This window comes from Pseudomonas sp. 300 (assembly GCF_055803035.1).
Genome location: NZ_JAVLRV010000002.1, coordinates 493,600 through 605,192, shown reverse-complemented (window position 1 = coordinate 605,192; position 111,593 = coordinate 493,600). Strand labels below are relative to the sequence as shown.

The window sequence follows — 111,593 nt, the reverse complement described above, 5'->3', positions numbered from 1 at the left end:
CCAGTTCGCGCACGGTGGCGCGGACCCGCTGTTCATAACCGGGGCGCTCGGCTTCGAAGAGGTAGCCGAAGGTCGGTTCGTGGCGGTAGGCCTGGTACAACAGGGAACGGGCTTCGCGGGAATAGCCGCTGTCGAGCATGTGGATATCGGCGATGGCGGTCGAGGTTTCGGGCATAACGGTTGATCTCCCCGGGACAGCTCAAATGGCTGTGCTCTTGTTGTTACGAGTTTGTCTGCGCCCATACAGTTCCTTGTTGATCCGGAATGAGTATTGGGGCCTAAGCCGTCTTCGCGAGCAGGCTCGCTCCCACAAAGGTATAGACCAGTCGCGATAACTTCGGCGTGACACCGATCAATGTGGGAGCGAGCCTGCTCGCGAAGAGGCCTTCAACGTCGACGCAAGGCTTGCTGACACACGCGAATCGTCTCACCCCAGACTGGCCCGATTCCCACAGGTCAGCTAGCATCGCCCTTTTGCCAGGACTGCCGACCATGAAGATCGTCTCCTTCAACATCAACGGGCTGCGCGCTCGCCCCCATCAGCTGGCGGCGCTGATCGAAAAGCATCAACCCGACGTGATCGGCTTGCAGGAAACCAAAGTCCATGACGACCAGTTCCCGCTGGCCGAAGTCCAGGCCTTGGGCTATCACGTGTATTTCCATGGGCAAAAGGGTCACTACGGCGTTGCCCTGCTCTCGCGCAAGGAACCGCTGGAACTGCACAAAGGTTTCGTCACCGATGAAGAAGATGCGCAGCGTCGCTTTATCTGGGGCACCTTCGCCGACGCCAATGGCGTGCCGGTGACCATCATGAACGGCTATTTCCCACAGGGTGAAAGCCGCGACCATCCGACCAAGTTCCCGGCCAAAGAGCGTTTCTACAACGATCTGCAGCACTTGCTGGAAAGCCAGTTCCAAAACGAACAGCCGCTGGTGGTAATGGGCGACGTGAATATTTCCCCGGAAGACTGCGACATCGGTATCGGCCCGGACAACATGAAACGCTGGCTGAAAACCGGCAAATGCAGCTTCCTGCCGGAAGAACGCGAGTGGATGGCGCGCTTGAAGAACTGGGGTCTGGTGGACAGTTTTCGCCACCTGAACCCGGACGTGGCCGACCGCTTCAGTTGGTTCGACTATCGCAGCCGTGGCTTTGAGGATGAACCCAAGCGCGGACTGCGGATTGACGTGATCATGGCGTCCCACGGCTTGTTGCCGCGGGTGAAGGATGCGGGCGTGGATTACGAACTCCGCGGAATGGAAAAGCCTTCGGATCACGCGCCGATCTGGCTTGAGTTGAGCTGATCCCCTCAACATCGACACAAATCAACTGTGGGAGCGAGCTTGCTCGCGATAGCGCACCGTCAGTCAATATCAATGTTGAATGCCAGTCCCTCATCGCGAGCAAGCTCGCTCCTACAATGTTGATAACTGTCATCTTTCGGAAATCTTACTGACTTATTCTCCCGGCACTTACTTTGTTCTTTAAAGGTGCCGGCATGACGCTGCGCGTTTTCTTCCTGTTAATGCTGTGCGCCGGGCTGCCCATCAGCGCGTCGGCCGGTGATTTGCCGACGCCCAAACAGGGGCCGGTGCTGCGCATTCAGGGCTCCAACACGATTGGTGCGGCATTGGGTCCGGCGCTGGTCGAGGGTTTGATGCGCGAGCAAGGCTTGCTCAAGGTCCGCAGCGAAGCGCCAGACACGGCCAACGAACTGCGCGTAGTCGGCGAAACCGCGCAGGGTCGCCGGGTCGAAGTGGACATCGCGGCCCACGGCTCCAGCACCGGCTTCACGGCCCTGAAAAATGCCACCGCGGACCTTGCCGCCTCTTCGCGCCCGATCAAAGACAGCGAACTGCTGGCCCTGCTATCCCTCGGCGATCTGAAGAGCCCCGGCGCCGAGCAGGTCATCGCCATTGATGGCCTGGCAATCATCCTTCATCCGCAAAACCCGCTGAATCAACTCAACACCGAGCAACTGGCGCGCATCTTCAGCGGCGAAGCCCGCACCTGGGAAGCGCTCGGCGGCCACGGCGGAGCGATTCATCTGTACGCGCGGGATGACCAATCGGGCACCTACGACACCTTCAAGGAAGTCGTCCTCAGTCGTCGTGGGAAAACGCTGAACAGTGCGGCGAAACGCTTCGAATCCAGCGAGCAATTGTCCGACGCGGTCAGCCTCGACCCGCAAGGCATTGGTTTTATCGGCCTGCCCTACGTGCGCCAGGCCAAAGCCGTGGCGATTGTCGATGGTCAATCCCAGGCCATGCCGCCGCTTAACAGCCTGATCGCCACGGAAGACTATCCGCTGTCACGACGGCTGTTCTTTTACCTGCCGCCCAACGGCAAAAATCCCTGGGCCGAAGCGTTGGTGGCGTTCGCGCAAAGCAGCAACGGCCAGGCCATTGTCGCGGCTAACGGGTTTATTGCTCAGACCGTCCAGGCCATGGCGGTCACACCGAATGCGTTGATGCCCGAGGGTTATCAGGCGCTCAGCCGCCACGCCCAGCGCCTCACCGTGAATTTCCGCTTCGAAGAAGGCAGCGCGACCCTGGACAACAAGGCCCGACAGGACCTGACGCGGGTGCTCGATTACCTCCAGCAGAACCAGAAAACCAACCGGCAGGTAACGCTGGTGGGGTTTGGCGATGCCAAGAGCGATCCGGCACGGGCCGACCTGCTGTCGAAACTGCGGGCCATGGCGGTGCGGCGGGAGCTGGTGAAACGCGGCGTGGTATTTCGCGAGATTCGTGGTTTTGGCGCCGAGATGCCGGTGGCGGCCAATAGTGCGGATGAGGGGCGGATCAAGAATCGGCGGGTTGAGGTTTGGGTTTATTGAAGTAAAGCGAGGGACCTTGGCGGCCGGGTTTATGTACATATCCGTTACCGCAGGAACGGATATGTACGCCATCAAAACCAGGCGTCTGTCACAAAGCCATCGCGAGCAGGCTTGCTCCTTCAGGGGTTCCGGGGTCAGACGTCCAGTCAGCCGAGCAGTTTCTCCAATTGTGCAGTGGTATCCACCGCACCCAACGTTTTCGCGGCATCCAGCGCAGACACCCCGTTGGCATCCTTGGCCTTCGGATCGGCCCCTTTGCTGATCAGGTAATCAACGATTTCCACGCGGTTGAACATCGCCGCCATCATCAACGCGGTGCGGCCGTCGAACGACGCCCCTTCCACCAGCGCACCACCGTCAACCAACGCCTTGACCACCGCCAGGTCGCCCTTGAACGCCGCGCCGGCAATCGGGCTCTGGCCGTTGTCGTTGCGGATTTCCGGATCGGCCTTGTGCTCGAGCAAGACTTTTACCGTCTCGACGTGGCCGTGATAAGCCGCCAGCATCAACAAGGTGTCGCCCTTGTGGTTGCGCAGGTTAGGCGGCAGACCTTTGGTCAACAGCGCAGCCATCATGGCCGCATCGCCCTCGCGCGCCTTGTTGAAAACCTGTTCGGCAAATTCGGCGGCTTCTTCGGGGGTCATCTGGCGGCTTTGATCGGACATTGGGGACTCCACTTACAGTTATTCGCAAAGCCGACAGTTTCCCGAGCGGCCCCGACACTGTCACTTGTTTTTTCTCAAGGCACGCCATAGCCACATTCAATAACGGTACTTGCCAGCGTGAATTTCCGTCAGCAACTGCTCGGTGACCTGCACGTAAGTCTCGGTCCCCGGCAGCCACGCGTAGATCGGATCATCGCCGGTTTTGCCAGGGTCGAAGGCTTCATCCTTGAGCCGGGTCTTCTGGTATTTGAAGGTGCCAGTGGTCTCCATCTTCACTTTCACCCGCAGGAACAGCGGCACCGCATACGCCGGCATTTGCTCGCGGGCGAAGGCCAGCAGCTCGCTGAAATCCAGGGTCGCCAGGGACTCGGCCGGTGTGATCGCCGCCATCCCGGCACGCCCGTTGGTGTTGCGGACCTCCACGCCATAAGCCACGGCTTCGGAAATGTTCGGGTGTTGCAGCAGGATGTTTTCGACCTCGGTGGTCGAGACGTTTTCGCCCTTCCAGCGGTAGGTGTCACCCAGGCGATCGACGAATTGCGCATGACCAAAACCGATGTTGCGCAGCAAGTCACCGGTGTTGAAGTAACGGTCACCCTTCTCGAACACGTCGTGCAGCACGACTTTTTCAGTCTTCTGCGGATCGGTGTAGCCATCCAGCGGCGCCTTGTCGTCGATCTTCGCCAGCAACAGCCCTTGCTCGCCCTTGGCAACCTTGCGCATGAAGCCATTGGCCTCACGCGTCGGCGCACCACTGTCGTGGTCATAGGCTGCCAGCTCCCAGGACATCAGGGAAAAACCGACAGTGTTGTTGAAGTTGAGGATGTTGGTGAAACCGATGTTGCCGTCGCTGGCCGCGTACAACTCGCAGATGTGATTCACGCCAAAGCGCGTCTTGAATTCGTGCCATGCGCCAGGGCGCAGGCCGTTGCCGATCATCTTCGTCACGCCGTGCTTGTTATCGTCGGCGCTGATCGGTTGATCCACCAGGTAGCGGCACAATTCGCCGACGTAACCGAGGGTGGTCGCGCGGTATTGGCGCACGTCGCTCCAGAACTGGCTCGCGCTGAACTTGCGGCGGATGGCAAACCCCGAGGCACCGCTGATGGCCGAGCCCCAGCACACGCAGAGTCCGGTGGCGTGATACAGCGGCAAGGTGCAATAGACGATGTCTTCGGGGCGCATGTCCAGCGCAATCAAACCGAAGCTCGCGGAACTGCGCATCCAGCGTCCATGCTTGAACACCCCGGCCTTGGGCAGCCCGGTGGTGCCCGAGGTGTAGATGTAGAAACACGGGTCGTCGAGAAAAACCTGCTGACTGCTGACCGGGTTGTCGCTGGGGCTGTCGGCAATCGCGCTCATCAGGTTGATGAAACCGTGGGGTGCAACGCCCGGTTGGCGATAGGTGTCCTGGTCGGCGACGAACCAGATGCGCGCGGCGTCGATCGAAACCCGCTCGCGCACCGCCGCAAATGCCGGCACCAATTCTTCACCGACAATGATCGCTGCCGGCGCCACCAGGTTCAGGCTGTGGGCCAGCGTATCGCGGGTTTGAGAGGTGTTGAGCAAGGCACTGATCGCGCCGACCTTGGCCACCGCCAGGATCGTCACCAACAGTTCCGGGCGATTCTCTATGAACACCGCGACCACGTCGCCCTTGCCGATGCCTTGGGCGATCAGGTGATGGGCGATGCGATTGGCCCATTGATTGACTTCGGAGTACGTGAGCACCACCGCGCCCTGCAGCAACGCCGGGCCCGCTGGATTGCGCAACGTCGCTTGTTCGAAAGTCCAGCCCAGGCCACACGGTTGGGTCGGGTCCTTGACGTTGGCGGCTTTCATGCCTTTCACCACCCGGGGGATGGCTCTGGCAATGGATGGCAGCTTGCGGAGCATCATGCCCCAAGTAATCGTGTCGTTCGTCGTGTGGCTCATGGGTGCTCCCGTTCGATCTTTTTATTGTCGGGCGACGGTGATTGAGCCCGAAAATACGTCAACGGTTCTTGAGCTGTACACGCGGTTTTTGAAATGTTTTGTATCCGCGTCGAAACACGATCCCCGAGGGGGTCAATGGTTCCATCGAATCGTCTTTAATCTCGCAAAATGCAGGATGCACGATGGCCATTCATGCAGATTGCACGAAAGCAAAAAATCGGTAGAAAATTAACTTATTGATTTATAACGATTTTTAAAAAAACAGGTGCTGGCACAATCACTGCAACTACCTCTGCATGCTTGCCATTCAAGAGCTTACGGAGCTGATAGACATGAACCTGATCCAAGAAAAATTTTCTTCCCTGTTCTCCAACTTCGAAGTCACCACCCAGGCACGTCCCGACGGTGGCATTCTGCTCACCTTGCGCAGCAGTGAAGGCAGAGTGTTCAAGCGCTCGGTTTCCTACCAGCAGTTGCATGCGGGCGATCAGCTGTCTTGGGTGATCAGTGCGATCCGCCGCGACCTGGCTGAACAGGCCAGCGAATTGCCGCAGATCTCCATGCTGCAAAGCCAACAGCGCTTTGCACTGCCGACGTATCACTCGGCATAAACATTCCAGCACTGTAAACAAACAGGCCGTGAGCGCTTTCGCTTCACGGCCTGAGTTGTTTTTGAAGCGGCACCCCATCCCCTGTAGGAGCGAGCCTGGTCGCTCCCACAGGGGATGTGTTTAGGCAGTTAGAACGTGGAAGGATCGATCCGGGCGAAGCTGTCGACGGTCACGTGTCCTGCCAACTCCCCGCCCTCTCGTGCCAACCCACAGGTCACCATGCCGGCCATGCGCGCCGCGTCCAGTTCCTCGACGATGTCCGACAGAAACAGAATCTGCGCCGCCTCAAGGCCGATGGCCTGGGTGATGCGCTGGTACGACTGCGCTTCACGCTTGGGCCCTGACGTGGTGTCGAAATAGCCGCTGAACAACGGCGACAAATCCCCCGCCTCGGAGCAGCCGAAGATCAGCTTCTGCGCCTGAATCGAACCCGAGGAATAAACAAACAGTTTGAAACCTTGCTGATGCCAGCGTTTGAGCGCTTCAACGGCGTCCGGGTACACGTGACCTTTCAACTGCCCGGCCTGATAGCCCTGCTCCCAGACCATGCCTTGTAACGCCTTGAGCGGCGTGGCTTTGCGGTCTTCGGCGATCCAGCCCAGGAGAATCTCGATAACGCGCTCGACGTTCGCGTCCGGCTCCTGATTGTCCCGGCGCACGGCGTCCAGCTGCTCCGCCACATCAGCGCGCGCGGCGTGCTGGCGAACGAAGTCCGGCAGGTGTTTGGCGGCGTAAGGAAACAGCACGTCGAACACAAAACTCACCGCGCTGGTGGTGCCTTCGATGTCGGTGAGAATCGCTTTGATCGGCATCGACTCAGTCCTCAAGACGCGGGAAGCGGCTGGCGATGTCTTCCCCGGTGAAATTGGCCACCCAGCCTTCCGGGTTGTTGAACAGCCGGATCGCGACGAAGTGCGGATGCTCACCCATGTCGAACCAGTGCGGCGTGCCGGCCGGCACCGAGATCAGGTCGTTCTTCTCGCACAGCACGGCGTACACGTAATCGTCGATGTGCAGGGTAAACAAGCCACGACCGGCGACGAAAAATCGTACTTCGTCTTCGCCATGACGGTGCTCGTCGAGGAACTTGGCGCGCAACTCGGCTTTTTGCGGGTGATCGCTGTTCAGGCTGATCACATCGACGGTGATGTAACCGCGTTCGGTCATCAGCCTGTCGATTTGTTCCTGATACGCGGCGATCACTTCTTCCTGACTGGCGCCGGGCTGGATTTTCGCCGCCGCTTGCCAGCGGTCGAAGCGCACACCTTGCTCGGCCAGGGTCGAGGCGATGTCTTCGAAATGGGTCAGCACCTTGTTCGGAATGTCAGGGCTTGAGACGTGGTAGACGGACAGGCTGCTCATCAGGGCAACTCCTTAACGGTTCAGGATCGAGCGCGTCTTCAACTCGCACTCGAACAAAAATTCAAAGGCCTCGATCTGCCGCAACGCATCACTCATGCGGGCGCCCCAGGTGTAGAGGCCGTGGCCGCGAATCAGATAACCGACACAATCGGGATGGGCGTCCAGCCAAGGCTGCACCTTGGCGGCGAGACGCGCAATGTCCTGATCGTTGTCGAAAATCGGCACGCGCACCCGGGATTCGTGGGTCGAGACACCGCTGAACGCCTTTTGCAATTCGTAGTCTTCGAATTCGATGAAGTCTTCCGGCGTGAGGCGCGACAGCACCGTGGCATTCACCGAATGGGTGTGCAGCACCGCGCCGATCTCCGCCCGCCAAGTATAGAGCTGGGTGTGCAGCAAGGTTTCGGCGGACGGTTTTTTGCCCGGTTCCAGACTGTTGCCCGACAGATCAGTGGCCAGCACATCGTCGACGCCCAACTGGCCTTTGTGCTTGCCAGACACGGTCAGCAAGGCTTCGCTCGGCGACAGTCGGGTTGAATAGTTGCTGCTGGTGGCCGGCGACCAGCCGCGACCATACAGAAAACGCCCGGCGTCGATGATTTCCTGGGCGAGGTGTTCACGGGTAAGGCTCATGGCCGGTCCTCTTGCATTCGTGTGGCAATGATAACGGCAGCCGCGAAGGCTGCCAGACTGGCAATACTAAAGGTGAACGAGGCCCCGAGGGCATTCCAACTGTAACCGGAGTACAACGCGCCCAGTGCGCCGCCGGTGCCGGCCAGTGCGGCGTACAACGCCTGGCCCTGCCCTTGCTGACGCGCGCCGAAGCTACGTTGCACGAACTGGATGGCAGCCGCGTGAAAGCTGCCGAATGTCGCCGCATGCAACACCTGGGCAAACAGCAGCACCGACAAGAATTCAGCGAACGAACCCAACAGCAACCAACGCAGCGCCGCCAGCAGAAAACTCGCCAGCAGCACCCTGCGTACGGAGAAGCGCGCAAGAATCTTGGTCATGGCCAGAAACATCAACACTTCGGCCACTACGCCGACCGCCCAGAGCAGGCCGATCAAGCCACGGCTGTAACCCAATCGCTCAAGGTGCAAGGTCAGAAAGGTGTAATACGGGCCGTGACTCATCTGCATCAGCGCCACGCACGCGTAAAACGCCAACACGCCGGGGCTGCGCAATTGCTTGAGAAACCCGTCTGCCGCCGGTCTTTCGCTCTGGACCGGTTGCGCGTTCGGCACCCACAGGCTGCTGACCACGATGCCGGCCATGATCAGCACCAGCGCCACCGGGTAAATGTCGAGGCTGAGCCATTCGAACAACCGCCCCAACGCAACCACGGTGATGATGAAACCGATGGAGCCCCACAAGCGGATCTGGCTGTAACGGGATGTCTGCCCCTTCAGATGCGCGAGGGTGATGACTTCAAATTGTGGCAACACCGCGTGCCAGAAAAATGCATGCAACGCCATGACCATCGCCAGCCAGGCGTAGGTTTTGCTGACGAAAATCAGCGAGAACGTCAGCAACGTGCAGACCGCACCGAAACGCACGATGGCCAGGCGCCGGCCGGTGTAATCGCCCAGCCAGCCCCAGATGTTCGGCGCGACGCAACGCATCAGCATCGGGATGGCCACCAGCTCGCCGATGCGCGCGGCGGAAAACCCCAGGTGATCGAAGTACAGCGCCAGGAACGGCGCCGTCGAACCGAGCAAGGCGAAATAGAACAGATAGAAACTGGAGAGCCGCCAGTACGGAAGCGCCGCCACTGTGATCAGACTGCAGCGGCTATCAGGCCAGCCATTAAAGCTGACCCAGCACCGGCGTGCTCACGTGCACATTGGCGTTCTGCCCGCGATGACGCAGCAGGTGATCCATCAGCACGATGGCCATCATCGCCTCGGCAATCGGCGTGGCGCGAATGCCGACGCACGGGTCATGGCGGCCCTTGGTGATGACATCCACCGGGTTGCCATGGATGTCGATGGAGCGGCCCGGCGTGGTGATGCTCGAGGTCGGCTTCAACGCCAGGTGCGCGACGATCGGCTGACCCGACGAAATGCCGCCGAGAATGCCCCCGGCGTTGTTGCTGAGGAACCCTTGCGGGGTCATTTCATCGCGGTGCTCGGTGCCGCGCTGGGCGACGCTGGCGAATCCGGCGCCGATTTCCACGCCTTTGACTGCATTGATGCTCATCAGCGCATGGGCCAGCTCGGCGTCGAGACGGTCGAAGATGGGCTCGCCGAGCCCTGGCATCACGCCTTCAGCGACCACGGTGATCTTCGCGCCGACCGAATCCTGGTCGCGGCGCAACTGATCCATATAGGCTTCCAGTTCTGGCACCTTGTCTGGATCAGGGCAGAAAAACGCGTTCTCCTCCACCGAATCCCAGGTCTTGAACGGGATTTCGATAGGGCCGAGCTGGCTCATGTAACCGCGAATGACGATGCCCTGGGTGGCCAGGTATTTCTTGGCAATCGCACCCGCCGCCACGCGCATGGCGGTTTCCCGCGCCGAGCTGCGACCGCCGCCGCGGTAATCGCGTTCGCCGTATTTGTGGTGATAGGTGTAGTCGGCGTGGGCCGGGCGGAACAGGTCCTTGATCGCCGAGTAGTCCTTGGACTTCTGGTCGGTGTTGCGGATCAACAGGCCGATCGAGCAACCGGTGGTGCGGCCTTCGAAAATGCCGGAGAGGATTTCGACTTCGTCGGCTTCCTGGCGCTGGGTGGTGTGGCGGCTGGTGCCGGGTTTGCGGCGATCGAGGTCGCGCTGCAAATCCTCCAGGGAAATCTCCAGCCCCGGCGGGCAGCCGTCGACAATGGCGACCAACGCCGGACCATGGCTTTCGCCCGCGGTGGTGACAGTGAACAGCTTGCCGTAGGTATTGCCGGACATGCAGGACGCTCCGTGAAATGAACCTGAATACGTAATGCGCGCCAGTATACGCAGGCTACCCAACTAGTTCATCCTCGAACCTTATGGGTGCCCGCGAGTCCAACCGGCATCTTGTTCATGATGGCGTGATGATGCTGCGAGTTTTAGCCTTGAGCCTTACCTTGTTTACCGGCTTTGTACAGGCCACCGTCCTGCAACGTCCGATCACACTGGATACCGGCACCGGGGAGCTTTTCGGCTCGTTGTTGCTGCCGAAATCCGACAAACCCGTGCCGGTTGTCCTGATCATTTCCGGCTCCGGTCCTACGGACCGTGACGGCAATAACCCCGACGGTGGACGCAACGACAGTCTCAAGCGCCTCGCCTGGGTGCTGGCCAAACACAACATCGCCAGCGTGCGTTACGACAAACGCGGCGTGGCGGCGAGCCTCGCGGCGACCCCGGACGAACGCAATCTGTCGGTAGAGGCCTATGTGGCCGACGCCGAAGCGTGGGGCCGCAAGCTCAAAAGCGATCCGCGTTTCGGGCAACTGATTCTGCTGGGCCACAGCGAAGGCGCGTTGATCGCCAGCCTCGCGGCGCCGAGCGTCGATGCCACGGCAGTGATTTCCATGTCTGGCAGCGCCCGGCCGATCGATCAGGTCCTGCGCCAACAGTTGAGCAATCGCCTGCCACCGCCGTTGATGCTGCGCAGCAATGAACTGCTCGACAGCCTCAAGGCCGGGAAAACCGATGACAACGTGCCGCCGCAACTTCAGGTGATATTCCGCCCGAGCGTGCAGCCGTACCTGATTTCGCTGTTCCGCCAGGACCCGGCGGCCGCGTTCGGCAAATTGAAGATGCCGGCGCTGATCATTCAGGGCAGCAACGACATCCAGGTCGGTGTCGGCGACGCCAGGTTGCTGCAAGCCGCCAAACCCGACGCCGAACTGGCGCTGATCGAAGGCATGAACCACGTCATGCGCATCGTGCCCAACGACGTCAAACGGCAATTGGCCTCTTATAAAGATCCGCAATTGCCGCTGGCAGCCGAGCTGGGCACGCGAATACTCGGATTTATTGACGGACTTCGCCCCAGTTAAGCTCTTTTGCCCTCCAGTCCTGAAAAAAACGGCCGATAAGCCTTTGTCGCCAGCGTTATGACTGGCGGCAAGCTGAGCTTGGACAGGATCTCGCCGTTATGACTGATACCCCGACTTCACCCGACACCACCGCTGAAAAAGACGCACCGCCAGTGGTCGAGCTGCCGTGGGCGGACGTCCACGTCGAGCACCATAAGATGCTCCGCCTGGCGCCGTTGCAGACTGACCGCAACACTGGCGGACGGCCACTGCGCTTTGTCGAATTCGGTTACGCCGAACGCAACGACAAGAAACACAGCCTGTTGCGCATGACGATCTCCTTGCCCGGCCAGCGCGTGCGCAAGGAACAGAATCATCTTGATGTGTGGGTCGATCACGCCACCAAACGTGTGCGTTTCGGGCCTGACAGCGGTTTGCAGATCGAACCGATGAACCGTGGCATCGGGCGCTACATGGCAGCCCAAGGCATTACCTGGGCGAAAAAGCGCTGGCCCGGCTACACCGTCGACGGCACCGACCTGAACAACAAGGACGCGCTGAACGAAGACACACGCCTGCGCCGCGATCACTTTCTGAAGGCGCATGGGTTTGAAGTGGTGTATGCCGATGCCCAGCATTTGAAGGGCAGCGTCAAAGAGGTTCAAGTCGGCGATTTGTTGGCGGACTGGAACACCGAGAAGCTGCAGCAGGTGGAAATTCTCGAGGCTGCGCAGATGCTGCAACAGGCCGAGCAGAACCTGGCCGAGCAGGAAGTGAAACTGAAGAAGCACGAAGAAAAGGTCAGCAAGTACAAGCGTGAAGACGCAGGGCTGCGTTTTACCATCACGTGTCTTGTGGCGTTTGCGGTGTTTCAGGCGGGGTTGTTGATCTGGATTGCGACGCACCGGTAAAGATCTGAGACCGCGGCGCGACCATCGCGGGCAAGCCCGCTCCCACAGGTTTTGCGCCGTACCTCAATGATGCGGCACACATAAAACCTGTGGGAGCGTGGCTTGCCCGCGAAGGCTTTCTAAAGTCAGACGCGGGAAGCAAACAGCGCCTGATGCTCGCGGCACTGCTCCGCCGTCAACATGAATACCCCATGCCCGCCGCGCTCGAAATCGAGCCAGGCGAAGTCAACTTCCGGGTACAACGCGTCAACGTGAACCTGGCTGTTGCCCACTTCGACAATCAGCAAACCCTTCTCGGTCAAATGATCCGCCGCTTCGGCGAGCATCCGTCGTACCAGGTTCAAGCCATCGTCGCCACAGGCCAGGCCCAGCTCGGGTTCATGCTGATATTCCTGTGGCATGTCGGCGAAATCTTCCGCATCGACGTAAGGCGGGTTCGACACGATCAGGTCGAAACGCTGACCCGGCAAGCCATCGAAACCATCGCCCTGCACGGTGTAAACCCGCTCATCGACGCCATGACGCTCGATATTCTGGTTGGCCACCTCCAGCGCTTCGAACGACAGATCCGCCAGCACCACTTCGGCGTTCTGGAACTCATAGGCGCAGGCGATGCCGATGCAACCGGAACCGGTGCACAGGTCTAGAATCCGCGCAGGCTCGGCGCCCAGCCAGGGCTCGAAATGCTTTTCGATCAGCTCGCCGATCGGTGAACGCGGGATCAATACACGTTCATCGACAATGAACAACATGCCGCAGAACCACGCTTCACCCAACAGGTAAGCGGTCGGAATGCGCTCTTCGATGCGCCGCTTGAGCAAACGCTGCAACTTGACCAGCTCATCGTCTTCCAGATTGCAGTCGAGGTAGCTGTCCGCAATTTCCCACGGCAAGTGCAAGGCACCCAACACCAATTGACGGGCTTCGTCCCAGGCGTTGTCGGTCCCATGGCCGAAAAACAGATCCTCCCCATGGAAGCGGCTGACGGCCCAACGGATATGGTCACGCAGGGTACGAAGTCGGGAAGTGATCACGGGGTAAACTCCAAAAAAAACGACTGGCGATTCTAACAGCCAAAACGCGCCACGACGACGCAGGAAAAACACCGCCCCCGATGTAGGACAGATCCATTTTTATCGCTGGCTATTGAACAAAACGAAGATCTTGACAAGGCTGCGAGCCAGTAACGACGGCGCTTACGATGGTAGCGATTCACAGAAGCGCTCAGCCAGAGGACAATGTCGCAAAAGCCCCACCCGAAGGAGCCCCAGAATGTCCGTTCCAAAAACGATGTTTCAACTCAGCGGCCGCGGTTATGCCGCCGCCAATCTGAGCCATGCGACCCTTGTCATCATCGATGCCCAGAAGGAATACCTCAGCGGCCCCCTGGCCCTGGTCGGCATGGAGGCTGCCGTCGCGAACATCAAGCAACTGGTGAGCGCTGCCCGCGCAGCCGGTCGGCCCATCGTCCATGTGCGTCACCTCGGCACCGTCGGCGGGCTGTTCGACCCGCAAGGCGAACGCGGTGAATTCATCCCGGGTCTGGAACCACAGAGCGACGAAACCATCATCGGTAAATTGCTGCCGAGTGCGTTTCACGGTACCGAACTGCTTGAGCGCCTGCAGAATCTCGGCTCTTTGGACCTGATCGTCTGCGGTTTCATGAGTCATTCCAGCGTCAGCACCACCGTGCGCGCCGCGAAAAACCTGGGCTTTCGGTGCACCCTCGTTGAAGACGCCTGTGCAACGCGCGATTTGCCCTACAAGGGTGGTGTGTTGAGCGCCGACCACGTTCAACAGACCGAAATGGCGATCATGGCGGACAACTTCGCCACGCTCGCCCTGACCCATGATCTGATCTGATCGACGCTTGATGAGCGGTTCATGGCGCCGCTCATCCGCAAAAGCCTCTCATTAGCTGTAAATGTCATAGCCTCAGGAACATCCCGGTCAACTCCCGGTCGAAGGGCCGATACCCATTGAGGAAGGTCGGAATGAAGTTATCCGATGGTTTTGACGCACGCCGCTTGCGGCCCAAAGGCCAAAGCAACTGGCGTTTTCGATTCGGCGCAGCCTTCGCTGCCTTGCTGGCAACGTGCGGTGTGTTGCTGGCGATGGCCGGCGCCGCCAGTCTGCTGGGCCGCCCTCCGGCGCTCGGCGAACTGAATGCCAGCCCGCTGGGCTCGGCAATCATTCTGGCGGTCGGCCTGTTTCTGCTCTACCTGGGCGTATGGCTGTGGCGTCGTTGCCGTCGCCGTGCACGCCAGTCGCGCGAACTGAACATGTCCCCGCATCTGATGAAAAAACACGACTGAATTGAAGGCCTGACGTTTTGCCGGGCCCCAATTGTTATCGATCGTGTCTCGACTTGGGTAAACTGGCCGCCCTTCGCGGAGGCTGATATGCAAGACGACGATTTTTCCCTGTTCAAAAGCGCGATCCAAGGCGTCAAGCCGATCAAGCACGACCGCGCCGAAACCGGCAAACCCAAGGCTGACCGCGCGCAAATCGCCAAACTGCGTCAGGCCGCCACCGTGCGCACCGATGCCACCACCGTTGATGGCCTGTCCGATCAGTTCGTGATCGATGTCGGCCCGGAAGACGAGTTGATGTGGGCGCGTGACGGCGTGCAGGAAAGCCAGATGCGCAAGCTCAAGATCGGCCAGATCCCCTTCGAAGGCAGCCTCGACCTGCACGGCATGAGCGTGGAAAAGGCCCGGGAAACCCTCTGGGCGTTCCTGGCGGAAGCGACCAAATTCGAAATTCGCTGCGTGCGCGTCACCCACGGCAAAGCCGTACGGCTGGACGGCAAGCGGCCAATGATCAAAAGCCACGTCAACACCTGGCTGCGCCAGCATTCACAGGTACTTGGTTTCACCTCGTGCCAGGCGAAACATGGCGGCGCGGGAGCGGTTTATGTGATGCTCAAACGCACCATGATGGAGGGTCGCGACGAGTAAAATATCAAGCTTGTCGCCCCCTAACAGCAAGTAGCCTCAGGCGTCGCTTTTAGTGGCCGTTGCTGCTTTAAGCCCCACCAAAGCATTGAACGCTTCAGTATCAAGCGGCCGGCTCAGGAAATAACCCTGACCTTCATCGCACGACACCGCTTTCAGCATTTTGAGGTGTTCCACCGATTCAATGCCTTCTGCCGTGACGGTGAGTGCAAGGGCGTGGCCCAAGCCGACGATAGCCTGGATGATGGCCTTGTCATCTTCGCTATCCGCCAGCCGGTTCAAAAAACTGCGGTCAATTTTCAGGCCATCGAAAGGGAATGTGCGCAGGTAGCTCAGCGAAGAGTATCCCGTACCGAAGTCGTCCATGGAGATACGCACGCCGAGGCGTTTCAGCGAGTGCATGACCTCAAGAGCGCCTGCAGCATCTTCGAGCATGACACCCTCTGTTACCTCCAGCTCTACTCGAGCCGGATCGATGCCACAGTCGTGAAGTGTTTTCTGAACGCGCGCTGCCAAATTTCCTTGCTTGAATTCGGTAGGTGAAAGGTTAACTGAAACGAACAGACTTTCCGGCCACCGAGCGGCGTACCTGCAGGCGGTCTCTAGCACCCAGTTGCTCAACGAAAGAATCAGCCCGCTTTCTTCAGCGATGGAGATAAACGTGTCGGGCGGTATCAATCCACGCTCCGGGTGTTGCCACCGTACCAATGCTTCGGCCCCCACCATATGACCATCAGCGATGCGATAGCGTGGTTGGAAATGCAGTCGCAGCTCTCCGTGCTTGATCGCGAAACGCAGGTCGCTTTCCAAACGACGGCGCTCAATTATTTTGGCGTTCATGTCGCCCGCATAAAAACGCCAGGTATTACGCCCCCCTGCCTTGGCCTCGTACAAGGCAATATCCGCATAGCGAAGCAGCTCGGTAGCTTCGCAAGCATCATTGGGCGCCATTGCGATACCAATACTGGCGCTGACGAATACCTCCTGCTCATCGATCTCAATAGGCCGCTCAACGGAATCGATCAGACGTCGGCACAGCACCTCGACTTCCTCTTGGGAGCTCAGATCGGTGAGGATCAGTACAAACTCATCACCGCCGATTCGGGCGACAAGATCCCCATGGCGAACGCAGTCAGCCAGACGGCTGGACACTTCATTGAGTACCAGGTCTCCTGCCGCATGCCCCAACAGATCATTCACCGGTTTAAAGCGATCAAGGTCCAGGCTGAGCATGACCAGAGGTTGTTCTACGGTAGGTAAAGCCTTGAGCTTTCCGTCGAGAAACTCTTGGAGTCGGCTTCTATTCGGCAGCCCCGTGAGGGCATCATGCTGTGAGAGAAATTCAATTTTGCGACGAGCTTCGACTTCTTCGGTGACATCGGTTGCAGTGCCTCGAAACCCGCCCCCGGTCATTCCTCGCGCAGATAGACGGGTGATTCGCTCCTGCCCCTTCGTATCGATGTAGCGGCACTGGACGCTGATGTCCGGGCGACGATTTGGAATGCTCAGCCACTGAGATAACGTGCCTAATTCGGTGTGCAGCAAATCATCCATCCGTGCACCAATCCAAGTGTCCCTAAAGAGCCCTGTAACACCCTCGAAGCGTTCGGACAAATAGATGAAGCGCCAGTCAGCGCCTATTTCCCATACCCAGTCCGAGCTGGCTTCAACGACATCGCGAAAGCGCGCTTCACTGGTGGCGAGCGCGGCCTGACTGCTTTGCAACGACGCATAACTGCAGTCAAGTAGCCGCGCGCCAGCAGTGGTGCGACGCAAGATGACCCAGGTCATCAGGCAAACCAAAAGTGCAGCAACGCCGATCAATGGCAACCCGAGCCCCAATAACCGCAGACCGGGCGTGGACGGACTCCAATGCAAACGGCCTGCATTACCGTTCTCGCCCAATGGAAGAATGGAGGTTCCACCCTCGTCGGAAGTGGCGACGTGCAGACCGGCTACCCCGTAGTCCTTGCCAATCATTTCGAGTTTGGCGCGGTCAAGAACGTCAACGAAAACCAATACCGAGGGCGCTCTGTCATCAGCCACTACGGTCGGGTCGGTTCCCGGCGTGATTGCGGCTGCCGCGACCAACGCAGGGACGCCTCCAAAATCGACGAAGGTTGTTGTTGGCGCTTCTGTTTCCGCTCCTGCGCGGGCTTTATCAAGAATCGCGGTAATGGACTGTTTGAGCCATTCAGTAACTTCAACGGATTTCAGCTCACCGTTGATCACAGCGTAAACCGTGCGATTGACGTCGTTGACGACAAACACACCCGCAATCCCGAAGTCCGTGTAAAGCGTTGTTCCCATGTTTTGCCTTACATAGGCCCAGTCGGGGTCTACCTCAACATGCAGATGCTTGTAAGTGTCCCCCCAAAACGCGTAGTCCTTGACGGTCGATCGAAGAGACTTCTCCAGCGACTCCATGGCCTTCTTCGCATAAAAGGCACTTTCGACTTCCTCTGCCCGGTCTAAATCATGCGCAAGATAAACAAGTGAATAGCCGGCCAGTAAAAAAACACCTGCCAGGAGGCCCACAAACTTGAACAGAGAGGCGCGCGCCAGTGCCACGCTTGAGCGATCGATCGGGGAGCGGGGGCTTGAGAGAAAATCGTTCTGCATACATTCCCGCTGGTCATTGAGACATTTCGATTGAATGACAGGCTATCGGCTGCAACAAATAAATTGTTAATACCTCTTGCCCCTCCAGACTGGCGCTCTTCTCCTAATACAGGCTGATGTTCTGAGGATTTCGCGATAGGTGCTATCGAGGATTGTCGGCAAGCACTTTCAGGTCGTACTGACCGATTTGGGGATTCGTGCCCACCGGCAATACAACTGCCGGCACACATACGCTACCATGTGCCTCATGTCGGGTATGAACCCCGCGTTTATTGCCACTCAGCTCGGTCATGGCGTTCAGACATTGCTATCGACCTACGCCCGAAGGATAAATTCCGGCACCGACAGGTGTGAGTTCGGGACGCTTGAAATAAGCTTGATTGGCGCACAATTGGTACGGAAATAAACAGTACCGCTCTGAAACCCTTATGGAATCAGCCCCTGTGACACTGGAACAGAATTACACCGCGATTCTCGGCCAATTGGGCGAGGACGTGTCCCGCGAGGGCCTGCTCGACACGCCAAAGCGTGCCGCCAAAGCCATGCAGTACCTCTGCCGCGGTTACGAACAGACACTCGAAGAAGTCACCAACGGTGCCTTGTTCAGCTCCGACAACAGCGAAATGGTGCTGGTGAAAGACATCGAGCTGTACTCGTTGTGCGAACACCACTTGTTGCCGTTTATCGGCAAGGCCCATGTCGCCTACATTCCGAGCGGCAAAGTGCTGGGCTTGTCGAAAGTCGCGCGGATCGTCGATATGTACGCCCGCCGCCTGCAGATCCAGGAAAACCTCAGCCGCCAGATCGCTGATGCGGTCCAGCAGGTCACCGGCGCCCTAGGCGTTGCGGTGGTGATCGAGGCCAAGCACATGTGCATGATGATGCGCGGTGTCGAGAAGCAGAATTCGTCGATGATCACCTCGGTGATGCTGGGTGAGTTCCGCGAAAACGCGGCTACCCGCAGCGAGTTTCTCAGCCTGATCAAGTAATTCGTAGCACAAAGAAAACCGGCATTCATCGCCGGTTTTTTTTCGCCTGTGAAAATCAGGTAAGCTGCGCGCCTTCCGTTCGCCCTGTGAGACTTATTCCGTGTTCGTAAAAGCGCTTCGTGTCGGCCTCGGCCAACTGATCATTTTCATCGACTTCATCACCCGTCCCGGCAAAAAGCAGCGCCCCGCTGCTGCTCAGGCCCAGATCGAAACGGCCGCCAAAAGCCTGACCCTGTATCAGTTCCACGCCTGCCCGTTCTGCGTGAAAACCCGCCGCACCTTGCGCCGCCTGAATGTGCCGGTGGCGTTGCGTGATGCAAAGAACAATGAGCAGGATCGTCAGGTGCTGCTGGAGCAAGGCGGTAAGATCAAGGTGCCGTGCCTGCGAATTGAAGAGAATGGCCAGACCACCTGGATGTATGAATCCAAGGTGATCATTGATTATCTGGATAAGCGATTTGCTGCGGCCTGAGGTTTTGGCGGCGTCCTTTCGGACACCACAAAACCCAGACCAAATAAACCGGCCCTCGAGCCGGTTTATTTGTTTCTACCCTCCCCTCAAGCCGCTTTCGCCGCCTGCGCCTGACGCACCACCGCCGCCAACCGCTTGAGCCCTTCATCCAACCGCGCCGGATCGATGTGGCTGAAGTTCAGCCGCAAATGCCCATGATGATTGTCCGGCTCCGGAAAAAACGGCTCACCCGGCATGAACGCCACATCCGCCGCGAGCGCAGCCTTGAGCAACGTGCGCGTATCCAGCGGTTGCTTCAATGTCAGCCAGAAAAACAACCCGCCCTGCGGCACGTTCCAATCGGCCAGATCAGAGAAATGGGTTTCCAGCGCCGACTGAAACGCATCCCGCCGCACCCGGTAAAAATCCCGCAACTCACTCAGGTGTTGCTGGAATTTCTCGGTGCCGATCCATTGCAGCGCCTGCCACTGGCCAACGCGATTGGTGTGCAAGTCGGCGGATTGCTTGAGCTTCAGCAAGTGCGGAAACAGGTCCGGACTGGCAATCAGGTAACCGACTCGCAAACCCGGCAACAGGGTTTTCGACACGGTGCCGGTGTAGATCCAACTGGCTTTTTTCAAGCGACTGACAATCGGCGTCGCGCTGCCGCCGTCGAATGTCAGTTCACGGTAGGGTTCGTCTTCGATCAGGGTGACGCCGAACTCATCCAGCAACGCGGCGACCGCATCGCGCTTGGCCTCGCTGTAGCGCACGGCCGATGGATTCTGGAACGTCGGGATGAGGTAGATGAACGCAGGTTTGTGTTTTTCCAGACGCGTGCGTAGCTCATGCAGATCCGGCCCATCGGCCTCCAATGGCACGGTGATGCAATCGGCACCGAATAGCTGAAAGATCTGCAACGCCGCCAGGTACGTCGGCGCTTCGAGCAGGATTTCGGTGCCTTTGTCGAGGTAGAGCTTCGCTGCCAGATCGAGGGTTTGCTGGGAACCGCTGACTACCAGCACCTGGCTCGCCTCACACGGCACACCCAATGCCCGCGCCTGCGCCGCCAACGCTTCACGCAGCGCTGGCTCGCCTTCGCTCATGCCGTATTGCCCCATGGACAGCGGCATGCCGGCCCATTCGACTTTTGGCAACATGGCTTCGGCCGGCAGGCCGCCGGCGAACGACATCACTTCCGGCCGTTGGGCCGCAGCAAGGATTTCACGGATCAGAGAACTTTTAAGGCGCGAGACACGTTCGGAAAAAGCCATGGGGTCACCGGTAGCGAGGCCTGAGGAAAATGAGTCAAACTGGTTGACCGAAATTACGACAACCCGAACGGATACGTCAACATGCTTGACCTTAAAAATCCCGCCTCCCAACAGCAGGCCATGGAAGCGTTCTTCTTCGGCTACCAAGCGTTTACCGCCAAGGCCGACGAAATGCTCGAGCGTCGCGGCTTGAGCCGGGTGCATCAACGCATCGTGTTTTTCATCGCCCGTTACCCGAACCTGAGCGTCAAGGAGTTGCTGACATTGCTCGGTGTGAGCAAGCAGGCACTGAACATTCCGCTGCGCCAGTTGGTGGAAATGCATCTGGTGAACAGCGTTGCGTCCGAGACTGACAAGCGTAAACGGCTGCTGGAACTGACCGTGGACGGTGCGCGGTTTGAACAGTCATTGCGGCGTGAACAGGTGAAATTGCTGGAGCGGGTGTTTGCCGAGGCTGGGGAGGTGGCGGTGAATGGGTGGTTGGCGGTGAATCTGGCTCTTGGGAAAAGCCGGACTGTTGTTGATTGACTGTTCTGTCCCCATCGCCAGCAGGCTGGCTCCCACAGTGACCGGTGCCGTGCACAAAACCTGTGGGAGCCAGCCTGCTGGCGATGGGGGCCTCGAAGGCGATATATCTCTATCGCCAAATTTTTCGTCTACAAAATCAAAAACATTATTTGCATTATTTGTATACAAAAGCATAATCCACTGCGTGCGAGTTCCTGACCAAGAGATCAACAAATTCGCGAATGCCTCAAAGGGCCGCTGCCACCCTCATGGGTCCGGCCCTGGAAATAACAATAAAACTCTTGAGGAGTACTCGCTGTGGAAAGCCGCAAATCCGAAGCCCCGACGCTCGAACTCTCGCCGCCGTTACGCAATGGCTGGCTGGAGCGCATCTTCAAACTCAGCTTGCATGGCACCACGGTGAAGACCGAGCTGATTGCCGGTCTGACAACCTTCATCACCATGGCTTACATCATCTTCGTCAACCCCAACATCATGGCCGACGCCGGGATCGATCACGGCGCGGCATTCGTTGCGACCTGCATCGCCGCTGCGCTGGGTTGCCTGTTGATGGGCTTGTACGCCAACTGGCCGGTCGGCCTCGCGCCGGGCATGGGTCTCAACGCCTTCTTCACCTACACCGTGGTCGGCACCATGGGCTACAACTGGGAAACCGCCCTCGGTGCGGTGTTTGTCTCCGGCGTATTGTTCATGATCCTGACCTTTTCCAAGATCCGCGAATGGCTGCTCAATAGCATTCCGGTGAGCCTGCGCTTTGCGATGGGCGCGGGGGTCGGTCTGTTCCTCGGCTTGATCGGCTTGAAAACCGCCGGCATTGTCGTCGATAGCCCGGCGACGCTGATCAAGCTCGGCTCCCTGCGCGAGCCCGGCCCGCTGCTCGCCGCCATCTGCTTCCTGATGATTGCCGTGCTCAGCTACCACAAGGTGTTCGGTGCGATTCTCATCAGCATCATTACCGTAACGCTGGCGGGTTGGGGCCTGGGACTGGTGCACTACGAGGGCATCATGTCGGCCCCGCCAAGCCTGGCACCGACCTGGATGGCGATGAACGTCGCCGGCGTGTTCAACGTCAGTATGATCAGCGTAGTGCTGGCCTTCCTCTTCGTGCACATGTTCGACACCGCCGGCACGTTGATGGGCGTCGCCCAGCGCGCCAACCTGGTGAACGCGGACGGTCGTATCGAAAACCTTTCCCGCGCAATGAAAGCCGACAGCGCGTCCAGCGTATTCGGGGCCGTGGTCGGTGTTCCTCCCGTAACAAGCTATGTGGAAAGTGCCGCTGGCGTAGCGGCTGGTGGTCGGACTGGTCTTACCGCAGTGACCGTAGGTGTGCTATTTATTGCAGCCATGTTTTTCGCACCGCTGGCCGGCATGATTCCCGCTTACGCCACCGCCGGTGCACTGATTTACGTGGCGATGCTGATGATGGGCGGCATGGCGCACATCGAATGGGACGAAGCGACCGACAGCATTCCGGCGATCGTCACCGCGATCATGATGCCGCTGACCTTCTCGGTCGCCGACGGTATTGCGCTGGGCTTCATCACCTATGTGGCGTTGAAAGCCGGCACCGGTAAATACAAGGAAATTTCCGTGAGCCTGTGGGTGCTCTGCGCGATTTTCATCGCCAAGTTCATCTTCTTGTAAACACAGGTACTCGCTTGAAAACAGCCTCACCCCGTCGGGTGAGGCTTTTGTGCAAATGGAGGAAAGTGATGAGTCTGGAAACCTGGCTGCTGTTCAGCGGCGCTGCGCTGGTGGTGATCCTGATCCCGGGGCCCCTGTCTTTGCTGATGATCAGCAACAGTCTGAATTATGGTTTGCGTCGTTCTTACCCGGCGTTTCTGGGGGGCGTGATTGCATCTATCTGCTTGCTCAGCGCTTCTGCGCTGGGTCTGGGTGCCTTGTTGCTGGCTTCGGAACAGCTGTTCAGTGCATTGAAAATCGTCGGTGCGCTGTACCTGTTCTACCTCGCCTGGCAGAGCTGGCAGCAATCGCGTCAGCCATCGGTCGGCGCCGAAGTGCCACAGGCTGCGCCGGTGCCGCGCTTTCGCGCCCTGTTCGGACGCGCATTTGTGCTGGGTGCGAGCAATCCGAAAGACATCTTGTTCTTCGCCGCTTTCCTGCCGCAGTTCTTGAGCGCCGGGCAACCGTTCCTGCCGCAGTTGCTGGTGATGATCGCCACGTGGACCGTGCTGGATCTGCTGTGCAAACTGGCTTATGGGCTGGGCGCGCATGGTGCAGCGCGGTACTTGCGCAGTGGCAAGGGGCAGAGCTGGTTTAACCGGGTGAGTGCGGGGTTGTTCAGTGGGGCGGGTGCAGCGTCGCTGTTGAGCCGCTAAAAGCATCGCTAGCAGGCTAGCTCCCACAGGAGATTTGTGAACGCCGCAAATCCAATGTGGGAGCTGGCCTGCTAGCGATTACGTGTGCACGGACGCCACATTTCTCCAGACGAAAAAAAGCCCGCAGTGTGAGCGGGCGAAAGACCAAAGAAGCTATATGCGCAGTCGCTTCTCGGAGGAGGCAGCTGCTTGGGGGATCAGCTGCCGCGGTACGTGGAATAGCTATAAGGCGAAATCAGCAACGGCACGTGGTAGTGATCCTGTTCCGCAGAGATGCCAAACCGCAGCACCACCACATCCAGGAACGCAGGTTCCGGCAGCTGTACGCCACGGGCGCGGTAGTAGTCGCCCGCATGAAACTGCACCTGGTAGACCCCGGAGCGATAGTCATCGCCTTGCAGCAGCGGTGCATCGACACGCCCGTCGCTGTTGGTGATTGCACTGGCGACCAATTCCAGTTGCGAGCCTTCAACGCGGTACAACTCGACCTTGATCGAGCTGCCCGGGCAACCGTGTGCAGCGTCCAAAACGTGTGTAGTCAAACGTCCCATTGATTCTGCGCGCCTGCTGCGTGGAGCAGTCAGACCTCGCGCCTCCCGAAGTCAGTTGAAAGGAGACCGCACCGATTCGGAGCACGAAAAGCTGCGGCGAGCGACTGATTAAGACACTTTTCAAAAAAATTGTACACAATAAAAACGACATTTTTGCAGCCAGCACCGCCATTCAAGGATTCGCCGTCAATCTGAAGCTAAACCATACAAGCAGCGGACCTTCCATCCCTTAGCTGACCAACTGGGCAGGTTTCTTGCAGTATCACGCAAAGATGACACCTGATGAAAAATGCGAAAATTCAGGCTTACAAAGTGGATATAAAGTTGTATACAATCAGCCCATCGCTGTGACGCCAGCCTGTCATCTGATCGCCAGGCCGCCACACAACCTGTCAACACGAATAAGAAGGAAGACTGCAGTGAGCGCTGACTACCCACGCGACCTGATCGGTTACGGCAGTAACCCTCCTCACCCACACTGGCCCGGCAATGCCCGCATCGCGCTGTCCTTCGTGCTCAATTACGAAGAAGGCGGCGAGCGCAACATCCTGCACGGCGATAAAGAATCCGAAGCCTTCCTTTCGGAAATGGTTTCGGCGCAGCCGCTGCAAGGCGCGCGCAACATGAGCATGGAATCCCTTTACGAGTATGGCAGCCGTGCCGGCGTCTGGCGGGTTCTGAAGCTGTTCAAGGAATTCGACATTCCGCTGACCATCTTCGCCGTGGCCATGGCCGCCCAGCGCCACCCGGATGTGATCCGCGCGATGGTCGATGCCGGTCACGAAATCTGCAGCCACGGTTATCGCTGGATCGACTATCAGTACATGGACGAAGCGCAGGAACGCGAGCACATGCTCGAAGCGATCCGCATCCTCACCGAAATCACCGGCGAGCGTCCGCTGGGCTGGTACACCGGCCGCACCGGACCGAACACTCGTCGATTAGTGATGGAAGAAGGCGGTTTCCTCTACGACTGCGACACCTACGACGACGACCTGCCCTACTGGGAACCGAACAACCCGACCGGCAAGCCGCACTTGGTGATCCCGTATACCCTGGACACCAACGACATGCGCTTCACCCAGGTCCAGGGGTTCAACAAGGGCGACGACTTCTTCGAATACCTGAAAGACGCGTTCGACGTGCTGTACGCCGAGGGCGCCGAAGCACCGAAAATGCTCTCGATCGGTCTGCACTGCCGCCTGATCGGCCGTCCAGCCCGACTGGCCTCGCTCAAGCGCTTTATCGAATACGCTAAAAGTCATGAACAGGTGTGGTTCAGCCGCCGCGTCGACATCGCTCGCCACTGGCACGAAACCCACCCGTACCAAGGGGCTGCCCAATGAGCACCTTTCAAACCCTGAAGCCCTCGACCCTGAGCCGCGACGCGTTCGTCGCCGCTTTCGCTGACATTTACGAACATTCGCCATGGGTGGCCCAGAAGGCCTTCGATCTGGGCCAGGACGCTTCGATCGACCAGATCGAAACCCTGCACCAACGCATGAGCGATATCCTGTTGAGCGCCGATCACGCCAGTCAATTGGCATTGATCAACGCTCACCCGGACCTGGCCGGCAAAGCCGCCGTCCAGGGCCAGCTTACCGAAGCCAGCACCAATGAACAGGCTGGCGCCGGTATTCACCAATGCACGGCCGAAGAGTTTTCTCGCTTCACCGAGCTGAACGACGCCTACAAAGCCAAGTTCAAGTTTCCCTTCATCATGGCGGTAAAAGGCAGCAACCGGCATCAGATCCTCGCGGCGTTCGAAACGCGCATTCACAACTCGGCGGATACCGAGTTCAAGTGCGCGCTGGCAGAGATCAACAAGATCGCCCTGTTCCGTTTACTGACCCTATAGCGAGCCTGGCCCGAGTGCTTTAAAACGCGAAGAGTACCCAGGGCCCTGCGAGCATCCCAAGCCAACTTATTAAAGGCAGACAAGAAGAATGAAAGCTTACGCCGTACCTTTCGAGAAGTTCGTCAACCTGGCCGACGCCCGCCTGGGCACGAAAATCATCTCGGTCACCGATGACTGGTTCGCTGATGCCAACCGTCTGTTCCAACCGACCCCGGCTGTGTGGAAGGAGGGCGTGTTCGATGACAACGGCAAGTGGATGGACGGCTGGGAGTCGCGCCGCAAGCGCTTCGAAGGCTACGACAGCGCCGTGATCCGCCTGGGCGTACCGGGCTCGATCAAAGGCGTGGACATCGACACTTCATTCTTCACCGGCAACTTCCCGCCGTCGGCTTCGCTGGAAGCCTGCTTCCTCGCTTCGGGCGAGCCGGACGACAACACTCAGTGGACTGAAGTGCTGTCGGCCGTCGAGCTGCAAGGCAACAGCCACCACTACCACGAAATCAACAACGAGCAGTCGTTCAGCCACTTGCGCTTCAACATCTACCCGGATGGCGGCGTGGCCCGTCTGCGTGTGTACGGTATTCCGTTCCGCGACTGGTCCGCTGTCGGTGACAACGAACAGGTCGACCTGGCCGCAGCCCTCAACGGTGGCCGCGCCCTCGCCTGCTCCGACGAACACTTCGGCCGCATGAGCAACATCCTCAACCCGGGTCGTGGCATCAACATGGGCGACGGTTGGGAAACCGCACGTCGTCGTACCCCGGGCAATGACTGGGTGATCGTCGCGCTGGGTCATGCCGGCGAGATCGAGAAAGTCATCGTCGACACCCTGCACTTCAAGGGCAACTACCCGGACACTTGCTCGATCCAGGGCGCGTTCGTGAAGGGCGGCACCGACAGCCAGATCGAAACCCAATCGCTGTTCTGGCGCGAACTGCTGCCGGCGCAGAAACTGGAAATGCACGCCGAACACACCTTCGCCGAGCAGATCAAGGCACTGGGACCGATCACCCACATCCGCCTGAACGTGTTCCCGGATGGTGGTGTGAGTCGCCTGCGCGTATTGGGCAAGGTTGCTAAATAAGCGCAAACCCATCGCCAGCAGGCTGGCTCCCACATTTGGAATGCGTTCCCCTGTGGGAGCCAGCCTGCTGGCGATAGCAACAGAACCAACAACACAGAATTCGGATAAAAACAGCATGCGCACACTGACGATTGAACCGCTGACCAAAGAAGCCTTCGCCCCTTTCGGTGACGTGATCGAAACCGACGGCAGCGATCACTTCATGATCAACAACGGTTCGACCATGCGCTTTCACAAACTGGCGACGGTGGAAACCGCCACGTCAGAGGACAAGGCGATCATCAGCATCTTCCGCGCGGACGCGCAGGACATGCCGCTGACCGTCAGCATGCTGGAGCGTCACCCGCTGGGCAGCCAGGCTTTTATTCCGCTGCTCGGCAACCCCTTTCTGATCGTGGTCGCGCCACTTGGCGATGAACCTGTATCAGGCTTGGTCCGCGCCTTCGTCACCAACGGCAGGCAGGGCATTAATTACCATCGCGGCGTTTGGCACCATCCGGTGCTGACGATCGAAAAGCGGGATGACTTCCTGGTGGTTGATCGCAGTGGCACAGGCAACAACTGCGATGAGCATTTTTTCAAAGAGGATGAGCGTTTGATCCTCGCCCCCCACCAATAAGAGAAGGTCCGATCACTTGACAACAAAGTGACGGGCGAGAGGTAAAGACTGTGGAAGCACATCTGTTGGAATGGCTGAACCTGAGCGTGCGCTGGGTTCACATGATTACTGGCGTGGCCTGGATCGGTGCGTCGTTCTACTTCGTCTGGCTGGAAAACAACCTCAATCGGGTCAACCCGAAAAGCGGTCTGGCCGGTGATTTGTGGGCGATCCACGGCGGCGGTATCTACCACCTGGAAAAATACAAACTGGCCCCACCAACCATGCCGGACAACCTGCACTGGTTCAAGTGGGAAGCCTACTTCACCTGGATGTCGGGGATCGCGCTGCTGTGCGTGGTGTTCTACTCCAACCCGACGCTGTACCTGCTGGCACCGGGCAGCAGCCTGACCGGCCCTGAAGGGGTTGCCCTGGGCATTGCCTCGTTGTTCGTCGGCTGGTTCGTCTACTCCTTCCTTTGCGACTCGGCGCTGGGCAAACGCCCTGCCCTGCTCGGCTTCATCCTGTTCGTGCTGATCATCGGCGCCGCCTATGGCTTCAGCAAAGTGTTCAGCGGTCGTGGTGCGTACCTGCACGTCGGCGCGATCATCGGCACCATCATGGTCGGCAACGTGTTCCGCATCATCATGCCGGCGCAACGTGCACTGGTGGCAGCGATTGCCGAGAACCGCACGCCCGATCCGGCGCTGCCGGCTAAAGGCTTGCTGCGTTCGCGTCACAACAACTACTTCACCTTGCCGGTGCTGTTCATCATGATCAGCAACCACTTCCCGAGCACCTACGGCAGCCAATACAACTGGCTGATCCTGGCCGGGATCGCGGTGCTGGCGGTGTTGGTGCGTCACTACTTCAACACCCGTCATGACAGCCACAAGTTTGCCTGGACTCTGCCTGTCGCGGCTGTTGGCATGATCTGCCTGGCTTACGTGACCGGCCCGGCGCAAATGCCGAGCGCACCAGAAGTGGCCAAGACACCGGGCACCATCGAGTACCAGCCACTGCCGGAAACCGCCGTCGGCGGCGGCGCCAAACCTGCTGCTGCCAAGCCTGCTGAAGCACCGGTCCAGGCGGCAAACGCCGGCCCGAGTTTCGACAAGGTGCACAGCGTGATCCAGGAACGTTGCTCGGTCTGCCACTCGGCCAAACCGACCAGCCCGCTGTTCAGCGCAGCACCGGCCGGCGTGATGTTCGACACCCCCGAGCAGATCCGCCAGAACGCCGCGCGGATCCAGGCTCAAGCCGTCACCAGCCAGATCATGCCACTGGGCAACATCACTCAGATGACCCAGCAGGAACGTGACCTGATCGGTGCGTGGATCGTGCAGGGAGCCCCCACCAATTAATCGTTAAAAGCATCGCTGGCAAGCCAGCTCCCACAGGGTTTCGCATGACCTGTAGGAGCCGGCTTGCTGTCGATTGGCCGCAACGCGGTCTCCCCTGATGCACAAAATCACAAGAATAAAAAAGATCCGAGGTGTTGCATGTCCGAGCTATCCCAAGCGCGCATCCCCGACGCACCCGCCATTCAGCGTTTGCCCCTTTTGCAACTGATCCTGGTTGGCCTGCAACACGTTCTGCTGATGTACGGCGGAGCCATCGCGGTGCCGCTGATCATCGGACAGGCCGCAGGCCTGAGTCGTGAAGAAATCGCCTTCCTGATCAACGCCGACCTGCTGGTGGCTGGCATCGCCACCATCGTCCAGTCGCTGGGCATCGGCCCGATGGGCATCCGCATGCCGGTGATGATGGGCGCCAGTTTTGCCGCCGTCGGCAGCATGGTCGCCATGGCGGGCATGCCCGGCATCGGTCTGCAGGGCATCTTCGGCGCGACCATCGCCGCCGGGTTCTTCGGCATGCTCATCGCGCCATTCATGTCCAAAGTCGTCCGGTTCTTCCCGCCGCTGGTGACCGGCACGGTCATCACCTCAATCGGTTTGTCGCTGTTCCCCGTGGCCGTCAACTGGGCGGGCGGTGGTGCCGGCGCCGCGCAATTCGGTTCACCGATTTACCTGGCCATCGCCGCGCTGGTGCTGGCCACCATCCTGTTGGTCCATCGCTTCATGCGCGGTTTCTGGGTCAACATCTCCGTGCTGATCGGCATGTGCCTGGGCTACGTGATCTGCGGGCTGATCGGCATGGTCGACCTCAGCGGCATGGCTCAGGCGCCCTGGGTGCAGATCGTCACCCCGCTGCACTTCGGCATGCCGAAGTTTGAACTCGCACCGATTCTGTCGATGTGCCTGGTGGTGGTGATCATCTTCGTCGAGTCCACGGGCATGTTCCTCGCGCTGGGCAAAATCACCGGCCAGGACGTCTGCCCGCGGATGCTGCGTCGCGGCTTGCTGTGCGATGCCGGCGCGTCGTTCTTCGCCGGTTTCTTCAACACCTTCACCCACTCCTCGTTCGCGCAGAACATCGGCCTGGTGCAGATGACCGGCGTGCGTTGCCGTTCGGTGACCATCGTCGCCGGCGGGTTGCTGATCGTATTGAGCCTGCTGCCCAAAGCCGCATTCCTGGTGGCCTCGATTCCGCCCGCCGTGCTCGGCGGCGCAGCGATTGCGATGTTCGGCATGGTCGCCGCCACCGGAATCAAGATTCTTCAGGAAGCCGACATCGGTGACCGTCGCAACCAATTGCTGGTGGCAGTCAGCATCGGCATGGGATTGATTCCGGTGGTGCGTCCGGAGTTTTTCGCCCACCTGCCGTTGTGGATGAGCCCGATTACCCACAGTGGAATCGCGATGGCGACCTTGAGTGCGCTGTCGTTGAACCTGCTGTTCAACATCCTCGGCGGCAAAGAACGCGCCGCGATCAACGACTGCCACGCCCACTAAGACAGAAACGCACAACCCCCTGTGGGAGCGAGCCTGCTCGCGATGAACCCGAGAACACCGCGTTTATCCAGATAACACGCGTATTCGTTAACGACCATCGCCAGCAAGCCGGCTCCTACAGGGGTGGGACACCTGCGCCTTGAAAATAAAAACAAGAGGGAGCAACAGATGATTCGGACTCAAACAAACCTGCTGTTGGGCAGCAGTCTCCTGGCTGCAAGCCAGGCCATGGCCGGCGATTTATTGCTGTGGCAGACCAACAGCCTCAGCTATTTGTACGGCAAGGATTTCGCGATCAATCCGTCGATTCAGCAGACGATCACCTTCGAACACGCCGACCGCTGGAAGTACGGCGACAACTTCCTGTTCGTCGACAGCACTTACTACAACGGCGAGAAAGACCGGAACAAAGGCGTTCACGCCTATTACGGCGAATTCAGCCCGCGCCTCTCCTTCGGTAAAATCCTTGACCGCCGTTTCGAATTCGGCCCGATCAAGGACGTGTTGCTGGCCATGACCTATGAGAATGGCGAAGACGACAGCGAGGCCTATCTGATCGGACCCGGCTTCGACCTTGCCGTACCGGGCTTCAACTTTTTCACCTTGAACTTCTACTATCGCCAGACTGAAGGCTCGCGTCCCGGCGATGATGTCTGGCAGATCACACCGGCCTGGTCCTACACCCTGCCATTGGGCAATTCGAGCCTGTTGATCGACGGCTACATCGACTGGGTCGTGGATAACGACCAGAACTCGCGCGGCACCTATCACGCCAACCTGCATGTCAACCCGCAGATCAAATATGACTTGGGCAAAACCCTCGGCTGGCGGGAGAAACAGGTGTATGTCGGCGTCGAGTACAGCTACTGGAAAGACAAGTACGGCGTCGAAAACAACGCCAACCTCGACACCCATGAAAGCACCACCAGCCTGCTGGTGAAGGTGCACTTTTAAGATGACCCGCAACCGCGCCCCAAACCTGCCATCGGTGCGCTGTTGCGGGGCACTTGAGAACGGGCCTTGGAGTCAGTATTCTCCGCGCCCGCCTGAATCCGCTTTAAAAAAAAGCCCGGATTTAATTCCTGACCAGAAAGCCAACTTATCCCGGCTCTGGACGGTACCAAGGCACTCCACCCCCCCTCTCAATCGACTGTTTTCGAGCAGCCGAGCGGGAGTTTTTTTGCTTTTTGAACGCCTTGGCGCAGCTCTTGCTTACAGCACTAAAGCTGACCGATTGGATGATTTTTTACAGCGACAGAAAAAGGCGCCACACCAGAGCGCCGACCTTAAAAAAATAACGTGGAACACCTACTTTTTGGGAGCAACCGAATGAAACGTATGTGCACTAGCCTGATGCTGGCGGGATCATTGCTGGCCGGGGGCCAGGCCATGGCCGGCGACTTGCTGCAATGGCAGAACAACAGCCTGACCTACCTGTATGGCAAGGACTTCCAGGTCAACCCGCGCATTCAGCAGACCGTGACTTTCGAACACGCCGACGGCTGGAAATATGGGGATAACTTCTTCTTCGTCGACAAGATCTTCTACAACGGCGAAAAGGATTTCAACGTCGGCCCGAACACCTATTACGGTGAGTTCAGCCCACGTATTTCCCTGGGCAAGGTTCTCGACCAGAAAATCGAATTCGGCCCGGTCAAAGACGTGTTGCTGGCCATGACGTACGAGTTTGGTGAAGGCGATACCGAGTCCTACCTGATCGGTCCGGGTTTCGACCTGGCGATCCCGGGCTTCGATTACTTCCAGCTGAACTTCTACAACCGTCAGACCGAAGGCCCACGCGCCGGGGACAATGTCTGGCAGATCACCCCGGTCTGGTCCTACACCATTCCAGTGGGGGACTCGAACATCCTGATCGACGGTTTCATGGACTGGGTGGTCGATAACGACGTCAACAAAAAAGGCGAATACCACGCCAACCTGCACTTCAATCCGCAAGTTAAATATGACTTGGGTAAAGCGCTGAATTTTGGCGAGAAGCAGTTGTATGTGGGTGTGGAGTATGACTACTGGAAAAACAAGTACGGGATTGAAGACAGCGGTGCATTCAAGACTAATCAGAGCACTACGAGCTTCCTGGTGAAGTTCCACTTCTGATCCGGCTGCAAGTGGCGTCTGCAAGGGCGCCATCGCTAGCAGGCTAGCTCCCACAGTTGATCTGAGTGGCACTGAAGATCCACTGTGGGAGCTAGCCTGCTAGCGATAGCCGCACCGCCGACCTCAAGCCGAAACCACCGGCTGCACCAACCCAAGAAACCGGCAAAGCTCCTCACGCTTGGCCAACGCATCGCGTCGCCCCAGGTCAATCAACTCGCTGCAATACCCCGCCTCGAACAACAGATAACTCAACACCCCCGCCCCGCTCGTCTTCGTTGCCCCCGGACCGCGCAAAAACAGACGCAGCGCCGCCGGCAACTCCTGCCGATGCCGCGCAGCAATTTCATCGATCGGCTGGCTCGGCGAAATAACCAGCACCTCCACCGGCGCTACGCCGAGCGCACGGGTCGGGGTGCCGTCGGGCATCAGATGGCTGAACTGATTCAAACGCTGCAGCAACTCGATGTCGCTTTCCAGGCTGTCAATGAACGTGCTGTTGAGCATGTGACCGCCGATTTGCGCGAGCGTCGGCTGCTGACCGGTGTACGCGCGTTGCAGCGGTTGTTCCGGGTCGACCCCTCGCGGGTTGCCGCTGACGCCCACCACCAGCACGCGGCTGGCGCCCAGGTGCAGTGCCGGGCTGATCGGTGCCGATTGGCGAACCGCGCCGTCGCCGAAGTATTCCTCGCCGATTTTTACCGGTGCAAACAGCAATGGGATGGCTGAGCTGGCGAGCAAATGGTCGACGGTCAACTGTGTGGGAACGCCAATTCGCCGATGGCGCAACCAGGCATTAATGGTGCCGCCGCCCTGATAGAAGGTGACCGCCTGACCCGATTCGTAACCGAACGCGGTGACCGCCACGGCCTGCAACTGCTTCTGCGCAATGGCTTCGGCGATCCCGGTCATGTGCAATTTGTCGTTGAGCAACCCGCGCAACGGCGAGCTGTTGAGCAAGGCTACCGGCACTTGAGCGCCAATGCCCAGCAAACTGTGGCTGACAAATCGGCTGGCTTGATGGATCACCCCTGGCCAATCGCTGCGCAACACCAGATGACTGCGGAACCCCTGCCAAAAGGCTGTCAGACGTTCGATCGCACCACGGAAATCCATCGCCCCGCTGGCGAGGCTGACGGCATTGATCGCCCCGGCCGAAGTGCCGACGATCACTGGAAACGGATTGTCTGCCCCCAGCGGCAGCAGTTCGGCAATCGCCGCCAGCACGCCAACCTGATAGGCCGCCCGGGCCCCGCCGCCGGAAAGAATCAACCCTGTAACCGGTTCAGCAGGACTCATCGCAACGCTCCGTGGTGCTTAAAGGGATCAGTGGTTCAACCGCGTTTGGCGTACAGCTTGGGTTCGCCCGGTGGACGGCTCTTGAAGCGGCGATGGGCCCAAAGGTACTGCTCCGGGCAATCGCGCAGCACGCCTTCGATCCATTGGTTGATCCGCAGGCAATCGGCCTCTTCACTTTCGCCGGGAAAACCCTCGAGCGGCGCGTGAATCACCAGTCGATAACCGCTGCCGTCCGCCAGACGTTCTTGCGTGAACGGCACCACCAGCGCTTTGCCCAGCCGCGCAAACTTGCTGGTGGCCGTGACGGTCGCGGCCTGAATCCCGAACAGCGGCACGAAGATGCTTTGCTTGGCGCCGTAGTCCTGATCCGGTGCGTACCAGATCGCCCGGCCGGCTCGCAGCAGTTTGAGCATGCCGCGCACGTCTTCACGCTCCACCGCCAGCGAGTCGAGGTTGTGTCGTTCGCGGCCATTGCGCTGGATGTAATCGAACAGCGGGTTCTTGTGCTCGCGGTACATGCCGTCGATGGTGTGCTGCTGACCGAGCAATGCCGCGCCGATTTCCAGTGTGGTGAAATGCACGGCCATCAAAATCACGCCTTTGCCTTCGCGCTGCGCTTTCTTCAGATGCTCCAGCCCTTCGACGTGAGCCAGTTTCGCCAGGCGCTCCCGGGACCACCACCAGCTCATGGCCATTTCAAAGAACGCGATGCCGGTGGAGGCAAAGTTTTCCTTGAGCAGGCGTTTGCGCTCGGCGGGGGATTTTTCGGGGAAACACAGCTCCAGATTGCGCCGGGCAATGCGCCGTCGGTCGCCGGCCGCTCGATACATCAATGCACCAAGGCCGCGTCCGATAAACAGCAACGCCGGGTATGGCAATTGAACAATCAGCCACAACAGCCCCAAGCCGCACCACAGCGGCCAGAAACGCGGCATCAGAAATGCTTTTTGAAAACGCGGGCGATCCATTAAAGGTTCCGGAAAGACAATGGCCGCGCATTCTACATCGTTCGACCCGGCTTGCGGCTCGCGAGCGTTCTCGTTATAAGTCTCGGCACTTTTAGTGACAAGCCGTTGTATGCCGACCATGAGCCAAATCGAACCGCAAGACCAGGATCCCGTGTTCCAGTTGAAGGGCAGCATGCTCGCCATTACCGTGCTGGAGCTGGCCCGCAATGACCTCGAAAGCCTTGATCGGCAACTGGCCGCCAAGGTCGCCCAGGCGCCTGGCTTCTTCAGCAACGCGCCGCTGGTACTGGCTCTGGACAAGCTCCCGGCCAGCGAAGGCGCGGTCGATCTGCCAGGCCTGATGCGCGTCTGTCGCCAGCATGGCCTGCGCACCCTGGCGATCCGTGCCAGCCGTATCGAAGACATCGCCGCGGCCATCGCGGTCGACCTGCCGGTGCTGCCGCCGTCCGGCGCACGCGAGCGACCGCTGGACCCGCTTGAAGGCATCGTTGCGAAGAAACCGGAAAAACCGCCGGAACCCACGATCAAACCGACGAAAATCATCACCTCGCCCGTACGCGGCGGCCAGCAGATTTATGCCCAGGGTTGCGACCTCATCGTGATCTCCTCGGTCAGCCCGGGCGCGGAACTTCTCGCCGACGGCAACATCCATGTATACGGACCGATGCGCGGTCGAGTGTTGGCCGGGGTCAAAGGCGACACGAAAGCCAGGATTTTCTGTCAGCAAATGAGCGCTGAACTGGTTTCCATCGCAGGCCACTACAAGGTTTCGGAAGATCTGCGTCGCGACCCTCTGTGGGGCGCGGGCGTACAGGTCAGCCTGTCGGGCGATGTGTTGAACATCATTCGGCTTTAACGGATACTGCCGCATTTTCCAAGCATCTCTAAAACGTAGCGAAAACGGCTCAAACGAAGTAGGAAAAAGGCCAAAAGCAGTGTTTACCCGTGGTAAGCGCGGTTCAGGACCGGATTCCAGCCACGGCTGTCCGACTGCAGTAGTTTTTCTAGAGATGTTTTTCAGGGGCTAAATGTCCTTTTTCCTTAGGGGTGAAACACCTTGGCCAAGATTCTCGTGGTTACATCCGGCAAGGGTGGTGTGGGTAAGACCACCACCAGTGCCGCTATTGGTACCGGCCTCGCACTGCGCGGTCACAAAACAGTTATCGTCGACTTCGACGTCGGTTTGCGTAACCTCGACCTGATCATGGGCTGCGAACGTCGCGTCGTGTATGACTTCGTCAACGTAGTGAACGGCGAAGCCAACCTGCAACAGGCCCTGATCAAAGACAAGCGCCTGGAAAACCTCTACGTACTGGCCGCCAGTCAGACCCGCGACAAAGACGCGCTGACCGTCGAAGGCGTGGAAAAAGTCCTGATGGCGTTGAAGGAAGACTTCGAATTCGTGGTCTGCGACTCCCCGGCCGGCATCGAGAAAGGTGCGCACCTGGCCATGTACTTCGCCGATGAAGCGATCGTCGTGACCAACCCGGAAGTCTCCTCGGTACGTGACTCGGACCGCATGCTGGGCCTGCTGGCCAGCAAGTCGCGTCGCGCCGAAAACGGCGAAGAGCCGATCAAGGAACACTTGCTGCTGACCCGCTACAACCCGCAACGCGTCAGCGATGGCGAGATGCTCGGCGTCGAAGACGTCAAGGAAATTCTCGCTGTGACCCTGCTGGGTGTGATTCCGGAGTCCCAAGCGGTACTCAAGGCGTCCAACTCCGGCGTGCCGGTGATTCTCGACGATCAGAGCGACGCCGGTCAGGCGTACAGCGATGCCGTCGATCGCCTTCTGGGCAAAACCGTGGAGCATCGGTTTCTCGATGTGACGAAGAAAGGATTCTTTGAGCGTCTGTTTGGAGGCCGGTAATGAACATTTTTGACTTCTTTCGTGCTAACAAGAAGCCAAGTACCGCCTCGGTAGCGAAAGAGCGTCTACAGATTATCGTGGCGCATGAACGCGGCCAACGCAGTACGCCGGATTACTTGCCAGCCTTGCAGAAAGAGCTGGTAGAGGTGATCCGCAAGTACGTCAATATCGGGTCCGATGACGTGCATGTCGCCCTGGAAAACCAGGGTAGCTGCTCGATTCTGGAACTCAATATCACCCTGCCAGATCGCTGAGTCGATCCGGCTGGAGCCACGGCGGCTCGATCACTCGAACCCTTGTGTGGGAGCCGGCTTGCTGGCGATAGCATCAACGCGGTGTATCAGTTACACCGCGCTGCCTGCATCGCCAGCAAGCCGGTTCCTGCAAAAAGGGGTATTCAAGTGATCGAGTCGCCGTTGGCGTTTGTTACGAGGCTGTTTTAATGCCGCTGTCCAACATCCACATCATCCATCAGGACGCCGCCGTACTGGTGGTGAACAAGCCTACCTTGCTGCTTTCCGTCCCTGGACGGGCCGATGACAACAAGGATTGCCTGATTACCCGCTTGCAGGAAAACGGCTACCCGGAAGCCCGCATCGTCCATCGTCTGGACTGGGAAACCTCCGGCATCATTTTGTTGGCCCGAGACCCGGACACGCATCGCGAGTTGTCCCGGCAATTTCACGATCGTGAAACGGAAAAGGCTTACACCGCACTGTGCTGGGGCCAACCGGAACTGGACAGCGGCAGCATCGACCTGCCCCTGCGCTATGACCCGCCGACCAAGCCGCGCCATGTGGTAGACCACGAGTTCGGCAAAAATGCCCTGACCTTCTGGCGTGTGCTGGAACGGTGCGGCGACTGGTGCCGCGTTGAACTGACGCCAATCACCGGCCGCTCCCATCAGTTGCGCGTGCACATGCTCTCCATCGGCCACCCGCTGCTGGGTGACGGGCTCTACGCCCACGAGCAAGCGCTGGCCGCCTGGCCACGCCTGTGCCTGCACGCGAGCATGCTGAGTTTCACCCACCCACAAACCGGTGAACGCTTGCGTTTCGAGTGCCCGGCACCGTTCTAGACGAAACACTCCAACCTGTGGGAGCGGGCTTGCCCGCGAAGGCGGCGGCACAGGCAACATCTTTGTTGAACTTGAGTCAGCTTTCGCGGGCAAGCCTGCTCCCACAGGGATCACACGCAGACGCAACACCATCAGCTCGCCGCCAATTCTGCGACCAATACGGTAAACTTGCGCCATTGCTGTCTGGAGCTACTTATGCGCGAAGAGTTGAACCAAGGCCTGATCGACTTCCTCAAGGCCTCCCCTACCCCGTTCCATGCCACTGCCAGCCTTGTTCAGCGCCTGGAAGCGGCGGGCTATCAGCGTCTCGACGAACGCGAGCCCTGGACCACCGAAGCTAACGGCCGCTACTACGTAACCCGCAACGACTCTTCGATCGTCGCGATCAAGATGGGCCGTCATTCACCGCTGCACGGCGGCATTCGCCTGGTCGGCGCCCACACCGACAGCCCGTGCCTGCGGGTCAAACCCCAGCCGGAACTGCAACGCCAGGGTTTCTGGCAGCTGGGCGTCGAAGTCTATGGCGGCGCGCTGCTGGCGCCCTGGTTCGACCGTGACCTGTCCCTGGCCGGTCGCGTGACCTTCCGCCGTGACGGCAAGGTCGAGAGCCAACTGATCGACTTCAAGACGCCGATCGCAATCATTCCGAACCTGGCCATTCACCTCAATCGTGAAGCCAATATGGGTTGGGCGATCAACGCCCAGACCGAACTGCCGCCGATCCTCGCGCAATTCGCCGGTGACGAGCGCGTGGACTTCCGCGCCGTGCTCACCAATCAACTGGCTCTCGAGCACGGCCTGAACGCCGACGTGGTACTCGATTACGAGCTGAGCTTCTACGACACCCAAAGCGCAGCGGTCATCGGCCTGCATGGCGACTTCATTGCCGGCGCGCGCCTCGACAACCTGCTGTCCTGCTATGCCGGCCTGCAAGCCTTGCTCACGACTGAAACCGACGAAACCTGCGTCCTGGTCGCCAATGACCACGAGGAAGTTGGCTCCTGCTCGGCGTGCGGCGCTGACGGCCCGATGCTGGAGCAGACGCTGCGTCGCTTGTTGCCCGAAGGTGACGAATTCGTACGGACCATTCAGAAATCCCTGCTGGTCTCGGCCGACAATGCCCACGGCGTGCACCCTAACTACGCCGACAAACACGACGCCAACCACGGCCCGAAACTCAACGCCGGACCGGTCATCAAGGTCAACAGCAACCAGCGATACGCCACCAACAGCGAAACCGCCGGGTTCTTCCGCCACCTGTGCATGGCCGAAGAAGTGCCGGTGCAGAGCTTCGTGGTCCGCAGCGACATGGGCTGCGGCTCGACCATCGGCCCGATCACCGCCAGCCACTTGGGCGTGCGCACGGTGGACATCGGCCTGCCGACGTTCGCCATGCACTCGATCCGCGAGCTGTGCGGCAGCCATGACCTGGCACACCTGGTCAAAGTGCTGAGCGCGTTCTACGCCTGCCAGGAATTGCCGTAAACCTTGCAGGAGCCCGGCTTGCCGGCGATGGCATCCTTGAGATCGCCATCGCCGGAACGCCGCCCGCAGCAAGCCGGCTCCTACAAATGCTAAAGCCACCTAAACTTGAATTATCCCTTTCGACAAGGCAGTCGCTCATGATCTCAATGTCTTCATTTCACGCCATGCTGATCCCGATTCTTGCCGGGATGATCCTGCTGGCCATCGGCTTCAATTTCCGTGACAAGAATGCCGGCGTGTTCGCGATGTGGATCGGCATGCTGACCATCCTCGCCACCGTCGTCTTCAAGATCCTCGCCAAACTCAACGAATAAATCCTCACCCCTGGCTCGCATTGATTTTGGCGGGCTCGTACACTCGGTCGATCTGCTCCTTTCAAGGTTGACCGCCTAGTGTTCGCTCGTCTTTATGCCCTGCCTTGCCTTTTCCTCGTCTGCCTCATGACGCTGCTGCCGATCACGCCTGCCCAGGCCGCCGGTCTTCCGAGCCTGCTCAACAGCTCGGCGAAAGCCCAGCCTGAAGCGCAAGAACCCCTCGGGCAATCCCTCGACGAAGTCATCAAATCGCTGGAGAACGATCAGCAACGCAGCAAATTGCTGGCCGACCTGAAGAAGCTGCGCGACGCCACCAAAAAAGCCCAACCGGCCAAAGAAGAAGGCGTGCTAGGCCTGATTGGCGGCACGCTGGCCAATTTCGAAAAGCAGTTTTCCGGCGCTGACAGCCCGCTCACGCACTGGTCGGAAGAATTCAACCAGGCCAAGGATGAACTGACAGCCCTGGCGTTGCCGGCCAATGAATGGCTGCCGATCATTTTTGCCTTCGCCATGATCCTGATGGTCTGGAGCCTGCTGGCCGCCGCGCTGATCTGGCTCGGCCATCGGGTGCGGATGCGCTTCGGCCTGACCGAGGAATTGCCGCAACACCCCAAGGCCCTCGACATGCTGCGTTTTGCCTTGCGCAAACTCGGCCCCTGGCTGATTGCCTTGGTCATCACGGTCTACATGAGTTATGCCCTACCCTCGTCACTGGGCAAAAGCCTGGCGATGGTGCTGGCCTATGCACTGGTGGTCGGCACGTGTTTTTCGGCGATCTGCGTAATCGCCTTTTCCTTGCTCGATGGGCCGCACCGCCACCGCGCTTTATACATCCTGCGGCATCAGGCCTTTCGACCGCTGTGGCTGATCGGCAGTTTTGCCGCGTTCGGCGAAGCCTTGAGCGACCCGCGACTGGTTGCCAGCCTCGGCAGCCATTTGGCGCACACTGCCGCCACCATCGCCAACGTGCTGGCCGCACTGTCCACTGGACTGTTCATCCTGCGGTTCCGCCGCCCCATCGCGCACTTGATCCGCAACCAACCGCTGTCACGGCGCCTGACCCGCCGCGCACTCAGCGACACGATCGAAATTCTCGGGACCTTCTGGTTCGTGCCGGCGCTGGTGCTGGTGGCCATTTCGCTGTTCGCCACCTTTGTCTCGGCCGGCGACACCAGCACCGCGCTGCGCCAGTCGCTGATCTGCACCGTGCTGCTGGTGTTGTGCATGGTCATCCACGGGTTGGTGCGCCGGCATGCGCTGAAACCGCAACGCGGGGTGAAGCGCCATGCACTGTACTCCGAACGCCTGAAAAGCTTCTTTTACACCCTCGCCCACTTGCTAGTGTGGCTGGCGTTCATCGAACTCGGCCTGCGCGTCTGGGGCATGTCGCTGATTGCGTTCACCGAAGGCGAAGGCCATGAAGTCAGCGTCAAACTGTTCAGCCTCGGGGGCACACTGATTTTTGCCTGGCTGATCTGGATTCTCAGCGACACCGCGGTGCACCACGCGCTCACCCGCTCGCGCAAAGGCCTGGCCAATGCCCGCGCGCAAACGATGATGCCGCTGATCCGCAACGTGCTGTTCGTGGCGATTTTCATCATCGCGCTGATCGTCGCCCTGGCGAACATGGGCATGAACGTCACGCCGCTGCTGGCCGGTGCCGGCGTGATCGGTCTGGCCATCGGTTTCGGCGCACAGTCGCTGGTCGCCGACCTGATCACCGGGCTGTTCATCATCATCGAAGACTCCCTGGCCATCGACGACTACGTGGATGTCGGCGGCCACCTCGGCACCGTCGAAGGCCTGACCATTCGCACCGTGCGCCTGCGGGATATCGACGGCATCGTCCACACCATCCCGTTCAGCGAAATCAAAAGCATCAAGAACTACTCCCGGGAATTCGGCTACGCGATCTTCCGCGTGGCGATCCCCTCCAATATGGACATCGACAACGCGATCAAACTGATGCGCGACGTCGGCCAGAAGATGCGCAACGATCCGCTGCAACGGCGCAATATCTGGTCTCCGCTGGAGATTCAAGGGGTCGAGAGTTTCGAGTCAGGCAATGCAATTCTGCGGGCCCGCTTCAAGACGGCGCCGATCAAACAATGGGAAGTGTCCCGTGCGTTCAACCTGTCCCTGAAACGACACCTGGACGAAGCCGGGCTCGACCTGGCGATGCCGCGTATGAGCGTGCAAGTGGTGACGGCCGGCGGCGGCCCGACCACGGAATAATCCCGCTCCTACAATACAAATCGCAGGCAAAAAAAAATCCCCGAACCAGTCGGGGATTTTTTATGTTCGATCAATCAGCCCGGGAGCGGATCAATCTTCGCGATAGCGACGCAGCTTCAACTGCTTACCGGCAACGCGAGTGTCCTTCAGCTTGGTCAGCAGACGCTCCAGACCATCTTCCGGCAGCTCGACGAGGCTGAAGCTGTCACGCACCTGGATGCGACCGATTGCTTCGCGAGCCAAGCCACCTTCGTTGAGGATGGCGCCCAGCAGGTTTTTCGCAGCGATACCATCACGTGCACCCAGCGCGGTACGGCAACGAGCACGACCTTCAGCCAATGGAACCGGAGCGCGACGCTCACGATCACCACGGTCCGGACGATCACCGGTACGCTCTGGACGATCGCCACGCGGTGCGTTGTTCGGCACCAGTGGACGTTCTTTCTCGATCGCGGCCAGGGTCAACGCCTGAGCGTTGGTGGCTTTGCGCAACAGAGCAGCGGCCAGTGCACGTGGAGTGCAACCGATGTCGGCAGTCAGGCGATCCAGCAGATCACCGTGAGTCGATTCGGCATCCGCCACCAGTGGCGACAGGCTGTTGGTCAGTTTCTTGATGCGGGCATCGAGAACAGCCTGAGCGTCCGGCAGGCGGACTTCGGCAACTTTCTGACCGGTTACACGCTCGATCACTTGCAGCATGCGGCGCTCACGCGGAGTCACCAGCAGCAGTGCACGACCTTCGCGACCGGCACGGCCGGTACGACCGATACGGTGAACGTAGGATTCCGGATCGTACGGCATGTCAACGTTGAACACGTGAGTGATGCGCGGAACGTCCAGGCCACGAGCAGCAACGTCGGTCGCCACAACGATGTCCAGACGGCCATCCTTGAGGGAGTCGATCACGCGCTCACGCTGGTTCTGGGCAATGTCACCGTTCAGCGCAGCGGCTTTGTAGCCTTTGGCTTCCAGGGCGCTGGCCAGGTCCAGGGTCGCTTGCTTGGTGCGCACGAACATGATCAGGGCGTCGAAGTCTTCGACTTCCAGCAGGCTCAATACAGCCGAGGTCTTCTGGTCAGCGTGAACCAACAGGTGAGCCTGTTCGATCGCGGTAACGGTCTGAGTCTTGGTCTGGATCTTCACGTGTTGCGGATCGCGCAGATGGCGTTCGGCAATGGCACGGATCGACTGTGGCAGGGTGGCCGAGAACAGTACGGTCTGACGGGTCGCTGGCAGAGCCTTGAAGATGACTTCCAGGTCGTCCATGAAGCCCAGCTTGAGCATTTCGTCAGCTTCGTCGAGAACCAGGTGGTTCACGGTCGACAGGACTTTTTCGTCGCGACGCAGGTGGTCGCACAGACGGCCCGGGGTGGCGACAACGATCTGTGCGCCGTTACGGATTGCTTTCAGTTGTGGGCCCATAGGCGCGCCGCCGTAAACGGCCACAACGGTAACGCCCGGCATTTGCTTGGCGTAGGTTTCGAAAGCGGTTGCTACTTGCAGCGCCAACTCACGGGTTGGCGCCAGGATCAGGGCTTGCGGCTCGCGCTTGGCAGGATCGATGCAATGCAGGATAGGCAGGGCGAACGCAGCGGTTTTACCCGTACCGGTTTGCGCCTGACCAATCATGTCCTGGCCGGCCATGATGATCGGGATCGATTGCTGCTGAATAGCCGAAGGCTCTTCGTAGCCAGTCGCGATGACGGCTGCAAGAATATTCGGATTAAGATTAAAAGCGGCGAAGCCGCCGGTTTCCTGGGTCATGGGTCTGCCTCTAAGTGCATCCGCAAAGACCCATGCTCCAAAGCTGCGCATGCCGTGTAAGACTCAAGAGTCGCCCTGGCTGCTTTGTCGGCGGGGATTTGCGAAAACGAATGAATGAAAAAGATTCGTCAAGGGAGAGTCCGCTGTGCGGACGTGCAGCCGAAGCTGACTTCGGGGAATTGCGCTACCTAAACGCGGCCCGGTTAAAGGCCGGCGCGCACTATACCGGAATTCGCCCAAAAAGGGAGCATTATTTGTCGGAAAACCGACGCATACACCGTTATGTCACAGGCTTTGCGGATAATCGCGCAAGCGTCTATTTTTCAAAGGCCCGGCCCTGCTGGCGATGGCGCTAAAACGGTTCACCGTTGTGAAGCATACCTACGGCCTCACAATCCCTTCCCACCCGAGGAATTGTTCGATGAATCAACCCGTTACCAGCCGTGTGACCTGCGAACGGCACGGCCATGTCCTGTTGATCGGCCTCGATCGGGTGGCCAAGCGCAACGCCTTCGATCTCGACCTGCTCAACGCCCTCAGCCTGGCCTATGGCGAGTTCGAGGCCGACAGCGAAGCGCGGGTGGCGGTGGTGTTCGGTCATGGCGAGCATTTTACCGCCGGGCTTGATCTGGTCAGCGCCAGCTCAGCCCTGGCCGAGGGCTGGCAGGCGCCGCCCGGCGGTTGCGATCCGTGGGGCGTGTTTGCGGGGCCGCGAGTCAGCAAACCGGTGATCGTCGCCGCACAAGGTTATTGCCTGACCATCGGCATCGAGCTGATGTTGGCCGCCGACATCAACCTTTGCGCCAGCAACACCCGGTTTGCCCAGAAAGAAGTGCAGCGCGGGATCTTCCCGTTCGGCGGCGCCACCTTGCGCTTGCATCAGGTCGCCGGTTGGGGCAATGCGATGCGCTGGTTGCTGACCGGGGATGAATTCGATGCGCATGACGCGTTGCATCTGGGCCTGGTGCAGGAAGTCATGGCCAGCGAAGACTTGCTGCCGCGGGCGATTGAATTGGCGGAGCGGATTGCCCGGCAGGCGCCGCTGGGGGTGCAGGCGACGCTGATGTCGGCGCGGCAGGCGCGTTATGAAGGAGAAACAGCGGCGGCGCTGGCGTTGCCGCCATTGGTGAAGAAGTTGCTGGCGAGTGAGGATGCGCAGGAAGGCGTGCGGTCGATGTTGGAGAAGCGGCCCGGCGTGTTCAAAGGGTTTTGAAGGATGTTTTGGTTGCGAGAGCCTCATCGCGGGCAAGCCCGCTCCCACAGTGATCGTGGATATTCACAACACCTGTGGGAGCGGGCTTGCCCGTGATGAGGCCCATATAGACGACAAATCAAGTCGCCGGGCGGATCGCCTTGATCAACGACTGCAACGAGTACCCCAACCGCGGCGCCAGCCCTTCGGCCCGCGCCACCAACCCGTGCATGTCCAGCTCCTGATCCAGTTCCGACGGCACGAGCAGAATCACATTGCCCTCCTTCACCGGCAGCTCCCAGTAATGCCGGTGATAGAGCCCGCGCAACAACGCCGCACCCAACGGCTTGCCATCATCGGTAGCCCATTGATTGATCACCAGCCAACCACCCGGATTCAGGCGTTTCTGACAGTTTTCCAGAAAATTCCAGGCCAGATGCCCGACACCTGGCCCGACATCGGTGTAAAGGTCGACGAAAATCAGGTCGGCCGGCTCGGCGGTATCGAGCAGTTCCAGCGCATCGCCGACGCGGATGTACAGTCGCGGATCATCATCCAGCCCCAGGAATTCGATGGCCAGGCGCGGAACGTCAGGCCGCAGCTCAATGGCTTCGACATCTTCCAGCGGCAAGAACTTCAGGCACGCCTGAGTCAGCGTGCCAGCGCCGAGGCCGAGGAACAGTGCGCTTTCCGGTTGTTCATGGCACAACGCACCGATCAGCATGGCACGGGTGTAATCGTATTCGAGCCAGCTAGGGTCGGCGGTGAACACGCAACTCTGCTCGATGGCATCACCGAACTCGAGAAAACGGTAATCGGCCACTTCCAGCACGCGAATCACGCCGAACTCGTCCTGTACCTCGGCGAGCAGATGCTCGACGCGCTCCTCAGTCATTTCGTCTCCAGATCGTCACCGGGCCCGGCAACGCAGTACACCGCAACATCGGGCGGCAAAAGCGCGATTGTCCGCGAAGCGACGGGAACAGGTCACGCACTAATTGCTGATAACATGAACGCCCGAGCGTAAAACAACCGAGACCGTGATGAGCCAACCCTGGAGCCCTGACAGCTGGCGCGCCTTGCCGATCCAGCAACAACCTGTTTATCCCGACGCGGCGCATTTGCTGCACGTCGAGCAAACCCTGGCGAGCTATCCGCCGCTGGTGTTTGCCGGTGAAGCCCGGGAGTTGCGCCGTCAGTTCGCCGAAGTGACCCAGGGCCGCGCGTTTCTGTTGCAGGGCGGCGACTGCGCCGAAAGCTTCGCCGAGTTCTCCGCCGCGAAAATCCGCGACACCTTCAAAGTGCTGCTGCAGATGGCGATCGTCATGACCTTCGCTGCCGGTTGCCCGGTGGTCAAGGTCGGGCGCATGGCCGGGCAGTTCGCCAAACCGCGTTCGGCCAACGACGAAACCATCGACGGCGTGACCCTGCCCGCCTACCGTGGCGACATCGTCAACGGTATCGGTTTCGACGAAAAAAGCCGTGTACCTGACCCGGAACGCCTGCTGCAGTCCTATCACCAATCCACCGCGACCCTGAACCTGTTGCGCGCCTTCGCCCAGGGCGGTTTTGCCGACCTGCATCAGGTGCACAAGTGGAACCTGGACTTCATCGCCAACTCGGCCCTGGCGGAAAAATACAGCCACCTCGCCGACCGCATCGATGAAACACTGGCATTCATGCGCGCCTGCGGCATGGACACTTCGCCGCAATTGCGCGAAACCAGTTTCTTCACCGCCCACGAAGCGCTGCTGCTGAACTACGAAGAAGCCTTCGTGCGTCGCGACAGCCTGACCAACGATTACTACGATTGCTCGGCGCACATGCTGTGGATCGGCGACCGCACCCGACAGCTCGACGGCGCTCACGTCGAATTCCTGCGCGGGGTGAACAACCCGATCGGGGTCAAAGTGGGTCCGAGCATGAACCCGGACGACCTGATCCGCCTGATCGACGTGCTCAACCCGGACAACGATCCAGGCCGTTTGAACCTGATCGCGCGGATGGGCGCGAACAAGGTCGGCGATCACTTGCCGGCGCTGATCCGCGCGGTACAGCGTGAAGGCAAGCAAGTGCTCTGGAGTTCCGACCCGATGCACGGCAACACCATCAAGGCCAGCAGCGGCTACAAGACCCGCGACTTTGCGCAGATTCTTGGCGAGGTGAAGCAGTTTTTCCAGGTGCACGAAGCGGAAGGCACCTATGCCGGCGGCATCCATATCGAGATGACCGGGCAGAATGTCACCGAGTGCATTGGTGGTGCGCGGCCGATTACCGAGGATGGGTTGTCGGACCGGTATCACACCCATTGTGATCCGCGGATGAATGCGGATCAGTCGCTGGAGTTGGCGTTTTTGATTGCTGAAACTTTGAAGCAGGTTCGACGGTAGTTTTTGATCGCCTGATGTACCGCTATCGCTAGCAGGCTAGCTCCCACATGATTTTGTGTACGACACAGATCCATTGTGGGAGCCAGCCTGCTGGCGATTAGCCCAGATTAGTCACCCATCTATCTGTGCCAATGCCACCCGCAACCGCACCGCACTCGCCCGCGGGCAATTCAACTGAACCTGCTCCAACCCCAACCAATCCGCCATCCGCCGCAAATTGACCGCTAACGCCAGCATCCCCTCCTCGTCCAGCCCCGGCTCTTCCTCATGCACGGCATGTATTGCGAGCCGCCCCAACGCCCGTTCCGCGCGCAAATCCACCCGTGCGGCAATCCGCTCGTTGTGTAAAAACGGCAACACGTAATAGCCGTAGACCCGCTTGTCCGGCGGCGTATAAATCTCCAACCGATAGCGAAAATCAAACAAACGCTCGGTGCGACTGCGCTCCCAGACCAGCGAATCAAACGGCGAAAGCAAAGCACTGGCCTCGACTCTGCGCGGCACTTTCGGCGCTGGCAGGCAAAAGGCCGATTGCCGCCAACCCTCCACTTCACAGGTCAGCAGTTCCCCTGCCTCCACCAACTCCGCCAGGCGCGGACGTGCATCACCAGGACTGAGACGAAAGTAATCGCGCAAGTCCTTTTCCGTCGCCACCCCCAAAGCATTCGCGGCATGCAGCAGCAGCCCGCGCTGGGCCTCGTCCTCCGAGAGCAACGGCTGCTGCAGAATTGCCGCAGGAATCACCCGCTCCGGCAAATCATAGAGCCGCTCGAAACCACGCCGCCCGGCCACGGTCACTTCTCCGGCGGCGAACAACCATTCCAGCGCATGCTTTTCCGCGCTCCAGTCCCACCACGGCCCGGCCCGCTCCTGACGGGTCGACAGACTCCCGGCACCCAGCGCACCGAGCGCCTCGACCGAGGCCAGCACCCGCCGAACAGTGTCCTGTTGCTCTCGCCCGAAACGCGCCAGTTGCTGATAGATATCTTCGCCACGACTCGCGCGTTGCATGCGCCAGCGCATCAACGGGTACATCGACAGGGGCAGCAACGAGGCTTCATGGCCCCAATATTCGAACAGCGTACGTCGACGGCCCGAACTCCAGGCAGCCTGGTCGAGCAAATTGGATGAGTAATTGCCGAGGCGGGAAAACAAGGGAAGGTAGTGCGAACGCACCAACGCATTGACCGAATCGATCTGCAGAATGCCCAGCCGCTCGATCAACCGATTGAGCTGGGCCGCTTTGATCGTCGCCGGCGGCTGGCGCCCGTTGAACCCTTGGGCGGCCAGCGCCAGGCGTCGAGCCTGTTTGATGGAAAAGGACAGCGTTGCGGGCATGAGCATCTCCTTGTCTGCTCGCAACCTACCTCACCGGGAGACGGTTTGTGTAGTTGTGGGTTACTCATTTGTGCATCGGGTCATCCCAGAATGGGCGGATGGCTTCGTGCTCGACATCCGCACGACTGAGCCCGATGTCCTTCAATGCTTCGTCGCTCATGCCCGCCAACAACTCACGTTCACGGTGCAATTCGTACCAGCGCGTGATCTTGTGCAGCAAATCCGAGACGACGTGGATGGAATGTTTCTCTACCTCGACATAACCTTTTTGACCTTTCATCTTGTTGCCCTCCGTTTGGGATGGCTCAAGTGTCGCGCCGGAGCTAAGATCAATCCAACGAATGTTTCTGATGCAACACATCTCGGAGATTGATGAATGTCCGCCTTCCCAAGTATCGACACCGAAGTGCTGCGCACTTTTGTTGCCATCGCCGATCAGGGCGGTTTTACCCGCGCAGGGGAATTGGTCAACCGCACGCAGTCCGCCGTCAGCATGCAAATGAAGCGGCTGGAAGAGGACGTGTTGCAACGCCAACTGTTCCAGCGCGACGGCCGCCAGGTGCGGCTGACCGCTGAAGGCCAGGTGCTGCTGGGTTATGCCCGACGCATCCTGAAATTGCACAGCGAGGTGTTCAACACCCTGCGTGAACCGCACATGGTGGGCATGGTGCGGATCGGCACGCCGGACGATTACGTGATGCGTTTTCTGCCGGGGATTCTGCGGCGATTCGCGCAGTCTTACCCGCTGATCCAGATCGAGGTGCACTGCGAATCATCAAAACAATTGCTGCTGCGCCAGGATCTCGACTTGTCCATCGTCACCCGCGAGCCGGGCAACGAGATCGGCCAGTTGCTGCGCAAGGAGCGTTTTGTCTGGGCCGAGGCACAATGCTTCAGCGCCCACGAGCAGACGCCGTTACCGCTGGCGATGTTCAACAGTGATTGTTTCTGCAGGCTGTGGGCCTGCAATGCGCTGGATGCGATGGGCCGCGATTATCGCGTGGCCTACAACAGCTCGAGCCTGTCGGCGATCATGGCGGTGGTCAGCGCCGGACTTGCCGTCACCGCACAACTGGAAAGCCTGATCACCCCGGACATGCGCATTCTCGGTGAGGCCGAAGACCTGCCCGTGCTGCCCGAGGCCAGCATCATGCTGGTGCGCAACCTGCACAATCCGTCACCGATTACCGAATGCCTGGCCGAACACATCGTCGAAGGCTTCAAACTTTAAACGCAAGCATCACCGCACACAGCACCAGGAAGCCGCAGAACAATCCGCGCAGGAGGCGCTCCGGCATGGCATGAGCGATCTTCACGCCCCAGCTGATGCTCAGCAGTCCACCCACGGCCAACGGCAGGCCGATCATCCAGTTCACTTGATGATGCACGGCATAGGTAACCAGCGTGACGCCTGTGCTGGGCAATGCCAGTGCCAGCGACAACCCTTGGGCCACCACCTGGCTGGTGCCGAACAGACTGGTCAGCACCGGTGTTGCCACCACCGCCCCACCCACGCCGAACAATCCGCCCATGGTCCCGGACGTCGCGCCGAGTACGCCCAGCCATGGCCATGAGTAATTCATCTGCGAACTGGCCGGCGCACTGGCGTAGAACATTCGCAACAGGTTGTAGGCCGAAAGCGCGATCAGGAACGCGACAAATCCGACGCGCATGGTTTGCGCATCAATACCCACCGCCCAGATCGAACCGAGCCAGGCAAAGCAAAAACCCATCGAGGCCAGTGGCAGCGCGTGACGCATTTCGATTTTATTGCGCTGGTGATAACGCCATAGCGCCAGCATCACGTTCGGCACAACCATCACCAGTGCGGTGCCCTGGGCAATTTGCTGATCAAGACCGAACAACACGCCGAGCAATGGAATGGCGATCAGGCCCCCACCAATACCAAACAGGCCGCCGAGGGTTCCCAGGGCTGCGCCAAATACCAAGTACATCAAAAACTCGATCACGGCCGATTTCCTTTTATCTCAGGCCATTCATCCTACGCAGTCGGCGCTGGCAGGGAAACGCACAGCAACGCACAATGGCTGTGCCAACTTCGCATAAGCGCTGACGAATTCATGAACCCCAATCAATTGACCGAACAACTCGGCCTGTTCCTCGACGTATTGGAAACCGGCAGTTTTTCAGCCGCCTCGCGCCGTCATCCACTGACCCCTTCGGCTGTGGCGCGGCGCATCGACAGCCTGGAAAGCGCCGTCGGCAGCCAGTTGTTTATTCGCAGTACCCACGCCGTCCGCGCGACCCCGGCCGGCGTGGCGTTTGCCGAGCGAGCGCGGCGGATCGTGGCTGAACTGCAATTGGCCCGGGCCGAGGCAGTGTCCCTGAGCAGCGCACCGGAAGGGCTGATCCGGATCGACGCGCCCGCTGCGTTCGGCCGGCGGCATCTGGCGCCAGTGATCGCGGATTTTCTGATGCTCTACCCCGGCCTCGACGTGCAACTGCACTTGATCGACAGTTTTGTCGACATGCAGGGTTTGAACCTGGGCAAAGTCGATCTGGTGCTGCGCGCCGGGCAAATGGCCGACACCCGCTTGGTGGCCACGCCACTGGCAAGCATGGTGCGCATCGCCTGCGCCAGCCCCGCGTATCTGCAACGCCGTGGCGTACCGACCGATCCCGCGCAATTGAGCGGCCACGATGGCCTCGACTGGGACGGCCTGGCGCCACCGTTTGCGTGGCGATTCGAGCGCAATGCAGAAATGCATTTGCATCGTCCCGGACGCATCCGCCTGAGCGCCAACAATGCCGAGGCGCTGCTGTGCGGCACGCTGGCCGGACTCGGTATCGCGCACTTGCCGACCTGGCTGACCAGCGAATACCTGTTGCGCGGCGAACTGTTGCCGCTGTTCTGCGAACACGGCCTGCCACCGCCGGAAACCACCGGCATCTATGCATTGCGTCTGGAGCAGCAACCCAACCCGAGGAGTCGTTTATTGCTGGAATACCTGAAAGTCCGCTTCAGCCCTGTCCCGCCATGGGATCTGGCGCTGCAAACCAACCTGGACCGGCACTAGTCCAGAATTGTCTGGCGCATTAAAGATTCGCCCGCTAGATTTATGACGATCACTGATCAAGGCTTCGAAATGAACACCGAGCGCAACACATCCGATAACTGCGACGCCCTGCTGCTGGACAATCAGGCCTGCTTCGCCCTGCATTCCACCTCGCTGCTGATGACCAAGGTCTACAAGCCGCTGCTGCAGGCGTTGGGCCTGACCTATCCGCAGTACCTGGCGATGATGGTGTTGTGGGAACGGGACGGTTTGACCGTAGGCGAAATCAGCGCGCGATTGCTGACCGATCCCGGCTCACTGACACCGCTGCTCAAGCGTCTGGAAGTCGAAGGCTTGCTCAGCCGCACTCGCAGCCGCGAGGACGAGCGAGTGGTGATTGTCGAGCTGACTGAACAGGGCCGCGCATTGCGGGACAAGGCGCGGGGCGTGCCCCAGTGCATCCTCGGCGCCAGCGGGATGACGCTTGAGCGGTTGCAAAAACTGCAAGCGGAGCTGCAAGTGCTGCGCAGCAATCTGCAAGACAGCCTGTAATCCTCAATCCATCATAAATCCCCTGTGGGAGCGAGATCGGCTTGCCGATCTCGCTCCCACATTTGCTTTGTGGTGCCCCTGCCGACCTCGTTTCTTCCTTCATAATATTTTTCCAACGGAAAAACCTGCCGCGACCGCTCTAACGCAACACATCCAACCAGTGACCACTTCGGAAGCAAAACTTTTTTCAAAATTTATCTTGCGCGCTAAATATTTGCGCGATAAATTCATTTCGCACTTACTTAGCGCGCAAACATTTAGCGCCGAACAACCAAACCAGAACGAGGCCTCCATCATGCAAACTCTCTACACCGCAATCGCAACCTCCACTGGCGGCCGTGACGGTCGTGCGGTTTCCAGCGACAACATCCTCGACGTCAAACTCGCTACCCCGAAAGAACTCGGTGGTGCTGGCGGTGCTGCCACCAACCCTGAACAGCTGTTTGCTGCCGGTTACTCGGCCTGCTTCATCGGCGCGCTGAAATTCGTCGCCAGCCAGACCAAACGCAGCATCCCGAATGACGCATCGATCACCGCCCATGTCGGCATCGGCCAGATTCCTGGCGGCTTCGGTCTGGACATCGACCTGCACATCAGCCTGCCGGGCCTTGAACAAGCCGATGCGCAAACGCTGGTCGACGCTGCCCACCAGGTGTGCCCGTACTCCAACGCCACCCGTGGCAACGTCGAAGTGCGCCTGCACGTGACTGTCTAACCAGCGACCCCAAGTCCGAACAGGTAACGAACATGAACACTTACAGCAAAGTCTTGACCGGCACCTTTCTCGCCCTTTCGATCCACAGTGCATTTGCGGGCGACGGGGTTGAGCACAACACCCAGGCGTTCCTCGATGTTCTGAATGCCGGCACCGGCAAACCGATGGAACAGCTTTCACCGAAAGATGCCCGGGCCATTTTGGTCGGCGCGCAAGCCGGGGTGAAATTGACGCTGCCAAAAGCGGACGTCAGCCAGAAGACCATTCAAGTCAATGGCCAACCGCTCAGCCTGACCATCGTTCGGCCGGCCGGGGTCAAAGGCGAGCTGCCGGTGTTCATGTTCTTCCACGGCGGTGGCTGGGTGCTGGGGGATTTCCCGACCCACGAACGCTTGGTTCGGGACCTGGTCACGGGTTCGGGCGCGGCGGCGGTGTTCGTCAATTACACCCCTTCGCCGGAAGCGCATTACCCGGTGGCGATCAACCAGGCTTACGCCGCGACCCAGTGGGTGGCTGAGCACGGTAAAGAAATCAACGTCGACGGCAAGCGTCTGGCCGTGGCCGGCAACAGTGTCGGCGGCAATATGGCGGCCGTGGTTGCGCTGATGGCCAAAGACAAGGGCACCCCGGCGATCAAATTCCAGTTGCTGCTGTGGCCGGTGACGGATGCAAACTTTGAAACGGCGTCTTACAACCAGTTTGCCGAGGGGCACTTCCTCACCAGGAACATGATGAAGTGGTTCTGGGACAACTACACCACCGACGCCAAGCAACGTAACGAGATCTACGCTTCGCCACTGCGGGCGACCACTGCCCAACTCAAAGGCTTGCCGCCTGCGCTGGTGCAGACGGCCGGCGCTGATGTGCTGCGTGATGAGGGTGAAGCCTATGCGCGCAAACTGGATGAGGCCGGTGTGCCGGTGACGGCGGTTCGCTACAACGGCATGATCCACGATTACGGTTTGCTCAACGTGGTGAGCCAGGTGCCTGCGGTGCGCTCGGCGATGCTGCAAGCGTCTGAAGAACTCAAGCAACACCTGAAGAAATAACGCAGTAAAAAATGTGGGAGCGAGCCTGCTCGCGATAGGGGTAGATCAGTCAACATCTCTGTTGAATGTGAAACCGCCATCGCGAGCAGGCTCGCTCCCACAAAGGTTCCCGCTGTTCTTGAAATTGCATTTCAGCAGACACAAAAAAGCCCGACTCAATGGTCGGGCTTTTTCATTCCTGAAGCGGTGCTTATTTAGCACGGCCTTTGTAGGAACCGCCTTCACGGGTATCGATCTCGATCATGTCGCCGATTTCGATGAAGTCAGCAACCGACAGCTCGGTACCGTTCTTCAGTTTGGCAGGCTTCATTACCTTGCCGGAAGTGTCGCCGCGAGCGGAACCTTCGGTGTAGTCAACCTGACGCACGATGGTGGTCGGCAGTTCTACCGAAACCAGACGCTCTTCGAAGAAGATCGCTTCGCAAACATCGGTCATGCCTTCTTCAACGAAAGGCAGAACGGCTTCGATGTCTTCAGCGTTCAGCTCGTACATGGTGTAGTCGGTGGTGTCCATGAACGTGTAGGTGTCGCCGCTGATGAAGGACAGGGTCGCTTCTTTGCGGTCGAGGATTACGTCGTCCAGTTTGTCGTCGGCGCTGTAAACGATCTCGGTCTTGTAGCCGGTCAGCAGGTTTTTCAGCTTGGTCTTCATGATCGCGCTGTTACGACCAGACTTGGTGAATTCAGCTTTCTGAACCAGCCAAGGATCGTTTTCGAGACGGATCACGGTACCGGGTTTCAGTTCTTTACCAGTTTTCATTGCGAATATCCGAATTTGGATGGGATTTACAAAAATCTAGGCCGCGTATCATATCCAATTTACATAAAACTGTACCAGCGCTGCGGCAAGATCAGCCTGCAAAGCCTGTTCCAGACACCACGCTTCGGCGTGTTTTTGCAGTTCTGGCCAGTGTTTACGGGTCGCCGGCCAATGGTCGGACATATCATGCCCGGCATTCCACGCCCGCCAAAGACCGCTGATCGCCTCGCAGGCAGGCGCGGACAGGCCTTTTGTGTAGAGCGTGAGAAAGGCTTCGAGCTTGTCCAGGTGAATGTCTTCGTCCTGGCGATAGATGTGCCAGAGCAGCGGCCGCCCTGCCCATTGCGCACGGACAAACGAATCTTCGCCGCGCACGGCATTGAAATCGCAGCACCAAAGCAGGTGATCGTACTGATCCTGTCGGACGAACGGCAGTACCTGCACGGTCAAGGACTCGCGCACATGCAACGCGCCGGCCGCCAACCCCTCGACACCAAGCCAACGTTCGACATCCCCAAGAATCCGCCCCTCCGGCACCAGCAAATGCGTGGTCGCGGAATCGGCGGCCATCACGTCCAGCCAACTGGCCAGACCCGCATTTTCGTAGGCAAACAGCGAAATCAGCTGCGCACCTTGCGCACGATCAATCCCTAAACCTTGCAGGAATGCGCGCTGAGCCTCGGGATCCTGCTGAAATTGCCGACGCCGTTCCAGCAATCCGCTTTCACGCAGCAAACCACCCGTGCCCTTTTGGAACCCCGGAAAGAAAAAGAATTTCTGCACGTTTTTGTATTTCACCGACGGCAAGCCGTGGCAACCAACGACCCAGTCTTCAGCGCTCAGGTAGTCGAGGTTTATCCACAGCGGCGGCTTCTCCCGCGTCGCCATGGCCTCCATGTACGCACTCGGCAACTGGCAGGCGAACGCGGCGATTACCACATCAGCCGCATCAGTCGGCTGCCAGTCGGCCGTCCACTGACGCACCTCGACACCCTCCTGCCACTGCTGTGAAAGGCTGATATCGATGGCCGGGCACATCCGCTCGAAGGCCCGCAAATCATCGACCCACAAACGCACCTCCAGCGCATGCTCGGCGACCAATTGGCGGGCAAGGCGCCAGGTCACACCGATGTCGCCAAAGTTATCGACCACGGTGCAAAAAATATCCCAGCGCCAGCGGCTTTTCATTTGAGACAGTTCAGGCATCCCAGGCTCCCGTTGGCAAAGGCGCCGATTGTCCGCATAAATTACCCCGTGCAGAAGAGCCGACGGCGATTAATCTTCATGCGACAATCGCCACTCGCCCGCGACCACCCGCCAGGAGGCAGTCATGCCCTACCGTCCCAACCCGCGCCGCCGCTTGCCGATCCAGTTCAATGCCCTGCAACTGACCGGCAGCATTGCCCTTGGATTGTGGCTGGGATTCCTCGCCATAGCACTGACTTGCTGGCTCGCCTCGCGCCTGTTGTTCAGCGAGCAACTGGCGCCGGTTGCGCAAGCGGTAGAACAACTGGCCAAACCACCGGTGGTGGCACAACCGGTGCCGGATACTCCACCGCAGAGCCCGCTGTTCGACCAGTATGAAGAGAACCTGCGCAAGAACGAGCAGCAGCAACGACTGGATCAGGCTCGCAGCACCCGCCGCAATCTGGCCAATCCGAAATGCCAGTTCTGGCTGCAACAGGACCAGACCGCGCCAAGCGAAAAAAGCCGCGCCAACGTCCTGCAGTTCTGCGATTGATCATGAATAAGCAAACCGTTCACCAACTGATTCTCGACAAACTGCGGATCGATCTCGACATCGCCGAGCGTGCCGCGCAAACCGCTTACGAAACCGCAACCCACGAAGAAAACATCGCCGAAAACAAGTACGACACCTTGGGCCTGGAGGCGTCTTACCTGGCGGCCGGACAAGCGAAACGGGTGGAGGAAATCAGGCAGTCGCTGACGCTGTGCCAAAACCTGACCTTGCGCCCTTATGACGACCAGCGTGGTATCGAGGTCGGCGCACTGCTCGGTCTCGAAGACGAAAAGGGTCGTGAGCAATGGCTGTTCCTGGCGCCCGACGCGGCAGGTTTGAAGGTCGATCTGGTGGGGCAGTGGATTACCGTCATCACCCCTCGCTCACCGCTGGGCAAAAGCCTGCTGGGCAAGTTCGAAGGGGACGAGGTGGAGATTCTGGTGGCGGGCGCTCGGCAACAGTTTTCTGTTACCGAGGTGGTGTAAACCGCAGATTAATGAACGGGCAGTTCGACGCCGTCGAACAGCTCTTCCAGTTCCTGCTTGTTGTGGCACTGAATGGCTTTGGCCATGACTTCGCGGGTCAGGTGCGGGGCGAACTTCTCGATGAAGTCGCACATGAAGCCACGCAGGAACGTACCCCGACGGAAACCGATTTTAGTGATGCTGGATTCGAACAGATCGCCGGCATCGAGCATGACCAGGTCACTGTCGAGTTTGGCGTCGACCGCCATTTTCGCCACGATACCCACACCCAGACCCAAGCGAACGTAAGTCTTGATCACGTCGGCGTCGGCGGCGGTGAACACCACTTTCGGCGTCAGGCCGCGATGGCTGAAGGCTTCGTCGAGTTTCGAACGCCCGGTGAAACCGAAGACGTAGGTCACGATCGGGTATTCGGCCAGCGCTTCGAGGGTCAGCTTCGACAACTTGGTCAGCGGGTGGCCCTGAGGCACGACCACGCAGCGGTTCCAGCGGTAGCACGGCATCATCACCAGATCACCAAACAGCTCCAGCGCTTCAGTCGCGATGGCGAAATCGACGGTGCCGTCAGCGGCCATTTCGGCGATCTGCATCGGCGACCCCTGGTGCATGTGCAGCGCAACGTCGGGGTATTGCTTGATGAAATTGCTGATCACCGGCGGCAACGCATAACGCGCCTGGGTGTGCGTGGTAGCGATCGACAGGGTGCCTTTCTTCTCGTTGGAGAATTCCTGGGCGATCTGCTTGATGCTTTCAACCTTGCGCAGGATCTCGCCGGCGGTGGTGATGATGCGCTCGCCGGCCGGAGTGACGCGGGTCAGGTGCTTGCCGCTGCGAGCGAAAACCTCGACGCCCAATTCGTCTTCCAGCAGACGGATCTGCTTGCTGATACCCGGTTGCGAGGTGTAAAGGCTTTGGGCTGTTGCGGAAACGTTGAGGTCGTGGTGCGCCACTTCCCAGATGTAGCGCAGTTGTTGAAGCTTCATATGAATCCCTCAAAGCAGGTAGACGCCACGGGCATCAGCGACGGTATATAACTATATTAATGGTTTGAAGAATAAATCTAGAACTTTTTATCAAAACGCCACTATTCATGTTCTAGTCGTGTTCTAGCGATCCCCCTGGCGACGGCGTTCCACCAGCGGCACCAGATAGACCGGGACCCGAGCCAACTGCAACACCCGCGCTGCGGTCCGGCCCAAAGGCGTTTCCGCGCCAGTACCATGGCTATGACTACCTACGATCAACAAATCCACGGAGAGTTTCTGTGCCTGGTCGAGAATCACCTGCGACGGATCGCCCTGAAGCACCCGCACCGCTTTGATCCGCTCCAGGTCCTGCTCTCCCTCCCCCCCCAACTCCTCACGAAAGCTGTCGAGCACCCGCTGCTCGATATTGGCAATGACCGTGTTGAGGCCCTGACTGTGAAACTCGTTCAACGCCTGCTCATCGAGGTAACTTTGAAGCACCGACTCGGCAAACAGCCCCATCGGTTCAACCGCATGCACCACATACAAGTCGGCATTGAATGTGCGCGCCAGCGCCAAGGCATGCTGCATCACCAAAGGGGCGTACAGGCCGAGGTCAGTGGCATACAGCATCGAATGAATCATATGACCTCCTTGAATGCCGACATGGCGGAGATTGATTCAGCTTAGCAGTGCCTTGGCGAGTACGACGTCCCGCGTAACGCGTTGAACGGCGGGCTTAAACCTTTTGCTCGTTGCTTATGCCATGGGGCACGTGGCCGGTAGCGACCACCTCGCGGGCCAACTCGCAATGGCCGGCCTGATCGTCGAAAAACACATCAGCGGCAAAGGCTTCGAGGAAAGCCGATTTGGTCAGGCCACCCAGAAACAGCGACTCGTCCAGACGAATATCCCACTCACGCAAGGTGCGGATCACCCGTTCATGAGCCGGCGCCGAACGCGCGGTAACCAGCGCAGTACGGATCGGGCAGGCGTCCTCCGGGAACTCGCGCTGCAACAGATTGAGTGCCGCGAGGAAGCCTTTGAACGGCCCACCGCGCAAGGGCTCACGGGCACTTTCGCGCTCGCTGGCCTGGAACGCTTCGAGGCCGCCCGCCTGATAAACGCGCTCTGACTCGTCGGAAAACAGCACCGCGTCACCGTCGAAGGCGATCCGCAATTCATCGCTGGCCGCACGGCTGGCACCGCCTGACAGAATGGTCGCCGCCGCAAACCCGGCCTCCAGCGCACTGCGCACGTCTTCGGCGTGGGTCGACAGAAACAGGTCGCAACCAAATGCCTTGAGGTACGGATACGGACTGCGTCCGCCGACAAACGCCGCGCGCGAAATCGCGAGACCGTAATGGTGAATCGAGTTGAACACCCGCAGCCCGGTGTCGGCACTGTTGCGCGACACCAAAATCACCTCGACCCTGGCGCGGCCAAGGCTGGCGTTCAGGTTCAGGAGTTTTTCCACCAACGGGAAGGCATCACCGGGCTCGAGGATTTCGTCTTCGTGTTCGATCTGATATTGCCGGTAAGCTTCGACGCCACTCGACAGATAAACCTTGTGGCTTTCGCTCAGGTCGAACAGCGCACGCGAAGAAATCGCCAGTACCAGTTTGTCGTCAATCGTCTTTGCCATGCCCTTCCCCCTCGGGTTGATCGACTCAAGTGTTACGTCGATCGATAAAACTCAAACTGCGATACAACGCTTCAATTCGCGGCAATTCGCACCCGGCGGCCTTGGCCACCGCCAGCGGTCGGGCGTAAATCGCCGCCAGTTCCAGCGGTCGCTTATGCAAAAAGTCGTGGTACATGCTCGGCCAGTAGTCCGGCATTTTCTCGGTCATCATGAACAGAAAATCGGCATAACCGGCCGGCATGTCGTGACCGCAGGCTTTCGCCCCCTGAACCACTTCAGCCATCAGGGCCTTGATCAGTTCGCGGCTGTCGGCATCGGCCATCAACGGTGTGGTGCCTGCACCGAGCAGCACCGAGAGGCCGTTGTAAGGGATATTCCAGACCAGTTTTTGCCAGCGTGCCTGGTGCAGGTTCGGCATGGCCTGAGAATCGATGCCAGCGCTGCGGAACAGCCCGGCGCCCTCCTCGACAATCGCCATGCGCGCCTGCTCATCGGCAGCGGGGCCACTGTGATAGCCGACGTTCACCGCGCCGAGAGCCTGATGGGTGATCGCGCCCGGGCCGGTGCGATGCACGCAGATCAGACAAAGACCGCCGAGCAGGTGCAATGTATCAGGCAGTAATGCCCGCAGGCTGTCTTCGACGTCAAGACCGTTTTGCAGCAGCAGGACCTTGGCATTCGGCGCTGCGGCTTGAATGATCGCAGGTGCCAGGTCGGCATTGCTGGTGGTCTTGGCGCCGACCAGCAGCCAGTCGCAGGGTGGCATGTCTTCAGCGCACGAATAAGCTTGAACCGGATGCAACCTCAACGCGCCGTGCGGTGCACTGTCGACGTGAAGACCGCGCTCGGCCACCGCCGAAAACTCGCTGCGCAGCAGAAAGTGCACATCGAAACCGGCACGCGCCAGCATCACCCCGTAAAACCCACCGATCGCACCGGTGCCGATAATACCGATGGTCGGTTTGGCAACTGCAGCCGTCATGGCAATTCCTCTGCTGTTCTCGTCAACGCCTGACCTACGGCTTCATTCAGCTCGGTAGAGGTCAGGCGAGATTTTAGTGCTCCGAAGAACTCACCGTCGCGCACCACAAACAGCGCCGGCAAATGAAAGACCTGATAACGCTCGACCACCCCGCCATTGTCCCCCGCATCGATCCAGCACAAGCGATCGACGGCCAGATCGAGCCTGGGTAATTGCTCTCGGGCAAAACGGCAACTGGCGCAGCCGACGCTGGTGAAAATAACCAGTGACACCCCGCTCATGGCCAGCAACCGTTGGTCGGCGTCGAAATCGGTCAGTTCCAATTCGACCACTATACTGGGGGAAACAATGTCAGATGGCCGACACATGGAGTCCGTGCTCATGGGACGTTTTATTCCTCATCCTGACGATGTGCCCGTCGAATTAACATTACTCAAGCCTGAGTGTATTTCACGGCAACAGCTGCACACTATCAGCCTCGGGGGCATGGCTTGCAATTACCACCGCGCCTGGCGCCACGGTACGGCGCTGGAAGTGCGCATCCCCACCCTGAACCCCGATTTGCGTTTTCTGGGTTACGTGGCTTGGTGCCTGCGACGCAAGCGCGGCTACCTGGTGGGCATTGCATTTGTCGACGAGCAGATGATGTTCAGTGCCCGAATGGGCGAACAGGTGTGCCAGATCGAACGTTACTGTCGCCTGCATGACGCCCATGACGACTTGCAGGAAACCCAGGCCCTCGCCCTCGAATGGGTCCAGCAACACGCCGACGAGTTCTCCCACGACACGGTACGCAAGGCATTCGCGCAGGCTGTGCTGGATTAAGGGACCTTATCAATTAGTTGAGAATGACCCTTAAACCGCTGTCTGCCCATTGTCGAGCCACGGTGTAACGCGCTAAGGTTCCGCTCCCCGACGCGCTTAATTTGCTGTGCTCCGCCGCGCGGGTTCGCTGGCGGCCGGCACCCGTGACCTGACGAGTAAACGATGGCTGATTTACCGATCAACGACCTAAACGTCGCTTCCAACGAGACGCTGATCACTCCTGACCAGCTCAAGCGTGATATCCCTCTGAGCGACGCTGCCCTGCGCACCGTCACCAAGGGTCGCGAAGTCATTCGCAACATTCTTGATGGCACCGACCACCGCCTGTTCGTCGTCATCGGGCCTTGCTCGATCCACGACATCAAGGCGGCCCACGAATACGCCGAGCGTCTGAAAGTGCTCGCTGCGGAAGTGTCCGATACGCTGTATCTGGTCATGCGCGTGTATTTCGAGAAGCCACGCACCACCGTCGGCTGGAAAGGCTTGATCAACGACCCGTACCTGGACGACTCCTTCAAGATTCAAGACGGCCTGCACATTGGTCGTCAGTTGCTGCTGGACCTGGCCGAAATGGGCCTGCCGACCGCGACCGAAGCCCTCGACCCGATCTCTCCGCAATACTTGCAGGACCTGATCAGCTGGTCGGCCATCGGCGCACGCACCACCGAATCCCAGACACACCGTGAAATGGCCTCCGGCCTGTCCTCGGCAGTCGGTTTCAAGAATGGCACCGACGGCGGCCTGACAGTGGCGATCAACGCCCTGCAATCGGTTTCCAGCCCGCATCGCTTCCTGGGCATCAACCAGGAAGGTGGCGTGTCCATCGTTACCACCAAGGGCAATGCCTACGGTCACGTGGTGCTGCGCGGCGGCAACGGCAAGCCGAACTACGATTCGGTCAGCGTCGCATTGTGCGAACAAGCGCTGAACAAAGCGAAGATCAAGCCGAACATCATGGTCGACTGCAGCCACGCCAACTCCAACAAGGACCCGGCCCTGCAACCGCTGGTGATGGAGAACGTCGCCAACCAGATCCTCGAAGGCAATCAGTCGATCATCGGCCTGATGGTCGAGAGTCACCTGAACTGGGGCTGCCAGGCGATTCCGAAAGACCTCGCCGACCTGCAATACGGCGTGTCGATCACCGATGCCTGCATCGATTGGTCCGCCACCGAAAACACCCTGCGCAGCATGCACGCCAAGCTCAAGGATGTGCTGCCGAAACGTGATCGCACCTGATCACTCTTCAGCGCACACAAAAACGCCGGGCTTAAACCCGGCGTTTTTTTATGCGTTTGTTTTACTGGCTCAGCTTGGCCGCATGCCGCTGGTGACGCTCCATGTAGCGCTCCACGTAGGAACACGATGGAATAACGGTGTAGCCCATTTCCTCGGCGTACTCCAGCGCCTTCTCGGTCAAGGCTGCCGCAATGCCGCGACCACGCAATGCGTTGGGCACGAAGGTGCGATAAATATCCAGAGTCTGTTTCCCCAGATCCATATAGGTCAGGTAGGCACGATGACCGTCCACATTGGTCTCGAACTGATGACCTGCCTGGTCATGGTTGATGGACAACGCCTCGCTCATCACAACTCCTCTGCGGGTCTTGAATTCCGACCCCTACCTTACCGATGTTTTTCCGGCGAAGGAACATCTACGCCACCCCGTGCCTGAATGGACACCGAGAAGAGCTGCACCGATCTCGCGCAACCGAGCACGTATCAAATAGTAGGCACCATTGGCAGAAATGCTCAAGGTACGCTCGTCATCACGCTGGGTTTGGGGCGGTGCTGCTCCGGGTTACGCAGGGACGGCTCGACCGAAGAGCTCCGCGGGTCGATAGCCTGAACATTGCCGGATGTTGAGACTTAAGACGAGCGCCCTTCTTTTAAGTCACCTCTACTAGAAGAAAGAGTTTGAGAGGTGCTGCGCAAATCCCGAACAAAAGTGTAGACGAACCATGTAGACAGACTTTAGCCAAGACTGGGAAAACAATCCTGGCACCGCGGACTTTTTCGTGCCAACTCGCTCATCTCGGGCCTTGCAGCTGGATATTTTTTAATCAATTGCAAGTAAAAGTTGCTCGAAAAAGAATCAACGCCTACAATTTTTTTTGCTTCTTGCTTTACGTCAGTTTACTTACGACAAGTAATGGGTAGTATGTACGCCGGCTATTTCCTCACTCTGAGGAGACAGCTACTTAATAGAAAGTCCTTGAAGGGGAACACGATGAACAACGTTCTGAAATTCTCTGCTCTGGCTCTGGCCGCAGTTCTGGCTACCGGTTGCAGCAGCGTATCGAAAGAAACCGAAGCACGTCTGACCGCTACTGAAGACGCAGCTGCTCGCTCCCAGGCTCGTGCAGACGAAGCTTACCGTAAAGCTGATGAAGCTCTGGCTGCTGCTCAAAAAGCACAACAGACTGCTGACGAAGCTAACGAGCGTGCTCTGCGCATGCTGGAAAAAGCTAGCCGCAAGTAATAATCCTTCGGGATTGTTATCAAGCCGACCCATTTTTTGGGTCGGCTTTTTTATTGCCCGGTGTTTATCCAGGCAATAAAAAACCCGCCGACGCTCTGCGCGTCGACGGGTTTTGTTCAAGCATTACTGCATCGGATCGATCGGTGCACTCGTCACCATCGGCGCAGAAGTGTTCGGCACGGCGATTTCCACCGGCAGGCCATCTTCAGCGGCGACCACATCGCGCACCACGTCCCAGTTCATGCGCAGGTTGTTGGTGATGTCTTCACGCTTGAGCATCGCGTTGATCACCGCCGTGTGCTTGTCGACGACCGACGGGTTGCCCTTGTCGTCCAGCGGCGTGTGCGCTTCCAGATAAACCTTGCCGCCACTGACGCCGAACTTGTACGGGTCGTTGAGAATGCGCACCGACGTGCCGACCGGCACCATGCCTGCCATTTCCAGTACGTTATTGTTGAACATGCGGAAGCAGCCGTGGCTGGTGCGCATGCCGATACCGAACTTCTTGTTCGAACCGTGGATCAGGTAGCCCGGCGTGCCCAGGGTGAACTTGAACGGGCCCAGCGGGTTGTCCGGGCCGGCCGGCACGACGTTCGGCAGCGGATCGCCGTCAGCCGCGTGCTCGGCCTTGATCGACGCAGGAGGCGTCCAGGTCGGGTTTGGCGTCTTCGCAACGATGCTGGTGTGGGCAATCGGCGAACCCCAGCCTTCACGACCGATACCCAGCGGGAAGGTGTAGACCACGTTCCGGCCTTTCGGGAAGTAGTAGAGGCGGTATTCAGCCAGGTTGATGACGATGCCTTCACGCGGGCCCGGCGGCAGGATGAAGCGCGTCGGCAGTACGACCTCGGTACCGGCACCCGGCAACCATGGATCGACGCCCGGGTTGGCCGCGACCATTTCCAAGTAGCCCAGATCGTAGGTGGTGCCAAGGTCAGCGAAGGTGTCTTCGTACTTGGCCTTGATCACTTGCACCTGGCCGATGATGTCTTCACCGGGCGGTGGCAGGGGTAGCTCCAATGCTGCTACGGGGCCTGCCGCACAAAGGGCGGCAAGAGTCAGGCAGCGGGTGACGGCAGGAAAGCGCGGCAACATCCGGAAAATCCTTCGCATAATCGACTGGGGTTTAAGAACGCAATTGTACACTGGCGCTCCGGCATTCGGGGAGACACACCGATAGAGCGCGAATTGGCTACGATGGATGCGGTTTTTCAGGCGTACATATCCGTTTCTTAGGCAACGGCCGCTGCCGGCTTCACACCATCAAAGCTCGAACCGCAACTCAGGCCAGATCGGCGAAGTACCACGCTTTTGCGACTCGAGGATGGCCCGGCACAACGAACACAGACGCTGATCCTGGAACACCCGGCGATCAACGCTCGACCAGCGCGGTTGCGCGGGGAGCAGGCTGCCGCACAAAGTACGATCGGCCGAGCCGCCCAGCTCCAGCTGACGGGTCACCAGGTGTACCCGCACTTCCTGGCAGGCGAACAGATCCAGCTGTTCGTCAGGCTCGATCAGTTGGTAGGCAAAAAGTGACCAGGCGGGACGCGGCATCGGGGGCTCCAAATCGGGGGCGCCACCTTAGCCGAAACACCGCCGCTAGAAAAGCGTCAAAGCAGCGGTTTCAGCGTCGGCCAGACATTTTCCAGCAACTTGTCCTGAGCCCCCGCAGCAGGGTGCAACCCATCGGCCTGCATCAGGTCTGGATGCCCGCCCACGCCGTCGAGGAAAAACGGCACCAGCGGGATTTTTTTCTCGGTGGCGACGTTGCCGTGCACTACGGAATTAGCGGGCTATGGTACGTCTGTCGGATTTAAGAGATGGATGGCTCTTCACCGCTAATTCCACATTGACATCATGGCATCCTGCCAGCCAGACTCGCTTATATCCCCACTAACGATAAGGAAATCCGATGATGAAAAAGCGTTCCTTTTTGGTACCAATCGCTACTCTGGCAGCAGCCGTAGGCACTGAGCAGGCTTCGGCCTTAACCACCCACGAAATTGTCGAACCCGACACTGACACTACAATCTCATTCCAATCTACTACTCAAAGCGAAAATATTTCGGCTCGCGGTGGTAATGACCTGTTTGCATTTGTCCTGAAACGTGGAGATCAAGGTCAGTTCATGGCTTACCACAGCTCTCACAGCTCTCACGCTTCGCACAGCTCACACAGCTCCCATCACTCGGGCTCCTGAAATGGAACTTGAGTCTACGCTCGCCTTTGATGAGCGGCTTTATGATGTGGAAGCTCTACAAAAAGCCGCTTATCGCTCGATGAATTCGCTGACAGCCGATATCAAATGCGCTGATGGGAAATTTGTTTGCACCTTGTCCTCGAACATTGGCATCGACGAACCTTCGTTTCTGACAGCCATTCAAGAATTCAAGAAGGATGTGCTCGACTACCAGCTACGCCACAGGTTGAACGCTGAAACCCTGCCGATCAGGAACCTGATCCTTGGATTGGCGTTCTCAAAAACCGGACTGATCAGTGAGTAAATTCCAAAAACTGGAATTTTATGTACAGCAACGCACCTATGAGTTGCTGCCATTCAAATTTGATCGTCTGAATGACGACGAGTACGTCATCACCAACATGGCAGGCGAGTTCCACGTCGTACCGGTACCGATGCTCGAACCGCTGATATCCAAGACACTCCCGATCTCATCGGAACTGATACCTACTCTGCGGTCGAAACAGTTCATCCGATTCACCAATGAGCAGGCACCGCTGCAGCTTCTGGCCCTCAAGATTCGTACACGCCTGTCTAGACTCTCCCAGTTCACCAACCTGCATATCTTTGTCGTAACCCTCCGCTGCGACCACAGCTGCCCGTACTGCCAGGTATCAAGGCAATCAGAAAGCAAAGGCGAATTCGACATGACGAAGCAGATGGCTGAAAAGTCGTTGGATTTCGTTTTCAGGTCTCCGAATCCAGCCATCAAAATAGAGTTTCAGGGGGGAGAGCCTCTACTGAATTTCGAGATGGTGGAGTACATCGTTCTTGAGGCAAAAAAACGCAACCTAAAGGAAGGTCGTGACCTTCAATTCGTCATTGCTACCACACTATCGCTACTGACCGATCGAGTGCTGGTTTTCTGCAAGCAGCACAACATCGTCCTTTCATCTTCTCTTGACGGTCCAATGGATCTCCACAATGCGAACCGCCCTCGCCCCGGAAGAGACAGTCATCAACGCTTCGAAGAAGGCCTGAAAAAGGCACGTGCCGCCCTTGGTTACGATCAAGTGTCAGCTCTGATGACAACGACAGACAAGAGCCTGCCCCGAGCGAGAGATATCATTGATGAGTACTTGCGCCTGGGCTTTGATGGAATCTTTCTCCGTACGCTCTCCCCATACGGCTTTGCAATCAAGACCAAGAAATTCATGTCGTATGACGCTGAGCGCTGGCTGGAATTTTACAAGGAAGGTCTTGAGTACATCATTGAGCTGAACAAGTCCGGCGTACGATTTGTCGAGCAGTACTCCTCGCTTGTACTGACAAAAATGCTGACCTCGAATGATCCTGGATTTGTTGACTTGATGAACCCTGCTGGCGCGGGAATTGCCGCCATCGTGTTCAATTACGACGGGGCCGTCTATGCCTCGGATGAAAGCCGGATGCTTGCCGAGATGGGCGACCATACGTTCAGATTGGGCAACGTTCTTGAGCATTCCTATGAAGACATCATTCTTTCCGACCAGCTTCTGGATGCTCTGGAAAACTCCTTCACCTTAAGCGCGCCCATGTGCTCTGACTGTGCGTTTGAACCTTATTGTGGTGCCGAGCCTGTCTACCATCATGCTATGCACAACGACCTGGTAGCGAGAAAAACAGAATCCTCGTTCTGCAAGCGCAACATGTCTATTTTCAAGCACCTCATTGAGCTGATGGGACGCGACGAACATACGAAGCGGATTTTTATGGGGTGGGCTAATCGATGCTGAAGCTCAGCGGAAAGGTAATCCGCATTCAGGCGGTAAATGTTTACAACGATCGCACCTTGATCAAGGTTTCGACCAACCGGAGCCTGCCTGAAGTCTTGCGCCGGGAACTGGCCTATCTGATTTCTGATCATCAGATCCCCTGTGAATTCGCACATTACCTGCTGACCGAGCAACATCAGAAACTGGCCGAAGAACTGCCTGCTGGTTCTGACTATTCGATCCTGCCGAATGACTACAGCTACATCGGTGATAATGACGTTGTTCGGCTTTCCGCTGATCGTCAGAGCATCCGAGTACTGTTTCGGGCTTCATCACCGAACAACAGCATCCTGTTAACCGAGCAGTGCAATAACTACTGCCTGATGTGTTCTCAGCCACCTAAAACAGCTGATGATTCATGGATACTCGATGAAGTTGAGAGCTTGATTCCGTTGATCCCAAAGGAAACCCGAGAGCTGGGGTTTACCGGTGGTGAGCCAACGACGAATAAAGAGCGTTTTCTAAAGATTATCCGTCTGACCAAAAGCTACCTGCCAAGAACCGCGATCCATATCCTCTCGAACGGACGAAGCTTCAAAGACCTAACGTTTGCAAAAAAATATGCAGCCATCGAAATGTCCGACGCGATGATCGGAATCCCGGTCTACTCAGACGACCCGACACTGCATGACTACATCGTTCAGGCACAAGGCGCATTCGATGAAACCATTCAGGGCATTCTTAATCTGAAGCGCTTGGGCCAGAGGGTTGAGATCAGAGTGGTCATACACAAGCTTTCGGTGCAGCGGCTTCCGGAATTGTGTGAGTACATCGCTCGCAATCTTCTTTTTGTTGATCAAGTGGCACTGATGGGCCTTGAAATGATGGGCTTTACGCGAGCCAATCTTGATGAGCTCTGGATTGACCCCATCGATTACAAAGACACGCTCAGTAAGTCGGTTGCCATCCTTGCCAAGTACGGCATGAACATCTCGGTCTACAACCATCAGCTGTGCTTGGTGAACCCGGATATTCTTCCCTACTACCGAAAGTCGATCAGTGATTGGAAGAACGAGTTCGCCCCCGAATGCCAGAGCTGCAAAAAACAGCGCGAGTGCGGGGGCTTTTTCGCGTCAGGAATCAAGTTTGGGTATAGCAAACAGCTTTCTCCGTTCTGATCCCTCCGAGAAAATATCTCAAAGCAGCGGTTTCAGCGTCGGCCAGACATTTTCCAGCAACTTGTCCTGAGCCCCCGCAGCAGGGTGCAACCCATCGGCCTGCATCAGGTCTGGATGCCCGCCCACGCCGTCGAGGAAAAACGGCACCAGCGGGATTTTTTTCTCGGTGGCGACGTTGCTGAAAACCTCAGCGAAGGCCTTGGTGTAGCGCGCACCGTAGTTGGGCGGCAGTTGCATGCCGAGTAGAAGCACTTTGGCACCACTGGCCTTGGAGCTGTCGATCATCGCTGCAAGGTTTTGTTGCAATTGTGTTGGCAGCATTCCGCGCAGCCCGTCATTGCCGCCCAACTCGAGGATCACCAACTCCGGTTTATGCTCTGCAAGCAGCGCAGGCAGGCGCGCGTGGCCACCGGCACTGGTGTCGCCGCTGATGGACGCGTTGACCACCTTATCGTCGAAACCTTCGCGCTTGAGCCGTTGCTCAAGCAAAGACACCCACCCCAGGCGGGTATCCAGTCCGAAACCGGCGCTGATACTATCGCCAACGATCAGGACTGTACCCGCCGCTGCGTTCTGGGCCATGCACATCAAGGCCAGGCCAGCACTCAAAAACCACACTCGCATCGGATTCTCCATGGGCGCAAGCATTCTCACCGCGAAGAACCTCAGCAAAGTGGTTCCCAGCGCGGAAGGTGAACTGACTATCCTGCACGAACTCAGCCTGGAACTGAACAAGGGCGACAGCCTGGCCATCGTCGGCGCGTCCGGCTCCGGGAAATCCACCCTCCTCGGCCTGCTCGCCGGCCTCGACTTGCCGAGCAGCGGCGAAGTCACCCTCGCAGGCCAGGCCCTGAGCAATCTCGATGAAGACCAACGCGCCCGCATCCGCGCTGAACACGTCGGTTTTGTCTTTCAGTCATTTCAGTTGCTCGACAGTCTCAACGCCCTGGAAAACGTCATGTTGCCGCTGGAACTCGATGGGCGCAAAGACGCCCGTGAGCGCGCCCCCGAATTGCTGCAAAGAGTCGGACTAGGCCAACGCCTGACTCACTCGCCGCGCCAGCTCTCCGGTGGCGAGCAGCAACGCGTGGCGATTGCCCGTGCGTTTGCCGCTGAACCCGACGTGCTGTTCGCCGACGAACCCACCGGCAACCTCGACAGCCACACCGGCGAGCGCATCAGCGACTTGTTGTTCGAATTGAACAAGGAGCGCGGCACGACGCTGGTGCTGGTGACCCACGATGAACGCCTGGCACATCGTTGCCGGCGCCTGATCCGCCTTGAAGCCGGCCTGCTGGTCGCCCCTCTGGAGCCTTGATGGCACGCCTGCCGCTGTTGCGCCTGTTCAGTCTCGCCCTCCGCCAACTGCTGCGCGACGCCCGCGCCGGTGAGTTGCGGGTGTTGTTCTTCGCTTTGCTGGTGGCGGTGGCCGCGAGTACTGCCATCGGTTACTTCGGCGCCCGCCTGAATGGCGCCATGATGCTGCGCGCCACCGAGTTTCTCGGCGCCGACCTGCTGCTCGAAGGCAGTTCACCGGCGCGACCCGAACAGATCAGAAGTGGCACGGATCTGGGCCTCGAACACGCGCAGGTGGTGGAGTTCTCCAGCGTAATCGCCACCGACAACGGCATTCAGCTGTCCAGTATCAAAGCCGCCGATGACGTCTATCCACTGCGCGGCGAGCTGAAAAGCGCCCCCGCGCCCTTCGCTGCGGAAGAATCCGGAGGCGGACCGAAACCCGGCGAAGCCTGGGTTGAAGCGCGGCTGCTGACCGCGCTGGATCTGAAGATCGGCGACAGCATCGACGTCGGCATGCGGACCCTGAAACTGGCGCGAGTACTGACCTATGAACCGGACCGCGCCGGCAATTTCTACAGCCTGACGCCGCGGGTGCTGATCAACCTCAGCGACCTTGCGGCGACCGGCGTGGTGCAGCCCGGTAGTCGGGTCAGCTACCGCGAACTCTGGCGTGGCAAGGCCGAAGCGCTGGAAACCTACCGTCAACTGATCAAACCCGGCCTTGCCGCCAACCAGCGTATTCAGGATGCGCGCGACGGCAACCGGCAGATCGGCGGTGCGCTGGGCAAAGCCGAGCGCTATTTGAACATGGCCAGTCTGGTGGCGGTGCTGTTATCCGGCGTCGCAGTGGCGCTGTCGGCGACGCGCTTCGCCACCCGCCGCTTCGACGCCAGTGCGCTGTTGCGTTGCCTGGGGTTGTCCCGTCGGGAAACCATGGTGCTGTTCAGTTTGCAGCTGACGGTGCTCGGACTGTTGGCCAGCATCAGCGGTGCGTTGATTGGCTGGCTGGCGCAGCTTGGCCTGTTCGCGCTGCTGCATGATTTGTTGCCGACCGATGTTCCACCGGGCGGTCTGTTTCCAGCCATCGCCGGGATCGGTACCGGACTGGTGGCGCTGGCCGGTTTTGCCTTGCCGCCACTGGCTGCGTTGGGTCGGGTCCCGCCACTGCGCGTGTTGCGTCGCGACATGCTGCCGATACCTTCCAGCACGTGGATGGTCTACGGCGCGGCATTGGGCGCACTCGGCTTGATCATGTGGCGCCTGAGCCTGGATTTGGTGCTGACCTTCGCCCTGCTCGGTGGCGGCGTGATCGCGGCGCTGGTGTTGGGTGGTTTGCTGTTACTGCTGCTCAAAAGCCTGCGCCGGATGCTCGCGCGCGCTTCGTTGCCGTGGCGCCTCGGCCTGGGTCAATTGCTGCGCCATCCACTGGCTGCCGCCGGACAATCCCTGGCCTTCGGTTTGATTCTGCTGTCCATGGCGTTGATCGCTTTGCTGCGCGGCGAATTACTGGACACCTGGCAAAACCAGTTGCCGAAAAACGCGCCGAATTATTTCGCGCTGAACATCCTGCCGGCAGACAAACAGGCCTTCACCGATCGCCTGATCGAACTGTCGGCGCAATCGGCGCCGCTGTACCCGGTGGTGCCGGGACGGTTGATCAGCATCAATGGCGAAGCGGTGCAGGACATCGTCAGCAAGGACTCGGCCGGTGATCGGGCGATTCAGCGCGACCTGAGCCTGACCTGGGCCGCAGACCTGCCGACCGGCAACAAACTCACCGCCGGCAACTGGTGGGGCGATCAGGCACCGGACGACGTTCCCGGCGTGTCGGTGGAAGGCAAAGTCGCCGAGAGCCTGAAGCTCAAGCTCGGCGATCACATGGTCTTCACCGTCGGCGGAGTCAATCGCGAAGCGAAGGTCACCAGCCTGCGAGAGATCAACTGGGATAACTTCCAGCCAAACTTCTTCATGATTTTCCAGCCCGGCACATTGAAGGATCTGCCGGCGACCTACCTGACCAGCTTCTATCTGGCGGCGGGTCATGATCAGCAGATCGTCGACCTGTCCCGCGCCTTCCCGGCGGTGACCATTCTGCAAGTCGAAGCCTTGCTGGCGCAGCTACGCAGCATCCTCGCCCAGGTCACCCTGGCGGTGGAGTACGTGCTGTTGTTTGTGTTGGCGGCGGGGATGGCGGTGTTGTTCTCCGGCCTGCAAGCAACGCTCGATGAACGTATTCGCCAAGGCGCATTGTTGCGGGCACTGGGGGCCGAGCGACAATTGCTGGTCAAGGCCCGACGGATTGAGTTCGGCCTGCTTGGCGCGGTCAGCGGATTGCTCGCGGCACTGGGCTCGGAGCTGGTGAGCCTGGTGCTGTACCGATACGCCTTCGACCTGCCGTGGCACCCGCATCCATGGCTGTTGGTGTTGCCCCTGATTGGCGCTCTGCTGATCGGCGGTGCCGGCGTGTTCGGCACCCGGCGTGCGTTGAACGCCAGCCCCCTGACAGTCTTGCGCGAGGGTTGATAGACTCGAACTTTCTCAACCACAAGAAGTTGCCATGAGCCGTTATCGCCCTCCCCGCACCGCTGGCACCGCGCTGATCACTCCAGAAGGTGAAGCGCGGATGCGGGCCGAGTTCCATGAGCTCTGGCATGTGCGCCGACCGCAGGTAACCCAATCGGTCAGCGAGGCCGCGGCGCAGGGTGATCGTTCCGAGAACGCCGAATACACCTACGGCAAAAAGATGCTGCGTGAAATCGACAGTCGCGTGCGCTTTCTCACCAAACGGCTGGAAGCGCTCAAGGTGGTCAGCGAAAAGCCCAGCGATCCGAACAAGGTCTACTTCGGTGCCTGGGTCACCATTGAAGACGAGGACGGCAAAGAATCGCGCTATCGCATCGTCGGGCCAGATGAGCTGGACTTGAAACTGGGCCTGATCAGCATCGATTCACCGTTGGCACGCGCCCTGATCGGCAAGGCGCTGGACGCCGAAGTTCGGGTGCAGACGCCTACCGGCGAACAGTGCGTGTATATCGTGGCGATTGATTACCCATAAGCCTTAACGGCGGGTGATCAGCCCTTGTCGGGCGACGCGGGTCAGTTGCTTGATCATCTCGGGCGCGTCTTCCAGGGCGGGCGACTGAATCACCGCCAGATCGAAACTGTCGCTGGCAAAGCGCGCCAGCGATTCACCGTCTTCGACAAACTGGATCAGGAACGCTGCGGGCCCACCGGTGCGACGTGGCCAACCATCGAGGTAACGCAGGAGCGTCGGCTGATGTTTGCCGCCAAGCAGGATTTTTGGATTGCGCTGGGTCAGATGTGCCGTGATCGGCGCGGGGCGTACAACGGGGCTTAGTGCATTCATCGTGTCGTGTCTCTGCCTCAAAAGTCTGCATGGCAGGTGAGAGGCAACACCGAACCAGCGCTTTAGCGGTATTTCGAAGCCTGTTTCAAGCTTCTATCGGTAACTGGATGAGTCACCTGGCGCCCCGCAAGTAGCTGTTTAAATCGGCGCATGAGCAGCATCCTAGAGAAGCCGACACGGCAGTGTCAAGAATCCCGAGCAACAAAAAAGGCCCGCGCGATGCGGGCCTTTTCGTTGAGCCAGAGCGGTCAGCCAGCGATGGCGCGGTCGACCGACAGCTTGCCGGCGCCTTCGATCAGCACTGCGATGCTGCCACCCAGCAGGGCCAGGGCGAATTCATAACCGTTGTTGGCCATGAACAGACCGTGACTGATATGCACGCTGAAGATGGCGACCAGCGACAGGAACGTCAGACCGAGTGCCGCCGGGCGGACCAGCAAACCGATGATCAAGGCCAGACCAGCGAAGAACTCGGTACCACCGGCCAATGTAGCCATCAGGTAACCCGGTGCCAGACCGATGCTTTCCATGTACTGCGCGGTGCCCGCCAGACCGTATCCACCGAAGGCGCCGAAAAGTTTCTGTGAGCCGTGGGCAGCAAAGATGATGCCGACGAAGATCCGCAGGACAGTCAGGCCGTAGCCAGCGCGGGTAAACAGTACCTTGTTGATCAGTGAGCTCATGCTGTGTCATCCATTGTGTGTTTGTGTGTTGGTTGGCCGCTATATTAATCACTAAATCAAATGATAAAAGCGCAATTATTCCGCCATAACAATCAGTTTATTCGATCATTTCCGTGAGGCAATTTTCTGCCCCTGGGGCTCCAACGACTCCCGCTCCCGATCGAACGCCAAGTAATACTTGTTCACGCTATTAACATAGCTGACGGGCCCCATTCCCACCTGTTCCATGGCAATGCGCTCGACCTGGAAGAACCATTGATTAGGGTTCAAGCCACGCCGACGCGCCTCGGCGCGCATGCCCTGAACCCGCTCCGGCCCAATGTTGTAGGCCGCCAACACAAACGCCATGCGCTCACGCTCGTTGAGTTTGGGGCTGGCAAAAAACTTGCGGCGGATCATCGCCAGATATTTGGCTCCGGCCTGAACATTGGCATCGAGGTCCTGAATGTTGTTGACCCCGACCCGTTGCGCTGCGGACGGAGTGATCTGCATCAGGCCTGTGGGACCACCGCCGCTTCGCGCGCGGGGTTGCAGCGCGGACTCCTTGAACGCCAATGCCGCCAGATTCAGCCAGTCCATGCCTTGGGCATCGGCGTGTTTCTGCAACACCGGCCGAAGTTTTTCCAGTCGCTGGCGATCAGCCTTGGCCAATGGATAGTGCACTTGATACAGGCGACGGTAGATCCGCAGGAACGCGGCATCCTGATCCGAAGGCTTTTTATACCCGATCAGGAAGCGATCGATGCTCGCCCGCAGCATCGACGCGTCGCGGCGCACGAACCAGAACTCTTCCCCCGGCTCGCTGATCAGCACCTGCCGATCGAAGCGCAACTTAGGCAGGATCTTGCCCCAGCGCTCGGCAATCGGCTGCTCGACGATGGTCAGGTGAAAGATCCCGCCCTGAACCATTTCCAGCACATCTTCGACCGCCAGACTCGGATCGACCCAGTCGACCTTCACCGGTGCCAGTTTGTGCAGGGCAAGCTTTTGATTGATCTGACTGATCGCGTCCCCGGCGGCACTGCCGGTGGGTAACGCCAGGGTTTTACCGGAAAGCTGTTCGAGGCGCGTGTAGCGTTTCTCGCCCTTGATTCCGACCAGGACCAGAGGAATATTGCTGGCAATCGGCTCGCTGGTGCTGACGGCATAGCCCGGTTGCAGATCAAGCAACTCGCCCGGCGCAACCAGATCACCCTCCCCGCGCTGCAACGCGCCGAGCAGTTGATCCTTGGCTTTTGGAATGATCTTGAGCGTCACTTCCTGACCGTCACGGGCGTGACCGTTGAGGTATTGCTCGAAGGCGCGCAGGCGATGATATTCGACGCCGATGGCCTGGCCCTGGACTTCGCCGGAGCTGTTGCGGCTCTGGTTGACCAACACCTTCAGGACACGGCTGCTGCGGATTTCCTGCAGATCGCGCACCTTGGCCGCCGGTACGGCTTGCAGCGGGCCGGCCAGCCGCGCAACCGCCGGCATCGGCAGCAGCAACGAACCACACAGCAGTAACAAAATCGAGGGACGTGTCATCCACTCTCCGGAAAGAATACTGGGCCGATTTCAACAAAACGGCTGAAATCGAACGACAGAAACAGAGCGCTTGAGCGCTGGCAAAGTGCGAAAGACTGGCACAGTGATGGCACGACGACCACCCCCAGCTTGTCTCGCGGCATCAAAAGACAGCTTTAACTCGTTGTAGTTCTTGGCTTTTCTTATAAATCTACAGCTCTGATATGCTTTCCGGCCTTTGGTCCGAGGTAGCACCATGCAACTCATCGATATCGGCGTCAACCTGACCAACCCCAGTTTTGCCGACAAACACCAGGCTGTACTTGACCGCGCCTATGCCGCCGGCGTCTGCCAATTGGTGCTCACCGGCACCAGTGTCGAAGGCAGCGAACAGGCGCTGGAGCTGTGCCAGCAACTGGATGAGACGGCGCAACGGCTGTTCGCCACCGCTGGCATCCACCCTCACGCAGCCAGCGACTGGAACGCCGACAGCGCCCAGCGTCTGCGCAGCTTGCTCAGAGAGCCGAACGTCGTGGCGGTGGGTGAATGCGGGCTGGATTTCAATCGTGATTTCTCGCCGCGTCCGCAACAGGAAAAAGTTCTCGAACAACACCTGGAGATGGCGATCGAGCTGCAACTGCCGGTTTTCCTCCACGAGCGCGACGCCAGTCAGCGTCTTCTGGAAATTCTTCGGGATTATCGAGATCAATTGCCCGCCGCCGTGGTGCATTGCTTCACCGGCGAAAAGAAGGCGCTGTTCAGTTACCTCGACCTGGACTTGCACATCGGGATCACCGGCTGGATTTGTGATGAGCGACGGGGCACGCATTTGCATCCGTTGGTGAAAGAAATCAAACGCGGGCGGTTGATGCTGGAGAGTGATGCGCCGTATCTGCTGCCGCGCAGTTTGCGGCCCAAGCCGAAAAATGGTCGCAACGAACCGGCGTATCTGACTGAAGTGTTGCGGGAAGTGGCGTTGCATCGGGGGGAAAGCGAGGAAGACCTGGCGGCTCACAGCACCGAGTGTGCAAGAGCCTTTTTCGGGCTGCCCTCCATAGAAGGATGATGCTATCGCGGGCCTGCCACAGGCCCGCGATAAAGCGGCCTTAATGACTGCTGCGCATCATTTCTTTAGGCACATACTTGCCGATCTCGAACTTGCCGATGGCCGCGCGGTGCACTTCGTCCGGGCCGTCGGCCAGACGTAGCGTGCGCTGCATCGCATACATGTAGGCCAGCGGGAAATCGTTGGAAACCCCTGCCCCGCCATGGATCTGGATCGCCCGGTCGATGACCCGCAGGGCCACGTTCGGTGCCACCACCTTGATCTGCGCGATTTCGCTCTTCGCCACTTTATTGCCGACGGTGTCCATCATGTACGCCGCTTTCAAGGTCAGCAGGCGCGCCATGTCGATTTCCATCCGCGAGTCGGCGATCTTGTCGATGTTGCCGCCCAGACGTGCCAACGGTTTGCCGAACGCGGTGCGGTTTACCGCACGTTTGCACATCAGCTCCAGTGCACGCTCGGCCATGCCGATCGAACGCATGCAGTGGTGAATCCGGCCCGGGCCAAGGCGACCCTGAGCGATTTCAAAGCCGCGTCCTTCGCCCAACAGAACGTTTTCGTACGGCACCCGGACGTTTTCGAACAACACTTCAGCGTGACCGTGTGGTGCGTCGTCATAACCGAACACCGGCAGCGGACGGACGATCTTCACGCCTGGGGCATCCACCGGCACCAGAATCATCGAGTGCTGGGCGTGGCGCGGCGCATCGGGATTGCTCAGGCCCATGAAAATCAGGATTTTGCAGCGTGGATCACAAGCACCCGAGGTCCACCACTTTTTGCCGTTGATCACCCACTCATCACCGTCACGCACGGCGCGGGCGGCCATGTTGGTCGCGTCGGAGGAAGCCACGTCCGGCTCAGTCATGGCGAACGCCGAGCGGATCTCGCCGCGCAGCAGCGGTTCGAGCCAGCGTTGTTTCTGTTCTTCGTTGGCGTAGCGCACCAGCACTTCCATGTTGCCGGTGTCGGGCGCCGAGCAGTTGAACGGCTCAGGCCCCAGCAGCGAGCGCCCCATGATCTCTGCCAATGGCGCGTATTCGAGGTTGGTCAGGCCAGCGCCGAGTTCGGACTCAGGCAGAAACAAATTCCACAAGCCTTCAGCCTTGGCCTTGAGTTTCAGTTCTTCCATGATCGCAGTCGGCTGCCAGCGGTCACCCTCGGCAACCTGGCGCTCGAACACGGCTTCGGCGGGATAAACGTAGGTGTCCATGAACGCGGTCACGCGCTCACGCAGTTCTTGCACCTTGGGCGAATAAGCGAAATCCATGAGCAGCTACCTTCTGGGGGGAGGTTGTTTAGGTCATGCAATCGATGCTAGAACAGCTACGAAAATTTACCTAGCCTATTCTCGGCGTGTATTAACATTCATCACCGATATATGATCGGCTGATTGAGAACCAACAATAAGAGTGCAGCGCAATGAATCTGAGCAAGGTCGACCTCAACCTTTTCATCGTCTTCGACGCGATCTACACCGAAGCCAACCTGACCCGCGCCGGACAAATTGTCGGCATTACTCAACCGGCTGTTTCGAACGCTCTGGCCCGCCTGCGCGAGACGTTCAACGATCCGCTCTTCGTTCGTACAGCCCAGGGCATGGTGCCGACGCCGATGGCGCAAAACATCATCGGCCCGGTGCGCAACGCCCTCTCGCTGCTGCGGGTGTCGGTGCAGGAAAGCCGCATCTTCAACCCGTTGCAGGCGGTCAAGACGTATCGCATCAGCATGACCGACCTCACCGAAGCGGTGATCCTGCCGCCCTTGTTCCAGCGCCTGCGCCGCCTGGCACCGACAGTGATCATCGAAAGCTTTCTGTCCAAGCGCCGCGAGACCACCAAGGAATTGGCGGCCGGGCGACTCGATTTTGCGGTGGACGCGCCGCTCAATACCGACCCGCAAGTGCGTCACGTCAAGTTGATGGAAGACCGTTACGTGTGCGCCATGCGCAAGGGCCATCCGCTGGCGACCAAGGAAAAGTTCACCCTCGATGACTACCTGTCGCTTACGCACATCCATATTTCCAGCCGCCGCAGCGGTCTGGGCCATGTCGACCTGGCCCTGGGCAAGATGGGCATCCAGCGCAAGATTGCCCTGCGCTCCCAGCATTACCTGATGGCGTCGCAGGTGTTGCAGCAGACCGACATGGTCATGACCGTGCCTGAGCGCTTCGCCCGTCGTCATGATTTGTATTCGGTGAACCTGCCGGTCAACGATGTACCGCCGGTGGAAACCCACCTTTACTGGCACGAAAGCACCGACCAGGACCCGGCCAACCGCTGGATGCGCGAGCAGATGATCGAGTTGTGCCAGCAGGTGACGGCGCATGAGAAGAAGCTCGATAAGGTGTAGGACGTTGGACCGAGGTGGTCCCTTCACCGGCAAGCCGGTCTCGCTCCCACATTCAAACGAGTTCCTTCAGAAAGAATGCGATTAAATGTGGGAGCGAGCCTGCTCGCGATGAGGCCCGCCAGAACACCTCAGAACCAAGCCCCTTGACGTAAACGTCAACCTGCCATTAGCTTAGCGCCATGATCTTTTTCGAGCGCTTCCATGAGCAGCCAGACCTATAGCATTTCCGACCTCGCCCGCGAGCTCGACATCACCACGCGGGCCATTCGCTTCTATGAGGAGCAAGGCCTGCTCAGCCCCGAGCGACGCGGCCAGGAACGCATTTATTCGCCCCGTGACAAGGTCAGCCTGAAACTGATCCTGCGGGGCAAGCGCATTGGTTTCTCACTTGCCGAATGTCGCGAGCTGATCGAACTCTACGACCCCACCGGCGGCAATCAGAAACAGCTGCAAACCATGCTGAACAAAATCGCCGAGCGCCGCGAACAGCTGGAGCAGCAGATGCTCGACATCGAGCAGATGAAACTGGAACTGGACACCGCACAAGAGCGCTGCACCCAGGCGCTGGAACAGACGATGAAAAGCCAGCCGGTCCTGTAGGAGCAGGCTTGCTCGCGATGGCGTGAGGTCAGTCGACATTTGTGTTGAAGGTGCTACCGCAATCGCGAGCAAGCTCGCTCCCACAGGGTTATCACCACATTCAGACAATCAGCACAGGTCGATTCCCATGTCCCTTCCTTCCCACGTACGCCTGGTCGAAGTCGGCCCCCGCGACGGTCTGCAAAACGAAGCCCAACCCATCAGCGTTGCCGACAAGGTGCAACTGGTCGATGCACTCACGGCCGCGGGTCTCGGCTATATAGAAGTCGGCAGTTTCGTTTCGCCCAAATGGGTGCCGCAAATGGCCGGATCCGCCGAGGTCTTCGCGCAAATCCAGCGCAAACCGGGCGTGACCTATGGCGCGCTCGCCCCCAACCTGCGCGGGTTTGAAGATGCGATCGCTGCCGGGGTAACGGAAGTCGCGGTGTTCGCGGCAGCGTCCGAAGCGTTTTCCCAGCGCAACATCAATTGCTCGATCAGCGAAAGCCTGGCGCGTTTTGTCCCAATCATGGAAGCCGCCAAACAGCACGGCGTCAGCGTGCGCGGTTACGTGTCCTGTGTGCTGGGCTGCCCTTATGAAGGTCACGTCAAACCCGAGCAAGTTGCCCGGGTCGCCCGCGAGCTCTATGCCATGGGCTGCTACGAAGTCTCGCTGGGTGACACCATCGGCACCGGCACCGCGGGCGCCACGCGCAAGATGTTCGAAGTGGTCGCGGCCGACGTGCCGCGGGAAAAACTGGCCGGGCACTTCCACGACACCTACGGCCAGGCTATGGCCAACATCTACGCCAGCCTGCTCGAAGGGATTTCGGTGTTTGACAGTTCCATCGCCGGCCTCGGCGGCTGCCCCTACGCCAAAGGCGCCAGCGGTAACGTCGCCACCGAAGACGTGGTTTACCTGCTCAATGGCCTCGGAATCGAAACGGGTATCGACCTGGACGCCTTGATTTTGGCTGGTCAGCAGATTTGCACGGTGCTGGGGCGCCCAACCGGTTCGCGCGTGGCCAAGGCTCGCAGCGCGCAGTGAGCGCACTGATGTGTCCAGGTGTTACCGCCCCGTCCGAAACGTGGGGGACAAACGAGTAACACGGAAACAAATTGTAGGGGTTTAGCTGAGCGAAAAATCTTACATAAAACTCAAGTCATTGATTTTAAAGGTTTTTTAAAAGTTGGCACGGCTTCTGCTATCTCTATGGCATAACAAGAATAAAAAGCAGCAAACCAATAAAAATAAGACGTAACGACTCTGACATAACAAGAACAACACGGCAGAGACGCAGCTAACAGATTTTTTTGGAGAAGGTGTGCTTTTCAGGGTGCTTTTCGGAGTAACCCGCAACCGGGCAGAGAACAATAAAACTACCTTCAGGTAGCTCCCGAACTGGTTGGATCGCTTAGCGAAAAAGTAGATCAGCGCTCAAAAAAATACGTTTGCTCTTGATCCCGGATGGGGATCGACAAAAACAGCGGTAAAGGGTCACGGTTACTAAAAACAAAAACAGACCGCCCCTCAATAATAAAAAAAGAGCACGCGCAACGACAAAATTAAAGGGGAGCTTCGGCTCCCCTTTGTGCTTTCTGCGATTCAGGTTTTCACCACCGCCCCTGTGGGAGCCAGCCTGCTGGCGATTGCGGTGGTCCAGACAAATGAATGTTGACAGACACTCCGCTATCGCCAGCAGGCTGGCTCCCACAAGGGAAAATTGTCAGACCTGTTTTCCGCTCAACTCCTCGATGCTGATCTCGCGCATCCGGAATTTCTGGATCTTGCCGGTGACCGTCATCGGAAACTCCTCGACGAACTTGAAGTAACGCGGCGTCTTGAAGTGCGCGATGCGCTCCTTGCACCAGGTTTGCAGCTCTTGTTCGGTGGCACTGTGCCCGGGGTGGAATTTGATCCAGGCAACGATCTCTTCGCCATAACGCGAACAAGGGATGCCGATCACTTGCACGTCCGCCACCGCCGGGTGGGTAAAGAAGAACTCTTCCAGCTCCCGCGGGTAAATATTCTCACCACCACGGATGATCATGTCCTTGTTGCGTCCGGCAATGCACACGTAGCCTTCATCGTTCATGCTCGCCAAATCACCGGTGTGCATCCAACCGGCCTGATCGATAGCTTCGGCAGTGCCTTGCGGGTTGTTCCAGTAGCCGAGCATCACGCTGTAGCCGCGAGTGCAGAGCTCGCCGATGGTGCCACGCGGCACCAGATTGCCCGCTTCGTCGATGATTTTGCTTTCAAGTTGCGGCTGGGTGCGGCCGACCGTGGTGACGCGCAATTCCAGCTCGTCTGAAGGACCGGTCTGCAACGACACCGGACTTGTTTCCGTCATGCCGTAGGCAATCTGCACTTCGTTCATGTGCATTTCGCTGATCACCCGGCGCATCACTTCGATCGGACAGGTCGCGCCGGCCATGATCCCGGTACGCAGGCTCGACAGATCGAATTCCGCACGTTGTGGTTGATCGAGCATGGCAATGAACATGGTCGGCACACCATAGAGCGCGGTGGCCTTTTCTTCGGCGACGGTGGTCAGGGTCAACAACGGATCGAAAGCGTCATTGGGGTAAATCATGGTGCTGCCGTGGGTGATGCAGCCGAGGTTGCCCATGACCATGCCGAAACAGTGATACAGCGGCACCGGGATCACCAGCCGATCATCGGCGGTCAGGCCGAGACTTTCGCCCACCATGTAACCGTTGTTGAGAATGTTGTAGTGGCTGAGGGTCGCGCCCTTCGGAAAACCGGTGGTGCCAGAGGTGTACTGGATGTTCACGGCCTGGTCGAAGTGCAGGCTGTCCTGACGCTCGCGCAACTGCTCGACAGACACGCTGCCAGCCAGATCAGTCAACTGCGACCACGGCAGGAAACCCGAGGGCGGCTGCGCATCCAGACTGATCACGCCGCGCAAGTCAGACAGACGTTCGCTCTGCAACTGACCGATGGATTGCTCCGCCAATTCAGGCACCAGCCCTTGTAACATGCCGTGATAGTTAGAGGTCTTGAAAGAGCCCGCGCAGACCAGCCATTGGCAGCCCGACTGCTTCAACACGTACTCGAGTTCAGAGCTGCGATACGCCGGGTTGATGTTGACCAGGATCACGCCGATCTTCGCGCTGGCGAACTGGCTGATGCACCACTGCGCGCAATTCGGCGCCCAGATGCCGAGCCGGTCACCGGCCTGCAACCCCAACGCGAGCAGCGCCCGGGCATGCAGGTCCACGGCGTCGGAGAGTTGCTGCCAGGTGTAGCGCAACTGTTGATGGCGCACGACCAGCGCCTCGCCCGTCGGATAACGCGCGACGGTGTTATCAAATGCCTGACCGATGGTCATCGCCAACAAGGCTTTGTCCTGAGAACCACGGGTATAGCTGCGCTGCGGGCTTGCACTGGGTTGATCCATGACGACCCCTATTGTCTTTATTAATGGGTTGCCGACGCTAACTTGTGGGAGCGAGCCTGCTTGCGAAGAGGTCGGTAGATTCAACAATGATGTCGACTGATCTGACGCTTTCGCGAGCAGGCTCGCTGCCACAGGGTGACCGTCGCGAGTCTGTAAGAACGGCTCTACTCTCGCTCAAGTTGACGTTAACGTAAAGGGTGATTGACAGCCATTCGTCACAGGCTTACGTTAACGTAAAGGTGAGAGTCAAATCACAACCCTCCCCGCCCTATAAAAAAGCCAAAAGGTGCCCCATGAGCTACCCATCCCTGAACTTTGCCCTCGGTGAAACCATCGACATGCTGCGCGATCAGGTTCAGTCCTTCGTCGCCAAAGAGATCGCCCCGCGCGCCGCTCAGATCGACATCGACAACCTGTTCCCCGCCGACCTGTGGCGCAAGTTCGGCGACATGGGCCTGCTCGGCGTGACCGTGCCGGAAGAATACGGTGGTGCCGGCCTGGGTTACCTGGCGCACGTGGTGATCATGGAAGAAATCAGCCGTGGCTCGGCGTCGGTCGCCTTGTCTTACGGCGCGCACTCCAACCTCTGCGTGAACCAGATCAACCGCAACGGCAATCACGAACAGAAAAGCAAATACCTGCCAAAGCTGATCAGCGGCGAGCACATCGGCGCCCTGGCCATGAGCGAACCGAACGCCGGTTCCGACGTGGTGTCCATGAAACTGCGTGCCGATAAACGCGGCGATCACTACGTGCTCAACGGCAGCAAAACCTGGATCACCAACGGCCCCGACGCCAACACCTACGTGATCTACGCCAAGACCGACCTGGAAAAAGGCCCGCACGGCATCACCGCATTTATCGTCGAACGCGACTGGAAAGGCTTCAGCCGCAGCAACAAGTTCGACAAGCTCGGCATGCGCGGCTCGAACACCTGCGAGCTGTTCTTCGATGACGTCGAAGTGCCGGAAGAAAACATCCTCGGCGTACTCAACGGTGGCGTGAAAGTGCTGATGAGCGGCCTCGACTACGAGCGCGTTGTCCTGTCCGGCGGCCCGACCGGGATCATGCAAGCCTGCATGGACCTGATCGTTCCGTACATTCACGATCGCAAGCAGTTCGGCCAGAGCATCGGCGAGTTCCAACTGATCCAGGGCAAAGTCGCCGACATGTACACCCAACTCAACGCCAGCCGCGCCTACCTTTATGCCGTTGCTCAGGCCTGCGAGCGCGGCGAAACCACGCGCAAGGACGCCGCCGGCGTGATCCTCTACAGCGCCGAGCGCGCCACGCAAATGGCCCTCGACGCGATCCAGATTCTCGGCGGCAACGGGTACATCAATGAATTCCCGGCCGGTCGTCTGCTGCGTGACGCCAAGTTGTACGAAATCGGCGCCGGCACCAGTGAGATCCGTCGCATGCTGATCGGTCGCGAACTGTTCAACGAAACCCGCTAAACGGAGCTGTCCATGGCTATCCTGCATACCCAGCTCAACCCCCGTTCGGCGGAGTTCGCCGCCAACAGCGCGGCGATGCTCACTCAGGTCGACGCGCTGCACACCCTGCTCGCGCAAGTGCAGCAAGGTGGCGGCCCGAAGGCGCAAGAACGCCACACCTCGCGGGGCAAACTGCTACCGCGCGAGCGGATCAATCGCCTGCTCGATCCAGGCTCGCCGTTCCTTGAGATCAGCCAACTGGCGGCCTACGGGGTGTACGGTGAAGACGTGCCCGCCGCTGGCGTGATTGCCGGGATCGGCCGAGTCGAAGGCGTCGAGTGCATGATCGTGGCCAACGATGCCACGGTGAAAGGCGGCTCGTATTACCCGCTGACCGTGAAAAAACACCTGCGCGCCCAGACCATCGCTCAGCAAAATCGCTTGCCGTGCATTTATCTGGTGGATTCCGGCGGCGCCAACCTGCCGCGTCAGGATGAAGTGTTCCCGGACCGCGAGCATTTCGGGCGGATCTTCTTCAACCAGGCCAACATGAGCGCCATGGGCATTCCGCAGATTGCGGTGGTCATGGGCTCGTGCACCGCCGGTGGCGCTTACGTGCCGGCGATGGCCGACGAAGCGATCATGGTGCGAGAGCAGGCGACGATTTTCCTTGCCGGTCCGCCGTTGGTTAAAGCCGCGACCGGTGAAGTGGTCAGCGCCGAAGATCTGGGCGGCGCCGACGTGCACTGCAAGATTTCCGGAGTCGCCGACCATTATGCCGAGAGCGATGAACACGCCTTGGCCATTGCCCGACGCAGCATCGCCAACCTCAACTGGCGCAAACTCGGCGAACTGCAACAACGCACGCCCATCGCCCCGCTCTACAGCAGTGACGAGTTGTATGGCGTGGTGTCGGCCGACGCCAAGCAGCCGTTCGACGTACGCGAAGTGATTGCGCGGCTGGTGGACGGTTCGGTGTTCGACGAATTCAAGGCGCTGTTCGGGACTACGCTGGTGTGCGGATTTGCCCACCTGCACGGTTACCCGATCGCGATCCTTGCCAACAACGGCATCCTCTTCGCCGAGGCTGCACAGAAAGGCGCGCACTTCATCGAACTGGCCTGTCAGCGCGGCATTCCGCTGTTGTTCCTGCAAAACATCACCGGCTTCATGGTCGGCCAGAAATACGAGGCCGGCGGCATCGCCAAGCACGGTGCAAAGCTGGTGACTGCCGTGGCGTGCGCCAAGGTGCCGAAATTCACCGTGATCATCGGCGGCAGCTTCGGCGCCGGTAACTACGGGATGTGCGGTCGCGCTTACGATCCACGCTTCCTGTGGATGTGGCCGAATGCGCGGATTGGCGTGATGGGCGCCGAGCAAGCCGCGGGGGTTCTGGTGCAGGTCAAGCGCGAGCAAGCCGAGCGCAGTGGCCAGGGTTTCAGCGCCGAACAGGAAGCCGAAATCAAGCAACCGATCCTCGATCAATACGAAGAACAGGGCCACCCTTACTACTCCAGTGCAAGGCTGTGGGACGACGGCGTCATTGACCCCGCGCAGACCCGCGATGTATTGGCCCTGGCCTTGTCCGCGTCGCTGAACGCGCCAATCGAACCGAGCCGCTTCGGCGTGTTCCGGATGTGATCGGGAGAACCTCATGAGCGACTTCAACACCCTCGAACTGCAGACCGACCCGCGCGGTTTCGCCACCCTGTGGCTGAGCCGGGAAGAAAAGAACAACGCGTTCAACGCCGAAATGATCCGCGAACTGATCCTCGCGCTGGACAAGGTCTCGGGCGATGCCAGCTTGCGTTTCTTGCTGGTGCGTGGACGCGGCAAGCATTTCAGCGCCGGCGCCGACCTGGCCTGGATGCAGCAATCAGCCGAACTCGATTACCACACCAATCTGGACGACGCCCGGGAACTGGCGGAGTTGATGTACAACCTGGCCAAGCTGAAAATCCCGACGCTGGCCGTGGTGCAAGGCGCGGCGTTCGGCGGCGCGCTGGGTCTGATCAGTTGCTGCGACATGGCGATTGGCGCCGACGACGCCCAATTCTGCCTGTCGGAAGTGCGCATCGGCCTGGCACCGGCGGTGATCAGCCCGTTCGTGGTGCAAGCCATAGGCGAACGCGCGGCACGTCGTTATGCCCTGACCGCCGAGCGCTTCGGTGGACAGCGCGCTCGGGAAATCGGTTTGTTGTCGGAGAGCTTCCCGATCAATGAGCTGGAACAGAACGTTGAGCAATGGATCGACAACCTGCTGCTCAACAGCCCGGCAGCCATGCGCGTCAGCAAGGACTTGCTGCGTGAAGTGGGTAACGGTGCGTTGACCCCGGCCCTGCGTCGCTACACCGAAAATGCCATCGCACGAATCCGCGTCAGCCCCGAAGGCCAGGAAGGCCTGCGCGCCTTTCTGCAAAAACGTCCGCCGAGCTGGCAGGCCGAAACCACCCCCAAGGAGCCGCGTTGATGAGCGCACCTGTCATTACCTCTCTGCTGGTGGCCAACCGTGGCGAAATCGCTTGCCGGGTCATGCGCACCGCCAAGGCCCTGGGCCTGACCACCGTCGCCGTGCACAGTGCCACTGACCGCGAAGCCCGGCACAGCCGCGAAGCGGACATCCGCGTTGACCTCGGCGGCAGCAAAGCCGCCGACAGTTACCTGCAAATCGACAAACTGATCGCCGCCGCCAAGGCCAGCGGCGCACAGGCGATTCATCCGGGTTATGGGTTTTTGTCGGAGAACGCCGGATTCGCCCGTGCGATCGAAGCGGCGGGCCTGATCTTCCTCGGCCCCCCTGCCTCGGCCATCGATGCCATGGGCAGCAAATCCGCCGCCAAAGCCTTGATGGAAACCGCTGGCGTGCCACTGGTGCCCGGTTATCACGGCGAAGCTCAGGACCTCGATACCTTCCGCGACGCGTGCGAACGCATCGGTTATCCGGTGTTGCTCAAGGCAACGGCGGGCGGTGGCGGCAAAGGCATGAAAGTGGTCGAGGACGTCAGCCAACTGGCCGAAGCCCTGGCCTCGGCTCAGCGTGAGGCGCAGTCCTCGTTCGGCGATTCGCGGATGCTGGTCGAAAAGTATTTGCTGAAGCCGCGCCACGTGGAAATCCAGATCTTCGCTGACCAGCATGGCAACTGCCTGTACCTCAACGAGCGGGACTGCTCGATTCAGCGTCGGCACCAGAAGGTCGTCGAAGAAGCCCCCGCACCGGGCTTGAGCCCGGAACTGCGCCGCGCCATGGGCGAAGCCGCCGTGCGTTCGGCGCAGGCCATCGGCTATGTCGGCGCCGGCACCGTGGAATTCCTGCTGGATGCGCGCGGTGAGTTCTTCTTCATGGAGATGAACACGCGCCTGCAGGTCGAACACCCGGTCACCGAAGCCATCACCGGTCTCGATCTGGTTGCCTGGCAGATTCGCGTGGCACGTGGCGAAGCGCTACCAATGACTCAGGATCAGGTGCCGTTGATCGGGCATGCAATTGAAGTGCGGCTGTATGCCGAAGACCCGGGCAATGATTTCCTGCCGGCCACCGGGCGTCTGGAATTGTACCGTGAATCGGCTGACGGTCCGGGTCGTCGGGTCGACAGCGGTGTTGAAGAAGGTGATGAGGTTTCGCCGTTCTACGACCCCATGCTCGGCAAGTTGATTGCCTGGGGCGAAGACCGCGAGCAGGCGCGCCTGCGTTTGTTGAGCATGCTCGATGAGTTCGCGATTGGCGGGCTCAAGACCAATATCAACTTCCTGCGTCGAATCGTCGGTCATCCGGCGTTTGCGGCGGCCGAACTGGATACCGGGTTCATTCTGCGTTATCAGGAGCAACTGCTGCCAGAGCCCTCGCCGCTCAGCGATGAGTTCTGGCAAGCCGCGGCGCAGGCGTTTACCCAAAGCCAACCGGTCAGAACCCGCGCTGATGACACGAGTTCGCCTTGGGGCATCGGCAATGGGTTCCGTGCCGGATTGCCAAAAGAAATCACCCTGCACCTGAGCTGCGAAGGCCAGGACCGCGCACTGACGTTGGGCGCTACCCGGTCGGCGCAGCTCTCGGCCGAGCAACTGCTGACCGAACACAACGGTGTGCGCCGCCAGCATCGGGCAATCCGTCGCGGCGACGTGGTGTATCTGCAATGGGAAGGTGAGTTGCGCCGCATCGAGGCCTACGACCCGATCAGTGCGGTCGAAGCCAGTCACAGCCATCAGGGCGGACTCACTGCGCCCATGAACGGCAGCATCGTGCGGGTGCTGGTGGAGGCCGGACAAACGGTCGAAGCCGGGGCGCAACTGGTGGTGCTGGAAGCAATGAAGATGGAGCACAGCATTCGTGCGCCACACGCCGGGGTGATCAAGGCGCTGTATTGCCAGGAAGGCGAGATGGTCAGCGAAGGCAGTGCGTTGGTCGAACTGGAAGAAGCATGAAATCAGGATCGGTCCTACGCCTTGCGAGGACCGATCTGATCAGAACCTGGCCGTTGCCTGAACCACTACGCCGATGATTCGGCAGGCGTTGGTGTAAAGGGCTTTCGGGTACGTCGGATTGAGCGGGACCAGGTAACGCTGCCCGCCCTCTTCGATCAGTTTGCGGAACGTCGCTTCAGTGCTGTCCGGCCATTGGGCGATCACCAGTTTTCCGGGCTCCGGCACAATGGCCGGGTCCACCAGGATCATCATGCCCTCGGCGATACTGACGCCGCTCGGTGCTGTCATCGCATCACCCACCACGGTCAACCAGAATGCCGCGCCCTGAGCGTGGTAGTCGGTCAGTTCGAATCGCGCCTTGTCATAGACCGTCGGCTCGCCGTCGCGCACCTCGCAGGATTCGCGCCAGTCGCTGACCGGGTAACGAAAGTACGGGTTGTACTTTCGCACCAGATCCTGGCTCTCCTCCTTCTGGGTGTCCGGCTCCCGGATCACCAGCGCCACCTCGAGAAACTCCATGCCCAGTGCGTGCAACACGCGGTTCATGTCATCGATGCCGGGTTGGCGACGTTTGTTCAGCCAATGACCGACGCCGCCCTGGGACATCCCCAGGCGGTCGGCGAGTATTTCTTGAGTGACTTTGAGTTCACTCATCTTGGCCTTGACCAATTCAATCCATTTATCCATGTGCGGCACGATACGTGGGCGCCTCCGGCCAGCAAAACACAACTTGTAGTATTTAAATTTTCGTCACAAATACAGTTCGTACTACGATTGGGTCACGGATTTGAATCTAACACGGAGCTTTGCCATCGCCATGACCATCCCCAGCAATGACTTGCCAGACATGCAGATCGACACCTCCCTCACCTCGCCAAAAGGCTCGGCCGCCGCGCAGCGCGCCCTGGACTATTACTTGAAACCAGCTGTGTCCGAAGTGGTAGAAGAAGAACGTTTTTTTGATGTGAACCGCAATGTCAGCAGTGAAGAAGCGCTGGTGCGTGCTTCAGACCTGTTGCGTTGCGCTGCCGCCACCGCGTACGAGTCGGCGAACAATCTGCAGGGTGCCCACCGGGATCTGGCCTTTTCGACGGTGCATATGATCGATATGGCCAAGGCGTTGCTGGATCGATCCCTGGACGAGGATCATCACGGATAACACAGGCAGGGAAATTTCGCGGGGCGCGGGAAAGAATTTTCCAATCGCGCAGATAAAATCATTTGACTTGCAAACGAGAATGATTATTATTGCATGCAGCTGGTCGCGAGATCAGTCGATTGTCCAAGTGACCTTAGGTCGGTCTCCTGGACTATCTCCTCATCAGGCTAATCACGGTTTTTGACCCGGCTTTTTGCCGGGTCTTTTTTTTGCCAGTTATTCTGGCTTTACCTTCAGGCTAATGAAGTCTTTGGGTGCTGCAAATTCGATGGCGCGAATGATATCAAAAGAATATCTATTGGCAAGAGAAGCCCGCCAACATTGGGCCAAACGAATGAAAATAGCACTTGAGAATCAATTGCACAGTCTCTAAGCTGCGTCTGCGTCAAGGAAGACGCCCCCCCCCTTTTACCCCGCAATTTCCCCCGGTTTTTCCCTTCCCAGCGTGTAAAGTATCAGCCATAAAAATCATATTCAGGAATCGACTATGACCGTGGCCAAATCTTCATTCGACATCAGCGCCAATTTCGACAGCGGCAACATTGAAGTGCTGGACATCAGCAATCCGTTGCAAGCATTGCTGGCCATCAAGCCAGACACCCGCAGCCCGCATTTTCAGTGGTTTCACTTCAAGGCCAGCGGTTTGCACGTCGGGCAGGAACACTGGTTTCGTCTGAACAATGCCAGCAGGTCCTCGTACAACAAAGCCTGGGACGGCTATCAGGCAGTGGCGTCCTACGACCACGTCAACTGGTTCCGGGTGCCGACCATTTTCGAAGGCGACTGCCTGCGTTTCAGCCTCGAAGCCACCGCGACTCACGCCTGGTTTGCCTATTTCGAACCCTACAGCCGTGGCCGCCATGACTGGTTGATCGAGCAGGCGCTGACCAAGGCCGGCACCGAGCTGCTGGCCACCGGCAAGAGTGTCGAAGGTCGTGACATTCAACTGCTTCGCAAAGGCACCGGTGCCGAAGGCCAACGCAAGGTCTGGATGATTGCGCAGCAACACCCCGGCGAGCACATGGCTGAGTGGTTCATGGAAGGCGTGATCGAACGGCTGGAAAGGCACGACGATCCCGTCCTGAACAAACTGCTGGCCAGCGCCGACCTGTACCTGGTGCCGAACATGAACCCGGACGGTGCCTTTCACGGTCACCTGCGCACCAACGCCATGGGTCAGGACCTCAACCGCGCCTGGCAGAGCGCCAGCCAGGAAATCAGCCCGGAAGTCTTTTTCGTACAACAGCAAATGGAAAAGTACGGCGTGGACCTGTTCCTCGACATCCATGGCGATGAAGAAATCCCCTACGTGTTCACCGCCGGTTGCGAGGGCAACCCAGGCTACACGCCGCGAATCGAAAAACTCGAAGAGCATTTCCGCAGTCATCTGAAGCACCTGACCAAGGACTTCCAGACCAAGCACGGTTACACCCGCGACGAGCCGGGCAAAGCCAACATGACCCTGGCGTGCAACAGCGTCGGCGAGAAATTCGACTGCCTGTCGTTGACCCTGGAGATGCCGTTCAAGGACAACAACGACAAACCGGATCCGTTGACTGGCTGGTCCGGCAAGCGTTCGAAGCAATTGGGCAAGGATGTGCTGACGACCGCGGCGGACATGGTCGATACCTTGCGCTGATCCTCCACAATGGCTGCATGCCAGGCATGCAGCCACGCTTCATTCGGCCGCCACTCGCACACAATCCTCCGGCCCCAGCAATCGCCCGTCCTCGGCGCGCAATTCCAATGGCCGCACCGGTCGACCGTGGTCTCGGTCAACCACCCGCGAGTGCGCCTCCCCATCCTCATAGAAAAACGCCTCGCCCCACTGCCGCAATCCGATGATCAGCGGGAACAGCCCTTTACCCTTCTCCGTCAGCACGTATTCCTGATACGCGCTGCCATCCGACGCCGGCACCAGATCGAAAATCCCGTGGCTCACCAGCGTGCGCAATCGTGCCGAGAGAATGTTCTTCGCCATGCCCAGGTTGCGCTGAAACTCGCCGAACCGGCGAATGCCGTCGAACGCATCGCGCACGATCAGCAGCGACCACCAATCGCCGATGGCATCCAGTGAACGGGCCACCGGGCATTCGGCGCTTTCCATGCTTGTACGCTTGGCCATGACCGCGCTCTCGAAAACAAATGTGGTTGCAATATAAAACCGGCTTGCTTACCGTACAACTGGTTTTATTTAGAAACCACTTTAGGAGCCCGGCATGAAGCCCACTCAAACAAATCTCAGCAGCGGCGTCGTGTTGCTGTTCGCCATCGCCTGCGGACTGGCCGTCGGCAATGTGTATTACGCGCAACCCTTACTTGATGCGATGGCCGAGGCGTTTGCCATGGACCCCGCCACCATCGGCATCGTCGTCACGCTCACTCAGATCGGTTACGGCATTGGATTGTTGTTGCTGGTGCCGCTCGGTGATCTGTTGAACCGCCGACGCCTGATCGTCACGCAAACCCTGCTGTCAGCGCTGGCGTTGTTGATGATCGCGTTAGCCTCGAACAGCACTTGGCTGTTGCTCGGGATGACGTTGACCGGGTTACTGGCGGTGGTCACACAAGTGTTGGTGGCCTACGCCGCGACGTTGGCCATCCCGGCGCAGCGTGGACGCGTGGTCGGTGTGGTCACCAGCGGCATCGTCGTCGGCATTTTGCTGGCGCGGACAGTGGCGGGAGGCATGGCTGATCTGGCGGGCTGGCGCTCGATCTATCTGTTGTCGGCGGGGTTGACTCTGTTGATGGCGTTGCTGCTGTTGCGTGTGCTGCCCAAACACGAGGAAACGCAACCTGTCAGTTCCTACGCGGCATTGCTCGGTTCGGTGTTCACGTTGTTCAAGGAAGAATCGGTGCTGCGTCAACGGGCGATGCTCGCGTTGATGACCTTCGCCAGCGCCATGGTGCTGTGGACGCCCATGGTGTTGCCGCTGAGCGCCCCGCCGCTGTCGCTGTCCCACACGCAAATCGGCTTGTTCGGACTGGCCGGCGCCGCCGGAGCACTGGCCGCCGCACGTGCCGGGCATCTGGCCGATCGCGGCTGGGGCCAGTGGACCAGCGGGTTGTCACTGTTGTTGATGCTGGTTTCCTGGCTACCGATCGCCCTGACCCAATCTTCCTTGTGGGCCTTGTTGCTGGGCGTGATTACCCTCGATCTTGGCTTGCAAGCCGTGCACGTGACCAGCCAAAGCATGATCTACAGCGTGCGACCCGAAGCGCAAAGCCGCCTCACCGCCGGTTACATGCTGTTCTATTCGATTGGCAGCGCGTTGGGTTCGATCGGTTCGACGGCGATGTATGCGTGGGCCGGGTGGCTCGGGGTATGCCTGTTGGGTGCAGGGATCAATGCCATGGCGTTGGGTTACTGGTGGCTGACGTTGAAAAGTGACGCATCGGCACGATGCGCCACGCAAACCGGTTAACCGCGATCCTTGCCCCGCAGCATGCTGTCGAGCACGTCATCGCGGCGCACCCACGCGTGAAACAACGCCGCCGCCAGATGCAGCAGCACCGTCAGAAACAGCAGATACGCCAGATACCCGTGCGCCTTGCGCAGGAACGCAAACACCTGTGCATTGGCCGGGAGGATCGACGGCAACTGCAACGAACTGCTGAGCATCACCGGGTCGCCCGCCGCAGAAATCATCGCCCAGCCGAGCAGCGGCAGGATAAACATCAAGGCGTACAGCAACACATGCGAAGCCTTGGCCGCCAGCACTTGCCAGCCCGGCAAATCTGCCGGCAGCGGTGGTTGCCGGGTCGAAAAGCGCACACCAAGGCGCACGATCACCAGCAACAGAATGGCGATGCCCAACGGTTTGTGCAGATGGATCAGCCACTCATGGCGCTCCGAGACGGAAGCGACCATGCCCGCGCCGATAAACAGCATGGCAATGATCATCAACGCCATCAGCCAGTGCAGCAGTCGCGCCAGCGGCGCGAAGTGGTTCGGTTGGGCGCTCATTGTTGAACCTCCTGTTTGGCGGCGGGCAACTGGCTGACTTCACTGGTGCGGCGCAAGTAGGAACTGGCGTAACCAGCTGAACGAGCGGCGAGCAACGGGTCGTCGGACCCTTCGATACCGGCGGGCAACACCAGCGGGTCGTAGTTGATGTCCCGGCATTCGCCATTCAGTTGCGGCTGGGTGCTTTCGAGCACCAGCGTGCCAGCGTTCACCACTTTGCGACCGTCGGGCCAGGCCTTGCTGGCGTCGTTGACCGGGTCACCGGGGTTGGCCAGCGTGAGGTTCAACTGCCAACGCAACGGCCCTGTGGCAATCCGTTGAACCAGGTCTTTCTCGAGGAAATCGCCGCCCTCCGGCGCCGTGGCACCTGCCGCGTCCTGCACCAACGGCACCATGCTCCAGCGCACGGCCTGTTTTTGCCCGGCGGCGTTGACCAGGTAAAACGCGTTGACGCTGTTATAGGTTTCCGTGACGTAACTGGCGGATGGCTTGGCGGTTTTGATCCAGGCCAGGAACGGCGCTGCTTCCGGGTGCGCACCGAAAAACGCCGGCACCGCTGCCGGGTTCGGTTTGCCGGTGGCCGGGTCAGGCGACTGGGCCTGCTGCAATTGGTAAAACGCTTCGGGCGTACCCACCGGGAACACCGGCATGCTGTTCATCCCGGTACGCCACTGTTGGCCGTTGGCCTGGGTGAAACGCAGTGCGAGGCTGCGGATCGGCACGCTGTTGTCCGGTGCGTAAGGATTGCCGGCCGGCAACGCGAAACGTCCGACCACCGGGGTCCGCGCCTCATTGAACACCTGAGCGCTGGAATAGCTGCGCGCCTCGCCGCTGCTTTCGAAATGCCCGATCACGCACACCCCTTTGGAGTGATTACGCCGGAATCCCGGGTGCACGCCGTTGTTGGTTTCCAGCACATTGATCAGTTTTTTCGGCGTCAGGCGCTGTGGGTCAAGGGTGCCGTTGACGTAGGCAAAAGCCCCGGCCACGACAGCGACCACCACGGCAATACCGGCCAGGCGCAACGTCAGGCTCGCGGCACTCAAGGGGGGCCGGGGGGGCGGTGATGAGCGATCTACCATGAAAGACTCCAGGGCCATCGGCCACAAGTTAGAAGGATCAAGCAGACGAATCCCACGAAGGTTTATTCCATCGCGCGGTATTTATTCTTTCGGGCGTGGAATAACCTCAAGTGCCGGGCGTCTTCCTAGTCCACAGCGTAGTGACTAGTCAGAAACTGATGAACGAAATTGACGAACAACTGAGTGAAATCATTCCCAGGTTGCGCCGCTTTGCCGTGTCGTTGACGCGCAACCCCAGCAGCGCCGACGATCTGGTGCAGTCGAGCCTTGAGCGGGCGCTGTCGAGCTGGAGCGACAAACGCCCCGAAGGCGACTTGCGGGCCTGGCTGTTTTCGATTCTTTATCGGCAATTTCTCGACGCTCACCGACGCTCGCGGCGTTATGCACGGATGCTCGAATTCTTTACCGGACGTGACGATTCCCAGCCGTCGGTAGAACGCACCGTGATCGCCCAATCGACCTTGCAAGCCTTCGATCAGCTCAACACCGAACAGCGTGCGCTGCTGCTCTGGGTGTCGGTTGAAGGCCTGAGTTACAAGGAGGTCGCCGAGATCCTCGACGTTCCCGTCGGCACCGTCATGTCGCGCCTGTCCCGCGCCCGCCAGGCCTTGCGCCAACTCAGCGACGGCGAAATCACCCGCCCTTCTCTGCGGAGACTCAAATGATCAGCATGCCCCCGAGCGAGCGTGACCTGCACGCGTATGTGGACCACCAACTCAATGATGACGACCGACGCCTGGTGGAGACTTTTCTGGCCGGTAACGTGGAAATGTCTGCACAGGTCCGCGCCTGGCAGCAGGACGCCCAGCAACTGCGCGCGGCCCTCAGCGGCGCGTTGCAGCAACCGGCCAACCCGGACCTCGACCCGGCGCTGATTCGTCGGCGCCTCAAACGCCAATCGCGCCGCCATCTGGCCAGCGCTGCCGTGCTGCTGATTGCCGTCGGCATCGGAGGGGTCAGCGGTTGGCAGGCGCGGGAGATGACCCTCCTCAGCGCTGCCGCGCCGATGGCCGATGCGATGCAGGCCTATCGGTTGTTTGCTCAGCAAGGCATGTTGCCGGCGGATTACAAGGTCAGTGATGACGGCGATATGCAGGGTTGGCTCGACCGTTATTTCACCCAGGCCCATCGCTTGCCGGACCTTTCCGGCGCAGGGTTCAAACCGGTCAGCGGGCGCCTGCTCAGTACCGAGCAGGGGCCGGCGGCGATGGTGGTTTATGAGGACCGCAGCGGGCACAAAGTCAGCTTCTACGTGCGCCCGCCGGGGCCGCGAAACTTCCTGCTGCCGAGGGGCAGTCGCAGTGACGGTGAATTGCAGGCCGAGTACTGGTCGGGGGGCGGTTACAACTACGCGATGGTCAGCCCGACAGACACGCCTGCGGCGAAAATGCTAAAGCAAACCGTGCAGTTCTGAATACACCACTGATCAAATGTGGGAGCGAGCCTGCTCGCGATAGCGGTGTGTCAGACAATATCGATATCGACTGTCAGTCCGCTATCGCGAGCAGGCTCGCTCCCACAGGGGATTTGTGGTGGTTTCAACCCTGCCCGAAAACTTGAGATGGCCGGCGCAATAGTGGATCAAAGGGATTGATCCGCGGCCCGATCAGCGCCGCTTCGCGCTTGAGCATGTCTACCACCGTCGGCAAACGGTCCGGCCCCAAGCGGTCACTCACAGTGGCCACACTCAACGCCGCCACCGCTCGCCCCTCACGATCCAGAATAGGCACCGCTACGCCGGCCATGCCTTGCAGCACGCCGGTATTGCGCCCGGCGTAACCGAGGGCGCGCACGTTCTCGACTTCCGAACGCAGGAACACCTCGTCATACAGATGGAAATCCTTCAGTCGCGGCAGGTTGTAATGGATCACCGTGTCGCGCTCCTCTTCCGGCAGGAACGCCAGAATCGCCAGACTGCCCTGGCCCACGCCCAACGCCACCCGCCCGCCGATGTCGCCGGTAAAGGTGCGAATTGGAAACGGCCCTTCACTGCGGTCCAGGCAGATCGCATCAAACCCGCTGCGCGCCAGCAAAAACAACGAATCCCCCAGCGAGGCCGACAATCGCAGCAACGATGGCCGCACCAGTTCGCGCAGGTTTCCGGTGTTGCCGGCGCGCGCCGCCAACGCAAAAAAATCCAGGCTCAGGCGATAGCGTTTGCTGCGCACGTCCTGCTCGACCATGCCCTCGTCCATCAGGCTGCGCAGCAAACGGTGCGTGGTCGGTTGTGACAAACCGATGCGCTGGGCCAGTTGCGTCACGCGCTCCCCACCCTCGACGGTGTCACCCAAACTGCGCAGCACCGCAAACAGTCGCGAGACAGCGCCCACGCCGACTTCATTTTTGTTTTCATTCCGCTCAATGGAATCAGTCATGACATTTCTCGATGATTTATTTACTCACTGAATGAAACTGAAAATAACCATCGATTCAGTGAAATAGGCCATTGAGCCCATCCTAGTCTTCGTCCTAATCTGCGTCCACAGGGGCGATTCGAACAACAGCGGCAGCCGACTCAAGTCGAGCGCCAACGCACCCCGCAAGACCCTTTCGTATCTGCCCATACAAAAAAGCGCGACCTCAGGCCGCGCATAACAATCTCAGGTGGAGCGCAGTTATGGCTTTTGTGCAACTTGAAGGACTCGGCAAGCGTTACGGCGAAATCGACGCCGTCGTCGCCACCAACCTCTCGGTCGAGAAAGGCGAGTTCGTGTCCCTGCTCGGCCCTTCCGGCTGTGGCAAAACCACCACCCTGCAAATGATCGCCGGCTTCGTCGAAGTCACCAGCGGGCGCATTCTGCTCGACGGTCGCGACATCACCCACGCCAAACCCGCCAGCCGTGGTTTGGGCGTGGTGTTCCAGAGTTATGCGTTGTTCCCGCACATGACCGTCAAGGACAACGTCGCCTTCGGCCTGCGCATGCGCAAAGTGGCCAACGGCGAATTGCAGCAGCGCGTGGATCGGGTGTTGAAACTGGTGCGCCTGGATCAGCATGCCGAGCGTTACCCACGAGAACTCTCCGGCGGTCAGCGCCAACGTGTGGCGCTGGCCCGGGCGCTGGTGATCGAACCGCCGGTGCTGCTGCTCGACGAGCCGCTGTCCAACCTCGACGCCAACCTGCGCGAAGAGATGCAATTCGAGATCCGCCGCATCCAGCGCGAAGTCGGGATCACCACGTTGATGGTCACTCACGACCAGTCCGAAGCGCTGTCCATCAGTGACCGCGTGGTGGTGATGCAGGCCGGGCGCATCACCCAGATCGACGCGCCTTACACCCTCTACGAACACCCGCGCACCGAGTTCATTTCCGGGTTTGTCGGCAAGGCCAATCTGCTGCCCGGCGAACGTGACAGTGCGGGTGTGGTTCAGGTCCGCAGCGGCGGTGAACTGACCCTCAGCCTGCGGCCGGAAAAAATCGATCTGCGGGAACACGATCACGGCCGTCTGCAAGGCAAAATCGTCAGCCGCTTCTTTCTCGGCAGCCAATGGTTGTACGGCGTTTCGACCAGCCTCGGCGAACTCAGCGTGGTGCGCCGCAACGACGGCTCGGCACCCATGAACGAAGGCACGCCGGTCGGCCTCGACTGGGACGCGGCGCTGCTGCGGGTGCTGAGTGTCGACGAGGTGTCGGCATGAGTACGCTCGTGGCCCTTCGCCAGGGACGTCAGGGTTACCTGCTGTCGGCACCGGCGCTGGCGTTGTACGTCTGCCTGCTGGTGATCCCGCTGCTGCTGACGCTGGTGTTGTCGTTCAACGTCTTCGACTACAGCTCGGGCATCAACGGTGACGCCTACACCGTCGACCATTACAGCAGCCTGTTGGGAGACCCGTACTTCTACGAAATCTTCCTGCGCACGTTCTGGATCAGCGCCCTGACCACCCTGTTGTGCGTGGTGATCGGTGTGCCCGAGGCTTACATCCTCAGCCGCATGGGCGCGCCATGGCGTTCGATTTTTTTGATTCTGATCCTCACGCCGTTGCTGATTTCGGTGGTGGTGCGCGCCTTCGGCTGGAGCCTGTTGCTCGGCGCCGACGGCCTGGTCAATCAAACCCTGCAAGCCTTCGGCGGCTCACCGGTGAAGCTGTTGTACACGCCGTTCGCGGTGGTGATTGCACTGGTTCACGTGATGCTGCCGTTCATGATCATTCCGGTCTGGACCTCGCTGCAAAAACTCGACCCGGCCGCCGAACAAGCGGCGATGTCGCTGGGGGCCAGTCACTTCACGGTGATGCGCCAGGTGGTGTTGCCGCAAATCATGCCCGGCGTGCTCTCCGGCACATTGATCGTGTTCGGCCTCGCCGCCAGCTCCTTCGCCATTCCCGGCCTGCTCGGCGGACGCCGCATCAAGATGGTCGCCACGCTGATCTACGACCAGTACCTGTCGGAGCTCAACTGGCCGATGGGCGCGGCCATCGCCGTTGCGCTGTTGTTGCTCAACCTGCTGATCATGCTGTCGTGGAACCGGATGATCGAAGGCCGCTACAAGAAGTCATTGGGATAACTCGTCATGTCCAAGAACGGTCCTTTCGCCCTGCTGTTCCATACCCTGGTGGTGGTGTTCATGCTGGCGCCGCTGGTGGTGGTCTGCCTCGTGGCGTTCACCCCGGAAAACACTTTGAGCCTGCCGACCACGGAATTTTCCCTGCGCTGGTTCCGTGCGGTATTCGAGCGCGCCGACTTCGTCGATGCGTTCTACAACAGTCTGATTCTGGCGTTCTGCGCGGCCAGCCTGGCGACGCTGATTGCAGTGCCGGCGGCATTGGCGATCACCCGTTTCGAGTTTCCGGGACGGGACTTTTTCAATGGCCTGTTTCTGTCGCCGATCATCATTCCGCATCTGGTGTTGGGCGTGGCACTGCTGCGGTTGTTTGCGCTGATGGGCGTCAACGGCAGTTTTGCCTGGCTGATTTTTGCTCACGTGCTGGTGATCACGCCATATGTGCTGCGCCTGGTGCTGGCCTCGGCCATCGGCCTGGATCGCAGCGCCGAACACGCGGCGCAATCGTTGGGTGCCGGGCGCTTCACGCTGTTCCGTCAGATCACCTTGCCGATGATTCTGCCGGGGGTCGCCGGTGGCTGGCTGCTGGCGTTCATCAACAGTTTCGACGAGGTCACGCTGTCGATCTTCGTCACCTCGCCGGCCACGCAAACCTTGCCGGTGCGGATGTACGTGTACGCCACTGAATCCATCGATCCGATGATGGCGGCGGTGTCGGCACTGGTGATCGCACTGACCGCGCTGACGATGATTCTGCTTGATCGGGTCTACGGCCTGGATCGGGTTCTGGTGGGTAAACAATGAGGGCGCCATGGCTCTGCTGAAACGACTGGCCGAAGGCGACCGCCCGGCCGTGAACTTTACCCTGGACGGTGCACCGGCCAGCGGGCTGCTCGGCGATACCGTGCTGACCGCCGTACTGACCTGCAGCGAACACTTGCGCGGCAGCGATTTCAGCGCGGAGCTCCGTGCCGGGTTTTGCTTGATGGGCGCGTGTCAGGACTGCTGGGTCCGCCTGGGCGATGGCCGGCGCGTGCGCGCGTGTTCGACGCTGCTTGAAGCCGGCGAGCACATCAGCCGTGAACCGGGGCGATCGCTATGACCACCTTTTCTGTCTGCCGAAACGAGATCCCCTGTGGGAGCGAGCTTGCTCGCGATGGCGGTGGATCAGTCGATATCTATGTTGCATGTGATGGCCTCATCGCTGGCAAGCCAGCTCCCACAGGGGTGCGGCGTCGATCACACAATGTTCAGCCAACTTCAATCAACTGTGGGAGCGAGCTTGCTCGCGATGGCGGAGTGTCAGTCCCCTTCATTGTTGACTGTGCCACCGTCATCGCCAGCAGGCTGGTTCCCACAGGGATTCAGCGGCGGTCGGCTACAGGGAGGTGGGTATGAAGTCGGTGGTGATTGTCGGTGCCGGGCCGGCCGGGATTCGTGCGGCGCAGACGCTGGTGGCGCATGGTGTGCGCCCGGTGCTACTGGACGAAGCCGCACGCGGTGGTGGGCAGATTTATCGGCGGCAACCGGCGAACTTCAAACGCTCGGCGGTCAAGTTGTATGGCTTCGAAGCACGCAAGGCGAAGGCGTTGCATCAGACGATCGATGAGTTACGCGAACAGCTCGACTATCGTCCTGAAACCCTGGTATGGAACGCCGAGGCCGGCACGCTCGACACTTTGCACGGGCGGCTCGCCGCACGGCTGGAGTTCTCTCGGGTGATCGTCGCCACCGGCGCCACCGACCGGGTGTTGCCGGTGCCTGGCTGGACACTGCCGGGCGTCTACAGCCTCGGCGCGGCGCAGATCGCCCTGAAATTCCAGGGCTGCGCCATCGGTGAACGGGTGGTGTTCGCCGGCAGCGGACCGTTGCTGTATCTGGTGGCGTATCAATACGCCAAGGCCGGCGCGAAGGTGGTCGCGGTACTCGACAGCTCGCCGTTCAGCGCCCAGGCCCGCGCCCTGCCCGGCCTGTTGTCGCAACCGGCCACATTGGCCAAAGGCATCTACTACCGCAGCTGGCTGACCGCTCACGGCATCCCGGTGCATCAGGGTGCAACCTTGCAACGCGTCGAAGGTGAACAGCGTGTGCAGTCGCTGAGTTGGTCCAACTCAAACGGTGAACATCAGCTGGACTGCGACGCCGTGGCTTTCGCCCACGGTCTGCGCAGCGAAACCCAACTCGCTGATCTGCTCGGTTGCGCATTCACCTGGAACCCGCTCAACCGCGCCTGGCTGCCGCAGCGTGACAGCGCCGGTCGCAGCAGTGTCGCCGAGGTATATCTGGCCGGTGACGGCGCCGGCATCATGGGCGCCGACGCGGCGGAAATGGCCGGCGAACGGGCCGCCCTCGCCGTGCTCGAAGACATGGGCTACGTGATTGCGCCCAAGCGTGGCGTGCAACTGGAGCAGGCACTTGAACGAATCAATCGCTTTCGCCAAGGCCTGGAACGCGCCTTCGTATTTCCACAACACTGGGCGGCCGATACGCCTGATACCGCGATGATCTGCCGCTGCGAAGAAGTGCGCGCCGGCGACATCCGCGACGTCGTGCGCGAAGGCCATTGGGAGATCAACCGGGTCAAGGCCCATTGCCGGGTCGGCATGGGCCGCTGTCAGGGCCGCATGTGTGGCGCTGCCGCCGCCGAAATCATTGCCTGCGCCAGTCAGCGAAGCATCTCTGACATCGGCCGCCTGCGGGCGCAGGCACCGATCAAACCGCTGCCGTTTGGTCTGGAGGTCGAGCCATGATCGAGGTCGATGCAGTGATCATCGGCGGCGGCATTGTCGGCGCCTCCGCCGCGCTTTTCCTGAGCAAGGCCGGTCGGCGTGTGGCGCTGCTGGAGCGGGACTTTTGCGGTTCGCACTCGAGCGGCGTGAACTACGGCGGCGTGCGGCGTCAGGGCCGACCGCTGTCACAACTGCCGCTGTCGCAAAAAGCTCACGAGATCTGGGGGCAGTTGCCGCAGTTGATCGGCATCGACGGTGAGTACCAGCGCAGCGGCCACCTGAAACTGGCGCGCAGCTTCGACGACCTGCGCGCGCTGCAGGACTATGCCGCCAGCAGTGAGGGTTTTGGCCTCGATTTGCAGGTGCTCGACCGCACTGAATTACGCGCGCGTTTTCCGTGGGTCGGCGACGTCGCAGTCGGCGCTTCGGTTTTGCCCGGATGACGGTCACGCCAACCCGCGACTGGTTTCACCCGCATTTGCCCGGGCAGCACAGCGCCACGGTGCGCACGTCCACGAACAATGCGCAGTGAGCGCAGTGGAGCATGACGGTCAGCGCTTTCGGGTCAGCACGCAAAACGGTCTGCAACTGCACGCGCCCTGGTTGTTGAACTGCGCCGGTGCGTGGGCCGGCAGCCTTGCCGCGCAGTTCGACGAAGCGGTGCCGATGCACGCCGGGCACCCGGCGATGTTGGTCACCGAGCCCTTGCCATGGGTGATGGATGCCAGCACCGGCGTCGAGGGTGGCGGCATCTACGCACGTCAGGTCGCGCGCGGCAATTGCGTACTCGGCGGCGGCCAGGGATTTGCCCTCGACGATGCCCGCGCGCGCCCTGGTCAACACGCGGTGATCGAGATCCTTCGACAAGCCGTCGAGCTCTATCCGTTTCTTGAAGGCGCCCAGGCGATTCGTACCTGGAGCGGCACCGAAGGTTACCTGCCCGATCGCCAGCCAGTGATCGGCCACAGTGGCACTCAACCCGGTCTGTTGCACGCGTTCGGCTTTGCCGGCGCAGGTTTTCAGATCGGCCCTGCGGTGGGCCAGGCGCTCACCGAGATCATCTGCAGCGGCGCTTCAACCACGTCGCTGGATGCGTTTTCCATCACCCGGTTTCACTCCATCTCCGTTGCTTGATAGAGGAAGGTCGCGCCAATGAATAACGTCAAACGCACTGCACTGCTCGGACTTTCATGCCTGAGTGTCCTGCTCACGGCCACCCAGGCCCAGGCCGAACCGACGCTTTACCTCGGCATGAACGGCGGGACCATGGAACGGCTTTACGCCGACAAGGTGCTGCCGGTTTTCGAAAAGGCCAATAACGTCAAAGTGGTGATCGTGCCGGGCACTTCCGCCGACATTCTGGCCAAGGTTCAGGCCAGCAAAGGCAACCCGCAGATGCACGTGATGTTCCTCGACGACGGCATCATGTACCGCGCCATCGCCATGGGCCTGTGCGACAAACTCGAAGACAGCCCGACCCTGGCGCAGATCCCGGCCAAGGGCCGCATCAAGGACCAGGCCGTGGCGGTCAGCCTCGGCGTCACCGGACTGGCGTACAACACACGACTGTTCAAGGAAAAAGGCTGGGCTGCGCCAACCTCGTGGATGGACATGGCCGACCCGCGCTTCAAGGACAAACTGGTGTTCCAGTCGATGGCCTCGTCAACCTTTGGCCTGCACGGTTTCCTGATGTTCAACCGGATTCAGGGCGGCAGCGAAACCGACGTCGAACCAGGTTTCAAGGCGTGGCCGAACACTGTCGGACGCAACGTGCTGGAATACATTCCGAGTTCGGCGAAGATTTCCGAAATGCTCCAGACCGACGAAGCGGCGCTGTTCCCGTTGACGCCAACCCAGGTCACGGCGCTGAAACTCAAAGGCATGCCGGTCGAATACGCGCAACCGAAGGAAGGCGCGGTGGTCCTCAACGTGGCCGAATGCGCCATCGCCAACAACACCCAACCGGAACTGGCGCAGAAACTCGCCGCGTTTCTGCTGACGCCCGAGGCGCAAGCCGCTGCGCTTGAAGATGGTGATCAGATCCCGTCCAACCCGAATACCCCGACCACTGACAAAACCCGTGGCCAGGTCGAGGCGATGAAGCAGTATCTGACCACGGCGATTGCCATCGATTGGGACCAGGTCAACGAACAGCGCCCGGCGTGGAATGCGCGGTGGAATCGTAGTATCGAGCGGTAGTTCGCTGATCGATCAAACGACATAAAAACCTGTGGGGGCAAGCCGGTCTGGCTCCCACAGGTTCCGCGCCAGGATAACTGACAGAGTCCAAACCTCACCTCCAGTGCCGCCCGTTTTGCGTCCCGTACCTGTCTACACAACTGGAAGCCAATTTACCGTATTGGTTACACTACGCCGCCGCAGCTCGGGGAGCCTGCCTGACGATTACGGGGTGACACAGTGGCCGTTCGACCGCCCAACCGTTCGCGATTCACACCACGCTGGCCCGTGCTTCGTCGTCTCTTCGGCAAGGTATCGACCGCCTCCGCCCCTCATTCAGCGACGGGGCGAGTGGTCCACGACTACTTCCGGCACAAGGCGCACGCGCAGGGTTACACCCTTAGCCATAGCCAGCAGCGCGTGATCGACTGCATGGCGAATCACGCCGCAGCACTGCTCGGCACGTCGGCAAAAACGCTGCCGGGCCTATACCTGTATGGCGCCGTGGGGCGCGGCAAGAGCTGGTTGCTCGACGGCTTTTTCCAGGCACTGCCGATCGCGGAAAAACAGCGCCTGCACTTCCATGAGTTTTTCGCTCGACTACACCAGGGCATGTTCAGTCATCGCGATCACACGGATGCGCTGGCGACGACCCTCGATGACTTGCTGAGCGATTGCCGGGTGCTGTGTTTCGACGAGTTTCACGTCCACGACATCGGCGACGCGATGCTGATCACGCGGCTGTTCAAGGCCCTGTTCCGCCGAGGCATTCTGCTGCTGGTGACCTCCAATTACCCGCCTGAAGGCTTGCTGCCGAACCCGCTCTACCACGCACGCTTCAAACCGGTGATCGACTTGATCAACGCACGCATGCAGGTCATGGAAGTCGGCGGTCCGCATGACTATCGCAGTCAGGCGAGAACCCACGCCCAGCAGCTGTTTACCCAGGGGCACTACGTCTGGCCGGCCACATTGGCGCAACGTCAGGCACTGAACCTGCCCGAGCCCGACGCGCCGGCCATTCCTTTGCCCGTCGGCAGCCGGCATCTGCCAGCCCGATATTGCGCAGGACGAACCATCGGGTTCACTTTCGCCGATCTGTGCGACCACCCCACGGCAGTCATGGATTACCTGGAGTTGTGCCGGCGTTTCGACCACTGGATCATCGACAAACTGCCCAACCTCGCCGACTGCTCAATCGCAGCGCAGCAGCGTTTCATCAATCTGGTGGACGTTCTGTACGATCAGGACAAGCACCTGATCCTGCTCGGCCACCGCTCGTTGCGCGAAAGCCTGGGCGGCGATGCCATTGACCTGGCGCGCACGCGCAGCCGGCTGGGGCAATTGGTGGAGGTCAGGGAGACGGTCTGAACACAGGATAGGGCGCTCAGCACCCACCCCCTTCGCCGGCAAGCCGGCGAAGGCGGTATCACTGAAGAAACAAATTACCCCGCCAACCCGACAAACATGTCCTGCACGTCATCGTGGTTGTCGAGGCCTTCGAGGAACGCTTCGACTTCAGCCATCTGCTCGTCGCTCAGGCCGCTGACCGGGTTCTTCGGCTTGTAACCCAGCTTCGCCGACAACACGGTGAACCCCTGCTCAGGCAAGGCTTTCTGCACCGAATCCAGATCGGTCGCTTCGGTGATGAACAGGGTCGCGCCCTCTTCGCCAGGTTCGAAATCCTGTGCGCCCGCTTCGATAGCGGCCATTTCCGGATCGGCATCCGGGCTGTCCGGGGACGCCTCGATCATGCCGACATGGTCAAAGTCCCAGGCGACGGAACCGGAGGCGCCGAGCTGGCCCTTGCGGAACGCGACGCGGATTTCAGCGACGGTGCGGTTGATATTGTCAGTCACGCATTCAACGATCAGCGGCACCTGGTGCGGCGCGAACCCTTCGTAGGTCACGCGGTGGTATTGCACGGTTTCGCCGAGCTGGCCGGAGCCTTTCTTGATCGCACGTTCCAGGGTTTCGCGGGGCATCGAGGCCTTTTTCGCCTGTTCGACCACCAGACGCAAGTGTGCGTTGGTCGCAACATCGGCACCGTTGCGCGCAGCAATGGTGATTTCCTTCACCAGTTTGCCGAAGATCTTGCCCTTGGCGTTAGACGCCGCTTCTTTGTGTTTAACCTTCCACTGTGCGCCCATTACTCACTCTCTATCTGTGGCGCCGAGACATCTATTGGCCGACGCTTTGCGCAAGTTTATACGGCCTAAAGTTGGCAATCGACCAAAAAATCCATCCTGTCGAATCGACATCTTCACCGCTGGTTGTAGGGCGATTCTGAAACATCGATTTGCGGTGACCCTAAAGGCCCATGGTTTCGTACCCTCTGTACCCGTACTCCATGGCAGAAGCGCGATCGATGCACAACGACAAGGAAAGTCCCTTCACCCTCACACTGCTGGACGCCGATCTGAGTTGGCAGGTGGTGCAGTTCAGTGGTCATGAAGCGCTCAACCAGCCCTATCGATTCGACGTCGAGGTGATAGGCCTGTCGCCGACGATGAGCCCGGATCACTTGTTGCAGCAACCTGTGTTCCTCGGCCTGGCGCAAGGTCTTGGTATTCATGGCATCGTCCACAGCGCCAGCCACGAACATCGCGGCCCACACTGGATCGGGTACAGACTGGTGGTGGTGCCCTGGTTGCAAAACCTCGACCGGCAGCGTTGCCGTCGGGTGTTCCATCAACTCAATGTGCCAGCGATCCTGCGCCAGTTACTCGCAGAAAACTCAGTCCCGGAAGACAGCTACCGTTTTGAGCTGCCGAACGGACGTTATCCCGTCAGGCCGTTTTGCATTCAGTTTGAGGAGAGCGACCTGACGTTCCTGCAACGCCTCTGCGAAGAAGAAGGCATCCACTTTCACTTCGAACATCAATGCGACGGCCATGTGCTGGTGCTGGCGGATGACAGCCTGAGTTTCCCCCAGGAACCGCTGCTGATGCCATTTCATGGCGACACACCCGAACACGCGAACGAGCCGGTGATCAACGAATTGTTCCAGCGGCACACCTCGCCTCCACTCGCCACGCGCCCCGCCCCGCCACCGCTCGATCGGGAACGGCTCAGCCGCCGGATACTCGAGCGACTGCGCTGTCGGCATCGGCAGATTCAGGGGCAAAGCGACCAGAGCGAATTGCGCAGTGGACGCATCGTGCAAGTCTCGGAACATCCGCTGCCGAACTTCAACGATCAATGGCTGCTGACCGAGCTGCGTCATCAGGGCCAGCAGCCGTCGATTCTCACCCGGACCACTACCATCACGGCCCGACGCTACAGCAATCAGTTCACCGCCATTCCGTGGTCAACGGTGTTCCGCCCCGCGCTGATTCACGCCAGGCCCGGGATTCCGGGTTTTCAGACGGCCCGGGTGCTCGGCCCTGTCGGACAGCCGGCGGTGCTGGATGACCAAGGCCGGATACAGGTCAGATTGTGGCCCTTCCCGGAGTCCGATGACGATCAATCCCCAGGCATTTGGCTGCCCCTGGCCCTCGCCACAGCGGACGGACGGATCGATCCGTCGAGGCTGCCGATCGCCGGCACCGAAGTGCTCATCAGTTTCCTCGACAGCGATCCGGACCGCCCGGTGTTGTGCGCGACGGCGAGCCATCCGTCAGCGCCTCGAACCACCCGGCAACCACCCGGCGATGACCGGCTGCTGCTCGATTGGCTGATCAACCGTCAGGCCTGATCAGCCCTTGTCCGCCTTGCCTGCTGCCGCCGCAAACTTCGCCAGGCGCACATCCAGATGCCGTGGCCGACGCCCGTGATCTTCGGCGCGCTCCTTGCGGCGGATGGCGTTGCGCACCATCAGCGAGCCGAGGTAGCGAATCGGTTCCGGCGGAAAAAAGCCCAAAGGACCGTTGACCAGCGGCGAACGGGTCCAGACATTGTCGAGGCCCTGGACCATCGAAGCGAGAATCTGCCCGCCCATGTGACACGGCCCGACCCCGCTGCCGGAATAACCGAAACCGTAGAACACATTGCCGTGGGCGCTCATCTGGCCGAAGAACGGCAACCCGGTGACCGAGCGATCTGACGGACCGTTCCACGTCGCCTCGACCCTGACCTCGGCAAACGCCGGAAAAAACGCCCTGAGGCTGTGCTGCAACAGGCCCCCATAGGGCGACGGCTGATCGAACACCGGCAGCATTCGCCCACCGTAGGCGAAGGTGTTGCCGCCCTTGCCGAGCATGATCCGGCCGTCCGGGGTGTTGTGGTAGTAGTGCACGAAAATCCGCGAATCCAGCACCGTGACACCGCTGGTCAAACCGATTTGGTTGAGCAGCTCCGGCCGTGGTTCGGTGATCAGCATGTCGCTGGAAACAATCGCCACGCTGCGTTCGAACTGCGGGAACGCGCGGGCCATCCACGCGTTCATCGCCAGTACGACCCGGTCCGCACGGACGGTGCCGTGCGCAGTCTCGATCCCTGCCGGTTTGCCCTCCTTCAGCCCGGTCATCGCGGTGTTCTCATGAATTCTCACGCCCAACTGCAACGCCACCCGGCGCAAACCGCGCACCAGTTTGCCCGGTTGCACGCTGGCGGCGGCCGGTGAAAACCAGCCTTCCAGGTGCTTGCGGGAACCGGCCATGCGCTGCACATCCTCAACCGGCCGCTGGGTGAACGAGTTGATGCCATGGCGTTCGAGCGCTGCGATCACCGCGTCGGTCGAGCCGCATTGGGCGCGATTGGTCGCGGTGTAGAGCGTGCCGTCGAGGCGGTAATCGGCGTCCACGCCGTACTGTTCGCAGAAGGTGCCAATCGCGTAAATACTGCGCTCGGACTCCTTGACCAGCCGCACCGCCTCTTCGACGCCGAACAACCTTTCCAGGGTGAAATACTTGGCCGACCACGACAGCGCACAACCGCCGTTGCGGCCACTGGCGCCGGCACCGCAGATGTCCGCCTCGATCAGCAACACATCCAGTTGCGGGTTCTGTTCCTTGAGCATGATCGCGGTCCACAACCCGGTGTAGCCACCGCCGACGATGCACACATCGTCGCGGGTATCGCCCACCAAGGGTTCGCACGGCGCGCAGGACTCGGCCGCCAGCGCCTGTTCCAGCCAGAAAGGTCTCATCGGTATTTCCTCAGGTACGCAGGGGTTTGACACTCATCGGCCGGTCAGGCACGAACGCACTTTTGGCCTGCAGGCCCGCCGGGCGGCTGTTCCAGTAAGGGATCAGCACCAGCGCAGAGAACAACGCGCAACCGGCGAAGATAATGAACACGGTGACCGAGTCGAAGTAACCCGGCAGCAAGCCGCCGAGAATCGCCCCGACGGAGCCGCAACCGTTGACGAAGCCTGCTGACGTTGCGCCAGCCTTGGCCGTGCCGAAATCGATGGCCGCCGCGCCGCTGATCATCGAGTCCGGCCCGTACAGGGTCAGGCCCATCACGAACAGCAGCGCCACCACCGCCGTCACACTGCCGGTGTGCAAGGCGCCCATGAACAGGGCCAGCGAAACGGTCAGCGCCAGCAAACTGATCACGCAGGCCGGCATGCGTCGGGCGCCAAACAGTTTGTCCGAGGCCAGCCCGAGCAGGATCGGCCCAAGCAATCCGGCCAGTTCGAACGCCGTCGGAATGATCGCCGCACCGACCTTGCCCACCGTCGGCATCTGTTCAAAAACGATCACCGGCCCCCACAGCAGAATCGCGTAGCGCGCCGGTTTCAGCAGGAAGTACGCGAGGCCGAGGATCAGCACCGTGCGGTTGCGCAGGATTTCCTTCAACGGTTCCAGCACGCTGATCTTGCTTTGCGCATACGCCTCTTCGGCGGTTATCTCAGGTTCCGGTTCAACCGCTGGCAAGCCAACGTCTTGCGGTTTGTTGCGTTGAAAAATAAAAAACAGCACGGCGACCAGCCCAACCACCGCCGCACTGGAAATGAACGCCGCGTGCCAGCTGCCGATGAGCGTGTACGCCCACCAACCGGCAAACGGCGATGCCACGAGCCCGCCAAAGGCATAGCACGAACTCCATAAACCGAGCACCCGCCCGCGCTGTTGGGCGGGGAAGAAACTGCCAATGTTCTTGCACAGCCCCGACCATCCGGTGGACTGGGCCAGGCCTTGAATCAACATGCAGGTGGCGAAAATCGGTAACGTGGCAAAGCTGCCCATCACCAGCGCTGCGGCGGCGGAAATCAGCAAACCGCCGAGCACCACGACCCGCGGGCCGAAGCGGTCAGCGAGGATGCCCCAGGTGAATTGGCCGATGGCGTAGGCAGTCAGATAGATGGCGTCGAGGTTGGCCATGGCCATTTTGTCGAGCATGAAGGTGGGGTCTTCGGCGATCCCCAGTTTGGCCACGGAAAACGCTTTGCGGGTGAAGTAGAAAGCGGCGTAGGCGAGCCAGGTGATCGCGAAGATCTGCACGCGCCAACGCTTGATGGTGCCGATGTGCTTGTTCATTGTGGTTCTGACCTCAGGGTGTGAGTGTGCCGGCAGAAATTGAGAAATAACGCCTGTGTTTTTATTGTTGAGCACTGCGATATCACTGCGTCCCTGATGCGATATCGGTCAGATGAGTCCTGCAATTGCACGCGCAGGCTCATGGTCACGGAGGTGTTCGACTGACCAGTCACCGCGACTGAGGCCGATAAAAACAATTACTGATTAATAAGTGAAATCGATTTATCGTATTTCCAATATAAGCTCAGCTTGTTACTGGAGATTGCGATGTCGGTTTCCCACGCCCAGCTCAAAGCCTTCCACGCCGTCGCCGTCCACGGAAGCTTTACCAAGGCCGCCGAGCGGCTTTTCCTCACGCAACCGGCGATTTCCGACCAAGTGCGCAAACTCGAAGAACGCTTCGGGGTGCTGCTGTTTCACCGCAACAAACGCTCGGTGCGCCTGACCGATCTGGGTGAACGCTTGCTCGGCATTACGCAACGATTGTTCGTTATCGAAGCCGAAGCGCAGGAGTTGCTTCAGGACTCGCAGGCGTTGCAGACCGGCAGCCTGATCCTGGCGGTGGACGCACCGGTGCACGTGCTGCCGCAGATCGCGCGGTTCTGCGAGCGCTACCCCGGCATCAGCGTGAAGATCGAAACCGGCAACA

Annotated in this window: 113 protein-coding genes and 2 pseudogenes (2 of these 115 only partly in view); 71 read left to right on the top strand and 44 right to left on the bottom strand. The window is 59.6% G+C overall.

The window, feature by feature from the left end; genetic code table 11:
• A protein-coding gene (locus Q7W83_RS09020; protein ID WP_150631107.1) for a GNAT family N-acetyltransferase crosses the window boundary here: on the bottom strand, window positions 1-175 show its 5' portion. The gene continues 476 nt to the left of window position 1, outside the view; only the first 175 of its 651 coding nucleotides appear in the window; the start codon lies at window positions 173-175; its stop codon lies beyond the left edge, outside the window.
• A gap of 317 nt (window positions 176-492) precedes the next feature.
• Here Q7W83_RS09020 and xthA point away from each other — a divergent pair, with 317 nt between their 5' ends.
• Window positions 493-1,305 carry an exodeoxyribonuclease III gene (xthA, locus tag Q7W83_RS09015; RefSeq protein ID WP_150631106.1) on the top strand — a complete coding sequence of 271 codons (813 nt, stop codon included), beginning with the start codon at window positions 493-495 and terminating at the stop codon, window positions 1,303-1,305.
• Between the two features lie 194 nt (window positions 1,306-1,499).
• Complete coding sequence (locus tag Q7W83_RS09010) at window positions 1,500-2,840, top strand: substrate-binding domain-containing protein (protein ID WP_150631105.1); 1,341 nt, start codon at window positions 1,500-1,502, stop codon at window positions 2,838-2,840.
• 146 nt (window positions 2,841-2,986) lie between these two features.
• Here the strand turns inward: Q7W83_RS09010 and Q7W83_RS09005 are convergent, their stop codons facing one another.
• Window positions 2,987-3,505 (bottom strand): ankyrin repeat domain-containing protein, encoded by a 519-nt coding sequence (locus Q7W83_RS09005; RefSeq protein WP_150631104.1) that lies wholly within the window; start codon window positions 3,503-3,505, stop codon window positions 2,987-2,989.
• Window positions 3,506-3,601: 96 nt separating this feature from the next.
• The gene (locus tag Q7W83_RS09000; RefSeq protein ID WP_150631103.1) at window positions 3,602-5,440 is read right to left on the bottom strand and encodes a long-chain-acyl-CoA synthetase; all 1,839 of its coding nucleotides are present in this window, start codon (window positions 5,438-5,440) and stop codon (window positions 3,602-3,604) included.
• Between the two features lie 332 nt (window positions 5,441-5,772).
• Here Q7W83_RS09000 and Q7W83_RS08995 point away from each other — a divergent pair, with 332 nt between their 5' ends.
• A complete protein-coding gene (locus tag Q7W83_RS08995; protein ID WP_150631102.1) occupies window positions 5,773-6,051 on the top strand; it encodes a DUF3509 domain-containing protein in 279 nt (92 codons plus the stop codon).
• A 128-nt stretch (window positions 6,052-6,179) separates the two neighbouring features.
• Here Q7W83_RS08995 and mtnC read toward each other — a convergent pair whose 3' ends face one another.
• The 5 genes from mtnC to aroC are packed head-to-tail and all read right to left on the bottom strand — an operon-like array spanning window position 6,180 to window position 10,314.
• Complete coding sequence (gene mtnC / locus Q7W83_RS08990; protein ID WP_150653090.1) at window positions 6,180-6,863, bottom strand: acireductone synthase; 684 nt, start codon at window positions 6,861-6,863, stop codon at window positions 6,180-6,182.
• Window positions 6,864-6,867: 4 nt separating this feature from the next.
• Window positions 6,868-7,413, bottom strand: a complete 546-nt coding sequence (locus Q7W83_RS08985) for a 1,2-dihydroxy-3-keto-5-methylthiopentene dioxygenase (RefSeq protein WP_150631100.1) — start codon at window positions 7,411-7,413, stop codon at window positions 6,868-6,870.
• Window positions 7,414-7,425: 12 nt separating this feature from the next.
• Window positions 7,426-8,046 (bottom strand): methylthioribulose 1-phosphate dehydratase, encoded by a 621-nt coding sequence (locus Q7W83_RS08980; RefSeq protein ID WP_150631099.1) that lies wholly within the window; start codon window positions 8,044-8,046, stop codon window positions 7,426-7,428.
• On the bottom strand, window positions 8,043-9,188 hold the full coding sequence (locus Q7W83_RS08975) for an MFS transporter (protein WP_150631098.1): 1,146 nt from the start codon (window positions 9,186-9,188) through the stop codon (window positions 8,043-8,045). The genes Q7W83_RS08980 and Q7W83_RS08975 overlap by 4 nt, the downstream gene beginning before the upstream one ends.
• A gap of 34 nt (window positions 9,189-9,222) precedes the next feature.
• The gene (gene aroC, locus Q7W83_RS08970) at window positions 9,223-10,314 is read right to left on the bottom strand and encodes a chorismate synthase (protein WP_150631097.1); all 1,092 of its coding nucleotides are present in this window, start codon (window positions 10,312-10,314) and stop codon (window positions 9,223-9,225) included.
• Between the two features lie 83 nt (window positions 10,315-10,397).
• Between aroC and Q7W83_RS08965 the strand changes: the two genes are divergently transcribed.
• Together Q7W83_RS08965 and Q7W83_RS08960 are read left to right on the top strand one after the other, a co-directional pair.
• Window positions 10,398-11,396 (top strand): alpha/beta hydrolase, encoded by a 999-nt coding sequence (locus Q7W83_RS08965; protein ID WP_150631096.1) that lies wholly within the window; start codon window positions 10,398-10,400, stop codon window positions 11,394-11,396.
• 98 nt (window positions 11,397-11,494) lie between these two features.
• Window positions 11,495-12,286 carry a hypothetical protein gene (locus Q7W83_RS08960; protein ID WP_150638720.1) on the top strand — a complete coding sequence of 264 codons (792 nt, stop codon included), beginning with the start codon at window positions 11,495-11,497 and terminating at the stop codon, window positions 12,284-12,286.
• A 125-nt stretch (window positions 12,287-12,411) separates the two neighbouring features.
• Here Q7W83_RS08960 and prmB read toward each other — a convergent pair whose 3' ends face one another.
• Window positions 12,412-13,320, bottom strand: coding sequence for a 50S ribosomal protein L3 N(5)-glutamine methyltransferase (gene prmB / locus Q7W83_RS08955; protein WP_458377654.1), 909 nt, complete (start codon window positions 13,318-13,320; stop codon window positions 12,412-12,414).
• A 238-nt stretch (window positions 13,321-13,558) separates the two neighbouring features.
• Between prmB and Q7W83_RS08950 the strand changes: the two genes are divergently transcribed.
• The 3 genes from Q7W83_RS08950 (at window position 13,559) to Q7W83_RS08940 (ending at window position 15,246) form a co-directional block, all read left to right on the top strand.
• Window positions 13,559-14,149 (top strand): cysteine hydrolase family protein, encoded by a 591-nt coding sequence (locus Q7W83_RS08950; protein WP_150631093.1) that lies wholly within the window; start codon window positions 13,559-13,561, stop codon window positions 14,147-14,149.
• 131 nt (window positions 14,150-14,280) lie between these two features.
• Window positions 14,281-14,601: a hypothetical protein gene (locus Q7W83_RS08945; protein ID WP_017339763.1), complete on the top strand. Its 321-nt coding sequence runs from the start codon at window positions 14,281-14,283 to the stop codon at window positions 14,599-14,601.
• An 87-nt stretch (window positions 14,602-14,688) separates the two neighbouring features.
• Window positions 14,689-15,246, top strand: coding sequence for a Smr/MutS family protein (locus tag Q7W83_RS08940; protein ID WP_008146127.1), 558 nt, complete (start codon window positions 14,689-14,691; stop codon window positions 15,244-15,246).
• Window positions 15,247-15,282: 36 nt separating this feature from the next.
• Here Q7W83_RS08940 and Q7W83_RS08935 read toward each other — a convergent pair whose 3' ends face one another.
• Window positions 15,283-17,865 carry a bifunctional diguanylate cyclase/phosphodiesterase gene (locus Q7W83_RS08935; RefSeq protein ID WP_150638734.1) on the bottom strand — a complete coding sequence of 861 codons (2,583 nt, stop codon included), beginning with the start codon at window positions 17,863-17,865 and terminating at the stop codon, window positions 15,283-15,285.
• A gap of 443 nt (window positions 17,866-18,308) precedes the next feature.
• Between Q7W83_RS08935 and folE the strand changes: the two genes are divergently transcribed.
• A complete protein-coding gene (folE, locus tag Q7W83_RS08930; protein ID WP_010456659.1) occupies window positions 18,309-18,854 on the top strand; it encodes a GTP cyclohydrolase I FolE in 546 nt (181 codons plus the stop codon).
• A gap of 100 nt (window positions 18,855-18,954) precedes the next feature.
• A complete protein-coding gene (locus Q7W83_RS08925; protein WP_150631091.1) occupies window positions 18,955-19,326 on the top strand; it encodes a glutathione S-transferase N-terminal domain-containing protein in 372 nt (123 codons plus the stop codon).
• Between the two features lie 86 nt (window positions 19,327-19,412).
• On the opposite strand, the gene Q7W83_RS08920 is transcribed toward Q7W83_RS08925, so the two are convergent.
• Window positions 19,413-20,579 carry an aminotransferase-like domain-containing protein gene (locus Q7W83_RS08920; RefSeq protein WP_150631090.1) on the bottom strand — a complete coding sequence of 389 codons (1,167 nt, stop codon included), beginning with the start codon at window positions 20,577-20,579 and terminating at the stop codon, window positions 19,413-19,415.
• An 81-nt stretch (window positions 20,580-20,660) separates the two neighbouring features.
• Here Q7W83_RS08920 and Q7W83_RS08915 point away from each other — a divergent pair, with 81 nt between their 5' ends.
• The 3 genes from Q7W83_RS08915 to Q7W83_RS08905 all read left to right on the top strand — a co-directional run bounded on the left by Q7W83_RS08915 (window position 20,661) and on the right by Q7W83_RS08905 (window position 23,449).
• On the top strand, window positions 20,661-21,107 hold the full coding sequence (locus Q7W83_RS08915) for a MarR family winged helix-turn-helix transcriptional regulator (RefSeq protein WP_150631089.1): 447 nt from the start codon (window positions 20,661-20,663) through the stop codon (window positions 21,105-21,107).
• 297 nt (window positions 21,108-21,404) lie between these two features.
• On the top strand, window positions 21,405-22,754 hold the full coding sequence (locus Q7W83_RS08910; protein WP_017339770.1) for an NCS2 family permease: 1,350 nt from the start codon (window positions 21,405-21,407) through the stop codon (window positions 22,752-22,754).
• Between the two features lie 68 nt (window positions 22,755-22,822).
• Window positions 22,823-23,449, top strand: coding sequence for a LysE family translocator (locus Q7W83_RS08905; RefSeq protein WP_008031463.1), 627 nt, complete (start codon window positions 22,823-22,825; stop codon window positions 23,447-23,449).
• A 197-nt stretch (window positions 23,450-23,646) separates the two neighbouring features.
• Here Q7W83_RS08905 and uraH read toward each other — a convergent pair whose 3' ends face one another.
• Window positions 23,647-24,000: a hydroxyisourate hydrolase gene (gene uraH / locus Q7W83_RS08900; RefSeq protein WP_010456673.1), complete on the bottom strand. Its 354-nt coding sequence runs from the start codon at window positions 23,998-24,000 to the stop codon at window positions 23,647-23,649.
• A gap of 419 nt (window positions 24,001-24,419) precedes the next feature.
• Here uraH and puuE point away from each other — a divergent pair, with 419 nt between their 5' ends.
• From puuE to Q7W83_RS08855, 9 genes are all read left to right on the top strand, one after another.
• Window positions 24,420-25,346, top strand: a complete 927-nt coding sequence (puuE, locus tag Q7W83_RS08895; RefSeq protein WP_150631087.1) for an allantoinase PuuE — start codon at window positions 24,420-24,422, stop codon at window positions 25,344-25,346.
• Window positions 25,343-25,858: a 2-oxo-4-hydroxy-4-carboxy-5-ureidoimidazoline decarboxylase gene (gene uraD / locus Q7W83_RS08890; RefSeq protein ID WP_150631086.1), complete on the top strand. Its 516-nt coding sequence runs from the start codon at window positions 25,343-25,345 to the stop codon at window positions 25,856-25,858. The genes puuE and uraD overlap by 4 nt, the downstream gene beginning before the upstream one ends.
• Before the next feature lie 88 nt (window positions 25,859-25,946).
• Window positions 25,947-26,942, top strand: coding sequence for an allantoicase (alc, locus tag Q7W83_RS08885; protein ID WP_150638742.1), 996 nt, complete (start codon window positions 25,947-25,949; stop codon window positions 26,940-26,942).
• Window positions 26,943-27,057: 115 nt separating this feature from the next.
• Window positions 27,058-27,561, top strand: coding sequence for an ureidoglycolate lyase (locus Q7W83_RS08880; RefSeq protein WP_150631146.1), 504 nt, complete (start codon window positions 27,058-27,060; stop codon window positions 27,559-27,561).
• A gap of 50 nt (window positions 27,562-27,611) precedes the next feature.
• A complete protein-coding gene (locus Q7W83_RS08875; protein WP_150638744.1) occupies window positions 27,612-28,904 on the top strand; it encodes a urate hydroxylase PuuD in 1,293 nt (430 codons plus the stop codon).
• Window positions 28,905-29,042: 138 nt separating this feature from the next.
• Window positions 29,043-30,395: a nucleobase:cation symporter-2 family protein gene (locus tag Q7W83_RS08870; RefSeq protein ID WP_150631083.1), complete on the top strand. Its 1,353-nt coding sequence runs from the start codon at window positions 29,043-29,045 to the stop codon at window positions 30,393-30,395.
• 168 nt (window positions 30,396-30,563) lie between these two features.
• Window positions 30,564-31,349 carry an outer membrane protein OmpK gene (locus Q7W83_RS08865; protein WP_150638748.1) on the top strand — a complete coding sequence of 262 codons (786 nt, stop codon included), beginning with the start codon at window positions 30,564-30,566 and terminating at the stop codon, window positions 31,347-31,349.
• Window position 31,350: 1 nt separating this feature from the next.
• Window positions 31,351-31,728, top strand: a complete 378-nt coding sequence (locus Q7W83_RS08860) for a hypothetical protein (RefSeq protein WP_150638750.1) — start codon at window positions 31,351-31,353, stop codon at window positions 31,726-31,728.
• Window positions 31,725-32,510 (top strand): outer membrane protein OmpK, encoded by a 786-nt coding sequence (locus Q7W83_RS08855; RefSeq protein WP_150631081.1) that lies wholly within the window; start codon window positions 31,725-31,727, stop codon window positions 32,508-32,510. The genes Q7W83_RS08860 and Q7W83_RS08855 overlap by 4 nt, the downstream gene beginning before the upstream one ends.
• A gap of 123 nt (window positions 32,511-32,633) precedes the next feature.
• Here Q7W83_RS08855 and Q7W83_RS08850 read toward each other — a convergent pair whose 3' ends face one another.
• Together Q7W83_RS08850 and Q7W83_RS08845 are read right to left on the bottom strand one after the other, a co-directional pair.
• Window positions 32,634-33,806 (bottom strand): patatin-like phospholipase family protein, encoded by a 1,173-nt coding sequence (locus Q7W83_RS08850; protein ID WP_150631080.1) that lies wholly within the window; start codon window positions 33,804-33,806, stop codon window positions 32,634-32,636.
• Window positions 33,807-33,841: 35 nt separating this feature from the next.
• Complete coding sequence (locus Q7W83_RS08845) at window positions 33,842-34,774, bottom strand: lipid A biosynthesis lauroyl acyltransferase (RefSeq protein WP_150638752.1); 933 nt, start codon at window positions 34,772-34,774, stop codon at window positions 33,842-33,844.
• A 118-nt stretch (window positions 34,775-34,892) separates the two neighbouring features.
• Here Q7W83_RS08845 and minC point away from each other — a divergent pair, with 118 nt between their 5' ends.
• The 7 genes from minC (at window position 34,893) to Q7W83_RS08810 (ending at window position 41,756) form a co-directional block, all read left to right on the top strand.
• Window positions 34,893-35,630 carry a septum site-determining protein MinC gene (minC, locus tag Q7W83_RS08840; protein WP_150638753.1) on the top strand — a complete coding sequence of 246 codons (738 nt, stop codon included), beginning with the start codon at window positions 34,893-34,895 and terminating at the stop codon, window positions 35,628-35,630.
• 201 nt (window positions 35,631-35,831) lie between these two features.
• Window positions 35,832-36,644, top strand: coding sequence for a septum site-determining protein MinD (gene minD / locus Q7W83_RS08835; protein WP_150631077.1), 813 nt, complete (start codon window positions 35,832-35,834; stop codon window positions 36,642-36,644).
• Window positions 36,644-36,898 carry a cell division topological specificity factor MinE gene (minE, locus tag Q7W83_RS08830; protein WP_007944431.1) on the top strand — a complete coding sequence of 85 codons (255 nt, stop codon included), beginning with the start codon at window positions 36,644-36,646 and terminating at the stop codon, window positions 36,896-36,898. Before minD ends, minE begins: the two co-directional genes overlap by 1 nt.
• Before the next feature lie 188 nt (window positions 36,899-37,086).
• Window positions 37,087-37,722, top strand: a complete 636-nt coding sequence (locus tag Q7W83_RS08825) for an RluA family pseudouridine synthase (protein ID WP_150631076.1) — start codon at window positions 37,087-37,089, stop codon at window positions 37,720-37,722.
• 195 nt (window positions 37,723-37,917) lie between these two features.
• Window positions 37,918-39,207 (top strand): M18 family aminopeptidase, encoded by a 1,290-nt coding sequence (locus Q7W83_RS08820; RefSeq protein WP_150631075.1) that lies wholly within the window; start codon window positions 37,918-37,920, stop codon window positions 39,205-39,207.
• A gap of 146 nt (window positions 39,208-39,353) precedes the next feature.
• Complete coding sequence (locus tag Q7W83_RS08815; protein WP_162130712.1) at window positions 39,354-39,521, top strand: hypothetical protein; 168 nt, start codon at window positions 39,354-39,356, stop codon at window positions 39,519-39,521.
• Between the two features lie 78 nt (window positions 39,522-39,599).
• Window positions 39,600-41,756, top strand: a complete 2,157-nt coding sequence (locus tag Q7W83_RS08810; protein ID WP_150631074.1) for a mechanosensitive ion channel family protein — start codon at window positions 39,600-39,602, stop codon at window positions 41,754-41,756.
• A gap of 90 nt (window positions 41,757-41,846) precedes the next feature.
• Here the strand turns inward: Q7W83_RS08810 and Q7W83_RS08805 are convergent, their stop codons facing one another.
• Window positions 41,847-43,520 (bottom strand): DEAD/DEAH box helicase, encoded by a 1,674-nt coding sequence (locus Q7W83_RS08805; protein WP_150631073.1) that lies wholly within the window; start codon window positions 43,518-43,520, stop codon window positions 41,847-41,849.
• Between the two features lie 421 nt (window positions 43,521-43,941).
• Here Q7W83_RS08805 and Q7W83_RS08800 point away from each other — a divergent pair, with 421 nt between their 5' ends.
• Window positions 43,942-44,733: a crotonase/enoyl-CoA hydratase family protein gene (locus tag Q7W83_RS08800; RefSeq protein ID WP_150631072.1), complete on the top strand. Its 792-nt coding sequence runs from the start codon at window positions 43,942-43,944 to the stop codon at window positions 44,731-44,733.
• 118 nt (window positions 44,734-44,851) lie between these two features.
• Here Q7W83_RS08800 and Q7W83_RS08795 read toward each other — a convergent pair whose 3' ends face one another.
• Window positions 44,852-45,607, bottom strand: coding sequence for a spermidine synthase (locus Q7W83_RS08795; protein ID WP_150631071.1), 756 nt, complete (start codon window positions 45,605-45,607; stop codon window positions 44,852-44,854).
• Between the two features lie 148 nt (window positions 45,608-45,755).
• On the opposite strand from Q7W83_RS08795, the gene Q7W83_RS08790 reads away from it, so the two are divergent.
• The gene (locus Q7W83_RS08790; RefSeq protein WP_150631070.1) at window positions 45,756-47,102 is read left to right on the top strand and encodes a class II 3-deoxy-7-phosphoheptulonate synthase; all 1,347 of its coding nucleotides are present in this window, start codon (window positions 45,756-45,758) and stop codon (window positions 47,100-47,102) included.
• A 111-nt stretch (window positions 47,103-47,213) separates the two neighbouring features.
• On the opposite strand, the gene Q7W83_RS08785 is transcribed toward Q7W83_RS08790, so the two are convergent.
• Window positions 47,214-48,440, bottom strand: coding sequence for a winged helix-turn-helix domain-containing protein (locus Q7W83_RS08785; RefSeq protein WP_150631069.1), 1,227 nt, complete (start codon window positions 48,438-48,440; stop codon window positions 47,214-47,216).
• 64 nt (window positions 48,441-48,504) lie between these two features.
• On the bottom strand, window positions 48,505-48,720 hold the full coding sequence (locus tag Q7W83_RS08780; RefSeq protein WP_150631068.1) for a DUF1127 domain-containing protein: 216 nt from the start codon (window positions 48,718-48,720) through the stop codon (window positions 48,505-48,507).
• 96 nt (window positions 48,721-48,816) lie between these two features.
• On the opposite strand from Q7W83_RS08780, the gene Q7W83_RS08775 reads away from it, so the two are divergent.
• Complete coding sequence (locus Q7W83_RS08775) at window positions 48,817-49,671, top strand: LysR substrate-binding domain-containing protein (RefSeq protein ID WP_150631067.1); 855 nt, start codon at window positions 48,817-48,819, stop codon at window positions 49,669-49,671.
• Here the strand turns inward: Q7W83_RS08775 and Q7W83_RS08770 are convergent.
• Window positions 49,661-50,410, bottom strand: a complete 750-nt coding sequence (locus tag Q7W83_RS08770; protein WP_473655899.1) for a sulfite exporter TauE/SafE family protein — start codon at window positions 50,408-50,410, stop codon at window positions 49,661-49,663. The two genes, Q7W83_RS08775 and Q7W83_RS08770, sit on opposite strands and share 11 nt — an antisense overlap.
• A 111-nt stretch (window positions 50,411-50,521) precedes the next feature.
• Here Q7W83_RS08770 and Q7W83_RS08765 point away from each other — a divergent pair, with 111 nt between their 5' ends.
• From Q7W83_RS08765 to Q7W83_RS08750, 4 genes are all read left to right on the top strand, one after another.
• Window positions 50,522-51,478 carry a LysR family transcriptional regulator gene (locus tag Q7W83_RS08765; RefSeq protein ID WP_150631065.1) on the top strand — a complete coding sequence of 319 codons (957 nt, stop codon included), beginning with the start codon at window positions 50,522-50,524 and terminating at the stop codon, window positions 51,476-51,478.
• Window positions 51,479-51,547: 69 nt separating this feature from the next.
• Entirely contained in the window at window positions 51,548-52,009 is a 462-nt protein-coding gene (locus Q7W83_RS08760) for a MarR family winged helix-turn-helix transcriptional regulator (protein WP_150631145.1), read from the top strand.
• Window positions 52,010-52,304: 295 nt separating this feature from the next.
• Window positions 52,305-52,724: an organic hydroperoxide resistance protein gene (locus Q7W83_RS08755; protein ID WP_150631064.1), complete on the top strand. Its 420-nt coding sequence runs from the start codon at window positions 52,305-52,307 to the stop codon at window positions 52,722-52,724.
• Between the two features lie 32 nt (window positions 52,725-52,756).
• Window positions 52,757-53,773 carry an alpha/beta hydrolase gene (locus tag Q7W83_RS08750; RefSeq protein ID WP_473655898.1) on the top strand — a complete coding sequence of 339 codons (1,017 nt, stop codon included), beginning with the start codon at window positions 52,757-52,759 and terminating at the stop codon, window positions 53,771-53,773.
• A 190-nt stretch (window positions 53,774-53,963) separates the two neighbouring features.
• On the opposite strand, the gene Q7W83_RS08745 is transcribed toward Q7W83_RS08750, so the two are convergent.
• A complete protein-coding gene (locus Q7W83_RS08745; protein WP_007943632.1) occupies window positions 53,964-54,533 on the bottom strand; it encodes an elongation factor P in 570 nt (189 codons plus the stop codon).
• Between the two features lie 48 nt (window positions 54,534-54,581).
• The gene (gene earP / locus Q7W83_RS08740; protein WP_150631062.1) at window positions 54,582-55,739 is read right to left on the bottom strand and encodes an elongation factor P maturation arginine rhamnosyltransferase EarP; all 1,158 of its coding nucleotides are present in this window, start codon (window positions 55,737-55,739) and stop codon (window positions 54,582-54,584) included.
• Window positions 55,740-55,863: 124 nt separating this feature from the next.
• Between earP and Q7W83_RS08735 the strand changes: the two genes are divergently transcribed.
• Both Q7W83_RS08735 and Q7W83_RS08730 read left to right on the top strand, forming a co-directional pair.
• Window positions 55,864-56,274, top strand: a complete 411-nt coding sequence (locus Q7W83_RS08735; RefSeq protein WP_150631061.1) for a hypothetical protein — start codon at window positions 55,864-55,866, stop codon at window positions 56,272-56,274.
• A gap of 2 nt (window positions 56,275-56,276) precedes the next feature.
• Window positions 56,277-56,759, top strand: a complete 483-nt coding sequence (locus tag Q7W83_RS08730; RefSeq protein ID WP_150631060.1) for a GreA/GreB family elongation factor — start codon at window positions 56,277-56,279, stop codon at window positions 56,757-56,759.
• 8 nt (window positions 56,760-56,767) lie between these two features.
• On the opposite strand, the gene cysB is transcribed toward Q7W83_RS08730, so the two are convergent.
• The 5 genes from cysB to Q7W83_RS08705 form a co-directional block, all read right to left on the bottom strand.
• On the bottom strand, window positions 56,768-57,742 hold the full coding sequence (cysB, locus tag Q7W83_RS08725; RefSeq protein WP_150631059.1) for an HTH-type transcriptional regulator CysB: 975 nt from the start codon (window positions 57,740-57,742) through the stop codon (window positions 56,768-56,770).
• 123 nt (window positions 57,743-57,865) lie between these two features.
• Window positions 57,866-58,369: a universal stress protein gene (locus Q7W83_RS08720; RefSeq protein WP_150631058.1), complete on the bottom strand. Its 504-nt coding sequence runs from the start codon at window positions 58,367-58,369 to the stop codon at window positions 57,866-57,868.
• 94 nt (window positions 58,370-58,463) lie between these two features.
• Entirely contained in the window at window positions 58,464-59,369 is a 906-nt protein-coding gene (locus Q7W83_RS08715) for a 5'-nucleotidase (protein WP_150631057.1), read from the bottom strand.
• A gap of 25 nt (window positions 59,370-59,394) precedes the next feature.
• Window positions 59,395-60,351, bottom strand: coding sequence for a putative 2-dehydropantoate 2-reductase (locus tag Q7W83_RS08710; RefSeq protein ID WP_150631056.1), 957 nt, complete (start codon window positions 60,349-60,351; stop codon window positions 59,395-59,397).
• Entirely contained in the window at window positions 60,348-60,734 is a 387-nt protein-coding gene (locus Q7W83_RS08705; protein ID WP_150631055.1) for a thioredoxin family protein, read from the bottom strand. The genes Q7W83_RS08710 and Q7W83_RS08705 overlap by 4 nt, the downstream gene beginning before the upstream one ends.
• On the opposite strand from Q7W83_RS08705, the gene Q7W83_RS08700 reads away from it, so the two are divergent.
• Both Q7W83_RS08700 and Q7W83_RS08695 read left to right on the top strand, forming a co-directional pair.
• The gene (locus tag Q7W83_RS08700; protein ID WP_150631054.1) at window positions 60,733-61,176 is read left to right on the top strand and encodes a PilZ domain-containing protein; all 444 of its coding nucleotides are present in this window, start codon (window positions 60,733-60,735) and stop codon (window positions 61,174-61,176) included. The genes Q7W83_RS08705 and Q7W83_RS08700 overlap by 2 nt on opposite strands.
• Window positions 61,177-61,338: 162 nt before the next feature.
• Complete coding sequence (locus Q7W83_RS08695; protein ID WP_150631053.1) at window positions 61,339-62,415, top strand: 3-deoxy-7-phosphoheptulonate synthase; 1,077 nt, start codon at window positions 61,339-61,341, stop codon at window positions 62,413-62,415.
• A 61-nt stretch (window positions 62,416-62,476) separates the two neighbouring features.
• Here Q7W83_RS08695 and Q7W83_RS08690 read toward each other — a convergent pair whose 3' ends face one another.
• Complete coding sequence (locus Q7W83_RS08690) at window positions 62,477-62,764, bottom strand: GNAT family N-acetyltransferase (protein ID WP_008031384.1); 288 nt, start codon at window positions 62,762-62,764, stop codon at window positions 62,477-62,479.
• A gap of 642 nt (window positions 62,765-63,406) precedes the next feature.
• On the opposite strand from Q7W83_RS08690, the gene oprI reads away from it, so the two are divergent.
• Window positions 63,407-63,658, top strand: a complete 252-nt coding sequence (gene oprI / locus Q7W83_RS08685; RefSeq protein WP_003172710.1) for an outer membrane lipoprotei OprI — start codon at window positions 63,407-63,409, stop codon at window positions 63,656-63,658.
• Between the two features lie 123 nt (window positions 63,659-63,781).
• On the opposite strand, the gene Q7W83_RS08680 is transcribed toward oprI, so the two are convergent.
• From Q7W83_RS08680 to Q7W83_RS08670, 3 genes and pseudogenes are all read right to left on the bottom strand, one after another.
• Complete coding sequence (locus Q7W83_RS08680; protein WP_150631052.1) at window positions 63,782-64,753, bottom strand: L,D-transpeptidase family protein; 972 nt, start codon at window positions 64,751-64,753, stop codon at window positions 63,782-63,784.
• 168 nt (window positions 64,754-64,921) lie between these two features.
• Complete coding sequence (locus tag Q7W83_RS08675) at window positions 64,922-65,215, bottom strand: hypothetical protein (protein WP_003226812.1); 294 nt, start codon at window positions 65,213-65,215, stop codon at window positions 64,922-64,924.
• 56 nt (window positions 65,216-65,271) lie between these two features.
• Window positions 65,272-65,430: pseudogene (locus Q7W83_RS08670) on the bottom strand (arylesterase); the annotation flags it as partial.
• 143 nt (window positions 65,431-65,573) lie between these two features.
• Here Q7W83_RS08670 and hxsA2 point away from each other — a divergent pair.
• From hxsA2 to hxsC, 4 genes are read left to right on the top strand one after another with little or no spacing between them, the layout of a single operon-like run.
• Window positions 65,574-65,861, top strand: coding sequence for a His-Xaa-Ser repeat protein HxsA2 (gene hxsA2 / locus Q7W83_RS08665; protein WP_412070991.1), 288 nt, complete (start codon window positions 65,574-65,576; stop codon window positions 65,859-65,861).
• A 1-nt stretch (window position 65,862) separates the two neighbouring features.
• Entirely contained in the window at window positions 65,863-66,165 is a 303-nt protein-coding gene (gene hxsD / locus Q7W83_RS08660) for a His-Xaa-Ser system protein HxsD (protein WP_150631050.1), read from the top strand.
• Entirely contained in the window at window positions 66,158-67,615 is a 1,458-nt protein-coding gene (gene hxsB / locus Q7W83_RS08655) for a His-Xaa-Ser system radical SAM maturase HxsB (RefSeq protein WP_150631049.1), read from the top strand. Before hxsD ends, hxsB begins: the two co-directional genes overlap by 8 nt.
• On the top strand, window positions 67,609-68,772 hold the full coding sequence (gene hxsC / locus Q7W83_RS08650) for a His-Xaa-Ser system radical SAM maturase HxsC (RefSeq protein WP_473655897.1): 1,164 nt from the start codon (window positions 67,609-67,611) through the stop codon (window positions 68,770-68,772). Before hxsB ends, hxsC begins: the two co-directional genes overlap by 7 nt.
• An 18-nt stretch (window positions 68,773-68,790) precedes the next feature.
• Here the strand turns inward: hxsC and Q7W83_RS08645 are convergent, their stop codons facing one another.
• Entirely contained in the window at window positions 68,791-69,396 is a 606-nt protein-coding gene (locus tag Q7W83_RS08645) for an arylesterase (RefSeq protein ID WP_150638767.1), read from the bottom strand.
• Window positions 69,397-69,406: 10 nt separating this feature from the next.
• On the opposite strand from Q7W83_RS08645, the gene Q7W83_RS08640 reads away from it, so the two are divergent.
• The 3 genes from Q7W83_RS08640 to greB are packed head-to-tail and all read left to right on the top strand — an operon-like array spanning window position 69,407 to window position 73,126.
• On the top strand, window positions 69,407-70,090 hold the full coding sequence (locus Q7W83_RS08640) for an ABC transporter ATP-binding protein (protein ID WP_473655896.1): 684 nt from the start codon (window positions 69,407-69,409) through the stop codon (window positions 70,088-70,090).
• Complete coding sequence (locus Q7W83_RS08635) at window positions 70,090-72,594, top strand: ABC transporter permease (protein WP_150631046.1); 2,505 nt, start codon at window positions 70,090-70,092, stop codon at window positions 72,592-72,594. The genes Q7W83_RS08640 and Q7W83_RS08635 overlap by 1 nt, the downstream gene beginning before the upstream one ends.
• A gap of 34 nt (window positions 72,595-72,628) precedes the next feature.
• Window positions 72,629-73,126, top strand: coding sequence for a transcription elongation factor GreB (gene greB, locus Q7W83_RS08630; protein WP_008031876.1), 498 nt, complete (start codon window positions 72,629-72,631; stop codon window positions 73,124-73,126).
• Between the two features lie 3 nt (window positions 73,127-73,129).
• Here the strand turns inward: greB and Q7W83_RS08625 are convergent, their stop codons facing one another.
• From Q7W83_RS08625 to Q7W83_RS08615, 3 genes are all read right to left on the bottom strand, one after another.
• Window positions 73,130-73,438: a class I SAM-dependent methyltransferase gene (locus tag Q7W83_RS08625; RefSeq protein ID WP_150631045.1), complete on the bottom strand. Its 309-nt coding sequence runs from the start codon at window positions 73,436-73,438 to the stop codon at window positions 73,130-73,132.
• A 248-nt stretch (window positions 73,439-73,686) separates the two neighbouring features.
• Window positions 73,687-74,121, bottom strand: a complete 435-nt coding sequence (locus Q7W83_RS08620) for a DoxX family protein (protein WP_150631044.1) — start codon at window positions 74,119-74,121, stop codon at window positions 73,687-73,689.
• Window positions 74,122-74,226: 105 nt separating this feature from the next.
• Entirely contained in the window at window positions 74,227-75,648 is a 1,422-nt protein-coding gene (locus tag Q7W83_RS08615; RefSeq protein ID WP_473655895.1) for an MltF family protein, read from the bottom strand.
• A 235-nt stretch (window positions 75,649-75,883) separates the two neighbouring features.
• On the opposite strand from Q7W83_RS08615, the gene Q7W83_RS08610 reads away from it, so the two are divergent.
• Window positions 75,884-76,693, top strand: a complete 810-nt coding sequence (locus Q7W83_RS08610; protein ID WP_150631042.1) for a TatD family hydrolase — start codon at window positions 75,884-75,886, stop codon at window positions 76,691-76,693.
• 40 nt (window positions 76,694-76,733) lie between these two features.
• Here Q7W83_RS08610 and Q7W83_RS08605 read toward each other — a convergent pair whose 3' ends face one another.
• The gene (locus Q7W83_RS08605; RefSeq protein WP_017339821.1) at window positions 76,734-77,963 is read right to left on the bottom strand and encodes an acyl-CoA dehydrogenase; all 1,230 of its coding nucleotides are present in this window, start codon (window positions 77,961-77,963) and stop codon (window positions 76,734-76,736) included.
• Between the two features lie 152 nt (window positions 77,964-78,115).
• On the opposite strand from Q7W83_RS08605, the gene Q7W83_RS08600 reads away from it, so the two are divergent.
• From Q7W83_RS08600 to Q7W83_RS08590, 3 genes are all read left to right on the top strand, one after another.
• Window positions 78,116-79,045 (top strand): LysR family transcriptional regulator, encoded by a 930-nt coding sequence (locus tag Q7W83_RS08600; protein ID WP_008031887.1) that lies wholly within the window; start codon window positions 78,116-78,118, stop codon window positions 79,043-79,045.
• A 201-nt stretch (window positions 79,046-79,246) separates the two neighbouring features.
• The gene (locus Q7W83_RS08595; protein ID WP_150631041.1) at window positions 79,247-79,645 is read left to right on the top strand and encodes a MerR family transcriptional regulator; all 399 of its coding nucleotides are present in this window, start codon (window positions 79,247-79,249) and stop codon (window positions 79,643-79,645) included.
• A 127-nt stretch (window positions 79,646-79,772) separates the two neighbouring features.
• The gene (locus Q7W83_RS08590) at window positions 79,773-80,672 is read left to right on the top strand and encodes a hydroxymethylglutaryl-CoA lyase (protein ID WP_150631040.1); all 900 of its coding nucleotides are present in this window, start codon (window positions 79,773-79,775) and stop codon (window positions 80,670-80,672) included.
• A 679-nt stretch (window positions 80,673-81,351) separates the two neighbouring features.
• Here Q7W83_RS08590 and Q7W83_RS08585 read toward each other — a convergent pair.
• Entirely contained in the window at window positions 81,352-83,049 is a 1,698-nt protein-coding gene (locus Q7W83_RS08585; protein WP_150653080.1) for an AMP-binding protein, read from the bottom strand.
• A gap of 293 nt (window positions 83,050-83,342) precedes the next feature.
• On the opposite strand from Q7W83_RS08585, the gene Q7W83_RS08580 reads away from it, so the two are divergent.
• The 4 genes from Q7W83_RS08580 to Q7W83_RS08565 are packed head-to-tail and all read left to right on the top strand — an operon-like array spanning window position 83,343 to window position 88,904.
• Window positions 83,343-84,506, top strand: coding sequence for an isovaleryl-CoA dehydrogenase (locus Q7W83_RS08580; RefSeq protein WP_017339825.1), 1,164 nt, complete (start codon window positions 83,343-83,345; stop codon window positions 84,504-84,506).
• Between the two features lie 12 nt (window positions 84,507-84,518).
• Entirely contained in the window at window positions 84,519-86,126 is a 1,608-nt protein-coding gene (locus tag Q7W83_RS08575) for a carboxyl transferase domain-containing protein (protein WP_150631038.1), read from the top strand.
• A 13-nt stretch (window positions 86,127-86,139) separates the two neighbouring features.
• Entirely contained in the window at window positions 86,140-86,955 is an 816-nt protein-coding gene (locus tag Q7W83_RS08570; RefSeq protein ID WP_150631037.1) for a gamma-carboxygeranoyl-CoA hydratase, read from the top strand.
• Window positions 86,955-88,904 (top strand): acetyl/propionyl/methylcrotonyl-CoA carboxylase subunit alpha, encoded by a 1,950-nt coding sequence (locus Q7W83_RS08565; RefSeq protein ID WP_150653079.1) that lies wholly within the window; start codon window positions 86,955-86,957, stop codon window positions 88,902-88,904. Before Q7W83_RS08570 ends, Q7W83_RS08565 begins: the two co-directional genes overlap by 1 nt.
• Window positions 88,905-88,943: 39 nt before the next feature.
• On the opposite strand, the gene Q7W83_RS08560 is transcribed toward Q7W83_RS08565, so the two are convergent.
• Window positions 88,944-89,591, bottom strand: coding sequence for a LexA family protein (locus Q7W83_RS08560; RefSeq protein ID WP_150631035.1), 648 nt, complete (start codon window positions 89,589-89,591; stop codon window positions 88,944-88,946).
• 130 nt (window positions 89,592-89,721) lie between these two features.
• Here Q7W83_RS08560 and Q7W83_RS08555 point away from each other — a divergent pair, with 130 nt between their 5' ends.
• Both Q7W83_RS08555 and Q7W83_RS08550 read left to right on the top strand, forming a co-directional pair.
• The gene (locus Q7W83_RS08555; protein WP_150631034.1) at window positions 89,722-90,063 is read left to right on the top strand and encodes a DUF6124 family protein; all 342 of its coding nucleotides are present in this window, start codon (window positions 89,722-89,724) and stop codon (window positions 90,061-90,063) included.
• Between the two features lie 487 nt (window positions 90,064-90,550).
• On the top strand, window positions 90,551-91,702 hold the full coding sequence (locus Q7W83_RS08550; RefSeq protein WP_150631033.1) for a M14 family metallopeptidase: 1,152 nt from the start codon (window positions 90,551-90,553) through the stop codon (window positions 91,700-91,702).
• A gap of 39 nt (window positions 91,703-91,741) precedes the next feature.
• Here Q7W83_RS08550 and Q7W83_RS08545 read toward each other — a convergent pair whose 3' ends face one another.
• Window positions 91,742-92,188, bottom strand: a complete 447-nt coding sequence (locus Q7W83_RS08545; RefSeq protein ID WP_150638779.1) for a winged helix-turn-helix transcriptional regulator — start codon at window positions 92,186-92,188, stop codon at window positions 91,742-91,744.
• 94 nt (window positions 92,189-92,282) lie between these two features.
• Here Q7W83_RS08545 and Q7W83_RS08540 point away from each other — a divergent pair, with 94 nt between their 5' ends.
• Window positions 92,283-93,488, top strand: coding sequence for an MFS transporter (locus tag Q7W83_RS08540; RefSeq protein WP_150631032.1), 1,206 nt, complete (start codon window positions 92,283-92,285; stop codon window positions 93,486-93,488).
• On the opposite strand, the gene Q7W83_RS08535 is transcribed toward Q7W83_RS08540, so the two are convergent.
• Both Q7W83_RS08535 and Q7W83_RS08530 read right to left on the bottom strand, forming a co-directional pair.
• A complete protein-coding gene (locus Q7W83_RS08535; RefSeq protein ID WP_150631031.1) occupies window positions 93,485-94,030 on the bottom strand; it encodes a cytochrome b in 546 nt (181 codons plus the stop codon). The genes Q7W83_RS08540 and Q7W83_RS08535 overlap by 4 nt on opposite strands.
• Window positions 94,027-95,112, bottom strand: a complete 1,086-nt coding sequence (locus tag Q7W83_RS08530; protein ID WP_458377664.1) for a catalase family peroxidase — start codon at window positions 95,110-95,112, stop codon at window positions 94,027-94,029. The genes Q7W83_RS08535 and Q7W83_RS08530 overlap by 4 nt, the downstream gene beginning before the upstream one ends.
• A 158-nt stretch (window positions 95,113-95,270) precedes the next feature.
• Between Q7W83_RS08530 and Q7W83_RS08525 the strand changes: the two genes are divergently transcribed.
• Both Q7W83_RS08525 and Q7W83_RS08520 read left to right on the top strand, forming a co-directional pair.
• On the top strand, window positions 95,271-95,777 hold the full coding sequence (locus Q7W83_RS08525) for an RNA polymerase sigma factor (RefSeq protein ID WP_150631029.1): 507 nt from the start codon (window positions 95,271-95,273) through the stop codon (window positions 95,775-95,777).
• Window positions 95,774-96,526, top strand: a complete 753-nt coding sequence (locus Q7W83_RS08520; RefSeq protein ID WP_150638785.1) for an anti-sigma factor family protein — start codon at window positions 95,774-95,776, stop codon at window positions 96,524-96,526. Before Q7W83_RS08525 ends, Q7W83_RS08520 begins: the two co-directional genes overlap by 4 nt.
• 124 nt (window positions 96,527-96,650) lie before the next feature.
• Here the strand turns inward: Q7W83_RS08520 and Q7W83_RS08515 are convergent, their stop codons facing one another.
• On the bottom strand, window positions 96,651-97,487 hold the full coding sequence (locus Q7W83_RS08515) for an IclR family transcriptional regulator (protein WP_150631027.1): 837 nt from the start codon (window positions 97,485-97,487) through the stop codon (window positions 96,651-96,653).
• Window positions 97,488-97,729: 242 nt separating this feature from the next.
• On the opposite strand from Q7W83_RS08515, the gene Q7W83_RS08510 reads away from it, so the two are divergent.
• From Q7W83_RS08510 to zapE, 8 genes and pseudogenes are all read left to right on the top strand, one after another.
• Window positions 97,730-98,749 carry an ABC transporter ATP-binding protein gene (locus Q7W83_RS08510; RefSeq protein WP_150631026.1) on the top strand — a complete coding sequence of 340 codons (1,020 nt, stop codon included), beginning with the start codon at window positions 97,730-97,732 and terminating at the stop codon, window positions 98,747-98,749.
• On the top strand, window positions 98,746-99,615 hold the full coding sequence (locus tag Q7W83_RS08505) for an ABC transporter permease (RefSeq protein WP_150631025.1): 870 nt from the start codon (window positions 98,746-98,748) through the stop codon (window positions 99,613-99,615). The genes Q7W83_RS08510 and Q7W83_RS08505 overlap by 4 nt, the downstream gene beginning before the upstream one ends.
• A gap of 6 nt (window positions 99,616-99,621) precedes the next feature.
• Complete coding sequence (locus tag Q7W83_RS08500) at window positions 99,622-100,416, top strand: ABC transporter permease (RefSeq protein WP_008031926.1); 795 nt, start codon at window positions 99,622-99,624, stop codon at window positions 100,414-100,416.
• Between the two features lie 7 nt (window positions 100,417-100,423).
• The gene (locus Q7W83_RS08495) at window positions 100,424-100,714 is read left to right on the top strand and encodes a (2Fe-2S)-binding protein (protein ID WP_150631024.1); all 291 of its coding nucleotides are present in this window, start codon (window positions 100,424-100,426) and stop codon (window positions 100,712-100,714) included.
• 292 nt (window positions 100,715-101,006) lie between these two features.
• The gene (locus tag Q7W83_RS08490; RefSeq protein ID WP_150632586.1) at window positions 101,007-102,362 is read left to right on the top strand and encodes an FAD/NAD(P)-dependent oxidoreductase; all 1,356 of its coding nucleotides are present in this window, start codon (window positions 101,007-101,009) and stop codon (window positions 102,360-102,362) included.
• Window positions 102,359-103,475, top strand: a pseudogene (locus Q7W83_RS08485) (NAD(P)/FAD-dependent oxidoreductase). Before Q7W83_RS08490 ends, Q7W83_RS08485 begins: the two are co-directional and overlap by 4 nt.
• An 18-nt stretch (window positions 103,476-103,493) precedes the next feature.
• Entirely contained in the window at window positions 103,494-104,540 is a 1,047-nt protein-coding gene (locus Q7W83_RS08480) for an ABC transporter substrate-binding protein (RefSeq protein WP_150632584.1), read from the top strand.
• 219 nt (window positions 104,541-104,759) lie between these two features.
• Window positions 104,760-105,890 carry a cell division protein ZapE gene (gene zapE, locus Q7W83_RS08475; protein ID WP_150638793.1) on the top strand — a complete coding sequence of 377 codons (1,131 nt, stop codon included), beginning with the start codon at window positions 104,760-104,762 and terminating at the stop codon, window positions 105,888-105,890.
• Between the two features lie 74 nt (window positions 105,891-105,964).
• Here zapE and Q7W83_RS08470 read toward each other — a convergent pair whose 3' ends face one another.
• Window positions 105,965-106,669: a YebC/PmpR family DNA-binding transcriptional regulator gene (locus tag Q7W83_RS08470; RefSeq protein ID WP_150632582.1), complete on the bottom strand. Its 705-nt coding sequence runs from the start codon at window positions 106,667-106,669 to the stop codon at window positions 105,965-105,967.
• A gap of 218 nt (window positions 106,670-106,887) precedes the next feature.
• Here Q7W83_RS08470 and Q7W83_RS08465 point away from each other — a divergent pair, with 218 nt between their 5' ends.
• The gene (locus tag Q7W83_RS08465) at window positions 106,888-108,216 is read left to right on the top strand and encodes a type VI secretion system Vgr family protein (RefSeq protein WP_150632581.1); all 1,329 of its coding nucleotides are present in this window, start codon (window positions 106,888-106,890) and stop codon (window positions 108,214-108,216) included.
• On the opposite strand, the gene Q7W83_RS08460 is transcribed toward Q7W83_RS08465, so the two are convergent.
• Together Q7W83_RS08460 and Q7W83_RS08455 are read right to left on the bottom strand one after the other, a co-directional pair.
• Window positions 108,217-109,614, bottom strand: coding sequence for an FAD-dependent oxidoreductase (locus Q7W83_RS08460; RefSeq protein ID WP_473657598.1), 1,398 nt, complete (start codon window positions 109,612-109,614; stop codon window positions 108,217-108,219).
• Between the two features lie 4 nt (window positions 109,615-109,618).
• Window positions 109,619-110,944 (bottom strand): MFS transporter, encoded by a 1,326-nt coding sequence (locus tag Q7W83_RS08455; protein ID WP_150632579.1) that lies wholly within the window; start codon window positions 110,942-110,944, stop codon window positions 109,619-109,621.
• A gap of 267 nt (window positions 110,945-111,211) precedes the next feature.
• On the opposite strand from Q7W83_RS08455, the gene Q7W83_RS08450 reads away from it, so the two are divergent.
• Window positions 111,212-111,593 carry the start of a LysR family transcriptional regulator gene (locus Q7W83_RS08450; protein ID WP_150632578.1) on the top strand. 491 nt of this gene lie beyond the right edge of the window, so only the first 382 of its 873 coding nucleotides appear in the window; its start codon is at window positions 111,212-111,214; its stop codon lies off the right edge, out of view.

Coding starts and splice junctions, on each gene's coding strand:
- Q7W83_RS08760 (WP_150631145.1), top strand. CDS start 51,548: ATGAACACCGAGCGCAACACATCCGATAACTGCGACGCCCTGCTGCTG.
- Q7W83_RS08600 (WP_008031887.1), top strand. CDS start 78,116: ATGAATCTGAGCAAGGTCGACCTCAACCTTTTCATCGTCTTCGACGCG.
- Q7W83_RS08610 (WP_150631042.1), top strand. CDS start 75,884: ATGCAACTCATCGATATCGGCGTCAACCTGACCAACCCCAGTTTTGCC.
- Q7W83_RS08585 (WP_150653080.1), bottom strand. CDS start 83,049: ATGGATCAACCCAGTGCAAGCCCGCAGCGCAGCTATACCCGTGGTTCT.
- Q7W83_RS08715 (WP_150631057.1), bottom strand. CDS start 59,369: ATGGCAAAGACGATTGACGACAAACTGGTACTGGCGATTTCTTCGCGT.
- Q7W83_RS08865 (WP_150638748.1), top strand. CDS start 30,564: ATGATTCGGACTCAAACAAACCTGCTGTTGGGCAGCAGTCTCCTGGCT.
- Q7W83_RS08880 (WP_150631146.1), top strand. CDS start 27,058: ATGCGCACACTGACGATTGAACCGCTGACCAAAGAAGCCTTCGCCCCT.
- Q7W83_RS08845 (WP_150638752.1), bottom strand. CDS start 34,774: ATGGATCGCCCGCGTTTTCAAAAAGCATTTCTGATGCCGCGTTTCTGG.
- Q7W83_RS08935 (WP_150638734.1), bottom strand. CDS start 17,865: ATGCAGAACGATTTTCTCTCAAGCCCCCGCTCCCCGATCGATCGCTCA.
- Q7W83_RS08710 (WP_150631056.1), bottom strand. CDS start 60,351: ATGACGGCTGCAGTTGCCAAACCGACCATCGGTATTATCGGCACCGGT.
- minC (WP_150638753.1), top strand. CDS start 34,893: ATGAGCCAAATCGAACCGCAAGACCAGGATCCCGTGTTCCAGTTGAAG.
- Q7W83_RS08495 (WP_150631024.1), top strand. CDS start 100,424: ATGGCTCTGCTGAAACGACTGGCCGAAGGCGACCGCCCGGCCGTGAAC.
- Q7W83_RS08860 (WP_150638750.1), top strand. CDS start 31,351: ATGACCCGCAACCGCGCCCCAAACCTGCCATCGGTGCGCTGTTGCGGG.
- Q7W83_RS08985 (WP_150631100.1), bottom strand. CDS start 7,413: ATGAGCAGCCTGTCCGTCTACCACGTCTCAAGCCCTGACATTCCGAAC.
- Q7W83_RS08580 (WP_017339825.1), top strand. CDS start 83,343: ATGAGCTACCCATCCCTGAACTTTGCCCTCGGTGAAACCATCGACATG.
- Q7W83_RS08595 (WP_150631041.1), top strand. CDS start 79,247: ATGAGCAGCCAGACCTATAGCATTTCCGACCTCGCCCGCGAGCTCGAC.
- Q7W83_RS08745 (WP_007943632.1), bottom strand. CDS start 54,533: ATGAAAACTGGTAAAGAACTGAAACCCGGTACCGTGATCCGTCTCGAA.
- Q7W83_RS08720 (WP_150631058.1), bottom strand. CDS start 58,369: ATGATTCATTCGATGCTGTATGCCACTGACCTCGGCCTGTACGCCCCT.
- hxsA2 (WP_412070991.1), top strand. CDS start 65,574: ATGATGAAAAAGCGTTCCTTTTTGGTACCAATCGCTACTCTGGCAGCA.
- Q7W83_RS08945 (WP_017339763.1), top strand. CDS start 14,281: ATGAAGTTATCCGATGGTTTTGACGCACGCCGCTTGCGGCCCAAAGGC.
- Q7W83_RS08950 (WP_150631093.1), top strand. CDS start 13,559: ATGTCCGTTCCAAAAACGATGTTTCAACTCAGCGGCCGCGGTTATGCC.
- Q7W83_RS08850 (WP_150631080.1), bottom strand. CDS start 33,806: ATGAGTCCTGCTGAACCGGTTACAGGGTTGATTCTTTCCGGCGGCGGG.
- Q7W83_RS08700 (WP_150631054.1), top strand. CDS start 60,733: ATGGGACGTTTTATTCCTCATCCTGACGATGTGCCCGTCGAATTAACA.
- cysB (WP_150631059.1), bottom strand. CDS start 57,742: ATGAAGCTTCAACAACTGCGCTACATCTGGGAAGTGGCGCACCACGAC.
- xthA (WP_150631106.1), top strand. CDS start 493: ATGAAGATCGTCTCCTTCAACATCAACGGGCTGCGCGCTCGCCCCCAT.
- Q7W83_RS08870 (WP_150631083.1), top strand. CDS start 29,043: ATGTCCGAGCTATCCCAAGCGCGCATCCCCGACGCACCCGCCATTCAG.
- Q7W83_RS08645 (WP_150638767.1), bottom strand. CDS start 69,396: ATGCGAGTGTGGTTTTTGAGTGCTGGCCTGGCCTTGATGTGCATGGCC.
- Q7W83_RS08505 (WP_150631025.1), top strand. CDS start 98,746: ATGAGTACGCTCGTGGCCCTTCGCCAGGGACGTCAGGGTTACCTGCTG.
- Q7W83_RS08510 (WP_150631026.1), top strand. CDS start 97,730: ATGGCTTTTGTGCAACTTGAAGGACTCGGCAAGCGTTACGGCGAAATC.
- Q7W83_RS08820 (WP_150631075.1), top strand. CDS start 37,918: ATGCGCGAAGAGTTGAACCAAGGCCTGATCGACTTCCTCAAGGCCTCC.
- Q7W83_RS08775 (WP_150631067.1), top strand. CDS start 48,817: ATGTCCGCCTTCCCAAGTATCGACACCGAAGTGCTGCGCACTTTTGTT.
- Q7W83_RS08550 (WP_150631033.1), top strand. CDS start 90,551: ATGACCGTGGCCAAATCTTCATTCGACATCAGCGCCAATTTCGACAGC.
- oprI (WP_003172710.1), top strand. CDS start 63,407: ATGAACAACGTTCTGAAATTCTCTGCTCTGGCTCTGGCCGCAGTTCTG.
- Q7W83_RS08905 (WP_008031463.1), top strand. CDS start 22,823: ATGAGTCTGGAAACCTGGCTGCTGTTCAGCGGCGCTGCGCTGGTGGTG.
- Q7W83_RS08940 (WP_008146127.1), top strand. CDS start 14,689: ATGCAAGACGACGATTTTTCCCTGTTCAAAAGCGCGATCCAAGGCGTC.
- uraH (WP_010456673.1), bottom strand. CDS start 24,000: ATGGGACGTTTGACTACACACGTTTTGGACGCTGCACACGGTTGCCCG.
- Q7W83_RS08480 (WP_150632584.1), top strand. CDS start 103,494: ATGAATAACGTCAAACGCACTGCACTGCTCGGACTTTCATGCCTGAGT.
- alc (WP_150638742.1), top strand. CDS start 25,947: ATGAAAGCTTACGCCGTACCTTTCGAGAAGTTCGTCAACCTGGCCGAC.
- Q7W83_RS08535 (WP_150631031.1), bottom strand. CDS start 94,030: ATGAGCGCCCAACCGAACCACTTCGCGCCGCTGGCGCGACTGCTGCAC.
- Q7W83_RS08490 (WP_150632586.1), top strand. CDS start 101,007: ATGAAGTCGGTGGTGATTGTCGGTGCCGGGCCGGCCGGGATTCGTGCG.
- uraD (WP_150631086.1), top strand. CDS start 25,343: ATGAGCACCTTTCAAACCCTGAAGCCCTCGACCCTGAGCCGCGACGCG.
- Q7W83_RS08605 (WP_017339821.1), bottom strand. CDS start 77,963: ATGGATTTCGCTTATTCGCCCAAGGTGCAAGAACTGCGTGAGCGCGTG.
- Q7W83_RS08785 (WP_150631069.1), bottom strand. CDS start 48,440: ATGCCCGCAACGCTGTCCTTTTCCATCAAACAGGCTCGACGCCTGGCG.
- Q7W83_RS09005 (WP_150631104.1), bottom strand. CDS start 3,505: ATGTCCGATCAAAGCCGCCAGATGACCCCCGAAGAAGCCGCCGAATTT.
- Q7W83_RS08625 (WP_150631045.1), bottom strand. CDS start 73,438: ATGAATGCACTAAGCCCCGTTGTACGCCCCGCGCCGATCACGGCACAT.
- Q7W83_RS08690 (WP_008031384.1), bottom strand. CDS start 62,764: ATGAGCGAGGCGTTGTCCATCAACCATGACCAGGCAGGTCATCAGTTC.
- Q7W83_RS08500 (WP_008031926.1), top strand. CDS start 99,622: ATGTCCAAGAACGGTCCTTTCGCCCTGCTGTTCCATACCCTGGTGGTG.
- Q7W83_RS08795 (WP_150631071.1), bottom strand. CDS start 45,607: ATGACTGAGGAGCGCGTCGAGCATCTGCTCGCCGAGGTACAGGACGAG.
- Q7W83_RS08675 (WP_003226812.1), bottom strand. CDS start 65,215: ATGCCGCGTCCCGCCTGGTCACTTTTTGCCTACCAACTGATCGAGCCT.
- Q7W83_RS08560 (WP_150631035.1), bottom strand. CDS start 89,591: ATGGATAAATGGATTGAATTGGTCAAGGCCAAGATGAGTGAACTCAAA.
- Q7W83_RS08730 (WP_150631060.1), top strand. CDS start 56,277: ATGAATAAGCAAACCGTTCACCAACTGATTCTCGACAAACTGCGGATC.
- Q7W83_RS08755 (WP_150631064.1), top strand. CDS start 52,305: ATGCAAACTCTCTACACCGCAATCGCAACCTCCACTGGCGGCCGTGAC.
- Q7W83_RS08800 (WP_150631072.1), top strand. CDS start 43,942: ATGAATCAACCCGTTACCAGCCGTGTGACCTGCGAACGGCACGGCCAT.
- aroC (WP_150631097.1), bottom strand. CDS start 10,314: ATGTCCGGCAATACCTACGGCAAGCTGTTCACTGTCACCACCGCGGGC.
- Q7W83_RS08555 (WP_150631034.1), top strand. CDS start 89,722: ATGACCATCCCCAGCAATGACTTGCCAGACATGCAGATCGACACCTCC.
- Q7W83_RS08915 (WP_150631089.1), top strand. CDS start 20,661: ATGCTTGACCTTAAAAATCCCGCCTCCCAACAGCAGGCCATGGAAGCG.
- Q7W83_RS08960 (WP_150638720.1), top strand. CDS start 11,495: ATGACTGATACCCCGACTTCACCCGACACCACCGCTGAAAAAGACGCA.
- hxsD (WP_150631050.1), top strand. CDS start 65,863: ATGGAACTTGAGTCTACGCTCGCCTTTGATGAGCGGCTTTATGATGTG.
- Q7W83_RS08805 (WP_150631073.1), bottom strand. CDS start 43,520: ATGACCCAGGAAACCGGCGGCTTCGCCGCTTTTAATCTTAATCCGAAT.
- Q7W83_RS08565 (WP_150653079.1), top strand. CDS start 86,955: ATGAGCGCACCTGTCATTACCTCTCTGCTGGTGGCCAACCGTGGCGAA.
- mtnC (WP_150653090.1), bottom strand. CDS start 6,863: ATGCCGATCAAAGCGATTCTCACCGACATCGAAGGCACCACCAGCGCG.
- Q7W83_RS08525 (WP_150631029.1), top strand. CDS start 95,271: ATGAACGAAATTGACGAACAACTGAGTGAAATCATTCCCAGGTTGCGC.
- Q7W83_RS08750 (WP_473655898.1), top strand. CDS start 52,757: ATGAACACTTACAGCAAAGTCTTGACCGGCACCTTTCTCGCCCTTTCG.
- Q7W83_RS08515 (WP_150631027.1), bottom strand. CDS start 97,487: ATGACTGATTCCATTGAGCGGAATGAAAACAAAAATGAAGTCGGCGTG.
- Q7W83_RS08790 (WP_150631070.1), top strand. CDS start 45,756: ATGAGCCAACCCTGGAGCCCTGACAGCTGGCGCGCCTTGCCGATCCAG.
- Q7W83_RS08470 (WP_150632582.1), bottom strand. CDS start 106,669: ATGGGCGCACAGTGGAAGGTTAAACACAAAGAAGCGGCGTCTAACGCC.
- Q7W83_RS08620 (WP_150631044.1), bottom strand. CDS start 74,121: ATGAGCTCACTGATCAACAAGGTACTGTTTACCCGCGCTGGCTACGGC.
- minE (WP_007944431.1), top strand. CDS start 36,644: ATGAACATTTTTGACTTCTTTCGTGCTAACAAGAAGCCAAGTACCGCC.
- Q7W83_RS08815 (WP_162130712.1), top strand. CDS start 39,354: ATGTCTTCATTTCACGCCATGCTGATCCCGATTCTTGCCGGGATGATC.
- Q7W83_RS08590 (WP_150631040.1), top strand. CDS start 79,773: ATGTCCCTTCCTTCCCACGTACGCCTGGTCGAAGTCGGCCCCCGCGAC.
- Q7W83_RS08465 (WP_150632581.1), top strand. CDS start 106,888: ATGCACAACGACAAGGAAAGTCCCTTCACCCTCACACTGCTGGACGCC.
- Q7W83_RS09010 (WP_150631105.1), top strand. CDS start 1,500: ATGACGCTGCGCGTTTTCTTCCTGTTAATGCTGTGCGCCGGGCTGCCC.
- Q7W83_RS08705 (WP_150631055.1), bottom strand. CDS start 60,734: ATGAGCACGGACTCCATGTGTCGGCCATCTGACATTGTTTCCCCCAGT.
- Q7W83_RS08920 (WP_150631090.1), bottom strand. CDS start 20,579: ATGGCTTTTTCCGAACGTGTCTCGCGCCTTAAAAGTTCTCTGATCCGT.
- Q7W83_RS08965 (WP_150631096.1), top strand. CDS start 10,398: ATGGGTGCCCGCGAGTCCAACCGGCATCTTGTTCATGATGGCGTGATG.
- Q7W83_RS08615 (WP_473655895.1), bottom strand. CDS start 75,648: ATGACACGTCCCTCGATTTTGTTACTGCTGTGTGGTTCGTTGCTGCTG.
- Q7W83_RS08855 (WP_150631081.1), top strand. CDS start 31,725: ATGAAACGTATGTGCACTAGCCTGATGCTGGCGGGATCATTGCTGGCC.
- Q7W83_RS08765 (WP_150631065.1), top strand. CDS start 50,522: ATGAACCCCAATCAATTGACCGAACAACTCGGCCTGTTCCTCGACGTA.
- Q7W83_RS08570 (WP_150631037.1), top strand. CDS start 86,140: ATGAGCGACTTCAACACCCTCGAACTGCAGACCGACCCGCGCGGTTTC.
- Q7W83_RS08575 (WP_150631038.1), top strand. CDS start 84,519: ATGGCTATCCTGCATACCCAGCTCAACCCCCGTTCGGCGGAGTTCGCC.
- Q7W83_RS08635 (WP_150631046.1), top strand. CDS start 70,090: ATGGCACGCCTGCCGCTGTTGCGCCTGTTCAGTCTCGCCCTCCGCCAA.
- Q7W83_RS08995 (WP_150631102.1), top strand. CDS start 5,773: ATGAACCTGATCCAAGAAAAATTTTCTTCCCTGTTCTCCAACTTCGAA.
- Q7W83_RS08735 (WP_150631061.1), top strand. CDS start 55,864: ATGCCCTACCGTCCCAACCCGCGCCGCCGCTTGCCGATCCAGTTCAAT.
- earP (WP_150631062.1), bottom strand. CDS start 55,739: ATGCCTGAACTGTCTCAAATGAAAAGCCGCTGGCGCTGGGATATTTTT.
- Q7W83_RS08695 (WP_150631053.1), top strand. CDS start 61,339: ATGGCTGATTTACCGATCAACGACCTAAACGTCGCTTCCAACGAGACG.
- Q7W83_RS08640 (WP_473655896.1), top strand. CDS start 69,407: ATGGGCGCAAGCATTCTCACCGCGAAGAACCTCAGCAAAGTGGTTCCC.
- greB (WP_008031876.1), top strand. CDS start 72,629: ATGAGCCGTTATCGCCCTCCCCGCACCGCTGGCACCGCGCTGATCACT.
- Q7W83_RS09000 (WP_150631103.1), bottom strand. CDS start 5,440: ATGAGCCACACGACGAACGACACGATTACTTGGGGCATGATGCTCCGC.
- Q7W83_RS08825 (WP_150631076.1), top strand. CDS start 37,087: ATGCCGCTGTCCAACATCCACATCATCCATCAGGACGCCGCCGTACTG.
- Q7W83_RS08680 (WP_150631052.1), bottom strand. CDS start 64,753: ATGTTGCCGCGCTTTCCTGCCGTCACCCGCTGCCTGACTCTTGCCGCC.
- Q7W83_RS08980 (WP_150631099.1), bottom strand. CDS start 8,046: ATGAGCCTTACCCGTGAACACCTCGCCCAGGAAATCATCGACGCCGGG.
- Q7W83_RS08780 (WP_150631068.1), bottom strand. CDS start 48,720: ATGAAAGGTCAAAAAGGTTATGTCGAGGTAGAGAAACATTCCATCCAC.
- Q7W83_RS08455 (WP_150632579.1), bottom strand. CDS start 110,944: ATGAACAAGCACATCGGCACCATCAAGCGTTGGCGCGTGCAGATCTTC.
- hxsC (WP_473655897.1), top strand. CDS start 67,609: ATGCTGAAGCTCAGCGGAAAGGTAATCCGCATTCAGGCGGTAAATGTT.
- Q7W83_RS08530 (WP_458377664.1), bottom strand. CDS start 95,112: ATGGTAGATCGCTCATCACCGCCCCCCCGGCCCCCCTTGAGTGCCGCG.
- Q7W83_RS08540 (WP_150631032.1), top strand. CDS start 92,283: ATGAAGCCCACTCAAACAAATCTCAGCAGCGGCGTCGTGTTGCTGTTC.
- Q7W83_RS08545 (WP_150638779.1), bottom strand. CDS start 92,188: ATGGCCAAGCGTACAAGCATGGAAAGCGCCGAATGCCCGGTGGCCCGT.
- Q7W83_RS08520 (WP_150638785.1), top strand. CDS start 95,774: ATGATCAGCATGCCCCCGAGCGAGCGTGACCTGCACGCGTATGTGGAC.